Source organism: Paraglaciecola aquimarina, from assembly GCF_032464635.1.
In the GTDB taxonomy this organism is placed as follows: domain Bacteria; phylum Pseudomonadota; class Gammaproteobacteria; order Enterobacterales; family Alteromonadaceae; genus Paraglaciecola; species Paraglaciecola aquimarina.
In genome coordinates, this window is the sequence record NZ_JAWDIO010000002.1 from 1,903,158 (window position 1) to 2,018,500 (window position 115,343).

A 115,343-nucleotide genomic window follows, 5' to 3' on the forward strand; every position below is an offset into this window, starting at 1 on the left:
GGTACCTGGCTTGCTTCAAGTTATGACCGAAAGAGGCTTATTTTATGTCAGTAGTGATGGTAGGTATTTTGTTCAAGGGCGTATTTTCAATCTTGATGCGGATATGCGCAATGAAACTGAGGCGGCACTTACCAGTACGCGTTTGAGTGGCTTAGAAGAATTCAAAGGCACCTTTATTGAATATAAAGCAGATAAAGAAAAATACGTAGTCAATGTATTCACCGACATTACTTGTGGCTATTGTCGCAAGTTGCATGAGCAGATGTCAGATTATAATGATTTAGGTATTACAGTGCGTTATTTGGCATTCCCACGAGCGGGTTTAGACGGACAATCGTACAAAGATATGGTTTCGGTTTGGTGCTCTGAGAACCAGCAAAAAGCAATGAATGATGCAAAAGGCGGGGCGCAAGTACCCGCTAAATCATGTAATGCTAAGGTCGCTGAGCAATACGCATTTGGCCAAAGTATCGGTGTGAATGGTACGCCGAACATCATTCTACCAGATGGTTCTGTTATACCTTGGTTATCAGCCTCCTGAGAAACTAGAAGAAGCATTAAAAGCAATGATGTAAACCTTTCTTGCCCGTTTGCTTATATGCAAACGGGCATATTTTCGCATATGGAATGAACTTATGCCTGCCGTGCAAATTTCCCGCAGACCTCACAAAAACACTGATCACCTTCCTACCGATATACACCCAAGACTAAGACAGATATACGCTGATAGAGGGGTAGAAAGTGCTAATCAATTAAGCCGTAGCGCTCAAGCATTGTTGCATTATCAACAACTTACGGGTATTGAGCAGGCGGTGACTTTGTTGGTAGAAGCCATTAGCCAACAAAAAAATAATGATTGTGGGAGATTTTGATGCAGATGGCGCCACAAGTACCGCTTTGAGTCTGTTATCTTTACGTGCCATGGGGGTGACTAGCTGTGATTATTTAGTACCCAATCGTTTTGATTTCGGCTATGGCTTAAGTCCTGAAATAGTGGAAGTCGCCGCGTCGCATCAAGCTGAGGTTTTAATCACTGTTGATAATGGTATTAGCTGTTTTGCAGGGGTCGAAAAAGCCAAGTCACTGGGAATGACGGTCATTATTACTGACCACCATTTGGCCGCTGAATCATTGCCGATTGCAGATGCTATCGTCAATCCCAATCAACCAGGTGCGAGTTTTTATCAAAAAACTTAGCTGGCGTGGGGGTGGCATTTTACTTAATGCTAGCTTTGCGAGCGAAGTTAAAAGAAAACGCTTGGTTTGTACAAAAACAAATCCCTGTTGCTAATTTAGCCGATTTACTCGATTTAGTCTCTTTAGGGACAGTGGCAGACGTCGTGCCCCTTGATGAGAATAATCGAATTTTGGTCCACCAAGGATTACAACGCATACGCAGCGACAAATGCAGACTACAGGCATTCAAGCGATTTTGGAAGTCGCAGGCAAAGATAAAAGCCGCCTCGTGGCCTCTGATTTGGGGTTTGTCGTTGGCCCTAGGTTAAATGCCGCAGGGCGTTTAGATGACATGTCTTTGGGGATTGAGTGTTTGATCACAGATGATTCGGCTCGAGCAAGACAAATTGCTGTGCAGTTGGATAGCTTGAACCGAGAAAGGCGAGAGATCGAAAGCTCAATGCAGCAAGAGGCCGTTAAGGCATTAGACGCATTAAATATTGAAGCGAGTCAATTACCTTATGGACTTGTGCTCTATCAAGCTGATTATCATCAGGGGGTAATTGGTATTTTAGCTGGTCGAATAAAAGATAAATATCACCGACCAACAATCGCTTTTGCTCACCAAGACGATGATACGTTGAAAGGCTCTGCGCGCTCGATCCCTGGATTGCATATTCGTGACCTGCTGGAAGAAATCAAAAATAGGTATCCAGACGTTATTGGTAAATTTGGTGGGCACGCTATGGCTGCTGGTTTGAGTTTGCCATTGGAGAATCTCGCTGCTTTTAAAACGGTGTTTAATCAAGTCGCAGAGGAAGCATTGCGGGATAAACCCTTGGCAGGAGAGTTAATTTCAGATGGTGAGTTACAAGGGACAGATTTTACGTTGGCTTTTGCGCAGACGCTAAAAAACGCTGGTCCATGGGGGCAGGGTTTTCCCGAACCCCTGTTTGATGGTGAGTTTCAGTTAATCGAGCAAAAAATAGTCGGCAGTAAACATCTAAAAATGTTGGTAAAAAATGCTGGTGGTGTGTTATTCGATGCGATTGCATTTAATGTTGATACCGACCTGTGGCCAAACCCAAGGTGCACAGTAGTGAATTTGGCTTATAAGCTTGATATCAACGAATTTCGTGGTCGAACAAGCTTGCAACTCATGGTGGAAGGTTTAAACGCGCTTTAATCTTAAGACTAATCATTTATGAAGTTACTGATAAGTGCTAAACTTGCTTTTTTAGCTAACTCAAAAAGTGGTCATGGCAAAAAAATCTGATGTAGAAAAGTTACTCGATAAACACGATAACCTCACGCACTCCGAAGAAATGACGGTTGTTTCTCATGTTCAACGTAAAGACGATGATTGGTTTTTGAATACGTTATTGGTTGAAGGAACCGATGTTCCGTTTAAATTTCGTCGTCGAAAAGTCTACAAAAACCTCACTGGCGCTCGAGTTAATTTAACTTACTACCCAATAACGGAAGAAATTGCCGGCATGGACTTTGAAGCTATGAAGGTTGTACGCATAAAAGTTAGCTAAAGCGCAACGATTCTACTTTTCAGGAAATTCTTTTGGATCCCCAGCAAATAAACGGCTTTTTGTTGCATAGACGCGAGTATCGAGAAACTAGTTATTTAACTGATTTTTTTACTGCGGAACTTGGAAAAATAAGTGCTGTGGTCAAAGGTGTGCGTGGCAGCAAAGGTGATAAAAAAGTTTACTGCAATCATTTCAGCCCTTGTTGTTTAATGTCTCCGGTAAGCATGAATTGCGAAACTTGTATCAACTTGAATCAAGTGCATCAATGTACCGTTTAACGGGGCACCACTTGTTTTCAGCTATGTACATCAATGAAATTCTCAATAGGCTTCTACCTAAAGAAGTGCCTCATCCAGAATTGTACAGCTTATATCAAAAAAGCCTTGAATTACTTAATAGTGACTGCAAAATCGAACCCTGCTTACGGGAGTTTGAACTGAACCTGTTAACGGAGCTAGGCTATGGATTTGACTTAACCTGTGAGTTTGATAGCGGCCAAGCTATCGATCCTAATAGTGAGTATTGCTTAGTGTTAGAGCAAGGTATGAAGCGAATTGGCCCAGATTTTAAAGGGGCGGGGCGATTTTATGGAAATGCACTACTACAGATGAGTGAATTGACATGGACCCCTGCTAGCCTGCATTGTGCAAAATACATCAATAGAACGGCTTTGACTCATTTACTAGGTAGTAAACCGTTGAAGAGTCGCGAGTTATTTTTACAAACTTGGCATACAAAAAGCTCTTTTGTGGAGCAAAAAGGATAAAACCATATGCAAGATATTTTATTAGGGGTCAATATAGATCACATCGCTACTTTGCGAAATGCGCGAGGGACGTCCTATCCTGATCCCGTGCATGCAGCAGAAATAGCTGAACGGGCTGGAGCCGATGGTATTACGGTACATTTACGTGAAGACAGGCGTCATATTACCGATCGCGATGTACAGCTTTTAAGCCAAACGATCCAAACGCGTATGAATTTAGAAATGGCCGTGACCGACGAAATGTTAAGCATCGCAGAACAAACAGCACCACAGTTTTGTTGTTTAGTGCCAGAAAAGCGAGCAGAGCTTACCACTGAAGGGGACTTGACGTTGCGGGCAATCTAGCGCGAATGACAACGGCTTGTGCACGTTTAGCGGACGCTGGTATTTTGGTGTCGCTGTTTATTGACGCAGACAAACGTCAAATCGATGCTGCTGTGGCGACAGGCGCGCCCTTTATTGAAATTCATACCGGTCAATATGCCGAAGCCAAAACCGAGCAGCAGCAACAACAAGAATTAATGATTTTAATTGACGGGATCCAATACGCTCATAGTAAGGGCTTAACAGTTAATGCCGGACATGGTTTGCATTACCACAATGTTAAACCTATTGCGGCCATTCCAGAATTGTATGAGCTAAATATTGGCCATGCCATTATTGCGCGAGCAGCCTTTGATGGCTTAGAAAAAGCAGTAGCAGATATGCGCAAGTTAATGCAAGAAGCGCGAGCGTAATCAATGATTGCAGGTTTAGGCACAGACATAGTTGAGATTGCTCGTATAGAGCGTCAATTAGAAAAGTCCCAGCGTTTAGCTGTTAGAGTGCTGAGTGCCCCCGAGATGCAGCAATTTTTGCAACATAAATTCCCTGCTCGTTTTTTAGCTAAACGTTTTGCCGCAAAAGAAGCGGCCGTTAAAGCTTTAGGTACGGGGATTGCTTCTGGAATTAGTTTTCAAGATGTTGAAGTTCAGAATTTAGCCTCTGGACAGCCAGTATTGAAGTTTAGCGGACGTTTTTTTGAACTTTGCGAGCAGAGAGGCATCCACAGCAGTGTTATTTCAATTTCTGATGAACAACATTACGCAATGGCGACAGTTATCTTAGAGTTTGCTTGATTGCCATAAATAGATAGACATGTGCACTAGATTGGTGAATCGAGAGTGTTAACTATACAGATAAATTGTATGAGGTTAGAATTTTTGCTGAATTATGTCACTGCTAGGATATCAACTGAGCAATCAGGTTAACTTTAAGAGCCAGATCGAGAATAGGATTTTAGATGGTTTCAATTCGTACCGTACATGAAGAACAGCGCCCACCATTTGACGAATGGTTAGCGGGTTTAAATTTATCAGACAGCAGTAAGCAAAAGCTACAAGATGTATCTGATACCCCTGAAATTCTGTTGATCGGACAAGAAATGGTGGAAATTCTTCATGAGCTACATATGGATGATGAAACCCTGCAGGCTGCCTTGGTATATCCCTATTGCGAACTGCACCAGCTGACTGAAAAGCAAATCGAAGAGAAGTTTGGCGAAGGCATTCAAAAGTTAATTGTCGGCGTAAGACGGATGGACGCCATTAAGTCTTTACACACAAGAGCCAACAGCGCTAAGAAAAATGATGAAGCGCAAATCGATAATGTTCGACGCATGTTGTTAGCCATGGTTGAAGATGTACGGGCGGTTGTGTTGAAACTAGCTGAACGAATATGCACCCTGCAGTCGGTTAAGAATGAAGACGAAGAAACCAAAGTATTGGTGGCCAGAGAATGCTCCACTATATATGCTCCATTAGCCAACCGCTTAGGCATAGGACAACTAAAGTGGGAGTTAGAAGATCACTCTTTTCGATACTTGCATCCAGAAACCTATAAGAGAATTGCTAAATTACTAGATGAAAGACGAACCGACCGCGAACTCTACATAGATGACTTTGTCAATGAATTGCAAACAGTCTTAGATAGTCAAAACATACAAGCAAAGGTCTATGGCCGACCGAAACACATTTACAGCATTTGGAAGAAAATGCAGAAGAAGCACTTGAGTTTTGATCAACTCTACGACATTCGTGCGGTACGTATCATCGCCGAGCGTTTGCAAGATTGCTATGCGGCTTTAGGCGTTGTGCATTCCCATTGGAAACATATACCTCAAGAGTTCGACGATTACATTGCGACGCCAAAACCGAACGGCTATCAGTCTATCCACACGGTGACACTAGGTAAGCAAGGCAAAACAATTGAAATCCAGATCCGCACCAAGAAAATGCATGATGATGCTGAGCTTGGCGTGGCAGCGCATTGGCGATACAAAGAGGGGACGACGTCTGGACGCTCGGCGTACGAAGAGCGGATTAATTGGTTACGTAAAATTCTACAATGGCAAGAAGAGGTTGCCGACAGCGGTGATATAGTTGAAGAGCTTCGCAGCCAGGTATTCGATGATAGGGTGTACGTGTTTACCCCAAATGGCGATGTGGTTGATTTACCTCTTGGTTCAACGCCATTGGATTTTGCTTATTATATTCATAGTAACGTTGGCCACAGATGCAATGGGGCTAAGGTAAGTGGACGCATTGTTCCTTTTACGTATCAATTACAAACGGGCGATCAGGTTGAAGTACTGACTGGAAAACAATCCAATCCCAGCCGAGATTGGATGCATCCAGAGTTTAGGTTATGTGTATTCCTCTAGAGCTAGAGCGAAAATTCAAACTTACTTCAAGAAGCAAGACAAAGATAAGAATATACATGCCGGAAAAGACATACTAGATCGTGAATTGGCTAAAGTGCATATTGATCCTAAAACGGCCAGTGATGCCACCGAACGTTTTAATTTTCAAAGCCCAGAGGACCTGTATGCTGCGATAGGTGCTGGGGACATTCGGATCATGCAAGTGGTGCACTTTTTACAACAAAAACATACTCCTCCACCCCCACCTGAATTAGATTTGGACCCGCGAATACGCCCACGAAAACCGCAATCTGCTAAACTGAAAAAAGACAGTATAGTCGTTGAAGGTGTGGGTAATTTAATGAATCAACTTGCAGGTTGTTGCCAGCCATTACCCGGCGAGCCAATAATGGGCTATATCACGCAAGGCCGTGGTGTCAGTGTGCATAAGGATAACTGTGAACAGCTAAATCACTTATTGGATATGCATCCTGAACGACAGATAGAGGTGAATTGGGCTGCTAATTTAGATGCCGCTTTTCAAGCCAAACTGCAAGTTCTCAGTACAGATAGAGCTGGAGTATTAAGAGATCTAACCACAGAACTGGCGAATGAAAACGTCACTTTGCTAGGGGTCAATAGTTTGAGTGATAAAGGAAAAAATACGGCCAAAATAGAACTGAGTTTAGAAGTTAAAAATTCTCGAAGCTTAGCTAAAATTATTAATCGGCTGCAGCAAGTAAGAGATGTCATTGATGTGTTTAAGGCTGAGTCCTAATGGCCCAAGCCCAATTAGACAAACTGTTAGATATCATGCGACAACTTAGGGATCCCGAAACAGGTTGCCCTTGGGATAAAGAGCAGAGTTTTTCATCCATAGTTCCTTACACCATAGAAGAAACCTATGAAGTGGCAGAGGCTATTTTTAATGGCAATATGGCAGAGATTAAGGATGAATTAGGTGACTTGTTGTTTCAAGTTGTGTTTTACGCGCAGCTTGGTAGCGAACAAGGAGACTTTGACTTCACAGATATTGTGCAAGCCTTGAGTGAAAAACTGGTGCGTCGACACCCACATGTTTTTTGCAATGTGCCAGCTAGAGAGTCAGTAGATTTATCTCAGCAATGGGAACAAATCAAAAGCCAAGAGCGCCGTGCAAAAGGCATCGGTCGTGACAACAGTATTTTAGCTAATGTAAGCCAAGGACTGAGCCCTTTGCTCCGAGCGGAAAAGTTGCAAAAGAAATGCGCTACAGTCGGGTTTGACTGGAGCGAGTTCCCTCCGGTTGTAGATAAAATTCATGAAGAAATTGAAGAAGTGTTGGTAGAAGTCAACGCTGAAAATGTGGATCAACAAGCTGTAGAAGAAGAAGTTGGCGATTTAATGTTCTCGGTGGTTAATTTGGCTAGGTTTTGCAACGTCAATCCAGAGAGTGCGTTAATCAAAGCGAACAGTAAATTTGAAAAGCGCTTTAGGAAAGTTGAAGCATTACTCAAAGAACAAGGTTCTAACCTTGAAGAGTCAAGCTTAGAGCAAATGGAAGCTGCTTGGGGACAGATTAAAAAGCAATAGCGTCCAATTCCCACAAGAAATTCTCATTGTTGTCATACAGGGCAAAGAATTGTCAGTGCTTTTATGCTGCTTTTTTTGCATATCAGAACAGGGCAAAGTAATATTCGTCGCAATTATTTTTATCTTATTAATAGACTATGCCAGTAAATTTACCTTCAATTGAAAATCAAATATTGCCACCGGTTTCAGGCGTCCGTTTAGGTTGGGCTGAGGCCAACATTAAAAAGCCTAATCGCAAAGACTTATTAGTCATTGAAGTCGCAGAAGGTAGCCGAGTGTCTGGGGTGTTTACGCAAAACCGTTTTTGTGCCGCGCCGGTTCATATTTGTAAACGTCATTTAGCAGAGTCGAAGCAAATTAACGCGCTACTTATTAATACTGGTAATGCTAATGCGGGTACTGGTGAACGAGGTATGCGAGATGCGTTAACCAGTTGTGAGCATTTAGCTAAGTTACTAAAGGTGCCAGTTAATTCAATTTTACCTTTTTCTACAGGGGTTATTTTAGAGCACTTACCTATGGATAAATTGTTGGCCGGCATCGCACCTGCTGTGTCAAAATTAGCCGAGGATGCATGGAAACCTGCCGCTTGGTCAATTATGACAACAGACGTGGCACCTAAAGCCTACGCTACATCCTGTCAGCTAGCAGGCTTGCCAATACAAGTTACTGGGATATCTAAAGGGGCAGGAATGATCCACCCCAATATGGCGACTATGTTGGGGTTTGTGGCCACCGATGCTGCTATCTCGCAATCTTTGTTAGATAAAATGACCAAACACATTGCCGATTTGTCGTTTAATTGTATTTCAGTTGATGGTGATACTTCTACCAATGACTCTTTTATTATCATCGCCAGCGGTAAAGCGGGAAATCCTGAAATCACCAGCCCAGAAGACCCAGGCTATGCAGATATTTTCAATGCATTGCTTGAAAGCGCTCAGTATTTAGCCAAAGCAATAGTGCGAGATGGTGAAGGGGCGACCAAATTTATTACGGTAAACGTAGCAGGGGCAAAGTCAGTCGATGAGGCTAAGACGGTTGGTTTTGCTATCGCCAAAAGCCCTCTGGTAAAAACCGCGATGTTTGCCTCTGACCCTAACTTGGGTCGAGTGTTAGCGGCGATTGGATATGCTTCTCGAGAGTGTACTTCTTTGCAAGACTTGGACGTAGATCAAATAGAATTATATTTTGCAGATGTATTGGTTGCTGAAAAGGGAGGGCGAGCAGAGAGTTATACAGAAAGTGCCGGTCAAGACATTATGCAACAGGCTGAAATTGATATTACTGTGCAACTCAATCGTGGTTCTGAAAAGTCTACTATCTGGAGTTGTGATTTCAGTTACGATTATGTGCGCATAAATGCAGAGTATCGAACCTAATGATGTTGTTATGAATGTTGATAGCCATTATCAACATTCACTGAGTTCGATGTCTATGACGGGTTCCATATTGACACCTGTCGATTGCCGATAACGAATATAACACTGTATGTTTCCAGCGTTTTCTGAAATATTGCCGTGCCAGTAAACCCATGCACCAGAATAAATACTCGCTCGGCTGTGCCACTCTTTATCTTTGAGATCATTTGCCCAGTCACCTTCATCAAAGTTTATGGCAGCGCTAATACCTTCCTTCGTTCCCGCTGGGTAGCCATAAACGACATCAACCGTTTGTCCATTTATGCTAACTTCGGCAGACGGCTGTTTTGCAACACCAGCTATTACAGATTTACTGTAGACTAAGGCGGAGGCGCTTCTAACTGTGCCTGCTAAATTCTGACTTGATGCGACTATTGCATTAGAGCGAAAGTCTATAAACTTTGGTAACGCTGTAACGGCTAATATGCCAAGAATAACAATGACAATGATGAGTTCAACTAATGTAAATCCCGTTTTATTCTTTTTAATCATTACTACCTGCAATCTTAGTTAACCTGAGTTCTGGATAAGAAGTATCGTTTAAGCCAAACAATCCAACGCCACTAGACACAAAAAAGAGCGTTAGTCAGAAGTTCGTCTTATCCAGGATTCAGCTTAGTTACTAATCCACTGTGCCAAAGTTCAATAAAATGACGCGCTATTAAAATCAAATTGTTTGTTGAGCCTAGTGTAGGCCTCTCAAAAGGCGATACATTGTAAACATATACTGTAACCCTTTGTAAAATAAATTTAAAATAGGTTAAAGAGTTGTTTATTGATGTTTAATGATCGCGACTTGGGGTTCTCGTTTTTATTGCTTTAGCCTCAACTGGTTTGTCTAGATGTTTCCAGAAATGCAGGGCGTGGTGTATCCCTTTATCTGCGTCTATCCCTATCAAATATAAACAAGGGGTAAATATTAGCGTGGTAAGTGTGGCAAATACTACCCCGTAGGCAAGTGACACCACCATAGGCACCAAAAATTTTGCCTGTTCCGTGTCTCCTGAAAGCATTGGGATAAGGCCGACAAAAGTGGTTAAAGAAGTGAGAAATATTGGCCTAAAACGGGAGCGGCAAGCCTCTTTTATTGCCGCAAATGAGCTTTTACCTTGAGCCCGTAAATTGTTCAGGCAGTCTATCAATACTAGGTTATCGTTTACCACTACCCCTGCTGCGGCTAAAATGCCTAACATTGAAAACGCTCCAAAATAGACATTGTGGGCAAGGTGCCCAAAGATAGAGCCAGTAAAAGCAAAAGGAATGGCAGACATAATCAACAGCGGCTGAGTATAGGATTTAAATGCGACAGCCATCAGTACGTAGGCGATAAATAACGCCAACCCTTCATAATGATAGACTTTATCCATGAACTCGTCTTGGTTGCGTGAGCGGCCTTTTCTGTCCATATTTACTTCAGGGTTACGTTTTGCCCACTCAGTTAAATAATCCGCTCTAATTTTTTCTTTTAATGCATTCAAGTTGTTTCCAGCGTAGTCCGCATATACCCAAGCGACTTTCATACCGTCTCGTCTCTGGATACGGCTGATCCCTAGTTTAAGCTCGATATTGACTAAGTTCACTAAAGGTATTTCATTTTTTTGCCTTGTGCGAATTTTTAAAGAGTACAAAGAATCTATATTTTCTCTCTCAGCCCTAGTGTAGTGAACCCTAACTCTGGAATCACCCCTTCTCGCGGCAACCTTTGCACTTCTTGCCCATAGAAAGCTTGTTTAACTTGTTGGCTTATATCTTTTAGTGTTACGCCCAGTGCCTCTGCTCCAGGTTTCATGGTAAACATAATTTCTTTGCTACCGCGGGCTAAACTGTCCCTAACTAAATATACATCGTCATATTCCGCAAGGTGATTCTTGAGCTCCTTGACCGCCACAGTCATAGCGTCAATATTATTACTTTGGACCATAAAGGCCACTTTGGGCTCTCGTTCATTCAAGGTGGCTTTGAACTGAATTTCTTCTGCATCAGGAATTTCACCAATATACTCAGTCAATAAATTGGTGGCTGTGTCAGTATCAATAATCCGTTCATCATAAGGTACTAGTTTTAGATAACTGGCGATGGTGCTGCCATAAATGCGGCTGTAGTGATGAGCAATGAATTCGCCTTTACCGTCGCTGCTTAAGTCAGCCACATATTTAGTTAGCTTCTCTTGGCCTGCGTTCATTTGACTCAGTACTTGCTGCATTCTTTCAAAAGAGACGTTTTCAGGCAAAGAAATATTTAGCCGAATGGTGTCGGCTTCAATTTTGGGTTCAAAGGATTGTAAAACAAAATTATCGTTTAAAAGTTTAACCGACAAACAAAAAACAAGAATGAATATCGCTACCACTATATATCGCCAGCGCAGTAATAAGTCGATAAATGGACCATAAATATGACTGCCAACCCAAGTTAAAAAATCGGCAAATTTCTTTTGAAAGCGTGCTAACTTTGATGGTTTATTGCCTGGCTCATCATCGGGTAAATGGCGTAAGTGAGAAGGTAAAATAAACAAAGCTTCAAACAACGAGAAGCATAAAGCTAGCATCACCACTATGGCAATGGTGCGTGTAAATTCAGCTGTGCTGCCTAGGTAAAAATGCCATGGGCATAAATACTATAATAGTGGTGAGCACGCCAAATACAACGGGTTTGGCTACGGCTTGTACGCCTAAAAGTGCGGCTTTTTCACCATGATGCCCAAGTTCATGTTGTTTATGAATGCTTTCACCAATAACAATGGCGTCATCTACCACTATGCCAATGACCATCATAAAGGCGAATAGAGACAACATGTTAAGAGACACTGAAAAACTGGGTAATAACCAAAATGCAGCGGCAAAGGCGGTGCCTATCCCCACAGAAACCCACAGTGCAATACGAGGTTGTAGAAACAGCAGGAGTAGGCTGAAAACTAGTATTAAGCCGCTAATTGCATTGTTAAATATGGTGTCTAGTCGACTTTGATAGGCGTTATTCCAATCTTCCCAAATTGTTAGATTAACCCCATCTGGCAGGCGTTTAACTTTTTCTTCAATATACTCTCTAACATTGGCTGACATAACAGGAATATTCATATAATCCCCGTTGTATACGTCGATTAACAATGCCACTTCTCCGTCGAAGGATGAGTAGCGTTTACTGATTGCTAAGCCGTCATAAATCGTGGCGACGTCTCCCAATCTTAGAATGGCTCCATCTGGTGAATGGCGAACAATTATTTTTTCAAAGTCGACTTGTTTTTCTGCTCTATTTCTGACGTTTAAACGAAAAGTTTCGGTTTCGCCAAATACACTTCCAGCGGAAGTGTTAATAGAGTTATTGCGCACAGCTGCTTCTATTTCGCTGAAGGTCAGTCCGTATTGACGTAATTTTTGCTCAGTGACTTGAATGGATATTTCTTCATTGGTATCACCATTGATGTCGACATTAGTGATCAGTGGTAATGCAGCGACTTCTCGTCTGATTTCTTGAGCTATTTTGTTCAGCATTAACTCATCGATATTGCCGTGTAGGGCAATTCTTATCATTTGATCGCGCTTGATACGTTCCGTTACTATTGGTCTCTCTGCGTCGCTTGGTAGACCATTCACTGAGTTTATTTTTTCGCGAATGTCATCCGAGAACTTTCGTCTGTCGACTCGTTCCTCGCCTGTAATAACAACATGAGCGCGCCCTTCGAAGGCGTTAGATACAACGGATTTTATCCCTTCTACGTTTTTCACCGCTTCTTCAAAACGCACAACCAATTGGTCTTCGATGTCTCTAGGGCTGGCCCCTCGCCACGTCATGCGAACATCCATGATCGGTAAACGTACGGTAGGAAAAGGTTCTTTTTCGATGGTTAGCATGTAAGCCATACTGCCAGCTACAATGAGTATTAGCATGGCTAAATTGGCTGCTATGGGGTTGCGTATCCACCAAGCTAAAATCGAGTTACTTTGCATTTTCATGGCCCAATTTTGCTAATTTTTGAGGAGAATCAGTTTTGTTGTTACGTCTTTTTTCTGATTGGTTCGATCGTCTGATGAGTTCTTTTACGGGCTATTTGCCCATTGGGTAATAATGGCTGAATTGGCATGCCTGAAGTTGGAATGGCCAAAGCAGATACTATGACTAAGCTGTGATCGGGTAAGTTTCTGACAATAATTGAGTCTGGCTTACGCTGCACAATATCCGCAATTTCTACTTTAAGTTGGTTGTTCTCGTCTACTACCCATAATTGTTCATTACTACGTAATGCCAATTTAGGTAATTCAGTTACGTTATCGACTAATTGGCCGGTGATCTCAGCGTTAACAAACAAGCCTTTAAGCAAGGGGTACTGTTGACCTTTTTGGCTATGGACTTCTGCAACCGCATACAAACTGCGGGTTTGACTATCAATAGCCGCTTCTACTCGGATTATCTTGGCATGCCACTTTAATGCACTTTGTCCTACTTGAGCGGTTAAATTCACGTCGAATTTAGAATCTTGATAATGGCTGTAATAATCCAGAGGCAGGCCTATTTGAGTAAATTGCTCGGCGTTCATTGCAAGTCTTACTTCCATGACATCGTTGCCATGTATTTTGGCAACTACGCCTCCGCGATTTAAGTATTGGCCTTTAGTTAAGGTTTCTTTTTCAACTCGGCCGTCGAAAGGTGCAAATATTTGGGTTCTTTTTAAAGCGAGTTTAGCGATAGCTAAGTCAGCTTTAGCGGCTTCTAAAGACGCCTCGGCTTGTTTTAGTTGAGGTATTCCTCTGGCTAAGCTGGAAGGGTTTTTACGGCCCAAGTCGGCAAGTTCTCGTTGTGCCGATTCAGTTTCTGCTGTTACCTTGGCTAGTTGCTGTTCTGCCTGAGCCACTCTTGATTGTCTTTGGATGACTTCAAGCAGGTAATCGCTTTGGTCAATTTGAACCAGTAACTCGCCTTTAGTCACTTTGCCGCCATTCACTAGGTTGTCTGACAGGATCTCTATTTTGCCCGTTACTTCACTGCGAATTTCTAAATCTTCGGTAGGCAACATTTGGCCCTGACTATGACCTTTTAGTGAAGTGCTAGCTTGGATTGACTCGTGCACAAACACCTTATTTAGCTTCACTCGGGTGGGGCGTTCGTTAGGTTGCGGCTTATTGCTATCTAACCAGTTCACCACGGCTAAGCTAATAAATAACAAAATACCGGGGGCGACCAGCCACTTTATGAGCTTTCGAACTAACATGTTACGTGCGACGGGTTGCATATTATAAAGTCTCGCTTGAATGACGGGCGATGGGGAAGGGCTCACCCAAAGCTAAAATTAAGTTAACTCGATTTGATAAAATCGCAAACCGGCTACGGATCAGATTAACCTTGGCATTAATCCGACGAGTTTGTAAGTTTAGTAACTCAAAACTGCTGGCTAAACCATTTTGATAATTTTCTATAGTACGTTTTTCGGCGGCATGGATTTGTCTGAAAGCTTTGTCTAGTGCAACAAATCGTTGGCGTTGAATTCGCTCAGCGTAGAGTGCTTGTTCAATCTCTTGCCAAGCCGTCAAAAGTGTTTGTTGGTATTGGGCTAAAGCTAGATCTTGTCGAGCTTGTTTTAGTTTGATATCCGCATCGATAGTACCATTGTTAAAAATTGGTTGTACTAAGTCAGCGGTTAACGTAGCTAACCAATACTTCCAATCAAATAATTGACTGAGTTCTTCTCGGTTGGCGCGAATGTTGGCACCAATATTAATATCAGGCAAATAGCCCTTATCGGCTTCTTTACTACGATAATGGGCACTCAGTAGGCGATATTCAGCTGCAACTAAATCGTGACGTTGTTGCAGGACTTGTTTGGGGGAAATCACCTCAATAAGTTTAGGAATGCCAATTTCCTCCTTACTGTTTTCGATAGGTGTACTTGGGTACTTTCCTAGCAATAAGTTGAATCTCTGTTTCGCTAAATTAAGGTTTAAGCGTTGTTGGCTAAGAGCTGCTTGAATACTGTGCAAGCTGTTTAATGCTAAACGGTAATCCTGACTGCTGGTCAATCCAGAATCTAGACGTTGAGCGGTTATATCCACTCTTCGCTGTTGACTCGCTAGGTTTTGTTTAGACCAATACACCAATTCTTGACCCTGTTGTATATCTAGATAACGTAACAATACTTGCCCTATGATTGATTGCTTGGCCGCTCCAAGGTCAAACTTTGCAGCTTGTAAATCTGCCTCAGATGCAGCGCGGGTTGAGGCTAATTTTTGCCATAGGTCTAGCTCCCAACTTGCTCTGAAGCTAGCTGAATAGGAATTTTGCAGAGATTTGTCTTGGTCTTTTAATACTTGTTGTTTACGAGAGCCTAGGGTGGCATCTACGTCGGGTAGTTGGCTTGCATGAGTGGCCTGATTTGTTGCCTTGACTAATATTAAGACGAGCCAAGGCTACCTTTACCGTTAGGTTGTCGAACTGGGCTTGTTGCAGAATTTTTTGCAAGTGCTGCGGTATGACTAATAAGTTGGGATTTTGTTGCGTAATGTTTTGATTGATAGGGTGATTGGAATTAAACCATGCGTCAGGGATAAAGTGAGTTTCGGGCAGCGGAACATCTGTTCTATTTAAAGTAGAACTGCAGGCAGTAATTAACAGAAATGTACAGGAAAGAAAAAATTTACCCATCAAGCTACGCTATTTTACATAAGATTTTATAAAGTTCCGATCATAATATTTTTTCACGTGAAAAAGGGATTTAAATGTAAATGTTGTGTAATGTTACTTTCGAGGAGCTTGAGTATAACTTCTTGGGAGTGGGAGACAGAGGGAGTTAAAAATATCAAAGCCAACAAACTGCTGGCTTTGATTGTATACTAGATAACTTAATTATGATGACTTTCGTCGAACCCAAATCACGCTAGCAATGACTAATAGTAACCAAGTTGTTGCGCCCCCTGAAGCGTTGTTTGAGCTAGGTTGGCTAGGCGTTGGCTCGGTTGGAGTGGGGGCGGTTGGCGGTGTGACAACTTGGTCAGCTATAAAGGTTACATTTTGAACAAAACCTTTATCTTCACCTTCTGCAGTGGCGGGATCTTTACTATAGACCCAAGTAATAAGGTGAAAACCATCGCCTAAAGTTAGTGGGGTATTTTCATCGGCATAAGTATGTACATCAACTTCACCACTGATATATTCAATTAATTGACCATCTATGTATAACTGTAAAATGTCGAATGGATCTTCGCCTTCCTCTTCATTTACTTCTGAAGACACTCCCCAGTCAAAATTCAAAGAGCCAGAGCCATTAATCAAGGCTAATAGAATACTCTCTTCTCGGTCACCAATATTGCCACTTTCTACCCCTTCTGTGGCGTTGCTAACCCATGCTTTGTCACCACCAGAATACCAGCTCAAGTTATTATTGCTGGGGCCTGCTACGCCTGATAATGAGTTTGCTGGGCCAACGGCGAACCCCACTAATTTTGCTTGGCTAACCTTAATATTATCGTTAGTGCTGATAATAATCTTGGCTAAATCGTCGCCCGTAGTTTGTGGATTGTAATTAACCACTAACTGACAACTAGCACTTGGCGCTAAGGTATTGCAATCACTGGCGTCTAAACTAAAGGCAGTATCTCCTTCAATGTTAAAATTGACGTTGGTTGTGGTGCCTGAGTTATTTACTACTTTTAGCGATGCGCTGGTGGCGAAATTGACAGGCACAATGCCAAAATCCTGTAATTGCTGAATGGCAATCCCTTCGGTTAGGGCATCCAGCCAATCGGTGAATTCTGCCACTCGGGTATATACTCCTGAGTACTCTGGATCGGCACAACCCACACCAAAGCTAACAATACCTACCTGCTGTAATCCTTCATTCGTGTTAATGACAAGAGGACCACCACTATCACCTTGGCATGAGCCTTGTTCTATAATGCTTGTGGCACAAATCATGGCATTGGTAATGGTACCATTCGAAAATTCTCGCTCACATTGCTCGTTGCTCAATAATGTCAAATCTACTTGGTGCAATATATTGGGATAGTTAGAGGTGGGGCCTTCTCCTGCAACGTAGCCTGTTCTGCCTCCCCAACCAGCCACGGTTGCCGTAGAGTTGGCAATAGCGGCTTCTCTAGTCGTAGTATCGCTAGCCAAGCGAACGGCCGGAGCATTAATTGATTCGGTCAATTCTACAAGGGCAATATCGTTGTTAATGGCGTCTGCGTCATAATCGGGATGAATATAAATATTAGCAATAGGGCTAGCATTTTCAGCACCATCAGATAGGTCATACTCCCCCACATTCATTTGGAATAAAAATGCATTAGATGAGTCCACACAATGAGCGGCTGTTAGAACCCATTTATCACCCAAAAACGACGCACCACATGTGGCATCTTGGCGTAAGTTGCTCACTGCAGAAACACTTATCTCGGCTGTCTCACCGACTAAGTCAAGTAATTGCTCCCCTTCTGTTTGAGTAACCGCAACTAAAGGGATACGTCCGCTAAAGTCGGTGCCCACCGTGCCCGATATTAAACCTTCAACATTATTATAAATAATCGCCCCGACGCCACCAGAGGTTTCACAATTAAGCGCTTTCTCGGCAAAAGTATTGGTTCCTCGCTTAATTAAGCAAATTTTCTTTTGTACATTTACACAGGGTTGTAGGCCGTCACCACAAGAAACTATCTCGCCAGATACATTGCCACTAGGACCTGAAGTAAAGTGCTGAGTTTGGTATAGAGCGGAATTAACTGACAATGATGTATTGACGGCTTGAGAAGTTAAAACATATGCCGTCATCCACGGCCAATTTTGTTGAGATGCTATTTCCCCTCCGACAATTCTGGGTGTAATGATGTTGGTATTTGCTTGAGTGCTAGGACGAGTGGTCGAATCAGCGGCATTGGAGGCAATGGGTAACGCCATAAAAGTCGTCAATGCCAAGGTCACGAGCGCACGCTTTTGCTGAATGGGATTATGCATAAATTCCTTGATTTGGCATATGAAGTTTATTTTATAAAACATAACTTGCTCACCTTACTGCTATGGAATGGGTAAATAGTTTGAATTTGTCATCGTCATTGATGCGCCGCCTAGTGTCAACCAAATATAGGTGCAAATCAGTCATTGTGATAAATTTTTGATAACTTGCCGTTATACAAAAGTAGGGCAGAGAGGAGAATAGATGTAAATACTTGCTCAAGTCTTGGCTGAATGATGCGATAACCTCAGTAACGACGAATTTACATCTGGATGATCTGTTGCTCGCGCCTAATGACGTTACTGAACAAACTCCACTGACAGGACTCGATCCAGTGATAGTGCGCGATCGCGAATTAAATGGAGAAATTAATAGAGCTTCAGCACAGGGAGCTAAGTTTGCTTTACTATTAGCGATGTTAGAGCAAAACAACTTATATCGTCCAACGCTATACGAACCTCCAGCCGTAGAATTAGACAAAACAACCGCATCAACCTTGCATTTTTATCGTTCATCGCCGCTTATGGCCGATGCCGAAAGTTGGCAAAATATTTCTCAGACTAGAATGCTAGTCAGTGCAGGTCATATACATAGCGCCCAACTTTGGTTAGCCATGCATCCAGAGCCATTGTCACAGTTTAACAACCCGTTGCAGATTGAAGCTCAAGTAATGGCCAATTGCAGCTACCCCACGCAAAATCGTTTACAGCAAAAAATTGATAATACAATTGACGTAAATGAAGCAGGCCTATACGACATACTACAAGAGCTAACGACAGCCGTATAATGTATAAAGCTGTCCACTAAGCCTAAGCAATTGACATCAGAAAAATAAAAGTAGCAACAGGCCTTTCTTATGTTGGTTAAGCTAATTGGTTCCCGCAGTATACTTTTACTTCAATTAACCCTAGCTCGATATATGGACTCATTTTGTTTGAGTCGATACTATCTGCGGTGTAGGTTGGTGGAGTCCATACATCGAGTTCAGGTAACTTATTAGCTGTAATGAAAGTACGACTAAAATTCATATCTCGATCATCTGGCTCCCGCTGTTGAAGTAAGTGGCATTCAAGCTGAACTAAGAAATCTTGGTTTTGCCTACGGTTCTATAGATTGCGTAGCTGGAAGTCACAATCATGCCAATTTACATGCGCTTCAATTGTTCAACCATTGCCGAGTGGGGGAAGCCCCAAAGGCTGTAAATTAGCTATTGACGCCATAGTCTCTTGTTAACATTTTTACGCCACCAGTGAAAGTTTCGAGGAGTATTGGCTCCGCCCGCGCTTGGGAAATTGATACCAACAGCTAAACAAATTGAGAGCTAAGGTAGTGCTTAGCTATAGATTGTGCCGTCATAAATAGAAAGGGGGCGGCCATAACGCCAATTTTTGCATCTTACATTTGCTTACGTTAGTCGTACATTTCTTCTACAAAGTGCCTCAAGAAACATATGAGTGATGAGCTTATTATTCTCGTATCGTTTATTAGAAAGTTTCACTTAGGAAGTTATCATTATGAAAAAAACTCTTACTAGCATTGCCTTATTCTTGGCCTCATCATCTGCTTTTGCAGAAAGGGAGTATCCTCAAAACCCAGTATTACGACCTCTAACTCTAACAGATGGCACCATTTCAGTTAGTGGTGCGATAGCAATAGGAGAAGAGAAGGATGAAAGTCGCAGGGAGCTTAATATAAGTGCCGCTTATGGATTAACGGATAACTTAACTATTGGTTTAGGCGGGATTAATTATCGTGTTTTAGCTCGACCGGGCAACGACGTTGGCTTGGAATTAGCGATAGGTGTAGGTGTTAGAGGATTTCAAGAGTCAACATTACATGGAGACTCAGTTGGTTATGGTGTCGACTTAAACGGTAAATATGTGCTCAATCAAGATATCGCGATGCTTTTCTCCTTAGGTTATGTGAAGTGGGATGAAGAAAAGTTGCAGAACAAAGATGAGTACCGTTATTCATTGGGCATGCAGGCAAATGTCGTAAAAGATTGGACTGCAAATGTAACCTATACATACCGAGACCTAAAAGACTTTGTGCAGCAAGACGCGCATCAAGTGAGTGTGGGTTTGAATTACGCCTATACCAATAATATCGACATGGGCGTATTTGCGGGTTACTCAAATTTTGATGCGCAAGAAAATGGTTACAAGCTCGACAACAGTTTAGAGCGATTAGCTGGTATTTATACCACTTATCGTTTTTAGATGAACAATATGGAATGAGGCCAAGTACAGCAGTGCTCACCAGCACTGCCCCCCCAATCAAGACACCCATGCCCCCCCAATCAAGACACCCATAATTAAATTCGACGAATCCGCAATTTGAACTAGACTAATGGTAGTGATTCAACCAAGGATGGCCATGATGCCTCAGTCTCGTAAAAGCCAAATCAGTTTAGTCGACACCCCTTATTATCATTGTGTTTCACGCTGTGTTCGCCGTTCATTTTTGTGTGGTGAAGATACGTTGACAGGCCAGAGCTATGAACATAGGCGGGCTTGGGTTGAAACACGCTTGCTTCATTTAAGCCGCATCTTTGCTATCGACATTTGCGCCTATGCGGTGATGAGCAATCACACTCATGTGGTGCTGTGCGTGAACAAACCCTTGGCTGAGCGCTGGACGGTGAAACAAGTGCTCGTTCGCTGGCATCAACTGCATAAAGGCACCTTGTTGTCGCAGCGGTTTATGCGAGATGACACGTTGAGCAAGAGTGAACGGCATACCCTTCTAGAAACCGTTGAAATTTACCGGATGCGTTTGTATGACATCAGTTGGTTGATGCGTAATCTTAATGAGTACATAGCCCGAGAAGCCAACAAAGAAGATGCCTGCACAGGCAGATTCTGGGAAGGACGGTTTAAGTCTCAAGCACTACTCGATAAATCCGCCCTACTGGCCTGCATGGCTTACGTGGACTTAAACCCCATTCGCGCCAATATGGCCAACACACCTGAGGACTCTGACCACACCAGTATTCAAACCCGGATACAAGCTTTGAGACAACACCAGCAACCCAAAGGTTTAATGCCATTTGTTGGCAACCCTAAGGCAAAACATGCCGAGAGGCATCGCTTTTTCACTAAAAGATTACTGCGACCTCATCGACACCACAGGTCGTGTTATCAGAGATGATAAGTCAGGATTAATCGATACACAGCAACAGCCCATTCTACAAAGGCTAGGCCTAAACGACGAACAATGGTTGACCTTAACCACAGAATTCGAAAAGCACTTTTGTTACGCTGTAGGCAGTGAACATTTAATGCGAAACTTCAGCCTACACACCCAACATCAAAAAATACGAGGCATAGGTAAAGCCAAAACCCTACTCAAACACGCTTAGCCTTTTTTTCAAAGTAACAAACCTCATCAACATCGCTGTTGAGAATTAGCACGCCTGATATTCACCACACCCCACAAAATCACGTCATCATACCCGCAAACATCGTCAATTTAGTTGTTTTAAGCATAATTTAAACCGAATGGATTAGAAAAGCGGGACCTGAGATGGTTTAAAGCTCGATTTTGTTATGGGTGCCTCAATAGGGAGATTCTATTATGGGTGTCTTAAATAGAGGGGGATGGGGCTATTATTTAAATGTTTTCCAGTTTATTGATAAAGATAGCATTAACTCTCTCAACGATAGTGCTTTGGGTTGGCTTTTACCTTTGTGATTCCAATTATGTCCGCAACACGCTGCGGTAAATACTGTTTTGTTGGGTTTGAGGAGCTTAAGGTTAAGTACATCTGCTTGACGAATGGAGTCTTCGACGAAGGTGCCGTCAAAGGCGAACCAGCCAAATTTATTAGCGTGGAGTTTGGCGTTTTCTCGGTCTATTCTGTCGATTGAGTCTAACTCAATATGTTCCGCACCTAAGGTGTCTACATGTATGGCAATACATCGTCCCAATTGACTATTGTCGATAAACCATTGTTCAGTTTTGTCTGGGTCGGCTTTGTCTGCCATACATTTTGCGGCTTGTTTGCCTTGCCAACTGGCATTATGGATGTCGATTTGTAAAGGAGATTCTTTCTGTAACAGGCTATCGGCGGCGCGTTTTATATGGTGTTTTAATCCACCTAGTTTACGTTGTAACAAACTGATATTACTGATTTTTTGTTGAGATAAGTTCGCGAGCTCTCTTTCATATAAAGCATTACAAAGTTCCGCAAAATGCAGCTGACGTTGGTCGTCAGAAAAAATGTCTACCTGTTTAGATGAGGGGATCAGCATTGTGTAAATTTATGTTACCTGAACATTACGAAAGTGATTAATTAAACGGTAGCTAAATCAAAAATGGCCAGCGTTAGCCGACCATTTTATACTCAAAATCGTTAAGTTGCAGTTAATATTATACAAAGAACACTATCTGCTACTTATTAAAGTCAGGTTCACCGAATTTAATTACTGACCTTTAACTTCTGATAAACCGTTAAAAACTGCTTTATCACCTAAGAATTCTTCAATACGTAATAATTGATTGTACTTAGATACACGATCAGAACGACACAAAGAGCCAGTCTTGATTTGACCTGCAGCTGTACCTACCGCTAAATCAGCGATAGTCGCGTCTTCAGTTTCACCTGAACGGTGAGAGATAACAGCAGTAAAACCAGCATCTTTAGCCATTTTGATAGCAGCTAATGTTTCAGTTAAAGAACCGATTTGGTTAAACTTGATTAAGATAGAGTTACCAATACCGTTTTCAATACCGCGGGCTAAAATCTTAGTGTTGGTAACGAACAAGTCATCACCTACGATTTGAACTCTGTCACCTAGTAATTTAGTTTGGTAAGCAAAACCGTCCCAATCTGACTCGTCTAAGCCATCTTCAATTGAAACAATTGGGTATTGATCACAAAGTGTTGCTAAGAAATCAGAGAATTCGTTAGCGGTAAATTGCTTGCCTTCGCCTTTAAGGTCATAAATTGCTGTTTCTTTGTTGTAGAACTCAGAGGCTGCGCAATCCATAGCTAAAGTTACATCTGAACCTAGCTCATAACCTGCCGCCGCAACCGCTTCTTTGATTACAGCTAATGCATCAGCGTTCGATGCTAAATCTGGAGCGAAACCACCTTCATCGCCAACAGCAGTGTTAAGGCCTTTTGCAGACAGTACTTTTTTAAGTGCGTGGAAAATCTCAGCACCCATACGTAAAGCTTCTTTAAAGCTTTTCGCACCAACAGGTTGAATCATGAACTCTTGGATATCAACGTTGTTGTCAGCATGTTCACCACCGTTGATGATGTTCATCATTGGCAATGGCAAAGAATAAACACCTGGCGTGCCGTTTAGGTCAGCAATGTGTTCAAATAATTGTACGCCTTTGGCATTTGCTGCTGCTTTAGCTACCGCTAAAGAAACCGCTAAAATCGCATTCGCACCGAATTTTTCTTTGTTTTCAGTGCCATCTAAGTCGATCATGATTTGATCGATTTCAGCTTGTGCAAGGGCATCTTTACCAACTAATGCAGGAGCGATGTTGTCATTGATTGCGGCAACGGCTTTCAAAACCCCTTTACCTAAATAACGGGTTTTATCGCCATCGCGTAATTCTAACGCTTCGCGAGAACCTGTTGATGCACCTGATGGAGCAGCAGCACGGCCCCATACACCAGACTCTAAATATACATCTGCTTCTACAGTTGGGTTACCACGAGAATCCATGATTTCGCGAGCAATAATTTTACTGATATTTGACATTCTTGTGACCTTAAATTGATTAAAAGTTAAAGGGTCTTTGACCCACCGTTCTTTTAATTATAATTTCTAATTATTTTGCTTAAAGTATTCTCCCGCAGCTTTCACAAACCCTTCGAAAAGAGGGTGTCCGTCACGAGGTGTAGAGTTGAATTCTGGGTGAAATTGACCCGCGACAAACCAAGGATGGTCGGGCAATTCGATTACTTCAACTAAACGTTTGTCAGTTGATAGGCCAGTAACTTTTAAACCGGCTGTTTCAATTTGTTCACGTAAGTTGTTGTTTACTTCATATCTATGTCTATGGCGCTCATAAATTTCATTTGAACCGTATAGGTCATGTACTTTACTACCATAAACTAAGTGACACAACTGGCTTCCCACACGCATGGTGCCACCTAAGTCAGAGTTTTCGCTACGAGACTCTTTAGAGCCATCTGCATCTAACCATTCGGTTATTAACCCTACAACAGGATAAGGTGTGTCAGGATCAAACTCTGTGCTGTTCGCGTTTTCCATGCCAACTACATTACGGGCATATTCAATTAGCGCAACTTGCATACCTAAACAAATACCTAAATAAGGTATGTTGTTTTCACGAGCATACTTGGCCGTGGCAATTTTACCTTCAATGCCACGCTCGCCAAATCCGCCTGCAACTAAGATTGCATCTAGGTTTTGTAGTACTTGCTCGCCTTTACTTTCAATATCTTGAGAATCAATGTGCTTGATGTTGATCGCCAGTCGATTTTTTAAGCCCGCATGTTTGAGTGCTTCATTAACTGACTTATATGCATCAGGCAATTCAACATATTTTCCAATCATGCCAATGGTAATTTCGCTAGTAGGGTTAGATTCAGCATACAGAACTTGTTCCCACTCGGTTAGGTCTGCTTCTGGGCAGGCTAAGCCAAAGCGTTCAACTACTAATTCATCTAGCCCTTGGGCTTTTAACATTGCTGGAATTCTATAGATGCTATCGACATCCCGTAATGAAATTACGGCTTTGTCTACCACATTGGTAAATAATGCTATTTTTGAACGTTCGTTTGAAGGTAATGGCACCTCAGAGCGGCAAACCAAAATATCTGGTTGCACCCCAACCGAGCGCAACTCTTTGACCGAGTGCTGGGTGGGTTTAGTTTTCACTTCGCCAGAAGCGGCCAAGTAAGGTACTAAGGTTAAGTGCATAAACATGGCTCGATTACGACCGACTTCTACTCCCAATTGGCGAACTGCTTCAATAAAGGGTTGAGACTCAATGTCGCCTACTGTGCCACCGATTTCTACGATCGCTACGTCAACCCCTTCAGAACCATCAATTACGCGACGTTTAATTTCGTTGGTAATGTGAGGTATAACCTGAATGGTTGCACCGAGATAATCACCACGGCGTTCACGTTTAAGCACTTCTTCGTATACTCGGCCAGTGGTGAAATTGTTTTTCTTGGTCATACGGGTACGAATGAAACGTTCGTAGTGACCTAAATCTAAATCTGTTTCTGCGCCATCGTCAGTAACAAATACTTCACCATGCTGAATAGGGCTCATCGTACCTGGATCAACATTAATATAGGGGTCAAGCTTGAGCATGGTAACTTTCAAGCCACGAGCTTCTAAAATTGCCGCAAGTGAGGCTGCAGCAATACCTTTCCCAAGTGATGAAACCACACCACCTGTGACGAAAATATAGTTTGTCATGATTACCCTAAAGGCGTTTGAGTTGAACAGTTTTGTATTGATTTATACTATTTTTAGGCTAATTAATAGACAATAAAAATCATTACCAGACGGCGCAGCATTATAGACAAAATCTATGTCACAGACAATTCAAAAGCGTCAATGAGTCTAAAATATTCGGTTAAGGTATATTCCAAAAACGAATCAATCCCAAATAAAGCAAAATTAAAGAAAAGAGCTGGCTAGCTTTCCCAATCGCTGTACTGCCTGTTGTAAGCCTGTGTGCCAAACTTGGTTAATGCTCAAGCGTAAACAATGATCATATTGGCCGGACATACTAAAGGTGTGTCCGGGCATAAAACAGATGTTTTCGCTGACCGCCAAATTGTAAAGGTTGATTGCCTGTAATTGATTTGGCAACTCTACCCATAGAAAAAATCCGCCCTGTGGCTGCGAAACACGAGTTCCTTCAGGAAAACATTGCAGTACACAGCTTTGCAAGTGCAATATATTTTGCTGCAAGGTTTGGCTTAACTTACGTATATGCGCCGGATAACTCTGCGAGTATAAATAATCAGCCATCGCCAATTGGCAAGGAATGTTGCAGGTGATATTTAGTGCGACTTTATGACGAATCAGGCGTGGTAACAACGGCTTAGATGTTATCCAACCTAAACGCATATTGGGCGCAAGGTCTTTCGAAAACGACGAACAATATACGATATAGCCTCCATGATCATAGGAGAATGCCGGCGCAGCAAGGGTTTGACTGTAATCTAGACTGCCAAAAGTGTCATCTTCGATAATGTAGACTTTGTATTGTTTGGCCAGTTGAGCCAATTGCTTTTTTATTCGCGTCTCCAACGTAAAACCCATAGGGTTACTCGCGGTGGCGCTAAAAATAAGGGTGCTAAAAAGCGCCTTGGTCGAATAACTCTGCAAGGTGGGTCATGTCGGGACCATTAGCACCACAGTGTATCTCAAGAATCTGCCGTTTGGCATGTTTGAGAGCGGTGAGTAAACCACTGTAACAAGGGGTTAGAATGGCGACAGTGTCATCGCGTTCGGTAATTTGCGCCAATACGACATTGACAGCTTCTAGGCAGCCATTGGTAACAATCACTTGCTCTGAATTAAGAGAACATTGCCGTTGCTGCATGATATTGACAATGGCTTGACGCAGTTTCAATTCGCCCTGAGTATGACCATAACTGTTAGTCGTCAGACTTGCTTGCTTAGCCGTTCGTTTGAAAGAGCGTCGCAATTCCGCGGATGGGCGTAACGAGCTATCTAGGTAGCCATTGCTTAACCCTATTTGGTCGTAGGTTAGGGCATTTTGCAATATTTCAAAAATAACGTCTGACTGATCATGTTCAATCGACACCGACTTCAATTTGGGTTTACTCAACATGGGAATGGCGGGTTGGGCTTTCACATAAAAACCAGACTGAGCTTTAACGTCTATTACGCCCTGACTTTGCAACCACTCGTACGTTTTAGTGGCGGTAGCCAAACTTACTTGGTGCTGTTTGGCAAACTTTCTTAGTGCCGGTAACGCCTGCCCCGCTTGTAGGTGGGCGCTGTTTATTTCACTCAGTATTAACTCAGCCAATTGTTGGTATTTGAATGCCATATGGGGATGCCTCATTCGTTGTGGTTTTTATTGTACTGGTTTTTTTAAAAAATTGAGTCTGTTATGGTTTTTGCAGTGGCTTTATTATCGGTTTAAATAAGATAGCGATGGAAGAATAAATTATGCAACTTTGGATACACCAATGGGTTAGCCCAATTTTTATGCGCTGCAACGTATCTATGAGCGGGCAAACTAAAGGTCTATTGCTAGGCACAATAGCGGTGTTGTTATTCAGTTTTACCTTACCTTTAAGTGCATATGTGACACAGCAACTCGATCCATGGTTTGTGGGATTAGGCAGAACCGCTTTTGCTGGTATATTTGCCGCAGGCATTTTATGGGGTAAAGGTGTGTCTCGTCCCACTAGGTATCAATTTAAGTGGTTGGCTTTAAGCGCGCTAGGGATCACCTTTGGTTTTCCGGTGAGTATTTCGATTGCGATGAGTTTAACTGAGTCTTCTAGAGGCATTATTGTGGTGGGGATCCTGCCCTTAGTAACAGCGGTAATGGGTGCAGTTTTAGCGAAAGAGCAGATGCCTAAAAAGTTTTGGTTTTTCGCTGTTTTGGCTGCTGTTTTAGTGTTTGCCTTTACTGCTACACAACAAACTTCTGGGCCACAATGGGCAGATTTACTTTTATTGGTGGCTGTATTCACTGCAGGTTTTGGTTATGCCACTGGTGGCAGGTTGTCTAAAGAAATGCCCGGCTGGCAAGTTATTAGCTGGACACTGGTTATCGCCATGCCGTTTTTTTGGTTGCCTGCGTTTTTGCTATTTCCAGCCCAGCCATTCCAAATCGACTTGGGTATTTGGGGAGGTTTTGTGTATTTAACCGTGGTCAGCCAGTTATTTGGTTTTTTCATATGGAACGCTGCTATGGCAATCGGTGGTATAGCAGTGGTCAGTCAAACGCAGTTATTGCAGGTATTTTTTTCATTATTGATTTCAAGTTGGATGTTTGCTGAGGCCTTGGATAATGAAATTTGGTTGTTTGCTATTTTGATCATTTTTATCGTGGCACTAGGTAATCAAAATAAACGATCTAGCGATAGACATAATACTAACGCCAAATCCAATTGCGAATAGTCCGGCCATGTCAGTGATGGTCATTGCGTGTTAAGGAAAACTGGATTGTTTGGCAGAAAATGGTCATCAAGTTTGACCATTGGTTTCGCAGGTATTGCGAGAAAATTTTGGAAAAGAGGTCAATCAGTATGTCTGAATTTCAATATATAACGTAAAGACTGGTTAGGCGCATCTAACACCTCAGTTCCGCCACCAGACTTTAAGCCGGTGGCAATGACATCGATATCAGCGGTGCCAAAAGGTAAACCTTTTAATACCGCAACACCTAATTGACTTGTTTGTCGCTCGAATTCTTGGCCGTCCGCATAAGTCACAATAATTTTGGCATTGGCTACAGGGCTGAGCTCGTCGTCCGCTTTTTGTACACTAATGGTCAGTTCTGTTTCTTCAATTACGGCGACAGGCTCTATTAGGTCTTTGGTTAGCGTGGCTGGCTCAAGTTCTTCTTCGAGCTTGGTTTCTTGTTGGGCATAACTCAAGCGGCAAGTGCTTAAGCCAAGGCTAATCCAAATGAGAATTCTAGCTATCGACATTAATATCCTATCTCCGAGTTAATGAGTTTTCGCTTGCTATTTTGCAATTCAGCTATTACTTCATCGTAATATGGTTTTTCCTTCATGCCAGCTCGGGAGCCAGGAAAGTAAATCAATGCTAGTTCTGCGCCGTATTCTGACCACCTAGTGAGTACAATAGCGATACGTTGTGCGTGAGATAAACGAGAATTGTCGATTAATGGAAAGTCAAAAAAGCCGACCTTAAAGACTAAATCTATCTCTGGATCAAAACGATTATCGGGAGAACCTGTTTCTAGACGTACTTTTACCTCTGATGTTTCAGGGTAACTGTGTAGCACTTCTACAAAGATATATCGCTGCTCTTCACTGTTTGGCATGTCTGAACGAATGGGTAAAATTAATTCATCAAAAGATTGGGAATTATCCTTAATATCGTCAAAATCTAAGGTGAATTTCTGTAATATCCCGCCATCAGCTAACGACGCTAATTGTTTGTCAATGACCTCTGCGGCTACTCTTTTCAGCTGTTCGAGTAAGTTTAGTTTGTATTCACTTAAATCTGTAGTTGTGTATTTTTTGAGGTTAACACCTGAGGTTTCTGCTTGGTTTAGAACGGCGTCTTTTTCGTCTGCATGTGCTAGTTCTCTGTTGAGCTCTGACAGGCTAAGTGTATCAATCTTTTTGGCGATATGTTTGAACAATGGGCTAAGGTCGATAATGTCGTGAAAGTTATAGGCTAGTAATTCTAGGGCCAATACTTTCTCGTCTAACGAGGCTTTTTCTGGGTCGAGAAATGCTTTGATAATAGAGTTAAACATTTCTTTGCGTAAATCGCTGTCTGCCTTTTCTCGGCTGCTCATTATTTCTGTATATAACCGACGATTAGTTTCTTCCGCTTGTTGTCGCTCAATAATATTGGTGGTGAAATACCCTACTGCGGCTAAAGCAAGTCCAGTAAATAGCCCACCTAAAGGTTTTAATAAAATGTCTATTTTATCCCACTTGTCTCGGCCTTTTTTAGTTTCTATTTCGGACATTTTAAATTCTCACTAGTTTCTTTGCAGTATATTTAAAATTGTACCGAGTGGGGGCTGCGTAGGAGACGATTTGAATAGCAGCTGAAGCTTGGCCTTTTATTTGTAGACTGAGGGTACAGGGGCCCTCTTTGGATACATTGATACTATAACGGCCATAATCCTGAATAGCGCCTGAGAAAGAACTACCACTACATGTAATTTTGATGCTGGAATTCTTTGCCACGGCTTTGCCATTAAACTGAATTGCACCATAAATTTTACCAGCCAAGGCTGTATGAGGGCTCAACAACAAGACCCCAACAGCCGTCCAGATGATCATTTTCATTAGGCATACCCTTTGTTTGCTCTGTTATTTTTAAAAAATAGCAGCTTAAAAGGAAATGGCTAACTTTTAACTAAAACCAATCATTTTTGATATAGGATTACTCAGATCGTATCTAATTGTCGTGGTCTTTTGTGGCTAATAACTTTAGCTGATATAACTGCTCTAAAGCTTGTTTGGGAGTTAGCTCATCGGGATCGATTTGTTTTAGTTTTATTCTCAATTCATCTACTGCATCTAGCAAATCTAGTTGTTGCTCTTGCTGTGGCATCGGTTGTGGTGTGGGACTGGGTTGGTTTTCGAGTTCGGCGAGTTTATATTTGGCTTGTTGGATTACAATTCTTGGGACACCGGCCAACTGTGCAACTTGCAAACCGTAACTGCGATTGGCTGCACCTTCTTGTACTGCATGCATAAAGCGAATGGTTTCTTGGTGCTCAACAGCATCTAAATGTACGTTAGCTAATTCTGGTAAGGTCTCTGCTAGCTGGGTTAGCTCAAAGTAGTGGGTGGCAAATAAGGTATAAGATTGCAGTTTTTGCGCGAGGTATTCTGCACAGGCCCATGCTAAGGATAAGCCGTCGTAAGTACTGGTGCCACGGCCTATTTCATCCATTAACACTAAACTATTTGCGGTGGCATTATTCAGAATATTGGCAGTTTCGGTCATCTCAACCATAAAGGTAGAACGGCCAGAGGCTAAATCATCAGATGCACCAATGCGCGTGAAAATACGATCGATAGGCCCGATTTGGGCATTCTCTGCTGGAATAAAGCTGCCAATGTAGGCCATCAAAACGATCAAAGCAGTTTGCCGCATATAAGTAGATTTACCGCCCATGTTGGGGCCGGTTATAATCAACATGCGTCTGCTTGGGTTGACCGCAATCGGATTGGCAATGAATGGGCTTTTCATAACGTGTTCGACCACAGGGTGACGACCTTGACCAAAGTGAATGCCCGGCTGTTCGCTAAGTTCAGGGCAGTGATAATCTAAGGTTTCGGCCCGTTCGGCTAAATTGGTTAATACATCCAGTTCGGCTAAGGAATCGGCACTGAGCATTAAACGTGATAGCTCGGGTAGTAAAATATCGAACAATTCTTCGTACAAGCGTTTTTCTAGGGCCAGCGATTTACTTTGGCTGGTGAGCACTTTGTCTTCGTGCTCTTTTAACTCTTGGATAATGTAACGTTCATTGTTCTTGAGGGTTTGCCTACGAACATATTCGGCGGGCACTTGGTCGGCATAGTTGCGACCCACTTCGATGAAAAATCCATGTACTCGGTTGTAGCCAACCTTTAAAGTGGATATGCCTGTACGCTCCTTCTCTCTTTGTTCTAACTCATCTATATAATCGGTTGCACCTTTGGATAGGGCCCGTAATTCGTCTAACTCAGCGTTATAGCCAGTTTTGATCACGCCACCATCACGAATTAAAACCGGTGGGGTTTCTTCAATGGCACGTTCTAGTAAGTCAGCAAAAGCCGGAAACTGACTTATATCGTTAGCCAATTGCATTAAGCCAGTATTGGCCGAATCTGCTGACTGGTCGGTAACAAATGCTTGAATTTCTGGCAGTAATTTAAAAGCCTGTCTTAACCTTGCAAAATCGCGAGGACGAGCGGAACGTAAAGCTAAACGGGCTAATACTCGTTGCATATCACCCACTTGTTTAAGTGAACTCTGCAATTGTGGGTAATCACTATTTAGCAAAGACTGAATGTTAACTTGCCTTTGTTTTAGTATTTTAGTGTTCGTTAGTGGGCGATGTAACCATCTTTGTAATAATCGACTGCCCATAGGCGTAGAGGTTTTGTCTAACACACTGGCTAAGGTGTGCTCTTTACCTCCGGCTAAGTTTTGGGTCAGCTCTAAATTGCGCCTTGTGGCAGCGTCCATTAACACTGTGTCGCTTTCGGTCTCGAGTACAATACTGCGAATGTGAGGCAGGGCGCTTCTTTGAGTGTCTTTTACGTACTGCATGACACAACCCGCTGCACAAATGCCTATTTTACTATTAGCAACACCAAAACCATTGAGTTCCTTAGTGCCAAATTGTTGATTCAGTTGAGTGCTGGCCGTATCAAAATCATATTCCCATTGCGGACGTCGGCGCAGGCCTTTTCGTTGCTCTATCAAATGAAAAAACTCAAAGTCTTCTGGATATAACAGTTCGGCTGGCTCTGTTCGCTGAATTTCGGCGGCTAAGGCTTCGATATCTTGTGGTTCACATAGGGCAAATCGCCCGGTACTGACGTCTAATGTCGCATAGCCAAAATACACCTTACTTTGCTGCTTAATGCTTACCACCGCAGCCAAAATGTTGTCTTGCTTGTCTTCGAGTAACGCTTCGTCTGACACTGTGCCTGGAGTCACGATTCGCTGTACTTTTCTTTCTACTGGCCCTTTGCTGGTGGCAGGATCGCCCACTTGTTCAACAATCGCTACTGACTGGCCCATTTTCACTAAGCGGGCGAGGTAGTTTTCTACTGCATGATAAGGCACGCCAGCCATGGGAATGGCGTTACCACCTGATTTACCACGGGCAGTGAGAGAGATATCTAAAAGCTCAGCAGCTTTTTTCGCATCATCAAAGAATAGTTCGTAAAAATCACCCATACGGTAAAACAATAAAATATCGGGGTGTTCAGCCTTTATAGTTAAATACTGCTGCATCATTGGAGTGTGAGATTGCAAAGCAGGGCTGACAGAGGGTGACGCTTGGGTGTTTTTTGATGGCATTTGACGACTATTTCTAATAACTAAATTTCTGGCCCGTATTTTGGCTGATTTTGTTAGCGAAGTCTTGGGAGAATTTACAAAAATTGACTCAGTCTTAGCCCTTAGAAAACCCCACTCTGGTATTTTAGTTACGTAAATAGCACATAGAAGCTTGCTTGGTGAGTAAAATCATACTGGGTTACTGTTATTTTAGTAAGATAAATTCTATCAAGAGTCGTTATTTTATGGTCGAAGTAAATCTCGATAGCTTATCTAGTCTAGTGTATTAAATGTAAACGTTAATATTTATTGTGGAGTTGTTTACAGTGTTGTGGCATTATGATTTTGCATTGATAATAGACATGTCGATGTAAACGTTGATATTTCGTTCCCTTTTGTTAAAACTGTAAATTGGCGAATTAATGAATAAAATAATCTATCCAATTGTGCTGCAAATGAGTTTATTTATTTGCTTAGTGTCTTGTCCGTTATTAGCACAGGGCAAAAGCGATGTCCGTTTAGCAGCAGAGCAGCGATTAAAATATTTGACTTTGCCTGATGGACTAAAAGCAGATGTTTGGGCTGATGAAACATTAACCCAGAATCCAGCCTTTTTTAGTTTTGATGAACAAGGTCGCATGTTTATCGCTGAGATAGAACGAGTGAATCGAGGCGTGGCTGATATTCGCTCTATGTCTCAAGATATGTCAGTTCGAGATATTTCTATTGTGACAATGGAAGATCGCTTGAAAATGTATAAGTCGCCACTTTTTCAACGTAAGTGGCCAGATAAATTTTATACTGATTTCTCAGATAAAATCCGTTTAGTGAGTGATGGCAATAGTGATGGTATTGCTGATACAACCAGCTTATTTGCTGATGATTTCAATCAGCCTCTAGATGGTTTGGGATCTGGCGTAATTACACGTGACGGTAAAGTGTATTACACCAACATACCCCATCTTTGGCAGCTAGAAGACAAAAATAATGATGGTGTTTCTGACGAACGTACTTCACTGCAATATGGTTTTGGTACGCGGGTTAGTTTTATTGGGCACGACTTGCATGGGCTTGCGTGGGGACCTGATGGCCGTTTGTATTGGTCGATAGGAGATCGGGGCTATCATCTTGAAACAAGAGAAGGAACAGTCTTATCAGGTCCAAGTCGAGGAGCTATTTTTCGTTCTAATGCTGACGGTTCAAATATTGAAGTGTTTTATCATGGTTTACGGAATCCTCAAGAACTAGTGTTTGACGAGTATGGTAATTTATTTACTGCCGACAATGATGGTGATAAAGGTGACAACGAACGCATAGTTCACGCTATTGAAGGAGGAGATTCGGGATGGCATGCGGGACATCAAAGCATTATGAGTGCCAGTAAAAAGTTGGATTTACGTTCCCTGAAATACACGGGAATTCCTGATGTGCCAGTGTCTTGGTTAGTCAATAAGATGTCGATTCCTCGAAACCAAGATCAACCTGCTTTTATGTTGCCTGGGATTGGCAAGTTATTTACTGGGCCGTCGGGTATTACCTATAACCCTACTGATAACTTAGGCGAAAGCTGGCGAAATGTGTTTTTTATTGCCCATTATTCGGGCACACCTTCTAATGGTTATATTTCTACTTTCAAGACCAGTCAAAATGGCGCTTCGTTTCTAGCAATTGAGCAAAAAACCGTTTTTAAAGGTAGTAATGTTACGGATTTGGAGTTTGGACCTGATGGGCGCTTATATCTAAGTGAGTATAATTATGGAGGTTGGAAACCAGCGAACGAAGGCTCAATATTTACCCTAGCGCCAATAGAAGAGTCAAAGCAACAAAAAGCGAAACGAACTCGGTATAAACAGCTGTTAACCTCCAATTTTGCAGATAGGTCTGTTCAAGAATTGACCGAGTTATTGGCAGTTGATCATTTGAGTGTACGTCAACGGGCACAATTTGCTTTGGCTAAAAGAGGTAAGCTAGGCCAAAATAGTTTTTATCAATTAGCTTTAGATCCTCAGCAAGATACTTATAGTCGGATCCACAGTATTTGGGGGCTAAGTCAGCAGATTTTTGAGTTAAAACATAGTAACAATACCCTTAGAAAGTTGCTTCCTTTACTAGAAGATGAAAATCAACAAGTACGAATTCAGACTGCACGGGTTTTTGCTGATCATGCAGTGAAGTTTGCAGAACCATCGTTAATTAAAGTCCTTGATGAAAATAATGACCAAGCCTCTATGTACGCAGCCTTTGCTTTAGGGAAGATTAACAGTACTGCAGCAGTACCCAGCATTATTCGTAAACTTATGCAGATACAAGATAACGATTTGTGGCTACGCCATAGTTTGGTCATGGCATTAGCAGGTATCGATAAAGAAAGTTGGTTGCAGCATAAAAAGCATTCATCAAAACATGTGCGCATGGGCTTACTGTTAGCTCTACGTCAACTTAAAGCGACTGAATTAGCTATTTTTCTACGAGACTCTGAGCTGGGTATCGTTGATGAAGCCGTGATGGCAATAGTCGACACAGGTTTGACAAGTTTACGGCCCCAAGTCGCTAAGGTGTTGTCTGCTTCTCGCCAGCAAAACTCAGATGCTGAACGTTATATGCATCATCGAATTATTAACGCCAACTTTAATTTAGGTGATCGCGACAGCGCCCAAAGATTGCTTGAGTACGCAGCGACACCAGGGTTACATGATAGATTGGCTGCGGAAGCGTTAGCAGCTATAGAAGGGTGGCATGAGATTAACCCAATTGATACTGTAACAGGGCTACCCACAACCGCAGATTACAATCGCGCCAATATCCAAGACTTAGTTACGCAGTATTTACCTAAGCTCATTGCGACTACAAAAGGTCATGGGCTGGTACAGAGTATGCGTTTAGCCAGCGAGGTTAGTTACCATATTGATTCAGTACTACTTGGAAATATTGTGGTAGACGCTGAGGCCAACACCCCTATTCGTATGCAGGCGATGGATACCCTTGTCAAACGTAAGGACGAGACTACTTTATCTATAGTGAAACAAGTGCTTAACGACTCAGACTTCTTGGTTATTAATAAGGCGCTAAGTATTGTTTCGCAACTAGATCATGGGGCGAGTATTAATTTAGTAGAGAACTTTCTAACAACGGGTACAGTAAATCAGCAAAAGGCTGCACTAAATATACTAACGGATAACCCTCCGGATCATGTTAATGAGATTATTTTGCGGCTGTTGAACAAACTTAAACAAGGCGATGTAGTTGCGGATGTGATGCTGGAGTTAATTCAAGCGGCAGAGCGCAACCTAGATCCTCGAGTCAAAACTAGAATTTCCCAATATCAAGAGCAATTATCGACTCAAGATGTATTGGCTCAATTTGCTAGTACAGCGGCAGGCGGTGACCCTCGAGAAGGAGAAGCTATTTTCTTCAATGATGGTGCTGCACAGTGTGTTCGTTGCCATAGAGTTGAAAATAGAGGTTCCTCGTGGGTTGGACCTAATTTGGGCGCTATAGGTGCAACACATAATGGGCAGTACATTCTTCAAGCGCTGGTTGATCCCAGCGCTGTGATTGCCCCTGGTTTTGGCACCGTTACCTTAGAGCTGCATTCTGGCGAACTGCAAATTGGTAAGGTGATGGTTGAAGACCGTGACACAATTACTTTAGAGCAGGGTCGAGATAATGTAATAAAAGTTTATCAAAGGAAAAACATCAAATCGTTAAAAAATGCTATGTCGGGTATGCCCCCAATGAATCACATCTTAGGTAAAGAGAAAATACGCCATTTGGTTGCTTACTTGAAAACACTGCAAGGTAAGAATACTCAAGCTGAAAAAGGTCATTAATCTTGATAAATACTGGATAGCGGTCACGTAGTTGTAGGCTACTAGGCCATGCTGATCGCGATCTGTTTTTTACGGAACGACAAGTTGGCTGCTGTAATTGGCACTAGTATTAGTGATATTAATTAACCTGAATCCTAGATAAGCCGAACCTCTCGATAACGCTCTTTTTGCGTCTAGCTGCGTTGGATTGTTTAGCAATAACACGCTATTACGTACAACAATCCGCCTTGCTATACACGAGAAATTTCGTTACCGAGTAACATTTAGCTGAGGTTATGTGAACAAAAAAAGTACATTAAGTAATTGAATTATATTGGTATTGTTTAACTTAAACGATACTTCTTATCCAGAGCTCAGGTTAATTAGACATTTTATTGACAATTCGATCCTGTTCGTCCGTCAATAGCCATTAGGAGAGTAAAAATGTTCCATCATGTTAAAGCGGTAATGATATTGTCAGTGGTCGCTGTATTTGCCGCTTGTTCGTCTGGTTCATTCGATAGTCAAAAGTCAACCCAAACTGCAGTGCCTCCCATAAGCGTACAGTTATGGTCAGTGAAAGATTTTATTAAGAGCGATTTTAAAGGGACCTTAAAAGCAATAGCAAGTATGGGCTTTGAAGGTGTAGAGTTTGCTGGTGAATATGGTCCTTATAAGCATGATCCAGTAGGTCTTAAGGCGTATCTAACATCCATTGATTTAAAAGTCAGTGGCATACATGTTGGATTAGGCCAGTTACGTTGGAAAAACTTAGATAAAACCATCGACTTCGCGAAAAAGTTAGGGGCTAAGATGATTATTATTCCTGCAGCGACTGAAGCATGGACTGGCGAGGGCATCGACCGATTAATCGAGGAGCTGACCCAATTAACAATGTCTCTAGGTAAGCATGGGTTAGTGTTGGGGTATCATAATCACAAACAAGAGTTTGAGGATTATAAAGATAGCACTTTTGGGATTACATAGCGAAAAATACTCCTCAAAGCATGATGTTACAACTCGATATCGGTTGGGTTAACTATGCTGGTAAAGATCCAATTGAGTATGTTAGACGATACGCAGGGCGTACGTTAGCGACTCATATCAAAATAAGAACGAATGCGTCAGGGCAAAGTCCAATTATTGGCGAAGATGACTACCCTTGGGCAGAGTTAATCAAGGTTCTGAGCAAAGATGGGGGCACCCAATGGTTAGTTATAGAGCAAGAAGAATACTCAAAGGGGCGCACTTCATTGTCGACTGTGGCTGCATCTAAAAAAGGTTTAGATAAGATTATTCAAACGCTGTAGCTATCCTGGTAAACCTATCACATATTGATAGGTGATCTGTCAGAATGTATCCAGTGGTTTTGAACAAGGCGACGTTGTGCTGAAATCGTTGTCCCCTTTCAAACGCCGTTGGTGTAAAGCAAAAATCCGCTGGGATGTTCCTGTGGGCAAGCTTTAGAAGCATATACTCAATGTTGTTAAAACTTAAAAGAGTACAGCTTCCTTTTCAATAATGAGTTATTCAATCAAAGCGATTATTCTAGTGTTTTGCTTATGTGTCTTAAAATTTTCGCTGATAATCATTAAAATGATATTTTTAGAAAATGAAAGAGACAACTCAGATTTTTCGGGTTATCTCTAATTGCAACGAATTCTAATTGAGGTCGGCGACCGAGTTTCTTTCTCTTAACTCAGGCATAAATAAATGTGTTCGGCTAGGAATCGAATTTGCTTTATTGGTAAGTTCTATAGTCAGTTGGGTTGCATAGGTCGCCATTTCAGCAATTGGGTAATCCAATGTGGTTAACTGGGGTTGACAAGTCGAACATACGAAAAGGTTATCAAATCCAATGATGGAAATATCTTCAGGTACACGTTTTCCTGCCTGTTGTAAAGCATGGGCTACTCCTACAGCCATCATGTCGTTGTAGGCAATAATTGCGGTAAATTCTTCTCCACTTGCCAGTAACTGTTGAGTGCTGGCTATTGCCGCGTCAATATTGGGCTCTGCATAGATAATTCGTGAATCTGGGACGGTTAAGTTAGCAGGTGCAAGTCCTTGTTGTACTCCTTTGATCCTAGCCTGAGGATCGCGGTTTCTATAGGTACTTGTTATTAACGCTATCTTTGTATGGCCTTTTTCAAGAAGATATTCTGCTGCAGTTCTACCCCCATTTCGTTGTCGAGCCACACGCAGCGATTTGCCGCATCTTTAATGAATCGATTGATAATGACCAAGCCGGGTACTTCTTCAACCAATTTTACTAAGGTTTCATCATCAGAAAAGTCACTATGCAGAATGATATTCTGACAACCATGCTCTCTTAAAGACTCTATAGCTTGAATTTCACTCTCAGTCTCGTAACTGGAATTCACCATCAATACCTTATATTTGTTTTTACGTGCCGCCGCTTCAATTCCTGCGGCAAATGAACCAAAAAAGGGGCGGACAAATTGGGGGTAACCATGCCGATTAACTCTGAGCGTTGACTTTTCAGTGCTCTGGCGTTGGTATTTGGGCGGTAGCGAAGTTCGGCAATAGCTTTTTTGACTTTTGCTCTGGCTTTGCTACTTACTTTATCCATATCGTGAACAACCCTTGAGACTGTTGCTGTAGATACTCCTGCCAAACGGGCTACGTCTTTTACGGTTGCCATATATTCCTCTTGTTACTCGCTAAAATCTTTAAGTTGCTGAGCTTAAATACTCTCGAAACTTTAAACAGTTTACAAAACGCTGTAAATGAATTTTGTAAATGAGTTAGTTGAAAATCTTTAAATCACAACGTTTACACCCTTGTTCCATATGAGGGGTAACGTTTGCATAGATATAAGCTCTGTGATGTTTATTTATTTGTCTAGGTGTCTGCAGATCCTTTTTCTTCATTAATAAGCAATGGCAAAAATGTTGAATAATCTTAGGTTATTAGAGGCAAAAATGTGAAAGTAAGTGCTTAAGCATATGTTAAGAAAATCACCGAAAGAGCAAGGGGGCAACTCACTTTGGCGTTAAAATACTTCGGTCAAAACCGTCATTTTAATTTCTCCAAAAAAACGGATAGCAGTGAAGTTTAGCACTCAGGGCAAGTAGAGTTTGAATTAAAGCATGCTGGAATTGTTACTTTACCAGAAGGTAGTACAGGTTGTGACCCCAATAAGTAGATCATCAGTCAGCGAGTAATATCCACATTTTTCCCAGCATTTAGTCAAGGTACAACGCGGTTTTGCTTTAAACCACAATGCACTTAGCCCATTTATATCTTTTTACCGTATTCTCTCTACCACTCCAATGTAAACGAGTATATATTTTTGATTTTTTATTCTCTCTTCGCTTGATGTTTAATTTTACACTTTTGTTTTTGTTTACATGTTCAATAATGTATTTATATTAACTATTTGTTTTAATTGGGTTTAATTTTACCTTGTTTATTTTTTGTGTATTTTTTGTGTATTTTTGTGAATATACTTCTTTATTTGTATTGTGTAAACGTGTACATTTTTGTCGGCCGGGCTGGATGGAGCTATTTAGCCTATGAGTTTTTAAAGAGTGTTCTATGCTCATTAATCACAAAATGACGGGCATGTTTAATGTGCAGAAGTCATTAGATAAGCCAATAAAAATAAGATGTTGTTCACATAAACTAGACTAGTAGGAAAATACTTCATGGCATCAACATTCAGACTAAGTGCATTGTCTCTAGCCATCATTGCTTCAATGACGGCTTATGCACAAGAAGAAAAAGCAGACAGTAAAGTCGATAAAGACAAAGATATTGAAATCATTGAGGTGACTGGCTACAAAGGCAGCTTAAAAAAGGCGTTAAACCGCAAGCGGTTTGCAGAAAACGTAGTTGACTCCATTCATGCTGAAGATATTGGTAAATCTACCGATCAGAACATTGCAGACGCATTGTCCCGTGTGACAGGTATTAGTATTCAAACCCAAGATGGTGAAGGTACACGTATCACTATTCGTGGCACTCAAGCTAATGAAAATCAAATTAAACTAAATGGTGTAACCTTAACCAGTGGTTTTACAGGTGATGCATCTTCAGGTGGTGTTAGCATGGACCAATCTGTAGATCTAAGTTCATTTTCAGCAGATATTTTGTCATCAATCGATGTGGTCAAAACACCATCAGCCGACCATGACGAGGGCTCGTTAGGTGCTACGGTAATTCTACGTACTGTTAAGCCATTAAATGTTAACAAGCCGGTTCGTACAGTGACTGCTCAAGCTCGTTACAATGAATTTACAGATCAAAAAAACCGTAAAGTAAATTTGTCATTGTCGGATAAGTTTTTTAATGATTCTTTGGGCTTTGTACTAACAGCTTCAGACGAAACACAGAATACTCGTAAAGACAGTATGTACAGCGGCTGGTCAGAAAATTTAGTGTTTGTTGAAGCTGGTCGAGCCATGGATACAGCAACCAATGCTCTGACAACAGAAGATATGTGGGCTTTTCATACAGGTTACAATTCGATGAGCTTGAACATGAATAAGCGTGATCGTCGAACTGGAAACTTAGGCATTCAATACATGCCTACAGATGGCACAGATCTACAGCTTGATATTAGTCACACAACCCAAGACTTATCCTTTGATACTCACAACTTCTCGACTAACACTTCGCAAGAGTCTCGTTCTGGTGGTGGTGCACAGTCCAACAATGAAGCAGATGATCCCCAAGAATTATGGTGGAAAGTAAACTCGCTTGCCGCAAATGAAGATGCGGCTGTTTTGGTTAGAAATGTTAATGCGAATACCAAGGGATCGATTAATCGCCGTGTAGGTGGTTCTGAATTAAAGACCGATGTGGTGAGTCTGCGGCTCAATCAAGTTATCACCGAAGATCTCGTTATGGACTTAAACTTTGGCTATTCACGCACAGTTGATGGGTCAACTCGTAATATTGATGCCAGCACGGCTACATGGAATACGCTTGGCGGAGGTCGGAAATTAGGCGAAGGCTTGGGTCCCGATGGAGAGGATTTGTTTGGTGGTCGTGGTATTGAACCCGGGGGCTGGGATTGTAGTACAGGCCAGTGTCAGATTATTTACGCCAGAGAGCCAGCCCTTTACACCGCTCCTACAGATAATCCAAATGGTCAATACTATGCACGAGGTACTTTTATTCCATTTGATTACAAATCCAGTCATTTAGGCGGATTAACTCAGTACTTTAATGATAGTGAAGATGTCAATAAGTCAGTGTTCTTAGATTTTGACTACGATGTCGAATGGGGACCCGTTACTCAGGTTGAATTTGGCTTTAAGTATTCATCTCGTGACCGAGATGTCATCGTTGATAAACAACAATTACATGATTTGTCTGAACCAGTATTTGATGAGGACGGACGTTTACTGAGTGGTTCTTTGACCACAACTCGGATTAACGCCTCCGAATTTATTACAGGCGAGCACTTTCCGGTGGATAATTTCATGGAAGGCATCTCGCCTAGCTCATTTGACCTTCAACGTGGATGGGGGTTATTGACCCAGAAAGGGCCTTGTCGATTGCTTTTTTAGGCACTGAAAATGTTGCCATGGTTCCTGACAAAGGAAACAGTAATTTAATCGAGCAAGATATGAAAGCCGGTTACATAAAGTTTGATTTTGAATTAATGGATGGTCGTTTAACGGGGGATTTTGGTATTCGCCGCGTTAAGTCTGAAGTGTATACCGAAGGGTTTACAAATGTTACTTTTGAAAAAGCAGCCAGTGTGTTCACGCCATACGACTTAGTACATCGTCAAGGATTAACAGACAGAAACAAAATTGATTGTGATGTTGCGCAAAATTTATACGTTGATGGAAGTATATTTACGGCTAATACCCTGCCACATTGGGATCAACTATCTAACCCGAATTGTTACGAGCCAGAGATGGACCATCTTGGTGGCCGATCTAACAATGAATTCCCTGGCGTAGAGGGTAGCCTACCAGTAGCTGGCTCCGATGGCTATTTTCCTGAATCAGAGTTCGTTCGCACTCAGCCTTGGGAGATTTTTCATGCTATCTACAATGGCAACGGCGCTGTAACGTCAGTACCTGTTAACATGGCTGCTTCTGATCATCCAGATATCGATTTATTTTGGGAGCAACGTCAACCTTGGTCTTTGTCTTTGGGAAAGTGGATGGACTTTACCACTACTACTAAGATGATTACTGGACTGGATAAGTACTCGGGGGCTGAAGCTGCAAGTAATTATCAGCGCCATTTTGCGGTCTCTGATCGCTCAAGTGACTATGTTTCGCTGCCAAGTTTGAATTTGAACTACGTTTTAAACGACGAAGTGATCGTTCGTTTTGCTGCGTCAAAAACGATGACCAGACCTTAGCATCAATAGTTTGAGACCTAATACGACTATTAATGAAGCGATCTGGAGTAATCAAGGTTGGGGAGGGGTTGGGAATAGTAAATTGAGACCACTTATTTCTACCAATTTAGATCTATCATTCGAATGGTACTTTGACGAGTCGTCAATATTCTCGGTTGGTTTATTTAACAAAGATATGACTGACCGTTTAGAGAGTTTAAAAGAAACCTACTATTGGAGAGACTTACGCACCGACTATCGCCGTGAAGATATATCCATTGATGAATTGTTGATGATTCCTAACGGTCAAACGCCTGCTGATGGATGTATGCCAGTTCGAAACACTCAATGGGAAAACCGTGATGAAGCTTGGGATCTCGGTTGTCATGAGGTCAGCGTTAGTGTCCTCAAAAATGGCGAAAAAGCCCATAATAGAGGGGTTGAGTTAAACTTTACCGATAATTTCGACTCCCTACCGGGTGTACTTTCTGGTTTAGGGGTGAGCATGAACTACACCTTTAGCGACGCGGGAAGCAAGCCGGAGCGAAGTGAAGTGAGCGGTTTAATTCAACCGTCAGTTCCATCTGCATGGACCCCGCGTCACTCTTCAAACTCTACTTTATTTTGGAAATATAAAGACGTAGAAATGCGTTTAGCCCATAGATACAACGGCGTGAGATTTCAAGGGCGAGTGGGGGATCACGGTATGGTCTGGGCTGACCAAACGCATAACGTTGATTTTAGCGTGAATTATCGAGTGAATAGCGATATTTCAGTATCGTTACATGCTCTAAATCTTACCGATCAAGTGACGCGCAGCTTCTATACAGCCAGTAATATGCCTGTTCCTGGGCGATTATCAATGAACGATGATGGTCACTATTTAAATGAGCATGGCCAAGTTATATCTGTGGTTTATGGTGACGGATTTATTCCAGCTACTGAAGAACAAATTATGTCTACCCCAGAGTTGCAGAGTCAACTTACTACCCACTTAATACAAGAAGGCAACCCTATGAAAGACAATGGCGTCGACAGAAGTCGAACAATAGGGGTCAATAAAACTGGCAGGCAATATCGTTTAAGTGTGCGTGTGAATTTCTAAGTTCACTTATTTAACGAAACAGATAATTAGTGGCTGAACTCAACAGTCACAAAGAATTGGAGATGTAAGATGTCTAAAAACTTACTTAAGAAATCGATAGTAGTAGGCGCAATATCACTTGCGCTTACAGGATGTGTAGATGAAGGGTTTAGTACGGGCTTTAATGGTGAAGAAAAAGTCACGTATGATGGTCCTCTCACCATTGAAGTGTCTGAAACATCTGGTAGTCAAACGATTAATTTGTTGGAAGGGGCCAATATTCCAGAAGGTGATAGCGTCATCATTCGAGGACTGAAGCAGGTATCAGAGCAAATAATTCCAAATGGAGCTATTTTGTTCACCGGCACTGAGGTGATAATTGACACCGATAAATTTGTTAATGCTGTTGTTAATACGCTGGATTTCCAAGATGAGCAAGTGTATGAATTTAGCTATATCTTGGAAAATGGTGCAAGCGAGCGTGATGGACAGGGGGAAATGTTGATACTCGCTCTATGTTCATCACAGTAAAAGGGGTCAATCACCCTGTTACGTCTTTTAGCCTAAATCAGTCTTCTATTGAGTTGCCGCCTTCAGATGAGATTGATCCTATAGTCGTACTAGGAAATTTTGAACCTGCATACACCACTAATAAAGCAATAGAGTGGAGCGTAAATGGTATCACTCTTACTGGCGCTCATACTATGGCTGCGCCGTTCGATGACGGGGTTGCCAAGTATTGGTTGGAAAATGGCGAAGTGCGAGTCTTAGGGCACACTATTGGTACTGCTAACATTTCTGGCTCGCCAATGGGCGATCCGTCCAAAGCTATGACTATTCCAGTTGCTATTACTAACGATGTCAGCTCTTCATATGCACTTACTCTGCATCATGGTATGCAGAATGAATCTCTATCCGGCACTGTTACAATAGCTGATTGTAGTAGTCACTTACTAACCGCAATCAATGCGCCCGCTGAGAAGAGTTTTACCGATGCTATCACTTGGACATCAAGCGATGAGAATCGTATTTCTCTAAGTGTTATGGATGGAGAGGCTAATGATGGAATGCCCATTTCTGGTGCGCAAGTGGTACTGACAATTGCTGATAATGCCGGGGATCCTGACTTCACAGAAAACGTGGTTATCAAGGGAGTTAGTGAATCTGGTAAAGAAAAGGCAATTAGCATTAAAGTGGCTGAAAATGCCATGTGCGATACCGCATTGAATGGTAATTTTTCTAATAATATCCAAGGTTGGTTCTGGCAGAATAAAGACGGCATGAATAGTATGTTAGTTGAAGATTCTGGTTTAGGAGGAGTTGGCGATAGTGCTTTAAATCTGAGCTCTAATGGTACTACCAATGCGTTTTTCCAAGCGATTCATTGGACCGCTTCAAGTGATATAAACATATCTGCGCGAAGTGCCCTTGGCTCCAATGGAAAAGTTCATTTCTCTGCATGGGTTAAGAATAGAGGCTCAGAAAATACAAATTTTGAGTTCCATCATTCAAGTTGGGTAGATGGTTGGGCGTCTACATATGATATTCCTTTTGATATCCCAGCAGACAGTGATTGGCATTATGTTACTGGCTCTTTTGAGCCGGATTATTCTACTGAGCCGGCAGTACGCCTCATTTATAGGCTACCAGTGTCTGACCCAGCCGTAGCATCAGATCTTGTTATTGACAATGTCGCCTTGTTTAATAAGGACTGATTAGCTCATTTAGATAGAATCAGGCGGCTAGAAATAGTCGCCTTGTTTAGCGGATAACATCCATGCCAAGGCTGAATTCTGGCATAGCAATTTCATTCAATAATTAGTAACCATGGGTTCTATTTATTTTTACGAATAAGACTCGACCATTGAGTAAAAAACATGTCCTTTAAAAAATATTACTACCTTATTATTTTTGCAGTTCTAAACCTTACTGCGTGTCAACCCCCAGAGAAAGCCCAATTTACTAGGGCTAACAACAGTGACTCTACTCCAGAACAACGCCCTAAAAAATATAATATTTATTCTGGCTGATGATATGGGCTATGGCGATATTGGTTTTTATGGCCAAAAGAAAATTAGCACTCCTAATTTGGATAAAATGGCCATACAGGGTACGGCGTTTACCGACTTCTATTCTGGTTCAACCGTATGTGCGCCATCTCGCTCGGTATTAATGACAGGGCAACATTTAGGACATACCCGAGTTAGAGGCAATGCCCGTAGCGAAGTATCACTTAATCCTGAAGATATTACAGTTGCTGAAATGCTGAAGAGTGCTGGTTATACCACGGGCATAATTGGCAAATGGGGATTGGGGGATGAAGGCAGCGTTGGCATACCCAATAAGCAAGGGTTCGATTACTTTTATGGTTACACCAATCAGGTACACGCTCACAATCACTATCCAGAATGGCTATGGCGTAACGAACAGAAAGTTGTACTGAAAAATAAAACTGAAGCTACACCCATTGCTTATAGTGACTTTGTTGCAGGGGTAACTAAGCCGGAAAATCGCAAAGAGTATGCGGGGATCTGTTTTTTACTGAAAGCGAACAGTTCATTGCCAAAAACGCCGATAGACCTTTCTTTCTATATTTATCATTGATCCAACCTCATGCAAATAATGAATCAGTTCATTACGATTGGGCACATGGTATGGAGGTGCCTAGTTATGGGCAATATGAAGATACTAATTACCCTGATTACGCTAAAGGTTATGCGGCTATGGTTAGCCACATCGATACAGGCGTGGGGGCAATTATGCAGCAATTGCAAAGTCTTGGTATTGCCGAAGACACTATTGTTATGTTCTCTTCAGACAATGGACCTCACAAAGAGGGAGGAAATGACCCTGAATTTTTTGACTCAAACGGACAGTATCGTGGCATAAAACGTGATTTGTACGAAGGTGGAATACGTGTACCAATGATTGCTTGGGGGCCTGGCACGGTTAAGGCAGGGCAACGAACCAATCATATCGGATACTTTGGTGATTTAATGGCTACCGCTGCTGAAATTGCGGGTGTTGCTCCACCAGAAAATACTGACAGTATCAGTTTTATGCCGACGTTAACTGCTCAATCTGAACAAGTTCAGCATGATCACCTTTATTGGGAGTTTTATGAATGGGGTTCTAAACAGGCTATTCGAAAAGGTAAATACAAAGCGGTACGAATGCCAATGTTTACTGGGCCGATAGAGATATACGATTTGGCAGCTGATCCCAGTGAGCAGCACAATATCGCGGCTTCTTTACCAACTCTGGTCGCAGAATTTAAACAAATGTTTAAAGCAGCCCATGTACCAGATCCTGTTTGGCAAGTTAAATAGTAGAGCGTCACAATATGAAGTTTACAGCGGCAATTAATACCACGCTTTTAGTGATTTGTTTGTTAGCGTCTCCCGTGGTATTGGCATACAAAAGAGGGATTTCTTTAGATTTTAATTGGAAATTTCATTTAGGGGATGTATCAGGTGCACAAGCGCGAGGTTTTAACGACCAAGATTGGCGTATTTTGGACTTACCTCATGACTTTAGTATTGAAGGAGAGTATGACAAAAACAACCCCGCAGGTTGGAGTGGCGGTTATTTACCTACAGGGATCGGCTGGTATCGAAAACATCTATCGGTTCCCCAAAAGTGGCAAGGCAAACGTTTAATATTGAGATTTGATGGTGTCTACTTAAACTCGGATGTTTGGGTAAATGGTCAGCATGTGGGACATAGGCCAAATGGTTACGTCAGCTTTTCTTATGATATTACCCCTTACTTACAAGGCCCCTATGGTGGTGCAACTTTAAAGGCGCTGATATTGCTGTGCGAGTTGATCATAGCCTAGCGCCTACTGGACGTTGGTATACGGGCTCAGGAATATATCGACATGTGTGGTTAGATGTGGTGGATAGCGTACATGTACCGGAAGATGGAATTTTTGCACGAACTGGAATTGTAGACTTCAGCCTCAATCAAGCAGAATTACTAGTCGATACTGAAGTAAACAGTCTTGAAACTGCTACAGAGCTAACTTTGATTCATCGTTTAAGGGATACTCAAGGTAAGGTCGTGGCTAGTATTTCAAGGAGATTTAATACGACTAAAGATGTGACCAAGGTATTTGAAGACAAGCTTAATATTAGTGCTGTGAAACTATGGTCTACTGATACCCCTTATTTATATCAGCTTGAGACACAAATTTGGCATGGTGATAAACAAATTGACAATAAGCAAACACGAGTAGGTATTCGCACTATTGACTATAACGCCAAACAAGGCTTTTTGTTGAACAATCAAGCCATTGAGCTTGAAGGTATGTCTTTACACCATGATGCAGGCCCTGTCGGGGCGGCTGTTCCTGATGATGTGTGGCGGCGTCGTTTACAGCAATTGAAAGATATGGGGATGAATGCGTTACGACCAGCCCACACCATTTTCCCCAATATTTTATGATTTAGCTGATGATATGGGTTTTTTGGTTATGAATGAAGCCTTTGATGGTTGGGAAACAGAAAAGGCGGATTTTGACTATGGACTACATTTTGAAAAATGGTGGCAGACTGATCTAGAGTCTATTATCAAACGAGACCGCAGCCACCCGAGTGTAGTGATTTGGAGTATTGGCAATGAAGTTGTCCGCAGTACTTCAAAAACGCAGAAAAAACTGGTGGATTTTGTGAAGGCTCTAGATGTCACTCGCCCCATTACTCAAGGCCGAGGATATATGCTGGGGCACGATGATATTGCTGGATTTAATGGTCATGGTGAGTTTAAAGGATACCTAGAGGATTATCATATAGAGCATCCAACTCGTACCATGGTGGGGACCGAAATCACCCATACATTGCAAACCCGTGGCGTGTACCGAACAAAAACCTCTTATAGAGTACGTGATAACCCTGCGCCTTGGGAAAAACACGATCCGGTAGGTAAGTGGGATCGCATTAAAGATAAAGTCTACATGGTACCAGACTTGACCGAAGAAGAGGTTTTCTTAGGGGAAAATCCAATCTACGAGTCATCTTACGATAACGCCATAGTGCGTATGAGTGTGCGAGATGAAATTAAGTTGGCGAAAAAGTTGCCTTACTTATTGGGGACTTTTAGGTGGACTGCATTTGACTATTTAGGCGAAGCCTTTGCAGGGTGGCCGGCTCGTACTGCAAACTTCGGTATCATTGATTTGGCTGGGTTTGAAAAAGACGCTTACTACCTTTATCAAAGCCAGTGGTCTGATAAACCTATGGTGCATATGTTGCCTCATTGGACACACCCTGGCAAAGAAGGGATCGAAATTCCTGTTGTGGTGTATACCAACTTGGATGAGGCCGAGTTGTTTTTAAACGGCCGTTCTCTAGGCGTTAAAGAAATGACTGACGATATGCAAATTGTATGGCTAGTGCCTTATCAGTCAGGTGAATTGAAAGTGCTTGCTAAAGGGCCAAATAAGGTATTAACCCAAGTAATAAATACGGCTAGCTCAGCTACATCAATAGCACTTTATCCAAATAAAAAATCAATCCGTGCAAACAAACGAGACGTAGTGCATGTCACTGTTGATGTAGTGGATAAGCAAGGTAGGTTTGTTCCCAATGCAAATAACGAGGTGGTATTTAAGTTAACTGGACCGGGCAAGATTATTGGCATTGAAAATGGTGACATTGTCGACTTAAGTCACCACCTAGCTCCTAAACGCAAAGCCTTTAATGGAAAAATCATGGTGTTGATCCAAGCCTTAGATCAAACAGGTAAAATAACATTATCGGCGAGTGGCCAAGGCCTACAAGCACAACAGAACAAGTATTCAAGTGAGTAGTAATTAACTGAGGGCGTGCACTTTGGAATCTAAGGTAACTAACATCGTTTTAAGGGTTTGGTTGTTGAGCATTGTGCTGCTAGGTCTATTAGGCCATCAGGCAAACGCGAGTACTAAAAGGCCAAATTTTGTGTGGCTAGTATCTGAGGATAATTCAAAAAACTATCTTCGATTATATGATCCAAAAGGGGCGGCTATGCCGACGGTAGAGGGGCTAGCTAAGCATGGTTTAGTATTTAATCATGCTTTTTCTAATTCACCTGTATGTTCTACGGCTCGCTCCACGTTAGCCACAGGTGCTTATGCGGCTAGGTTAGGAATGGAATATCACAGGCCATACAAACAAATCCGTTTACCTGACAGTTTAAAAGTCAATCAGTCAGTACTTAATGCAGCAAGGTTATTACACCACAAATAATCACAAAGAAGATTATAACTTTGCTAAATTAACCCCTCACTGGAACGACTCTAGTGCAAAGGCTAGTTGGCATGGAAGGCAAACTAATCAACCGTTTTTCATATGCAGAGCTGGAAAACAACCCATGAGCATAAGTTGCATTTTCCTGCGGTAGATGTCGAGAATAGACCCACTACATATGCTCCCGAAAGTATTGATATTGCGCCTATTTATCCTGATACTGCGCTTTTCAGATACACCCATGCGCGATACCTTGACCAGCATAGGTTAGTTGACGAAGAGATGGCAGAGGTTGTTCGACAGCTAACTCAAGAAGGCTTATTAGAAGATACGTTTATTTTCTATTTTGGTGATCACGGTGGTGTATTACCTTGGTAGTAAGGGATATGCTTTTGAAAGGGGGCTTAACGTGCCCTTAGTGATACGGATCCCCGAAAACTTTCGACATTTAGTACATAGTGATATGCAAGTTACCAAGCAAACTTCAGTAGATGGGTTTGTCAGTTTCGTTGATTTTGGTCCAACTATTTTAAGTTTAGCTGGTGGAAAATTGTCAGTTGAACATGACGGAAAACCATTCTTAGGCAGAAATATTTCTATGGCCGACGTCAACAAAAGAGATACGACGGTTTCTTTTGCTGATAGGTTTGACGAAAAATACGACATGGTAAGAACTATTCGTCGGGGCAAATTTAAATATATGCGTCACTATTTACCCTTTAATCCAGATGGACTTTTTGCTGAATACCGATATCGACAAGCAGCTTTTAAGAGTGGCGTGACTTATACAAAGCCGGGAAACTGAATGCTGTGCAAGCAGCTTTTGAGCCAAAACCCGTCGAGGCTCTGTACAATGTGGAGCAAGATTTTTATGAAACTAAGAATTTAGCCACTGATCCACAGTATAAAAAAGAGCTATTGTCATTGCGTAAAGAGTTACAAGATACCCTGCAGTCCTTACCTGATTTAGGATTTTATCCAGAACCTTATTTAGTTAATCAAGCGACCGAATCACCTATTCAATTTGGCCAACAACATAAACAGGATTTGTTGCTACTTAGCCAGATTGCCGACTTACAATTGCTTTCTTTTGAACAAGCACAAGCGAAAATGGTTAAAGCGCTAACCTCAGAAAATGACTGGCAGCGGTATTGGGGATTGAATGTGGCCCTTAGTTTTAAGCGTAGCACCCTAACTTGTTAACTTTGATAAAGCAGATAGAAAAGCAAGACGTGATTAAGTTAAATCGAGCTAGAGCTATTCAATACTTGGCATTAGTTGAAGGTCAACATCCGACGGTAAGATTAGAAAACTTGGTAGCTAAAACTCAAGATACCATTGAAGTGTTGTATATATTAAATATAGCGACTCAACTAAAAGATAGCCTAGGGTATGATTTCAATATTCCATTTAGAAAAGAATGGAACAAAGCAGGACGTGAAATAAAGGACAGCGCAAAACGTTGGCGGCAGGATACAATTAGTAATTGGTTTACTGCTCGGGTTGATTACTTAAAGGCTAAGTAACCTGAGTTCGGCTTAAGCCGAACCTCTCGATAACACTCTTTTTGTATCTAGCGGCGTTAGATTGTCTAGCAATAATACGCTATTAGGTACAACAATCCGCCTTGCTATACACGAAAAATTTCGTTACCGAGTAACGTTTAGCTGAGGTTATGTAGACAAAAATACATTAAGCCATTGAATTATATTGATATTGTTTAGCTTAAACGAACCTTCTTATCCAGAACTCAGGTTAAATAGAGTTTTGAGCGGCACGCGTTAACCTGAACTAATAATTAAAGTAATGGCGCCACCTGAAAAGTGGCGACATAGGTTGACTAATATGTGTGTTATTTTCTCACTAGACCTGTGTTGTTTTTGAGTGAGATTGCAGTAGAGTTTTCACTATCGACTACATTTAATTGTCGTTTAAAACCAATTGTTTTATTGCCCGATATATTTACCTTGTCAGTATAGATAAGTTCGATGGACTTCGGTGTTTCAGTGATTGGGTAGTCGACACTCTGTTCAATCACGTTGTTTGATATGGTGAGCCCTGTAACCGACTTAGCGTGAATTATTGCGCCATTGATACTTTTAATATAGTTGTTAGAAAAATCGATATTTCTATGGTAATGACCTTCACCAATTCTTTGCTCTTTGGTTAGCATAGGAGAGGCATATAATGGGTAACGGTTTTCATTATCAAATCCTACATTGACAAACTTGTTGTTACGTATAACTACATCTTCAACCGCTCCGGACTCGTACCAATATTTATTGTCACCTTCTATTAAAATACCGTGCATCTGATTATTGAAATAGTTGTTCTCTATGATCACTTTGCCTTTAGTGGTGACCAATACACCTCTTGCACGATTTTCACGGACGATATTATCACGGAACGTTAGGTTAGGTTGCCATGTCAGATTCTCTAAAGAAAGTGGTCCGTTAGGAAGGGGTGGGTAAGTCGTCTAATTCAATGATAAAGCGTTTATCGTTGATGACTGAAACTCGCTTAACCGTGGTTTGATAAAAAGGTAAGACGGTTTCACGAGATAGTATGGCTACCTTGTCACCTGGCTCGGCAAAGGTTAAGCCCATCTGTTGAAAATGACTAATAGATGCGATTAATTGATTGTCTTGTAGTTTACGATCAACGTTAACATAGGCTCCATGTACATTTATTCCATCATCTAACATGTGCTCCATAATACTATTTTCTACAATAATATCGCCTTTACAGCCGATAAAATGCGTAGCATCAGCTCGTGTTGCAACTAAACGGTTCTCTGCTGAAGTAACGACGAATTTGTCTAAATGAATATTCTCGGTTCGTTCAACAATTAACGCCATGCCTCCAGTGGCTAATACTTTGACATTCTCTATTTTTAAGTCTTTTGAGTTTGTGACATGGATCCCTGGCACTAAACGACTTGTAGGATTGCTACCATACACTACTAGTACACTACCTACTGGGGCTGGTTTTTTGTTGTTCTGAAAGCCACTGAATTCGATTAAGTTCTTACCTAGGCTTTTGGTTTTTGTTCCCCATACTGCGTATGAGCCTGTGTTATATATAGGTGATCGGGTATTGGCAGCAAATACTATATTGCTACCCACGTCGTCCCATTGGCCAAAACGTTCAAATAGTACTTCTCCTTTTTTAAAAGAGTAGGGGGATTGTTTGGGATCTACTTTCACTATCATACTGCGTGCTTTATCGTCACTCTTTACAATGGGTAGTTCCGCATGAAAAGGGCGAATAAAATCAATGGTAAAGTTCTTCAACGTTACGCTTTGGGTATTGTCTAAAGTAAAGGGTACAATGCGATCGTGAAACATAAACAACGATCCGTCCCCGTCGATAGTTAAGTTATTGGCATCAAAAATATTAAAGGCTAAACGCTTAAGGCCATTATCGTGATTCGCTACATATCGGTAACGTTCAACAGCTTCTTTGCGGGAGAAGTTATACTGTCCTTTGGGGAATCGTAAGGTAACGTTTTTTTGGTGTTTAATAGACTCTAGAAGTTGATTTAGCTTAAAGGTTGCATCTTGGTAAGGCACTATGCCGTGTTCTGCTACATTGATTGTAACGGCATTGGCACCAGACACTAAGCATGCTGTCAGGATAATGCTAAGGATTAAATATTTCATATACTGTTTTCTCTTTTGTATGCTTACTATTGAACGGTTACTTGTTTAAATTCTTGCTGTATTGCGCGGTTTTTGTGGCCATGCATAGAGATCATCTTGATCACAAACCAGTATTTATCGCCGCTAACGAGTGACTCACCCATATTGTAGGTGAGACGTAAACTTCCCAAATACCTTACTGTATCATTGGGCCTTGAGGTATCACTAGGAGAAAAAATCCGCTAGGGATTTGTTTGCAGAGACAGATACCTTTGACTCTTTCCCAAAGGTACGTGTTGATACCAACATTATTTGAATCAAAGCCGCTTTTAGGGCCCTATTCAGTATTTTGTCATTGCTCATTGCCTTACTTTCCTCATTACCATTAATTAGTATAAACCTTTATATTTTGACATCGGGTAGTGTCATTGCGCTCCCAAATAGCAAGAACTGTTATTATTGGAAGCTCGATAAAAACCGGATTACTGTATTGTGAGTATTGCGACGCCTTGCGGGGGAATGGTGATTGAATCGCCGTAGCTTTGATTGGTAAGTTTGTTAGTGAGTTGGCGGTAACTACCACCTTTTGATACTTTTATCTGATTGGTTTCTTTTGATACATTCACTAAAAAGAGCAAGCTGTCGCCATTAGCACTTTTAACGGTACGCCAAAAAATACCGTTGTTTGCAATTGGCTGAGCTAAGGTGCTGGAGTGAAGGTGTAATTCATAATCTGGTAACACTCTGGTGTTCAGCTAGAATATTAGAGACTAGTCTATCTAATCCAGTCCAATTCGAAAGTGAAATAATTTGTTCACTCTTTGCTTCCAATTGCGTTCTATGAGGCTTGTCATATTCATCATGAGTCAAACTTTGTTGATCCATGATAATAGTCCCACCATTATTTAAGTATTGTTGTAGCGCTGCTAATTCTTGTGCTGTGACATGTTGACTATCTTTAATAAGCATGACAGGGGCATTGATGTCTTGTTCGGTTAAAATATTCTCTGTTGTAAAGCCAATAGGTACACCTAAAAAGGACAACTGCCTATGAGTATCGTGTATGCCGTCCATATATCCTTTTTGATTAATAGCTGATGTTTTAGAATAGAAAATCCGAATAGGTTTATTTTGTTTTTGAATCATAGACAGTTCTGGCGCGAGGCGGTTCGCATCCATAAACGTTTTGGTTGCTGAGTGGAGCGCTTCAGGCAAGTGCGTCACGTTAACGACTTTGTCCAAGGTATCTTCTTCTCGATTTAACACTAAAGAGCCGTCAGCATTTCGATACCAAACCCAAGTTTTTGTAGCATTGATCCCATGCAGTAAACCCAACCAATAAGCTGAATTTACATATTCAGGTTTCATGTAAGGGTCAGCAAAAACGACTGAGCTAATAAAATGATTCTCTGAGTCATACATCATCTGTTCAGGTCGCACTGATTTCATAAAATCTAAGGACATGGCTGCGCTTTGCCAATCAAGGGAGAAGTGTTCTTTCCATGCCTGTTTACCATGTAGCTGTGTGGTTAACATTTTGGCATCGAAACCTATAATATCACCCGACGAAATGAGAGCTTCAAAGTCCATACCATGATCTTTAAGATCCTTGTACCATAATAAGGGCATGAGTTTAATATGAGTTTTTGCTTCGGGATCATGTTTTTTGATTTCTTGATTAAAGAATGTAAATAACTCTGTCACTCGCTTATTATTAAAAGTATTCCAGTCGTACCAAATTGGCGTGCCACGTAAATTTTTATCTATTGGAATGGCAATGTTGATCTGTTCGAATCCTGCGTATTGTGTTTGCCAGTTATTATTCAATTCTGTTATTGATGAATATTGCTTGCTCAGCCATTTTTCAAATTTAGTTTTGGTAAAATCAGAAACTTCGCCTGTATTCCAAGAGCCTGTAGCCGTAAAAAAGCTCGGTTCGTTGAATAGCATATAACCCATTTCCGCTCGTTTGCTACCTTTAAAAATAGGGACAAAGTGTCTGAATAATTGAGTATACAACTCTCTAGCTGCTGGATGATCGATATCATATTTTCCATAGTGTCGCTGCCCTACAGAAATATTGGGATGTTGTTGTTTTATCCATTTGGGTAGCACATTATTATCGAGGAAAATTGTGCCAATGGTTTCGTCGCTAAGGGTTTTGGCTCGCACTAATTGCTTTTGATCGACCGAACCATTTTGTTCGATTACCCGTGGCGATAAAAAGTAGCCATTAAATTGGCCATAGTATTTTTCAAAAGCTGGATGTTCTGGTTTCCACACATAATCTGCAAGGTAAACCGGTCGACCATTTTGTTCTAACTGTCCATTTTTGACAGTAATCTGTGACCAATCGATTTGTGGTAACTTGGGCCTTGTTATTTTGCCGTTTAGCAGTTTTTGAGTATCACTTATGGCATTTTTAAGTAAACGATTAACCCCTTCTTTTTCTCGTTGAGGTAGTGTGAGGGCCATTGCTTCTGCATTTTTCCGGTAAGTAGGGTGGCCACTATATGCACGAGTAAGTGTTTCTATGTTATTCTCGTCCCATGCTATCCATTGTGTAAATAGTGAAGCTGTATGTAGGGTCATGACTTCTTGTTCAACTGGAATGTCATGTTGCTGGGCTTGAATAATTAATTTTCCTAACTCTTTAGCTAGACTATGATTTTCCTGTGATAGTGAGCTTTTTGTAGGTTCAGGTTTATTGATGTAAGCATGTATTGTGGGGGTGAGAGTATCTGCAGTGACAGAATTTTCGTTAGTATTGTAGGCGCATGCCGTGAGTAAAAAGCTCGAACTTAGTGCGATAGTTTTTTTGTAATTTGAAAAGCGCATAGGGTTAACTCGTTAGTCTGTTGCAAATAATCTGAAATTGATTGAAGGAGTGATTCACTCGCTTCTTTTTATACTGTCATAATTTACAATAAAATTACAACTTTTAATGTAAACGTGTACACTTTATTTGTTACACTTTTAGGATATTCAATATTCTGGGGTGATAACTTTCTCTATCAACAGGTTGAAAGTTTAGAAATACTATGTCGAAGTTTTTGAGTACGCCGCAACATTCTGTTTCTATTAAACACAAAACGGCATTAGGGATTGGATTTCTCGCTATTTTTTTCTCTAGTCAAGGCGTGTCGATGTTTGCGACACCCTATTATCAAATGACCTTAGGTGTAGACCCTTTTTTATTAGCTTTGGCGATAAAAGTGCCTGTGATACTTGCAGGTTTATTCGCGCCTTTAGTTGGTTATTGGTCTGATAATACAAATACCTATATTGGTCGGCGCCGACCCTTTATATTTATTTTTCCTATCATGAGTGGAATCTTATTTGGTGTGATTTGGATGGTGCCTCCAGAATGGACCAATATAAACCAATTGATTTATTTTGCAGTATTCACTTTGCTGTTTAACATGGTATCGACATGTTGGACCGTGCCAATGAATTGCCTCGTATACGAAGCAAGTACTAACCACCACGAACGCACCTACATTATGGCGTTTGTAACTTATTTCTTAAAATTCTCATCTATTATTTATCATTGGATCTTTCCTATCGCTCAACTCAGTATTTTCAGTAGTGTATTTGTTGGCATTCAATACGTAGGTTGGGGAGTTGCCTTGTTTGTTTTTGGCGTGTGTGGAACGATTCCAGCTTTTTTTGTAAAAGAACGGAGCGCACCAAAAGAAAAGCCGTCGTTTTCATTTACTAGTAGTCTACGAGCTGTATTGAAAAACAAAAATCTAGCTATTATTTTACTACTAATATTCATTCAAATGTTGCTCGGAAACTATGCAGCAAGTGTTGATTATTACATCATTGTGTACCACATGAATGAAGGAGATATTTCGCTTGGAGCGAAGTGGAAGGCAGTGATGTCCAGCGCCTATGCAATTTGGGGGATCGTTTTTGTTTTTATTATTCCTAGAGTTTCGGCTCGAATTGGTAAAGTGGCTGCCATGAAGTGTATTTACGTATTGACTTTTTTGGCGGGGTAGCAAAGTGGTTTATTTACCAGCCTGGGCATAATTGGTGGTTAATAATGGATGCGGCATTGAGTACGTCTATTTGGGCTGGGATGGGAGTACTGATGCACTCCATGATTGCCGATCAAACTGATTGCGATGAAAATACACATGGTGTTCGTAGGGAGGGGATTTTTGTGTCGTTGCAAAATTTAATCGTTCAACTGTCTGTTTCTTTTGCTTTTATTGCAGCAGGATTTAGTTTGAACGTTATAGGCTTTGAGGCTGAACTTGGTGCAGGGCAGCCAAGTAGTACTTTGTTGTCAATGCGCATCATATTAGTGACCGGGACCTGTATAGCAGCAGCACTGGGTTATCTTGTTATTTCTCATTATAAAGCAGAAGAAGAATCAACCAACAATAGTCAATTTGCTTAACTGGATGTGGGAACAGCCAAGATGCACAAACGAGTATAGATGACAGTGGATGATTTGCAGGTCTCCTTGAATATGCATCTGTGTTAGGAAGTTATCCATCTGGAGCTAATCAATACAAGGCGTCAGTAAAGGGTAATCTAGTGCAATGTGTTTTGTATGAGTGTGTCCAACCAGTAGTCGAATATTTTTGTCGTGATTTTGTTTCGTATTGCCGCAAAACCATGCGTTTTGTCGCAATCTATTATACTTTATATCGTTAACTATAAAGTTAGGACGGTAATAAGCACTATGCAGCCAATAGAAGAAGAGAATACTTTAGATCTTGGTGCACAAGCCTTTGTTAAACAGAGTTTTCAGTTTTGGTCGTTGCAGTTTAGCGGTTGGATTGGTTATGCTTTAGTCGTATTTATTGCCATTATTCGTCCACAACTAGATAGTCCTTCTTTTAACTTCTCAGGACAAATGTTAAATCTGTTTGTCGAAGTAAGTAGTGGCTTTGTCTTAAGTTATCTACAGTGGTTATTTATTCGAAAAATTGTTCATCTGCCATTAAAAAAGACGCTCTTTCTCAGTTTTTTCAGTGCTGGGGTATTAGGTATCGTATTTAACGTCATTAAACTAGCGTCTTATAAAACAGTGGTTTACAACCAAGCTTGGCATGAACAATGGAGTATGTTGGAGTTTGGCGGCTGGTTTTTGTTTTCCTTGTCTGCGATGTTTGTCTGGACCGCTATTTTTTTATTATGTTGTACAATCTTAAGTTGCAAAAAGAGCACGAGATGTTACTGCTGGCACAAACCTTTGCTAAAGATGCGCAGTTACAAATGTTGCGTTATCAACTGAATCCTCATTTTCTATTCAATACTATGAATGCAATATCAACTTTGATTTACAAGAAAGATAATGAGGTAGCTGGTGAAATGTTAGACCAGTTATGCGCGTTTTTTAGATATTCTTTAGACGAAAAGTCATTGCAAAAAAGCACGTTAAAGAAAGAGCTAGAATTATTAGATTTATACTTATCTATTGAAAAAGTGCGCTTTGGCGAACGTTTGTCTGTCACTGTCGATGTTGCTTCAGATACGTTATGTGCTGAAGTGCCTACCTTATTTTTACAGCCCATAGTTGAAAATGCGATAAAGTATGGTGTAGAAACTCGAAAAGGAAAAGGGCATATATTGGTTTCGGCTACGCTTGAAAATCAAAATATCATTATTCTGGTCAAAGATGATGGGGCAGGAGAAGGAGAACAATCGGGTAAGGGGTTTGGGATTGGCTTAAAAAACACACGGGAGCGGTTGACTGCTTTGTTCAATCAAGAAAGTGAATTGCATATAGAAAACACAGGTAAAGGGACACAAGTCTATATTTCCTTTCCATTTCGTCGGCTCGAAAAATATGACAGCTAAGTTAATTACCGCCATTGTGGTTGATGATGAGCCTTTAGCCATAGAAGGCTTACGTATAAGGCTGGAAAATATCCCTGATGTAAAAGTGATAGGTGAAGCCACAGACGGCGACCAAGCTATAAAGCTCTGCCAAGCCTTACAGCCTGACGTGCTATTTTTAGACTTACGCTTGCCAGGATTAAATGGCTTGGAAGTGGTACAGGTTTTACAGGCGGACGTCATGCCTATGGTGGTGTTTGTGAGTGCGTATAGCGAATATGCATTGGATGCATTCGAGCTTAACGCTATTGATTATATTATGAAGCCAGCTAATTTAGGCAGACTACAGAAAACCATGGAGCGGGTGAGAGAGCGGCTTGCTCCTAAGCATAGAGATGTTGAAAAATTCAGATTATTGGAGGCGTTAGGTGAAACCTCTGGCATCACTATCTCTGAATTGGAACAATGGTTACAAAAGCCTGATCAACCCCTACCTAGTAATTTTCGCCATGAGTTAGTGATCAAAAATACAGATAACGAAAGAGTATTTGTGGCTGTGAAAGACATTCGCTGGATAGATGCCGCCGGAGATTACATGTGTATTCATACCGAGGCTGAAAATTTTATTGTACGTATCACCATGAAAAGTTTAGAAAGTGAACTAGATTCGAATATGTTTTGCCGCATTCATAAATCAACCTTAGTCAATATACAAAGTGTCAGGAGTATCCAGCCTTTGCGCAATAACGAAAGTATGTTGGATCTAGGCGACCAAGTTAAACTTAAAGTCAGTCGTAGTTACAGTGAGGCAGTGACTAAAATAATTCAAGCTCGGCAAGGACAGCAATAAGTGCTAGCTATTAATTATGGTAGTGGATGTAGGTGAAGGGTTGTGAATGGTACCTACTTCTAGTAAGGGCGCTGCATCAATGTCTTCTGCGTCCATCATTTTGGCAATGCGCTGCATAGTGGCAATTAATTGTGTTTGTTCCCAATCATCTAGTTTTTCAAAGCGGCTAATAAAGTGCTCTTGTAAAGGAGTGGGAGCACCTTGAATAGCGACTTGCCCTGTTGGGGTGAGATGTAAACCTACTTTTCGTTTGTCTTGAAGCGATCGCTCTCTAATCACGTAATTGCGGGCTTCGAGGCGATCTAGAATGCTCGTTACCGTAGCAGAACTTAAATTAATATTTTCAGCAATTTGCTTCACCATAATGCCGTCATTGGCGGCGACTTCTTGCATAACAATCAATTGGGGGCTGGTTAGGCCACTTTCTTTACTTAATTTTTTGAGTACAAATCAATAGCGCGAATGATTCGGCGCATCGAAACCAATAGTTCTTCGTATTTTTTCATATAAAAGGAGCTCAACTTAATTCAGGGCGAACTCTATCAAATTAAATGAATTTTGCATCTAATTTCGCTAAATTATTGTTTGGATAAAAATGAAAAATATCCACCATGCGTAATAAATGACTCTTTTTCCATATGTATGCTACGTAAATGTGTGGCCGTAAATTCTGTCATTTATTTGTAATGTAAGCAATTTATATAACTGGTTAGTGTTTTATATACGTAAAAATAGTTAGTATACTAATTAATAGTGCTGTAATATTCACTCCGTGTTTTTAGTGGATCAAATTGCTGTGCGAAGAAAGTGACAAAGATGCTACCTCTGGCTGCCTCAGGTTATGTACTGGCTGTTTCATTAATTAGAGGACTTTTTTCTCAATCAAGTTATGATTTGATCAACAAAAACCACAATTTTATTTAAATAATTTAACGGATTGTTATGAGCTATTTCTCTTTAGGACTTTATTTTTTGCTGATGCTGGCTATTGGCCTATTCGCATACAAACGTTCAACCAGTGATCTTTCGGGTTATATTTTGGGTGGACGAGCCGTTAGCCCTCAAGTTACGGCATTGTCGGCGGGGGCGTCAGACATGAGTGGATGGATGTTAATGGGGTTGCCGGGAGCGATGTTTGTCTCTGGGTTTGAAACCATATTCATTGCCATCGGTTTAGTTTTAGGGGCACTGGTCAACTATATATTAGTGGCACCTAAACTCAGGGCATATACCTCTGTCGCGAATGATTCGTTAACAATCCCTGAGTTTTTCGCTAAGCGTTTTGATAAGCCAAAAGTAAAATTCGTATTGTATCTGCTGTCATTATCGTTTTATTTTTCACCCTCTATACCTCGGCTGGGCTAGTGGCTGGTGGTAAGCTTTTCGAGTCAGCTTTTGATTTAAGCTATCACGTAGGACTGATTGTTACCTTAGGCGTGGTGGTGTCCTATACCCTTTTAGGTGGATTTCTAGCGGTGAGTATGACCGACTTTGTACAAGGCTGTATTATGTTTTTAGCATTGGTACTTGTTCCCGTTGTAGCCTTCCAAGAATTTAACAGTACAGCAGACATGTTGACCCATGCCCATCAATCTATTCCTACTTTTTCAGCAGCAATGCAAGATGTGACAGTTTTGGCATTAATATCCAGCATGGCCTGGGGATTGGGCTATTTTGGACAACCACATATCATAGTCCGTTTCATGGCTATTCGTTCAGTTAAAGATGTAGGCGTTGCTCGTAACATTGGTATGAGCTGGATGACGGTAACTATTGTGGGAGCTTTGGCGACAGGTCTAATAGGCGTGGCTTATGTGAATAAATTTAATTTAACCTTAGATGATCCTGAAACCATTTTTATCGTATTTTCTGAATTGTTGTTTAACCCGTTAATCAGTGGTTTTTTAATGGCGGCTATCTTGGCGGCTATTATGAGTACTATCTCTTCCCAGTTACTCGTGTCTGCTAGTTCGCTAACAGAAGATATCTATCGGTTATATGGAAGCCAATCAGATAAGCAAAAAAATACCGTGCTAATGGGGCGTTTTGGCGTAGCGGGCGTCGCGTTAGTCGCATTACTTTTATCTCTTGATAGTGATAACAGTATCCTATCTTTGGTGAGTAATGCTTGGGCCGGATTTGGCGCCGCCTTCGGCCCTCTTGTGTTATTTAGTTTGTATAAAAAGAATTTAACCTACAAAGCTGCTATTGCAGGCATGATTGTTGGTGCTGTCACAGTGTTGTTGTGGATTTACGCACCTGTCTTAGCCGATGGTAAAGCAATGAGTAGTGTTATGTATGAAATAGTGCCGGGGTTTTTAGCTAGTAGTATCACTATTTGGCTTATTTCTCATTTTGATCAATCACCCTCGGAAACAGTTGTCGCTATGTTTGAAGAAACGAATCGTGTGATAGCAAAAGTAAATTATCTTAAAGGAGCTAACCATGAATGAATTTAATTGGAAACGCATTGTAATAAAAGTGGGTAGTGCATTGATTGCCCCAGACAAAAAAGGCTGTAGTAGTCATTATTTATTGAGTATTGCGCAGTTTATTGTTCGTTGCAGAACCCTAGGGGTGGAAGTTGTATTGGTATCTTCTGGCTCCATCGCCGCAGGTGCTCATATGTTTTCTGGTGCCGAGCCAACTTTGCCCGTTAAAAAAGCCATGGCCGCTGCTGGGCAAACTGAAATGATGGCCACGTGGGATAGATTATTTGATTTTCCAACTGCGCAAATTTTATTAACTCACGCAGACTTACGTAACCGCGACCGATATATCAGTGTCAAAGATACAATTGATACTTTACTAAGTCATGGCATTTTACCTATTTTGAATGAAAACGACACGGTCACTACTGACAAACTTAAAGTGGGTGATAATGATAATCTGTCTGCCATGTTGGCCGCGGCGGCTAACGCTGATGCGTTGATTATTTGCTCTGATGTTGATGGTTTGTATGATAGAAATCCTCACACCCACGATGATGCAACGATTCTTTCTGAAGTTAATGAAATCACTGAAGAAATCTATGCCATGGCAGGGGGCGCGACTAGCGATGTGGGTACTGGCGGCATGAAAACTAAAATAGAGGCCGCAGAAAAAGCCACTTCACATGGTATTGAAACTTTTATCGTCAATGGTTTCACCCAGTTGTCGTTCAATATGTTATTAGAAGGTAAAAATGCAGGCACTATATTTAAGCCCTATGCAGAGCCCATGCAAGAACACGTGCATTGGATGACCCATACTTCTAAAGCGCAAGGTGAAGTGATAGTTGAAAATGACTTTGACGCAGCACTAGACGCTGACAGTGAGCAACTCACCAGTGACGAAATTTTATCTGTTGAAGGTGACTTTTTAGTGGGGGATACAATCTTGGTTCGCAAAGACGACGGAACTAAGTTGGCCAATGCTAAATCTAACTACAGTAGTTGCTTACTTAGCTTTTTTGCTGACCGAAATAATGAACAAGCGGGACCAGCTGAATATACCTCTGGACCAATTATTTCTGAGAAAAATGTTGCTCTGTTGGATGAGTCAAAAGGAGACTAGCCCTCAGGCGATTCTTTTTGTAGCTCTTATTGCTAGTTACCAACCCCTCTACATAGAGCTTCATTTTATGGCGTAGAGGGGGATACCAATCCACTCTACCGTCATTTCCCATCTCATCTTATCGTAATTTTGTTTCGCTTTATCGAGTAATTTTGTGCTTGGCGATTCATACCGCATGCTGGTTTCTTAACAGCGCATTTACATTGTTAATAATATGTTCGAAATTTATCATTTGCTTGATTGTTTTAATAATCAACACCTTTGAGCACACACTCTATATACCTAAAACTATAAGAATCTAGGTATGAAAGGTGGAGAGAAGTCGGCACGCGAAAATACATAAACACTAGGCAAGTGTTTGAGCGGTTGAACTTGTTACTTAGCCAAATTTTGAGAATCACACAATGAATAAAGCAGCTCGAAATATCAGCCAATTAGTCGTTTGCGCATCAGCAATTACACTACTAGGTTGCGGAGGAGGAGCCGAAACGAACACGGTTTCAGATGCAGTTGACCCAGCAAAGCCTGTTTCTGATTGGAATATGGTTTGGAATGACGAATTTGATGGGGCGTTTATCGATAGTAAAAAATGGACTCATGAAGTTAATTGCGACGGTGGCGGCAACAACGAAAAGCAATGTTATACCGACAGTGCTGAAAACTCTTATGTACAAGATGGCGTGTTGAATATTGTCGCGTTGCCGGCCGCAGAGGGGGCAGAAAAACCCTACACCTCAGCAAGACTTGTGACCCAGTACAAAGCTGACTTTAAATACGGACGCGTTGAAATGCGTGCTAAAGCGCCCTCTGGGCAAGGCAGTTGGCCAGCATTTTGGATGATGCCAACCGATTCAGAATATGGTGGCTGGCCTCGTTCGGGTGAGATCGATATTTTTGAATCAGTAAATTTAGGCGTAACTGATGATGAAGGAAATGTAGAACATGAGGTCCATGGCACGCTGCATTATGGAAAACCTTGGCCTAACAATGCGTCATCTGGTACTTCATATAGCTATCAAGGCAACGCCAATCCAGCAGACGATTTTCATACTTATGCGGTTGAGTGGCAAGAGGGCGAAATTCGTTGGTACGTAGACGATTATTTATTTGCCACGCAACGTCAATCGGAAGTGCGTTACAACGGATCAGGTGAGGCTGTCGGCTTAGCGCACAAGGGCTGGTTTACTGAATACTACGAGCAAACCTCAGGTGAACTTACGACCCATTGGGACAGTGCTCCTTTTGACCAAGACTTTTTCTAATTCTGAATTTCGCTGTGGGTGGAGACTGGCCAGAGAACGTTAATAGCTTAGGGGTTGATGCCGCGGCGTTTGCTGCTGGTGATAATGCCTTTGAAGTAGATTATGTACGTGTTTACGAATGTGCGATAGACCCAGACACAGGTAAAGGCTGCGAAACCGTAAGAGGAGGCTACGATAGCTTAGACGATGCTCTACTTGAAGGTGAAGCGCCCGGTATTGGCGGTGGAGTGGCGACTAACTTGACGGTTTTTGCTAATGGTAGAAACCCTATTTGGCCCGTTTGGGATTGTTGCGGTGGTACAACTCCCACTATAGAACTTACTGAAGAAAATGGCGCGGTAGCAGAGTTTGCTATTGGTGCTGAGCCAACAGTCATGGGGTTTAATTCCCGTCTATCTACAGCCTACGGTGTCGAGCCTTTTGATGCATCACCTCTAGCCGAAGCGGGCTTTATTTCGTTTGATATGAAGATTATTGATTTTCCTAATGACACCTCAGCATCTTGGTATATCAAACTAGAAAGCGCTGACGCTGCGTCAGCGGCAGACTTCCAGTTAACAGAAAGTATCGAAGGGGTTGCACCTGTTTCGGGGCAATGGCAAACCTACACTTTTGCGCTACAAGACTTTGCTAACAAAGGTCTAGATTTAGCCCAGTTAGATATCGTTATGGTCTTTCCAGCATGGGGGCAAGGAGAAGGAGCGGTTTATCAAATAGACAATGTCAAAATTGCTCAACCACTTGCTGAGCTAGTGCTGTTTGAAGATGCGGCTAACGCAGATTGGCCCGCTTGGGATTGTTGTACTGACACTACACCAACAGAAGTGATGGATGATGCTGAACATGGCTTAGTTACCGAGTTTACAATCACAGGCGATACCGTCATGGGCTTTTTGGCCACAACGGACGTGTCGTTAGATGCCAGCGGCATCGCCAGTACAGGCGTGGTGACCTTTGATATGAAAGTCATGGCCGCGCCAACCGATGCATCGTCAGTATGGAAGTTCAAAATCGAAGCTGGTGGGGCGACAAGTGCAGTCGAGCTAGATCTAATCGAAGGATCTGCTGGCATCGCCCCAGTTGTTGGTGAATGGCAGACCTACACTTTTTCACTCGCATCCTTGCAAGCTGCTGGCCTAGACGTTAGCGATATTGACGTAGTCATGGTTTTCCCAGCATGGGGAACGGGGGAAGGCGCGGTTTATCGTATTGATAATGCAAAGATTTATAGTCCTGAGCCTCCTAGATTAACGTTAATGGCAGATACTTTGCCAGAGCAGTGGACAATTTGGGATTGCTGTGCTGATTCCACTCCAACTATTGTGTTGGACGACGAGACTCATGGTGCTACGGCTGAGTTTGCAGTGACTGGCGATACGGTGATGGGGTTCTTGGCAAATGATGGCGTTTATTTTGATGCCAGCAGTATTGTTGAAACTGGCATTGTTAGTTTTGAAATGAAGGTCATGTCTGCGCCGGACGATGCGACCTCCGTTTGGAAGTTTAAAGTGGAGTCGGTTGATACTAGTTCTGAGGTAGAGCTAGATCTCATTCATGGCTCTGGGGCGATTGAACCGGTTGTTGGTGAATGGCAAACCTACTCATTTACTTTGAAAGCACTGCAAGAGGCGGGATTAGATGTTAGCCAGATTGAAGTCATCATGGTCTTTCCTGCATGGGGTTCAGGTGCGGGCGCTGTGTACCGAATTGATAATGCTTACATTGGTAATCCTTAAAGTGTAGGTAAATCGCAATATTAAAAACAGGTACGCTGGGTAGACAACAACTCAGTCGTCGGCAGCGTATTTTATATCGAATTTAAAAAGTAGGGTAGAAAATGAAACATTCAATTTTTACAAAAACACCAGTGGCACTATGCATTTCTGCGGTATTTTCCATGGCGGCGAGTCAAACGGTTTCGGCACAAGAAGTGACTGCCAAGCCAACGGCTAACGAGCAGTCTGAAGTTATTGAGGTACGGGGGATTCGCGGAAGTTTACTACGTTCAATGAATTTGAAACGTGAGGCTTCCGGCGTCATGGACGTGATATCAGCAGAAGACATGGGAAAATTCCCCGACACGAACTTAGCCGAGTCGTTGCAGCGCATTACTGGGGTAACAGTTAGCCGAGCGAATGGTGAAGGTAGTCAAATTACGGTACGTGGTTTTGGTCCTGAGTTTAACTTAATTACTTTGAATGGCAGGCAAATGCCCGGCACCGGTAATTCACGTTCTTATAGTTTAGAAAACTTATCTTCGGAAGGGGTGACCGCCCTAGAAGTGCAAAAAACAGCGCGTGCCGAAGTGCTTAGTGGTGGCTTAGGGGCAACAGTTAATATTGTGACGACTAAACCACTGACCAGTCCATACGCGAAAAGTATTCTATTTCAGGTAAAGCCATAATGGATACTTCAAATGAAGAAGGCAAAGACGTCACCCCTGAGTTATCAGCTGTTTACAGTAATACTTTCGCTGATGAAACCTTTGGTTTGGCATTGTCATTTAATCATCACAGACGTGATTTTCAGCAGCAGTCGGCGGGCATTCAAGGTTGGCAAGCAAATGTCGACTTGCCAGAGCTAGACGCGGAGAATGTCGTTGATGCTCGCCCACTAGATGCAGATGGCAAGCCAAGTGGCGATTATTTTTTCCCGCGAAATATGGGGTATACCATTGAAAATACGCAACGTGAGCGTACCAATGGCCAAGTGACATTGCAGTATGCACCTATCGACGCTGTCGTTATCACTCTGGACTACATCATGACGGATGCAATTACCGGCCGAAATTCTATTGGTTGGGGGATGTGGAATGACTATGGCGGAAATATTAACGCTTATGAATTGGATAAAAATGGTACCGCAATTTTTACCGATATTAGTGGTAATGATGGTTCTTATACTGCCACTCGTTCGACCACGGAAGTAAAAGAACGCTCTATTGGTTTGAACTTTGCGTGGCAAGCATCAGACAATCTGAGTCTTACCCTAGATTATCATGACTCAACGAGTGAAACAGACAACGGTGCAGACGAAGGCTTAGGCGAGTGAGGGGTCACTAAATTTAGGTTCGGATCAATTGCTCACTAAAACTTATGACTATCGCACCGGAGATGTGCCAAGTGCACAGATTTATTGGAAGAACGGTACCACTGAATTAGCTCCAGGTGAAATAGATTCTCACTTTAGTCAGTTCATTCATTCAGCCCAAAAATCTGCGGTTGAACAATTGCAAATAGATGGCTCATGGGACAATACATTCGATATTCCACTTGTGTCGATTGATTTTGGTATCGCACGTACCGAACAAACGATGGGAGGATCAAATGCGTGGAGTGGCTTAATTGGTGGTTTTCTATTTAACCCTGCTTGGCCTGAAATTTTTCCAGACGGTATGTTTACACGTCATAGCACCGATGACTTTTTGAGTGCTATCGATGGCGGTGGCGCTGATCTAACTCCCAACTATTACTACACCTTCGATTTTGATGAAGTGGTTGCCCGCTCAGAGGCATTCTTAACCAATGAAGTGCTAGGTGGAGACGATTACTTTGCGACAACAGCTTATCACCCAATGGGAACCTACTCTGAAAGTTCTGTAACCGAAGAAACCAGTAGTATTTATGTGCAATCGCTATGGGAATTTGACTTAGCTGATTTTTATATGCAAATGAATGTGGGTGTTCGATACGAAGAAACTGATGTGACCAGTAGTGTTCTACAGCAAGTTCCTACCGCCGTTTGGTGGAAAGGTGGCAGCGAATGGCATACCCAATATTTAGACGGCGACAGTAACTTTCTTGAACTAGCTGGCGAACACGATGTGTTGTTGCCGATGTTTGATTTCAAAATAGATATAACCGATGACTTAGTGGGTAGATTTTCGTGGGGCAAAACTATCGCACGAGCTCCACTTGGAAATCTAGCCGGCGGCAGACAGTTATCGGGTAGTCCAAAAATTGGCTCTCGTAATGGTAGTGAAGGAAATACCAATTTACAGCCTTTTGAATCGACTAATTTAGATTTAAGTTTGGAATATTACTACGGTGAAGGTAGTTATGCGGCTATTGGCTATTTCAAAAAAGATGTGAAGAATTTTATTGGTAGTCAAATTGTTACCACTACTATCGAAGGTTTTCATGACATTTACCAAGGTCCAAGATGGCAACAGGCTGAAGCGGATTTAATTGCGGATGGTGTACAAGCTACTAACGATGCTATTTTCGCTCAAATGCAAGTGAATGGCGCGACCTTAAATGCGCAAGGCTACATTGAGCCTGAAGCTGATGATCCATTAATCGAATGGGATATAAGTCGCCCGTATAACAGTCCAGACACCAAAACAGTGGACGGTTTTGAGTTGGCGGTACAACATTTAATTGGCGACACAGGATTTGGCTTGGGTGTAAATGCCACCTTTGTCGATGGCGATGTTGAATTTGATGTGACCAGTTTAACGCAACAAACCCCTTTGACCGGTTTGAGTGACTCGGCTAATTTTCAGGGCTTTTACGAAAAACATGGCATGTCAGTCAAGGTGACATATGCATGGCGAGATCAGTACTTGATTGGCGTTGGTCAAAGCCAAGGCTCATCTGATAATCCACCGCAATTTGCAAAGGCATTTGGTCAGTGGGATCTAAGTGTTAACTATGATGTAAATGACAACCTAACGGTATTCTTTGAAGGCATAAATCTGAATAACGAAACTGAAGAAGGGTACGGCCGGTACGAAGAACAGTTCTTGTTTGCTCGAGAGTACGGGCCTAGATATATTCTAGGAGCTCGATATAGCTTTAAGTAACGGTGAAGAGCCCGTTTCACTTGAAAGTGGGCGCTTACTTTTTTAATGTGTATGGGGCTTGCTTATTGTTTATCAGAAGCTTGATTTCCATTTTGCTTTAGGATTGAAATAGTGATTAGATTTGCTAGAAATGGGCTGCTATTGGCTAGCCTTAGTTTGGTTATTTTCGCTTGCTCGAATAGCCAACAACGTGACGATGTCGTTGACGTTCAGATGTTAGGTGAGCAGGATATTTGGCCTAAAATTACTTCTGCTGTGGCCAAAGATGCAAATATTGAAAGGCGCGTAGAAAGTATCTTAGCGGGTATGAATGTCGAGCAAAAAGTCGCACAAACAATTCAGCCCGAAATTAGAGACATTACGGTAGAAGACATGCGTCAATATGGTTTTGGTTCTTACCTGAACGGTGGCGGCTCTTTTCCTGATGGCAATAAGCATGCAACGCCACAAGATTGGATAAATCTGGCGGAGAAAATGTATCAAGCATCGATTGATGATTCGTTAGACGGTTCACGGATTCCCACCATGTGGGGGACCGATGCGGTGCATGGACACAACAATGTGATTGGTGCCACGTTGTTTCCGCACAACATTGGTTTAGGCGCAGCAAATAATCCCGACTTAATCGAAAAAATAGCCGCCATTACGGCTACTGAAGTGATGGTCACCGGCATTGATTGGGTGTTTGCACCAACAGTTGCAGTAGTGAGAAATGATCGATGGGGCCGTACCTATGAAGGTTATTCTGAAGATCCCGAAATTGTCAGAGCCTACGCAGGAGCAATAGTGAATGGTTTGCAAGGCCATGGTGATCAAGACTTTCTAGGCGATAGTCGAGTGATCAGTACAGTGAAGCATTTTGTAGGTGACGGTGGTACCCAAAATGGCGATGATCAAGGGGATAACCTATCTACCGAACAAGAATTGTATGACATTCATGCTCAAGGTTACGTTGGTGGTCTAACGGCTGGCGCGCAATCGGTAATGGCATCATTCAATAGTTGGCACGGTGAAAAGTTGCACGGCAATCAATATTTATTAACCGACGTGCTGAAAGATAAAATGGGTTTTGATGGATTTGTAGTGGGTGACTGGAATGGACATGGGCAAGTAAAAGGCTGCAGTAATGAAAATTGTCCGCAAGCAATGAACGCTGGCTTAGATATATACATGGTCCCTACCCAAGCCTGGAAACCTTTGTTTGAAAACCTGGTAGCGCAAGTTAAGTCTGGTGAGATTAAACCGTCTAGGCTAGATGATGCAGTGCGTCGAATCTTACGGGTTAAGTTACGTGCCGGATTGTTCGAAAAGCCTAGTCCAGCTGAACGTCAGTTTTCAGGGAAAACCGAGTTAATCGGTCATAAAAGCCATAGAGATGTGGCAAAACAAGCTGTGCGTGAATCGTTGGTGTTACTTAAAAATAACGGCCATCTTCTGCCTCTGGCACCGAAACAAAATATTTTAGTCGCCGGAGACGGGGCAGATAATATAGGTAAACAATCTGGAGGTTGGACAATCACTTGGCAAGGTACAGGAAACACCAATGCTGATTTCACAGGTGGTAGTTCAATTTACGCTGGTATAGAAGAACAGGTGAGAGCGGCTGGTGGAACAACTACCTTAAGCATTGATGGTCGTTTTCAAGCTAAGCCTGACGTGGCCATAGTAGTTTTTGGTGAAGCACCATACGCCGAAGGCCAAGGCGATGTTACGGATTTACATTATCAAGCAGAAAATAAGCGAGACTTGGCTTTACTCGAGTCTTTCAAAACACAAGGTATACCTACTGTGGCCGTGTTTATTTCTGGACGTCCTATGTGGGTTAACGCAGAACTAAACGCAAGTGATGCATTTGTGGCTGCATGGTTGCACTTGGCTCGGAAGGGGCAGCTGTGGCTGACGTGTTGCTAGCGGATCAGAATAACTGAGGTACAACATGACTTTACAGGTAAGTTGTCTTATTCCTGCCTAATTCTGCAACCCAAACAGTGAACCGATATGACGCGGATTATTCGCCTCTATTTGCTTATGGTTATGGGCTAAGTTACGCAGATAACAGAATGATTAGTAACGATTTATCCACTATTGTGACAGGCACTGCAAAATCCTCTGGCTTGACTGTTTTTGATGGTAAATTAAGTCACAAATGGAGTATGAACTTAATCTCTGAACAGCAACAAAGTGAAGTGGTGTCGAATACAATGTCGTTACCGCATATTGCTTATCGCACTATAGATAAAAAGATTCAAGAAGATGCCTTTAGAATCAATTTTAGCGGAACAGGGCAGGGAGCAGTGAAGTTTGTACTACAAAACTCAAGCCTTGCTGAAACGTTAACTAATGCTTCGTCACTGGTGTTAAATATAAGAAGTGCAGAGCCGCAGACTAATACAATTTTCGTCAAAATGGACTGCTCTGGCCAGCAGCCTAACCAAGCAGATTGTTCTAAAGAGTTTGACATAAGTGCGAAAATAGCTGAGTTAACAGCCAATTCTTGGGAAGATATTCGTATTGACATGAGGTGTTTAGTGCAAGGTCTGGCAGGCAATGAAATGGTCGATACACTTACTTTTTATTCTACTCGCCCAAATGCGCTGTCTATTAGTGAGATAAGGTTTGAAACCACGGCTAATGGGCTAGCCAAACCTTGTCATTAGGTGAGATATCTATCCATATTGATAAGTGATCTCTTTAAATACTGCCAGCGGTTTTTGAACAAGGCGTCGGTGTGAAGGAATGGTTGTCGCTTTTTTTAATAGCCCCCTTTCGAATACCGAGAACCCAGAGCAGAAACCGCTGAGGTATTCCTTTCTGGTAAATTGTAACTGCAGTTATATTGTGTTGCTCGAATACGAAAGAGCAGAGGCTGTATTTTTCCTGTAGATAATTGCCCACTAATAAAAAGCGAAGTCGCAGAGACTGCCAATGTTCTAAAAGCGATGGTATTTGTTATGTTATGAACCTAAATTGAATGAGTCGTATGCAAAAAATTCTATTTCTACACTGTTTTTATATACAGTTTTTGTGATAGAGTTGATTTGTTGTTATTTATTAGAGAGTAAACATTATGGCTGTCATTACACGTTATGTGGTTGAACACAAAGGGGTAGAAAAATTTGTGACCGCAGATAAAAAAGAAGCAGATCAATACGATAAAATGTTGGATGTAGCAGATAATTTGAGTGAATACATAGCAGGTAAGGGGATAAGCCTGGATCCTTCTGTATTAGAAAACTTAACGATTATGCTGTCTAAAAATAAAGACTCGTTGACTAAACTGTTAAAAGGCACATCCGCAGAAACATTATTGAGTTCGGAAAAAGCTGATGTAGTCGAGTTAGATAAAAAGCAAAGAAAGCCTAATTGAGCCAGTAAATTACTTGCTCAATTAGGCATGTTTTTTGTGACAGTATTGCCTTGTTGTTCGACTGTTTAGGCTATTTCAGTGGTATTGTCTGGCGTTGACTCACTCTGTTTTTGTGGCATGTATCTAGCGCGTTTTTTCGGTTTTAATTTACTAAGATCAGCGATAACCAATCCGTCTACACAGTGGTTAAAGCTTGGATCGATATTGAAATCGACAAAGTGTACCCCTCCATCTTCGTAGGTTTCGGTATATTGCTTGAATAGCGTCGGTACCGCCATACCCATATTAGACAGTAGATGTTTTAGCTTTGTGAAGTCAGCACGGTAATCATCACCAGTAAATGAATGCTCATAATCATTAGGTAACATGTAGGGCATCTTACCTTTGGCACAGGGTTTTTCTTGCTGAAAATATAATGTGTAAAATTGTACTAATAAATCTTTTGCTGCTTTAGGGTAGTGGTCACTTAAACTGACAGGGCCAAATAGGTATCGATAATTTGGATGGCGTTGTAAGAATGCGCCAATTCCGAACCATAAGTAATCTAAACTGCGTTTCCCCCAATACTTGGGTTGTACAAAACTTCTACCCAATTCTAATCCTTGGTTAAAATATTTATCCATTTTAGAATTGTAGTCAAATAAGCTAGCCGAATATAAACCTTTAACGGTTTTATCGGCGATAATTTTTTTAGCTGGACCAAAGCGATAGGCGCCAACGATTTCTAGATCGTCTCTGTCCCATAAAATGAGATGATAGTAGTCTTGGTCATAGCTGTCTAAGTCTCGGCGTTTGTTGGTGCCTTCACCCACAGCTCTGAATGAGACCTCTCTTAATCGACCAATTTCTCTCAAAATGGGTGAGCTGCCTGAGGCACTGTAGAGATACATGACCTTACCATCTGAAGTTTCTCCTAGATGTTCGCAATTATCTTTTAAGGCGTGAAACAGGCTTGCTCTATTCTCGGGCTGGGCGATGGCACTTTGAGTTTTAAAAATAGCTGATTTATCTTGGCCTATTCTATACAGGTGTTTTTTAAAGAGCTTTACATGTTGATTGCGAGAAATTTTGGTGCTGCTGTATGACTCAAAAGGAATTACTTCACCAACACGAATGGGTAAATGATTGCGTTTCTGTTTAAACATCTCTTTAACCAACAACATCGCTGCCAGCGGTTTATACAGCATAGACACGCCATAAAATATCTTGGAGTTTTTTCCGTCAATAAATATCGGTAAAACAGGAGACTTCGCTTGCTTGGCCATGCGTAGAAAACCACTTTGCCATTGAGTATCGCGAATACCTTGTGGGCGTAATCTTGATACTTCACCGGCAGGGAAAACAATAACAACCCCCTCTGACATCAGGTGTTGCTGAATTTTTTGAATATTCTGCTTGGGCGTGTTGCCTTGCATGTTATTGACCGGTAATAACATTGGCTGCAACGGAGGAAGTGCCATGAGCATTTGGTTGGCGACTACCTTTATGTCTCGTCGCACTTCACTAATTAACTTGATTAAGGCCAAAGCATCTAAAGAGCCGATGGGATGATTAGCAATAATTACAAGTTTACCTTCGCTGGGGATGCGTTCTTTTTCTACATCTCTGACCGAGTAACTAATGCTGAAGTACTCCAGCACTTGCTCTACAAAGTCTATGCCTTGATGATTTGGGAACTCATTAGCAAACCCTTGCATTTCTTTTTCATGTAATAAATGACGCAATACAAAAGTCACGGGTTTTGACAAAATCGGCCTATTGGCGACTTTGGGATAGTGTTTTTCAAGTACTTCTGCAACGGAGAACATAATATTTTATGCCTATTAAACCAAACTGGGAGAAGAGTAATCAGTTTTTATGACGCTTTGGTTTAACAAAAGTGTAGGTTTTGTGAATATTTACACTGGCTGGCATCAATGCCTTAGCGAGCCAAAGACAAAGTATTGGGGATATAAAAAAGCCGGCTAATTGCCGGCTTTTTTGGAGTAACTGCAGATTACACTCTGAATTGCTGCACCGAGCCTTGAAGCTCTTCTGCTAGGTTTGCTACTTCGTGACTGGATTCTGAGGTTTGATGAGCTCCAATAGAGGTTTCTTCCGCAATGTTAACAATGTTCTCAAGTTTTTCGCTAATTTCTTGTGAAACAATATTTTGTTCTCGGGCTGATTGTTCTATCTGGCTGCTGACGTCGAAGGCTTTGTGTACGGCTTCGGTAATAGACTGTAACGCTGCTAAGGCGTTTTCTGATTGGGTGACACATACAGTCGTTTGTTCTTTACCTTGATTCATCACTGCTACGGCTTTTTCTGCACCGGCTTGCAAAACCTCAATCATAGAATTAATTTCTTGAGTCGATTGTTGAACTCGGCTGGCTAAAGTTCTGACTTCGTCTGCAACTACTGCAAAACCTCTACCTTGTTCACCCGCTCTAGCGGCTTCAATAGCAGCATTTAATGCGAGTAAGTTAGTTTGGTCAGCGACGCCTCGGATCACATCTAAAATGCCGCCAATACTGGCGCTATCTTGATGGAGTTTGTTGATTACTTCTGCTGCTTCTTCAACATCTTTGGCTAGAACAACTATTGTATTTCTGTTTTCTTCTGAAATACTTCTGACTTTTTCAGCTTCATTGTCGGCATGTTTAATTTGATTCAAGGTGTCTTCAGCGCTTTGAGTAACTAACTGCGAAGTGCTATGCATTTCTGTAGTGGCGGTAGCCACTTGAGCTACTTGCGACTTCTGTTCTTGAATTGACTTGGTTGTTTGAGCGGTGACAGTTGATGTTTGTTCTGCAGCCGATGCTAGCTGTGTGGCCCTTGAACTAATCCCCGAAATTAAACCTTTTAAACTCTCAATTAAGGCGTTGCAATTCTTGGCTAATATCCCAAATTCATCCTTAGATGAGTCATCTAATTTTTGGGTTAAGTCTCCCGTAGCCACAACTTGCAGCATGGCGTTGACTTTATTTAGAGGTCGAATAATTGCCATGACAGTCCAATAAGCGATACCCGCAGCTAAAATTATAGACACTAAAGCGATGCCGATAGTACTTGATATTCCTTGATTAACTGAGCTGGTAACATCCTCTTTTGAGGACTTCGTTTTTATGTCAGCAAAGGCCATGACCTCATCTAACTTAGCTATAGCTTGCTGGATATTGCTATCAGAAGCCTGATAAGCGACTTTTGCTTGTTCCTGACTCTTTAACTGACTTATTTGTGATTGTAGTAGGCCGTCAGATGAAGATATTGAATCTGTTATCACTGCGATTAATTCATATACTTCACTTAGAGTACCTGAATCATCACTGCCGTTTTCTGCAGCTTGAATTTCAACTACTTTGCTTTTTATTTGATTGATAACGAGTTCTACTTCGTTACCTATCGTATCAGCCCGAGTTAGGTTTTCTGTTTTAATATATTCGGCGCTAAAAGTGAGTAGTGACATCAGACTCGACTCTAAACTATTGGCGATACCTGAGGCTTTTTTAAGTTGAGAATTACTTTGCACTTCATCTAGGTCTGAAAAATCAACAATAAGGGTGGAGGCATCATCTGAGTTGTCCTCAATATCTCCTAGTTGTCCTTGAATACTCTCTTTGAATTTTAGTTCGGCTTTTTTGTTGTCAAAAATGGCGCTGACATTAGTGGAGTACTGTGAATATATTTCTTGAGTTTGCGCAAGTGACTTTTGTAGTTCTTTATCTTGACTGACGATCCTGCCTAAAGTTTGCAGCTCAGACTCAAAATTAGTTTGGCTTGCTTCAAATGCCTGTTGCTGGTTATTGACGGCATCGATAGATGTTTCAAAATAGGCTTCGGTTGCGAGACGCCCCATATTCAAAAAATACACCTTTAATTGGCTGCTCATGGTCATTGTTGGCAACGCAAGAGTGTTAACTTCTACGGTGTTTCGTTCAATGCTTTTTAAATTTAGTACCGCTACTATACCCAGTATAAATAAAAGAGTGGTAATAACGGCAAACCCTCCAACAACGCGTTTTGCTACAGTAATTTTCATTCTTAGGCCTATCTTTAGTGTTTAGTATTGATACTGGTTTTTTTATTGAGAAGCAGTATGTCCAAAATAATTTACATAACTATAACTTAGTTATATTTAATTTGAAGTACTTGAGTTAATTAATCTCGCATATACCCTATCGGCTTGAGGGAATTAATCTTGATATTTTTCTGTGTGTTTTCTATTTGTTTCGAGATGCAGTAGGGTCATAGCTTGGCCCCATAAATAACCAGTGTCCAGGCCTATAAAGTTATCTGAATTAGTCTTACCTTGTAGTGCTGCCCAATGGCCAAATATAACTTTCTGACTTTTTTTGAGGTTATCATTTTTTACCTTAAACCAAGGTTTGAGGTGTTTAGGCGCATTTTCTGGGGAAGACTTACAACTGAATTCTAATGCTTTATCATCTATGTAGCGCATTCTAGTAAAGGCATTCACAATAAATCTAGTGCGTGCTTTGGGTGGTAAATTATTGCTCCAGATGTCAGGTTCGTTGCCATACATGTTAGCAAGGAATTGTTGCCACTGGGGACCTGTTAACTTTTGGCTCACTTCTTCGCTATACTTTTCTGCTTTTTTAGTGACCAACTGGGGTGTAAACCAGCGTGACATACTAGGGTATTCGGGTCTAATAGCAAAGCTAGGGGCTTTTGTCTTAGCCAATCTATATGGTGTTTAATATTTGGACTGGCTAACAGCTCATCAAACTTATCGTTGGGTTTTGCCTTGCGAATACCGGCGTAAATGGCGATGAAATGTAGGTCATGATTACCTAGTACAGTGTCAAAAGCGTCACCTAAAGATTGGAGGTATTGCAGGGTTTCTAACGCTTGTGGCCCTCTACCAATAAGATCGCCCACTGCAATTAAACGGTCGTGTTGGGGATTGAACTCGACCTTTTTAAGTAATAACTGTAGGCCAACTAAACAAGCTTGTATGTCGCCTACTATATAGGTTGCCATGTGGGTTAATTTAAAATGTTAGGAACGGACAAACTAAAAACCTCGATAGGTGCTTGAAACCAATCCCCTTTTTCATTTTGCATTTCATAATAGCCCTGCATAGTGCCAATAGGCGTTTCTAACACTGCGCCACTGGTATATACAAATGATTTCCCCTGTTTTATATAAGGTTGCTTGCCCACTACGCCTGCACCATGCACTTCTGTTTTTTTACCATTGCCATCAGTAATTAGCCAATAGCGATTAATTAATTGCACCATTTGTTCACCGGTGTTGGTGATGGTAATTTTGTAAGCAAAGGGAAATTGATTTTCTTCGCTTGCATGTTCACTCAAATATTGAGTTTGCACACTAACGTTGATTTGACTGGATACTTGCATAATATTTTTCACCACTTTTTAAAAGCGTTATGTTGGGTAATTATTGTTAGTCTTGTTTAAGTGATTCATACGCGTTTGCAATTTGGGCGTATTGTTCCAGTGATAAGTTCTCAGCACGTAACTCAGGGTTGATGTCTAAATCAATCAACTGTTGTTCTGTTAAGCTATCTTTTAAGCTATTGCGTATGGTTTTACGTCTCTGATTAAAAGCCTGTGCGCAAACTTTATGAAGTGACTCTTCATTGATCAATGAAACAGGTTTTTGCTGGTGAGGCACTAATCGCACAACAGCAGAGTCTACTTTAGGTGGAGGGTTGAACGCTCCCGGTGGCACTTGTAACACAGGAATAACTTGGCAATGGTATTGAGCCATGACAGACAAACGACCGTAGTTTTTATTGCACAGGCACAGCTGCTAAGCGATTAACTACTTCTTTCTGTAGCATAAAGTGCATATCTTTCACTTTATTGGCAAAAGAAAATAGATGAAACATTAAAGGCGTTGAGATGTTGTAAGGTAAATTACCAAATATGCGAAGTGGCTCTTCGTCAGATAATAACTGGCTAAAATCAAACTTCAATGCATCTGTTTCTATGATTGTTAGCTTACTTGCTATAAAAGGGTGAGTACGTAAACGTTGGGCTAAATCCCTGTCTAGCTCGACCACAGTCAATTTATCTATTAACTCACAAACTGGCTCGGTTAGAGCGCCTAATCCAGGACCAATTTCCACCATGTGTTGGCCTTTCTGTGGCCCAATGGCGGTGACTATTTGGTCGATAACGTAATTATCATGAAGGAAATTCTGACCAAAACGTTTCCTCGCTGTGTGACCTAAATGTTGTTTGCTCATTGTTTTTCTGCCGCGATGGAAAGGGCACTTTTAATTGCCAAAATAAAGCTTCCTGTGTCTGCGTTTCCGGTGCCTGCTAAATCAACAGCAGTGCCATGATCTACCGAGGTCCGAATAAAAGGTAACCCTAAGGTTATATTCACTGAAGCACCAAAACCTTTGTACTTTAATACAGGCAAGCCTTGATCATGGTACATGGCTAAAATAGCATCGGCTTGTTCGAGATACTTGGGATTAAAGATAGTGTCTGCTGGTAATGGCCCAGTGATGTTAAGGCCTTCCGCTCTTAATGCATCTAACGCCGGATTAATGACCAGTATTTCTTCTTTACCAATGTGTCCATCTTCACCCGCGTGAGGATTGAGTCCACAAACAAAAATATGTGGATTCTTAATCCCAAACTTTAGCATTAGATCGGTGTTAACTATATGCAGCACTTTGTGCAAGCGCTCATATGTAATCGCTTTAGAAACGTAAGCTAAAGGAATGTGAGTGGTCGCTAACACGACTCTAAGGCCTTCGGTTGCCAGCATCATGACGACATCGTTTGTGCCTGATTCATTGGCAAAAAATTCCGTATGGCCACTAAAAGAAATGCCCGCTTCATTGATCACCCCTTTATGTACTGGACCTGTGACAACTGCATCAAATTCACCATCAAGATTTTTTTGACAGGCTTGACGCAAGGTTTCCACTACATAATGCCCATTGTCACTATTAAGTGTTCCACATTCTACGGGAACGTTAGTAGGAATATCGACAATAAAAATATGTCCTGCTGGTAACAACTGTTCGGAGGTCGACTGATAAGGAACCAGTGTTAGTGGCAAACCGAGTACTCTAGCCCTTTGCAGTAACATCTCTTTGTCAGCAAAGACAACAAGTTGTGCCTGCCATTCTTGTTGTGCAACAGCCAAAACTAAATCTGGACCAATCCCAGCTGGCTCTCCTAGGGTGATTGCTAACTTTAACGGCTTCACTTATTTATCTTGCTTTGCAATGAGTTCAACATAAGCGTTGGCACGAATTTCACGCAGCCACGCATCTGATTCTTCGGCAAATTTACGTTGGAATAACAGGTTATATGCCTTGTCTTGTTTGCGTTTCTCGGTGGCATCGCCTACGCGTCTTTCTAGTAATTGCATTAAATGCCAGCCATGTTGAGTTTTCACCGGTTGACTAATTTCGTCTACTTTCAACGTCGCTAAGGTGTCACGGAATTCAGGTACATAAACACTAGGATCAGCCCAGCCTAATTCTCCACCTTTTAACGCTGAGTCAGGATCGGCTGAGTGCTCTTTAGCTAATTCAGCAAAGTCTGCTTCACCATCTAGCAACTGTTGCCTAAATTCTTTAAGCATTTTTTCTGCTTTTTCGTCGCTTAAAATGATAGATGGTGCGATGAGTATATGGCGGGCTTTAACCTCATCGACTTCTACTTTCTCTATACCTCGTAAGTCTTTTACTTTCAAAATATGAAAACCTGCGCCACTTCGGATAGGACCAATGATGTCGTCTTTTGATTTGCTCTGCACAGCCTCGGCAAAAAGAGTCGGCATAGAGTTAATATTCATCCAGCCAAGGTCTCCGCCTTCTAGGGCTTTGGGGCCACCTGACGAAGCAGTAGCGACTTTGGCAAAATCAGACCCCTTGTTTAATAACTCAATGACTTTTGCGGCTCTTTGTTTTGACTGGGCAATATCTTCGTCTGTTGGCTCACTTGGGAACTCGATAAGAATATGCCCTAAATGGTATTCAGCTTGCTTGTTTCCCTGTTCGTCGATGAGTTTAACTAGATTGTTTACTTCTTGTTCGGTGATATACACACGACGACGTACATTTGCGCGACGAACCTCGCCTAGTATTAATTCACGGCGTACTTCTTCTCGATACTTGTTGAAAGTACTGCCTTGACTCGTCACTTGCTCACGTAATTGAGCAGGAGTTAAGTTTTGCCCTTGAGCAATATTGTCTATGGTTTGCTCTAATTGCGGATCACTTACTTGAATACCCATGCGGTTGGCAAGTTGCATCTGCAAGTTATCAACTATGAGTTTTTCAATTGCTTGAGTTCTCAATGCTTTATCAGAGGGCAAAGGTTGATTCTTCAATAACGCATTGCGTTTTACCGTTGAAACTAAGTCGACAATTTGGCTTTCTAAAACAACGTCTTGATCCACAATGACAGAAACACTGTCTAGTAACTCTGGAGCCGCTTTGGCGTGCAGGGTGAACAAAGAACTAATAAAAAGTGCTGCTACTATTACTTTCATGATTTTCTTATCTTTTTAGTTAAGGCCCTTGTTTATAAAGAGCCTGTTAAAGGTGAATGTTAAAAAACACCCTAGGTATTAAATGGTATTAGAACAGTTTTAGTTGTTTTAATGCCAAATTAGTTCAACAAGTAAGGCCTTCTATAGCCAAATAATCCTTCACCCAATAAATTACGACTGGTGAAGTATATATGAAAGCCCGATTCAAATTCATTGGTACTTTGTAAACCATTTGTATCGAATCTATTACTTAGGTACCGCTGAGCAACTAAACTGACAGCCCAACAACATGATTCATATTTTACACCGTTATAGGTTTCAACGGTTCTGTTTCTTTCTATATCTTTATACCAGCGGCTCACCCACTGCCAGTTTTCAGCGATTGGCCAACTGAGAGTCATCCCCATCTGGTTTATTTTTTCGGCTGATAAATCCCTCACATATCGGTGATTTACTTGCAAGATTTTATCTTTAGCTAACTGATATTCTAGCGACATGCTGCTTCTTTCTATTTTATCGGTGCTAGTGGCAACTTGAGCTTCGGCACGGGCATACCATTTACTGCCTATTTGCCAGTCTAGTTCAGCCGCTAAAGCAGAGCGATCTTCTTGTTCTTTATTTATATTGATAACTTTACTGTTAGCTAAATAAAAAATTTGACCCAAGCTCAGCTTAAATTGTTCTTTATTATCCTCGCCAATAATACGTGAAGTTAAACCAATAGTAATTTGATTGTTATCACTAATTCTATCTAAACCGGTAAATTCCTAGCCTCGAAATAAGCCTGAGAAATTATTAAACAAACGTGTGGTATCGTATAAACCAATATTACTTTGGTCTTCAAAACTGGTGTATAGGTATTGTGCCTTAGGCTCTAATGTTTGCGTTACTTTACTACCAAAGATGGTAATTGGTCGTTCGAAAGCTAGGGCACCATATAGTTTTGCTTGGCCAATTGTTCGGGTAACTTCTTCATCAAAAATGGTGTCTTGTACGTTATCTTGCACGTAATGACTATGCATCAGTGTGGCCTCAGCGATGAATTCACTCCATTGATTCTGATATGGAAAGCGTAATGTTGGGGCGATGTGAAAACGACTTGCAGTGGGTGAAGTGACATCTGTATTTTCAAAATAAGCCAATTCCGAATGCACTTCTAATTCCGCTCCAAGGCCAATATCGGTAAGGTAATTGATTCTAATTTCTGGCAGTGCACGATAACTATCTTGGTGATCACCCAATACTTCAAAGTCTCTAAATTGAGCGGTCATTTCTAATTGTTCAGAAAAATAACTGACGCCTAGAGTTTGGTACAAATGCGTATCGGCGCGATTATAGTAGTCAGAGCCAAGATCAACTATATAGTTGTCATCACTCAAACTATTGACGTCGGCATGAATTTGCCAGTTTTCAGAAAGTTGCCCATTGTGAACAAAGCGATAAAAGTATCTATCTTGATTATTGTCTAGCTCTTGATCGTTAAACATATATTCAACGTTTAATTGACCTGATTGTTGTTCGGTCAAATATCTAAATTCGGTTTTAAGCTGTAAGCCTCGATTAGTCATCATTCTTGGGCTAAAGGTGAGGTCGTAGTTAGGTGCGATATTCCAAAATATAGGTTGCTCAATACTGAGACCGGTCGAACTATTATTTTTAATTTCTGGATATAGCAAGCCCGATTGTTTTTCATCATTCACCGGAAAAGAAAAATACGGCAAATACATCACTGGAATGTCTTTTAAATAAAACCTAGCGTGTTTTACTTCACCTCTAGCTTGATCCGGTGATAGCTTAATATTGCTAGCTTGGATACGCCAGACTTGGTCGTCAACTGGGCACGAACTAAAACTTGATTCAACCAAATTGATGCCTTTAGATTCACTCAGTGCGATAAGTTCTGCTTGGCCATGGCCTTGTATATTATTCAATTGATAATGTGAATTCTCGATGACCAATTCATTTGAACGGCGATTTAATTGCACACTCTGGCTGGTAACCGTTATGTCATTATCTAAAAATCCCACATTCCCTGTTGCTTTCAAAGTTTGTGTTTGGCTATTAAATACCGCTTCATCGGCCGTGATTTTAGCCAAGTTACTGTCGATTTCTACCCGACCTTTAAATTTAGCGTAGGTATCTTGGTTGATTTCGCTATCTTCGGATTTCACTTGAATTTGTCCATCAAGTAGTGAATTCTCTAAATTTGGCGCAGCAGTGGGCGCAAAACACACTTCTTGTGCTTCGGCTAGGCCAATTGTCATCGACAATAGGAATAAAATGGGAAATTGCTTGTTTTGCATACTAGACAAGTACAAAGTGACCTAAGGTTGGTTTATTTACGGCAATGAAAAGGTTAATTTTAAGGGTTTCGATAGGATTTACCAGTAGACTTGCAAAAAAAGAGATAATTCGCCATTCTTTGACCCAATTAAATCGTTATTTAATATAAGAGAACGCAGTTGAACACACTCCTTTTACGTCAGCAACAATTACAAACCTGGATTAATGAAAATACTGATTTCGAGTGTAAACAATTAGAAATGGTGTCAGGCGACGCGAGTTTTCGTCGTTACTTTAGATTTTCATCTAAAGGGCAGTCGATTATTGCCGTTGATGCCCCTCCTGAATTTGAAGACTCAAGTAAATTCATTCTTATGGCACAATGTTATCATGCCGCCGGTATTCACGTTCCGCTCGTGTATGCTCATAATTTTGAGCAGGGATTTTATTGCCAGCAAGATTTTGGTGACCGACAGTTTTCTCAAGCATTAAATGAACAGAGTTGTGAGGCTTTGTATACTCGCGCTTTAGACATTATTCCCGTCATTCAAACCTGCTGTGCCACCGAGTCTGGCGAGCTACCGTTATACGATTACGCTTTTGTGCAGCGTGAGCTGAATATTTTCAGTGAGTGGTTACTCAAAGAGTACCTAGAATACAACTTATCCAGTGGGCAATCGTCGCTTATCAAGGATACTTTTAGTGAGTTAACTGACACCTTTTTAGCTCAACCTATGGTTGGTGTTCATCGAGATTTTCATTCACGAAACTTGATGTTGATAGAGCATGAACAAATTGGCGTAATTGATTTTCAAGATGCCGTTATTGGCCCAGTCACATATGACGCGGTTTCGCTGCTTAGAGATTGTTATCAATCTTGGCCTGCAGATAAAGTAGAACGCTGGTTACATGCATGGCATAGCAAGTTCTATGAGCAATACGAATGGCCAACATTTAAGCGATGGTTTGATTTAACCGGAATGCAAAGACATATTAAGGCGAGTGGTATTTTTGCTCGTTTACATCTTCGAGATAACAAATCTGTTTACTTAAGGGATATTCCTCGTACGCTCAAATACATTGTGACAGTGGGCGCTTTGTACCCTGAACTACAGGCATTTTCTGAGTTTATTGCGCAGGATATTTTGCCCTTAGTTAAGATTAAACAAAAGGATTAAAAATGGCCATCAAAACCGCCATGATATTGGCTGCGGGGCGAGGGGAGCGTATGCGGCCCCTAACAGATGCCACGCCAAAACCCTTATTGAAAGTTCATAATAGAGCACTCATCGAATACCACCTTGAGGCGTTAAAACGAGCAGGATATCAAAGGGTCGTGATTAATCATGCTTGGTTGGGGCAACAAATTGTGCAAGCGCTTGGAGATGGTCAACGCTTTGGTTTAAGTATTCTCTATTCTGCTGAGCAACATGCTTTAGAAACTGCTGGGGGGATCATTCAAGCTTTACCGTTATTATGCCAAAATGAGCAAGAAGTGCATTTCACGGTAGTAAATGGCGATATATTCAGCGACTATGATTTTACTCAATTGCCTATTGAAATTTCACCACAAAGTGCACATCTAGTCATGGTAGATAATCCTGAGCATAACCCTGGTGGTGATTTCTGTCTTACCGGTGAGCGCATTTCGCTGGTAGGTACAACCAAGCTAACCTTTAGTGGTATAGCCCAATATCACAAGGACTTTTTTGCTGGACAGTATATTCATGTGAAACCTCTAGCGCCTATGCTACGTTCGGCAATTGCTGCTGAAAAAATAAGTGGCCAGCACTATCAGGGGGCTTGGACAGATGTTGGCACACCAGAAAGGCTCGCAAAACTCAATACAGCAAGTGATTAAACTAGGAAATAGAAACGAATGATGGGAAAAATTTTAGGTGCCACTTTTGGTTTTATGTTTGGCCGAATTCCTGGTGCAATCTTGGGCTTCATCGTAGGTCACTTTTTCGATAAAGGTTATAGCCAAGACTTTAATCAAATGGGCGGATTTAGTCGTTTTTTTACTAGCCAAGATGCGTTTAAAACCCAAGCTATTTTTTTCCATAGCTTGTTTTCGGTTATGGGGCACATGGCCAAAGCTGATGGTGTGGTGAGTGATGCTGAAATACGCATGGCCAGTGCTTTAATGGATCAAATGGGCTTAGATGGAGACGTGCGCAAAGAAGCACAGCAAGCATTCCGAGATGGCAAAGCGGCTGATTTTCCATTGGAGCCTACCATTAGAGAGTTCAAAGAGTCTTGCCACGGGCGTCGGGATATTTTGCAAGTCTATCTAGAAATTCTCATCCAATCAGCCTATGTGGATGGACGATTGGATAAGGCCGAGCAAGTCATTTTGGAAAACGTTGCATCATTGCTAGGCTTTAAACAGAATGAATTATTGTACTTGTTATCGGCTTTTGAAGCAGAAATGCGCTTCAGACAAAACGGTGGTAGAGGCCAAGGTTCGCACGGTCACACTGCTAGTTACAATAGTCAGCAATCGCTAGATGACGCTTACAAAATTTTAGGGGTATCTAAGAGTGACGATGATAAGAGTATTAAAAAGGCTTACCGTAAGCTAATGAGTGAACATCACCCAGATAAATTAGTATCTAAGGGCTTACCTAAACAAGCGTTAGAGTTAGCAAAAAATAAGACTCAAGATATTCAATCTGCCTATGAATTGATAAAAGAAAACCGAGGGTTTAAATAGCAAGGCCGTGCTCCTCAATCGTCTAAGTCGAACATTGTGACCTGCATGGTTGGTTCATTCCGGGTATGTCCACATTGTTGTCGTGGATATTGGCTAAGGGGCGCTAAATGCTCATCACCGTTAGCAGCCTTCGGTAAGCCGTTCGGTTGTTATCCCATTGGAATGAGCTTCTGCAAATTTATTCAAATCAGAAAATGTAAGTGGTTTACTAAAATAGTAGCCTTGTAGGTACTTAATACCCATCGATTTCAATGCCTCTACTTGTTCTGCTGTTTCTACACCTTCAGCTACCACGTCATACTTGAAGTCTTGAGCAATACTTTGAGTGGCTTGAATAATGACATCTCCGCCATGCTTCAAAGCATAGATAAAACACTTGTCTATTTTTACTATATCTGCCGATAGATTCTGCAATAAGGCTAGGGACGAAAAGCCCGTACCAAAATCATCAATGGATACTTTAGCGCCCAGAGCTTGAAGTTTACGTACAACCTTAATGACTTTATCTAGGTTTTCGGCAAACAGAGATTCGGTAATTTCAATATGCAAACGATGGGGAGCAATGCCAGATTGCGTAATGGCATTTTGGGTGATATTGATGATGTCTAGATGCATAATTTGTGCAACTGACATATTGACTGACACGCCTACATGTTCAGCAAACTCCCATCGTGTGGCGTCTTGACATGCTTGATTAAGTACCCAAGCGCCAATTTCGTGAATAAAACCGTGTTGTTCAGCTATCGGGATGAAATCTTCTGGGGATACTAAATTTCCGTCACAGTACCAACGCAGTAGAGCTTCACAGAAAATGATGTCTGCCGTACTGCTGTCTACTACAGGTTGGTAGGTTAGATACATTTGATTATTGGCTAACGCGTATTCTAAATTTGCCTTAAGACGGCTTTTAAATAGTAATGTTTCACGCATTTTTTCTGAGAAAACTAACACATTAGCGTTATTTGATTGTTTTTGCTCATACATTGCGGTATCGGCTAGCAATATTAAATCATCTCCGGTTAATCCGTGCAGGGGGTACATAGAAATCCCTACAGTAGCGCCGACCCTAAGTGAATTCGTATTCAAAATAATAGGCTGCTTTATTTCGTTAATCAGCTCAGTGGCAAATGTTCTGGCTTGTTGTATACCAACGTCGACCATAGCCACAATAAATTCATCGCCTCCCCATCGACAAGCATGGTGCTCGTTTTTAGTCATGTCGAGTATGCGATTCGCTACCCTAGAGAGCACCACGTCTCCAGTAGCATGACCATTTTGGTCATTTATTGCCTTGAATCCATCTAAATCTATGAATAATATGGCAATTTTTTGTTTATTGGTGTCAGCTTGGCTAATCAGGTCATTTAATCTGGTGGAAAACGCTTTACGATTGGATAAATTAGTCAGAGGATCAATATTCGACACCCGAATCACTTCTTTGGTACGAAGGCTGACGGTTTCTTCTAATTTTTCGTTGTGCAGATGTATTTCTTGCAGTAATTTTTCTTGGCTGGCGACTAGTCTTTCATTGTGATGCTTGGTTTTTATAGCTCGTAAGGTAAATCTGGATGATTTAAAGCTAGTCGTTGCCATAATTACGGCAAAACTTATCCCTAATAATCCTAAAACATAGTGATGAGGGTTGTCAGAAACTAACCCCACTATCGAAATGGGCACAAGTAAGATGGTCGAGTAACTGATGGATGATAACTTGTCTGCCGATAGCAAAGTGGTAGCACCACCTGCTAAAGCAGCGACAATGATTACTGTAGTAGAGAATTCAATTTCTGACATGTTGTCAAAAAAATACACGCTGTAAAAAGACCAAGCTGCAGCAGTAAGTGTGCAACCTATTCTAACGCGCTGTAAATCTGATGATTGGTTTGTGCCTGCTGTTTTGCGCCAATAATGCCAATCTAGTATTCTGCCGATTAATATCCCAAGCATGGCGATAAACCAGATAACTCGTCCAATATGGTCGCTACTATGCTCAAAGCCAAATACTATTGCGCAACTAACTAAAAAGTTAATCAATACGCCACTTAGCACATTTTGATACAACAATTTGATTCTGTCGTTTTTTATTTCGAATGCTTCGTTGTTAACAGTCATTTTGCGGACATCATTTCCCTGCAGTAGTTAACTCAAATTTTGCTAGAATAGCATCAGAGAATACAATTGCGAAATGTAGTTAAAAATTTGTTTGAGTTGGCGCTTTTCGCTTTTATTTATTTCCAATAAAAATCTGCAAGTTAGAAATACACTTGCAATAAAGCTGAATCACCAAGCAATTGCAATGATGACATATCGAAGAGCAATATAAATAGTGCAAGGGCAGCTACGTTATTACGTTACATTGTGGCTGTATGTGTAAGTTGTTTTAAAATACCAGCCAATTGGAGTCTTATGTACCTATCCAAAGCAATACTTCAAACATGTTTTTTATTGTCATTCATAGTGGTCAGTCCTGTCTCTGTGGCCAGTGAGCAACAAATTTTAGTTGACGGTGACTTAATCGCTATTTACAACAATGGCTTAACTGCCGGTAATAACAAAAAGCCGAAAGCAGTTGTATTGATGATCCATGGTTGGGCCAGTCAAATGAATGAAGTGGGTGACATGTATTTACGTTTGGCAGCCCAGCTTGCGCTGCGTGATTATGCATCGCTGCGGATTAATATTCGTGGCGAGAGTGAGGGAGAGAAAAGCCGCTATAGACTGACCAGCACTTTTGCATCCCGCATTGCAGACGCACAAGCGGGTTTGAAATATTTGCAAAAGCACCACCCAGGTTTACCTGTTGCTGTTGTGGGGTTTAGTTTGGGTGGAGCGACAGCCATGGCATTAGCGGGAAAGGAGGTTGATGCCATTGATAGTGTAGTGCTGTGGTCGACAGCTGGCGATCCGGCACATGTGTTAAATACCATGCCGGCAAAAGTGGTGAATGAAGTATTGAATAACGGCGCCGCGAAATTACAACAATGGGTTGAGTTGACTATTACTCGGCAACATCTTTTGGGAATGCTCGGCTACGATATTTTTAATCCTTTGAAAAATTATTCGGGGGCGTTGTTGTCAATTCGAGGTTCAGATGACTTTGTCACGCCACAAGAATTGACAATCTTCAGTCATGCCAGTGCTTCACCAGAAGAATCAGTAGTCATTAGTGGAGCGGATCATATATATCATTCATTATCAACTGATAAGCAATATGTAGAGCGAGTATTAGCTCATACGGTGAGATGGTTTGAAGATACACTTTCTTTTCGTTGATTCGTCTTATGATATCGTCTTCATGTTAGGCGGTCCTTTGGAGAGGGGAGCTTACCGTAACAAAAATTGTTTACTTCGAGCTAATTGCTGAATGTAACTTAGAATAATGAATAGATTAGTTTGAGCGGTCTTTGCGGTATTGTTATGCCTTTTTAATCATTAGTTTTTCTAATTTAGATAGCTTAAAAAATGTACCTTGTTTGTTACCAGAACACTCTCTAAACTCCTCGCCCTGAGATTTTCAGGTTTAGCCTTTTTACTAAGTACTACATGAGTCATGGACAATAAAGAATTTATTCAAATACGGCGTTTTATCCTTAAATTGGGCAAAATGTTGCATAAATACGGTTCCCCTTCTTTTCGGTTAGAAGCCTACTTAACCGAAGTTGCCACGTACTTAGGAGTGCATGCCGCTTTTATATCAACCCCGACATCTTTGACTGTGGTGATTTGGAGCGATGGTCACGAAGATGAGTACAATCATTCGGCACGTATGCAGCCATGGTGAATTGGATATGAACTCTCTGTCCCGCACCGATGAGCTAGCGTTTGAATTGTTGTCTGGCGACATATCCTTAGCTGAAGCTGATTATCGTTTGGATGAGATCGATCTTAGCCCAAGTCCTTATGGAAAATACTTAACAGGCGCAGCCTTTAGTTTGTCTACTAGTGCATTTGCCATGTTGATGGGGGCGGGTTGGTCGGAAATTATTTACTCAGGCTTGTTGGGCTTGATGGTGTATTTTTGGACGCTTAGGGCGCTGTGCTCAAAACGGGTAAACCTAATGTTAGAGTCTGTGGCGTCTTTTTCTGTTGGTTTTGGCGCATGTGTTATCAATCATTTCTCATCTTCTGGCTTTAATATTTGGTTGGTTATTTTGTCTTCGCTGATTATTTTAGTGCCCGGCTTATCTTTAACTATGGGCCTTGCAGAGTTATCTTCTCGGAATATGGTATCGGGTACTGCGCGCGTAATGGATGCAATTATGCAGCTATTTAAATTGTACTTTGGCGCGTTTCTAGGGGTTAGTTTAGGGTATCAATTATTTGGTCAGCAAGAGTTAGCCTTAGCCGCGACTCTGCCTTTTTGGGTGAACTGGTTGGGCGTATTGCTGCTCAGTATTGGGTTAGTGGCAATATTTAGAACCCGTTTAAAGCACGTACCTTGGGCTATTACATCTACTTTTATTGCATACGCTACTTCCACTCATGGAGCTCAGCTTATTTAGAAAACGGCTTGGGAGCTTTTGTGGGAGCATTTTCGTTAGGGGTTTTTGCGAACGTTTTTTCGCGTATCGCTAATGCTCCCTCAACGATTGTTGGTATGCATGGACTGATAGTGTTGGTATCAGGATCAAAAACTTATATTGGTCTTAACTCTTTTATTTCGGGGCAAGATATTGTGAAAGTTGATCATATTGGTCAGGAGACGTTTTTGATCTTGATGTCTCTGGTGGCAGGATTAATATTTGCCAACGTAGTCATGCCCACTAAAAAGTCTCTGTAGTTAATGCTCTCGAAAGATTAGGCTATCTGAGATTTGAATGTTTTGCATGCGTATTCAAGTATCGATGGCCTAGCCTTTAAAGTCTTGTCTATCCTTGGCAAACAAAGATTGTAGTTGTTCTCGGCCTTGTTTGGAGGTTTCAATTACTTGCTCAAAGTCCATATCTTGGCCGATGGTTTTTGCCAACAATTGTTGGTCATGTTTGGCAAATATTCGTACCATGTTTTTTGCTTCATCTTGTGTATATCCGTATTCTTTAAGTACAAGCTCTGCTGCTTCAAGCCCTCCCGAGAATAATTCTCGAACCGAGTGATTGACACCGATCTTGGCATATTCAGTGATGGCAAAGCGGTTTCTAGCTCGTGCGATGATTTTGATTTGCGGGAACTCGGAGCTCACGGTTTCAGCTAATTTAAAAGCTTGTTCTTCATTGTCTATCGCAATAAAAAGAATGCGTGCGTGTTCTATGCCGGCAGTCTTTAATAAATCTAGGCGGCTAGCGTCGCCGTAAAATACTTTGCTACCAAATTGCTTTAAGAACTCAATATGTTCAGCATCCTTATCAAGTGCGGTAAAAGGAATGTCATTCGCAGCTAAAATTCGCGCGGTGACTTGACCGAAACGTCCAAAGCCAGCAATTATCACCTGTGGCTCGTCTGTGTCTCTATTGGTGTCGTATACAGCAGGGCAGTTTTGACTGTTAAACCAAAGACTGTGCAAAATAACTAACGGCGAGGTCAGTGCCATGGATATACCCACTACTAAGGTTATTTGACTGGCAATCGTAGCGTCAACAACCCCATTGCCTGCTGCTTGGGTCATAACCACAAAAGCAAATTCTCCCCCTTGTGAGAGCATTAGCCCAATTCTTATTGCGTCAGTATTCTGTTGTTTAGCTAATTTCAAGATGACGAAAATGACCGCTGTTTTAACCAATACCAGCATTGCTGCTGCAGATAAAATGAACATAGGCTCACTGGCTAATAAACCGAGATTTAAGTTCATGCCAATGGCAATAAAAAATAGCCCCAGCAGTAAGCCTTTAAATGGTTCTATTTCAGTTTCTAATTGGTGTTTGAAACTAGAATTTGCCAGTAGGATACCCGCAATAAAAGCGCCCATGCCCATAGATAAGCCCGCTTGCTGCATTCCCATAGCCGTTGCGATAACAATTAATAAAGCTGCAGCGGTCATGACTTCTTCATTGCCGTAATGAGAAATTAATCGCAGAAAAGGATTAATTAAATAACGGCCAACCACTAACACAAAACATATTGCCAGTACGCTAATCCACCATGCTGGCGCGCTAACATCGTTATGTGTGGATAGGCTTTCTACTAAAAGTAAAATGGGGATGACAGCTAAATCTTGCATTAACAACATGGCAAAACCATGCTTGCCCGGTGGACTTTTTAATACTCTATGTTCAGCCATTAATTGCAATGCAAAAGCGGTAGACGATAAAGCAATAGCTAGGCCTATAACCACCGAAGTGAGTAACGAGTATGATAAAATGACATGTACCAGTATGGTGATAAACAAGGCACTAAAAAGTAACTGCCCGCCACCTGATAAAAGGATTTGATTACGCATTTTCCATAATTTTTCGGGTTCTAGTTCTAAACCAATGATAAACAGCAAAAACACCACGCCTAATTCTGCAAAGTGCAAAATCACTTCTGGTTGGTTCACCCAATTCATCGCCGCCGGACCAATAATTATTCCGGCAACTAGATACCCTAATATTGCACCTAACTTGAGTTTTTTAAACAAAGGTATGGCAACCACTGCGGCGGCTAAAAATACCAATCCAGATCCAAGTATGCTCATTGATATACCAACCTTAAGTGCATTTTTTACAATAGAATAACAGAGGAACAGCAATGGCAACATGTAAACTAGGGGCTAATTTTCAGAGAGGTTCTTGTTGGCGAGTCAATGGAATCAGATTTACTTTAGCTCTTAATTAATCCTAGCCAGTAGTTGCCGCTATTGATAAGCAACTTATTATTTAGTGATAAATAATATCTGGTTAATCACAGCCGATTGAGTTTACACTTAACAAAAAAGGAATAGTTATGAAAAACATTATTTTAGTTGCATGTTTATTATTAGCAAGCTGCACAACTCCCGTTGATGGGCCTTTGTCGATTAAGCCACACATTCAAACAGATGAGTGGGCGGTAAAATGGTGGATGCCTCGCCATCAACAAAAACTGATAGAAAAAGAGCAAATGGCTAGCGTTGATTTGTTATTTCTAGGGGACTCAATCACTCACGCTTGGGAAAATAAAGGTAAAGAGGTATGGCGGCAATATTATGCCAAGCGCCAAGCTTTGAATATTGGTTTCAGTGGCGATAGAACCGAAAATGTTTTGTGGCGGCTGGAAAATGGCGAAGTAGAGGGGATTGATCCTAAGCTGGTGGTATTGATGATTGGTACTAATAATACTGGGCATAGACAAGATGCCCCTATGGATACGGCGCTAGGGATCAAACGAATTTTAGAAACATTAGAAAAGAAGTTACCAAACAGCAAAGTGCTGTTATTGGCGATTTTTCCTCGAGGGGCGAGTGCTAATGATCCGTTGCGTAAAATAAATGATGATATAAATCATATTATCAAAAATTATCATGATGGCGATCGAGTGCATTATTTAGATATCAACCACATTTTTCTAGATCAAAATGGCAATTTAAGTCAGGCAGTGATGAAGGATTTACTGCATCCAAATGCAGAGCAATATGAGGTATGGGCGCAAGCAATGGAGCCTAGTATTAATACATTAATGGCCAGCAAACACTGAACACAAGTCTTAGAACTTGAGATGAAATACCTTATAGGAAAGCGTTAGTTAAGTGATTTCGAAAAAGATACGAGAACTTTTTGTTTCTATGATGGAAGCATATGAAGACAGTACGCCTGTGGCATATGACGCAGATACCGAACAATACACTGGCTATCTTAACCAAGCCGTTGTAAACAAATTTATTGACTCAGGTCTTCTAGAGCTAATCGATAACAATGTTGGCTTGGTGACTGTGTTAATCAATGATCGTGAGGATTTTTTAAGTGGCTTTGCATCGGGCGTAAATGAAGCTAGGTTGGGGCGTGATCAGTCTTACGCCGATTATAACGCGAACCCTTTTGCTTTTTCAGTAGGATATGAGCAGTTTTTGTATATGAATAAAAAGCCGCGCTTGTTAGCCGGATATGTATGTCATGGCTTTATTAATGATGAAACAGGCGATATACATGTACAATAGCAACGGTTTGTTAAAAGGTGCAATGGACGTGCAATTTGGTTAGTGAAGCCTTTCTGCAATTAAGCCAGAATTATGCGCAGCAGGGGTATTTTGTACTAAGAGGTTTTTTTTCGGATGATGAAGTCTCGTCTCTTAGACGCACTATATTAAAATTTCATCGGCGCTGGAAAGTAAAAAACGCAACCTTCTATCGAGAAGAAGCGTTTAATTCTTCTTTAATAACGGGTAGTCAGTTCTTAAACGCTGATGATAGGGTCAAACTCTTTAATTTCATTAGTTCAGAAAAAATCATGCAGGTGGTGGATTTGCTTGTTCCGAACCAACCGTCTTTTATGAATACCCAACTATTCTTTAATCCGTGTAACCCTCAGCAACGAGACTTTTGGCACCGAGACTGCCAATATGATCACGACCTAGTAGGCCAGAAAAAAGCTATTCAAGAGACCCAAGTCGTACATTTACGCGTACCGTTATTTGATGAACTAGGAATGGAATTAATACCTGGCACCCATAATCGTTGGGACAACGAAGAAGAGCATAATGTGCGCCAAGAAGAAAATGGGAAAGTGAGCAGTGATGACTTATCTCTTGGTAAAAAAATACCATTGGCTGCAGGCGACTTATTAGTTTTTTCTGCAGACATGATCCATCGTGGTTTATATGGATTAAATAGATTGGCATTAGATATTTTAATCTTCGATCCTCAGGGAGATTTCGCTGATTATGTTGATGATGATTGTTTGCCAGATCATTCAATGTTGGCCAGGATTCACCAGCCAAGATTGTTTACCAATACTTTACAGTTAAAGCATAAAGGTGGCTGAAATTGGCAGGGTGCGAAAGCCCTGACAAATGCACACAATAAAAAGCCAGCAAAAATTGCTGGCTTTTTTGGGTTAGCTTTTTTTAGGAAGAGACATGGGCTAATTGAACAGACCTTTTAGTTTGTCGTTTGCCTTTTCTAACAATTTGTCTTTTTGTTTGTCGAGCTCTTTAGCAGCCTTTTCTTTCGCCGCGGCTTTTAAACGTTTTTTGGCTTCAGACTTAGCTGCAGAAATCACATTATCAAGCATGGCTTTCACAACGGCTGCACCAACTTGATCAGCAGGCATACCATTGGGTTTACCAATAGAACCGGCATTGAAAGTAGGTAAGGTTATTTCGTAGGCTTTTGTTTCGATGTTTAGATCACCGGTAGATAATTGTTCAAAATTAACTTTTAAGCGAATATCTTTCACAGTGACATTATCTACAATAACTAGCGGGCTGGCAGTATCAGCAGGAGGTGATGTTGGCTCGTTGCTAGACTTAGGTAAATTAGCATCTAAATTATTTTTCAATACGATTAAATTGCCTTGGCCGCTGGCATCTACTTCATACAATATTTCAGGTGCATTGATGCTCAGCGTTTGAACGACATATGGCTGGTTAATCACCTCACCTAAGTCTAAAGTCACTGCATCTAAGCTAAACGCATTTTGTTCGCTGAAACCTTGTGGGTTTTTTATAGTTAGGCCGTTAATTGTCATTCGCCCTTGGGTCAGTGCTAGATCAACATTAGCAACTGAAACAGGGGTGTTAAGGTAACGCGTGCCCTGTTGTTCTATCTGAGTGCGAATAAAATCTCCTGCACCACTTACTACATACCAAATACCAACAACCAGCAGCAGGACTAAAATCACGAGTACTTTTTTCATGCACATCTCCTTTTATCAATAAAATATTGCCGTTACTATAGCAGAATACTTGTGTCTAGTAGCGCTTTCTAGACAATACTATCCGCATTGATAATTGCTTTCTTAGGACAATGTAAATACGCTCAATCAAGGACTAAAGAGATGAGAAAACAAGGAAAACTGATTAAATGGAATGCAGCTAAAGCATTCGGCTTTATTCAGTTAACGGATCAAAAAAAGCAAATATTTGTTCATAAAAAGGCTTTTTGCAATAGAACTCGCACACCACAACTCAATGATATCATTACGTTTTCAATGGCTACAGGAAGCGATGGTAGGCTTTGTGCCAAAGATGCCACCTTTTTGGGCGAAAAAGTGAGTCATGCACGAGGCAATGGTGGCGGTGTCTTTTCTATGTACTTAGCACTACTGTTTTATGTAGTGATCAGTCTCGCCTGTTTAGCCGGCTTATATCCTCGGGCATTGCTATTCACATTCCTAGGCGCAAGTATTTTGACGTTTTTTGTTTATGCTCTGGATAAGTCAAAAGCACGACGAGGAGCTTGGCGGATCTCAGAAAGTACATTGCATTTTTTAGCCTTATTAGGTGGTTGGCCAGGCGCAGCTTGCGCCCAGCAAATATTGCGACATAAGTCTCAAAAGCGAACCTTTCGCAAAGTTTTCTGGGGCACAGTAGTCATCAATATTGCCTCTTTAATGTGGTTGTATTCTTCGTCTGGTAGTCATCATCTTAGTTGGTTGCTTAGTGTATAAATCGTTATTAAGGTAATAACTAGTCTTTAGGTTCTATCATTCTTTTTTGGGGGGCTAGTATTTACTGGTCATGCATAAATGGTGACTATAGCTTAATTAATTTTGTCTTCAGTGTTTGTTCATTTAAAAGTCGCCACAATAAGCCTTCGTTTAAAGGAGAATGACATGAAGAAAATACTCTTACTTGCAGCCACTACATTATTTTTGAGTCAGCCTGTTGTGGCAGCCAAAGCAGTTAACTGGAACGCTAAGTCTACTGAAAAACAAAATGGTCAAATTATCGGTGAGTCAAACAAAAGTGCGGCCAAACAACTTACGACTCAGTCTGCTTCATTAATATCAAAAGTGGACACTGACGTGGTAAATCTGAATTCAGCCGAAGTGAGACAATCCGAAAATGCTCGAATATTGACGTCGAGGCCTTATGTCAACACGCTAGATCAAGCATTTTGGTTATACGATGCATGGGTGACATTTCATCTAGATGCTGACAGAGATGGGTTTTATAGTCATTTTACTGTGGAGTTTGATGCGGATACCCAGTTTAATCGGGCCAAGGTGTATGCCAGACTCTATTTAGCAAGAGGTGACATATTCAAGGAGTATCATACTACTTCTGATTTCATGATTTACGCAGATAGCAACAACGACAGTTTTGCGGTTGAAAGTGAATTATTATCTGGTTTTCCCGCAGCAGATTATGAAGTGTTGATTGAATTATACGATGCGAACACTAATCAGCTAGTGGCCACTCTAGATGGTAATAACGATGCCGATTTATATTTACTGCCACTAGAAAGTGAAAATTATGAGCAGGTTTATATTGAGCCTGTTGTAGTGGTACACAAAAGTGGTGGCGGCATCGGTTGGTTCAGTTTATTGATATTGCCCTTTATTGTAGCAAAATATTGGATGAAAGCGGCAAGCGCTAAACATGACTAACGTGATTACACAACGGATTGTGGCGGTCTAATTAGCGATCCACTTTGTAGCAATGAGCTAGGGCGTTCATAATTTTGTGTCAGGCTAATTTTTAAATTTCCAGTACGCAATCTAAACGCCCTTCAAAATAAATGGTTAACTGTGAAATAGCTTATCTAGACACCCATCGTAAATTTCAATACAGATATAACCATTCAAACAAATATCTTATCTAGACACCCATTACCTAAATATCTTATCTAGACACCCATCATTACCTTATCTAGACACCCATTGTTATCTTATCTAGACACCCATCGTAAATTTCAATACAGATATAACCATTCAAACTGCAAGTTATTTAGCTTTGCTTTGGGGAGTGTTACAGAACTCGATGTTTGTGATAGAAATCGCAAATATTTGCGGTTTTATTGGTTTTGTAAATACATGGTTACCTCACCTTATCTTATCTAGACACCCATCGTAAATTTCAATGCAAATATAACCATTCAAACTGCAAGTTATTTCGGTTATCTAGATATAGGTTATCTAGACACCCATCATACCTTATCAAGACACCCATCATAAATTTCAATGCAAATATAACCATTCAAACTGCAAGTTATTTAGCTTTGCTTTGGGGAGTGTTACAGAACTCGATGTTTTTGATAGAAGTCGCAAATATTCGCGGTTTTATTGGTTTTGTAAATACATGGTTACCTCACCTTGTGATGACTGTGTTTGCCCTTGGTGATGGTGTTTACCTTAGGCGCGTTTGAAATATCTTATCTAGACACCCATCATTACCTTATCTAGACACCCATTGTTATCTTATCTAGACACCCATCGTAAATTTCAATACAGATATTATCTTATCTAGACACCCATCATAAATTTCAATACAAATATAACCATTCAAACTGCAAGTTATTTAGCTTTGCTTTGGGGAGTGCTACAGAAATCGATGTTTGTGATAGAAATCGCAAATATTTGCGGTTTTATTGGTTTTGTAAATACATGGTTACCTCACCTTGCGATGACTGTGTTTGTCCTTGGTGACGGTGTTTACCTTAGGCGCGTTTGAGTAATGTTTTTGACTTGCTCATGCCGCGCATTCGCTGGTGGCCGGTGTGAGCTTTGAATTGATGCATCATTTGCTCAGCGCCAGCGGCGTAGCAAAAATGTTGTTCGAACTCTGTGGTGAGGGTAAGCCATTGTGCGTCTGATAACCCTAATCTTTCAAGTATCGGGTTATGTTTATGGTCTATCTGTCCTGCTTTATCTTCACGAATACAGCGACCTGTGCAATCTACCAATTCACAATAGTCCTTTAGGCTGTAGGCAATGCCTTTACCCATGCCTTGCTGATAATTGCCAATAAAGGGCAGGAGTTGATGAGGCTGGACTGTCTTCTGCTGCATGGCTTTCACGCGTTTTTGAATACTGGTGTGTTTGGACGTTTCTGGCGTACTTGCTATTTTCGCTCGCACAGGGTTTAAGTCGACATAAGCCATGCAGGCGAGTACCGCTGATTCATCAAGTAACGCTTGAGATGTAAACCGTCCTTCCCAGAAGCGACCGGTACAACCATCTTCTTTGTTGGCCTCACGGGCGACGTATTCATTGAGATTTCCCATAAACCAACTGATGTCGTATAAGCGTTGGCGATAGATTTCTGCGGTCTCGGTTAGGGTCAACATCTCACTATGTGTAAGCGCCTCTTCTCGTAAGTACTTTTGACTGAGTAATGTACCTTTGTGTAATTGATGCCAATGTTCAAGTACCTGTTTTAGGCTCCAATTATCCGCTGTCGCTTTATCAACAAATAGCACCACATGCACATGGTTACTCATGACCGCATAAGCACTGATGTCTATCGCAAATACAGACGCCAAAAGCAATAACCGCTCTTCTACCCACCCCCGCCTATGTTCGTAACTTTGACCTGAATAATCATCTACACCGCACAAAAAACAGCGACGAACACAACGTGAAACACAATGATAATAAGGCGTATCGATTAAAGAAACTTGAGATGAACGAGACCTAGGCATGATTGACTCCCTTCAAACAACGTAAATTAAGCTTAGTCCGACAATCTAAAAACTCAATGTTTTATTTGCTTATCGTGGGTGTCTAGGTAACAACATTTGGGTGTCTTGATAACAACATTATCAACCGTTACTTTTTGCCATCAATTAACCTTTCTGTGCTTGCACCAAAGTGAGCTTTTTGCGCTTGAGTTAGAGATAAACTAGGGCAATTGCCAGAATTTAGTGCAGTTTATTATTTGTTTATTAATTAAAAAATATTTTATTTTTGCCGCGACTTAATTGTTTTACTTGTTCTAACTGTTTGTTTATATAGGAAAAAGTATTGTTTTGCGAAATTGAGACTAGACTAACTGGTCAATTTATTGCTTATGTTCATCCTTTGGCTTGGCGAGTGTCATAAAATTGACACACAAGTTTAAGAAGATTACGTCCAAATTGAAGCAAGTGATTGGCCGTTTTTGGCTTAACTTATTAAGGAATATATATGAGAATTAAATATCCCGCGCTGGTGGCTCTATTTTGCGCTACTTCAGCTCAGGCTACTGATGTATTTATCAATGAAATCCATTATGACAATGTCAGTTCTGATGCAGGTGAGTTTATTGAAGTGGTGGCACCAGAAAGTCAAGATTTGACCGGTTATTCAGTTGAACTTTACAACGGGAATAATGGTAGCACGTATGCAACACTTAGCATCAGTGAACAGACGATAACGAATGGTTATCGTTTTGCAACGCTAGCTCATTCTGGCATCCAAAATGGCTCCCCAGATGGTATGGCGCTGATCGATCCTGACGGGATAGTAGTTCAGTTCTTAAGTTACGAAGGCAGTATGACCGCAACCGCCGGCACAGCTGTAGGCATGACTAGTGAAGACATTGGTGTGTCCGAGACTGGTTCCACTCCTGTTGGTTACTCTTTGCAATTGGCAGGGACTGACGGTAGTCAATATGCAGATTTCACTTGGCAATCGGCTGCAGTCGCAACGTCAGGGGCGCCAAACAATGGCCAAACGTTTAGTGGTAGCAATACAGACGGCGGAACAGACGGTGGCTCAGACGGCGGGACCGATGGTGGTTCTGATGGGGGAACCGATAACGGAAACTCAGATGTAATCAAAGGTAGTGTATGTACTAACTGCCCAGACCTACCAAAAATAAAGGACGTAACGGCATTTGATCCAGTTGCTTACTATGCAAATGTTCAAGCTGAGGTTGACGCAAACTCTTCTGCAGAGACCATTAAATTAGTGTTAAGTGACACTATTACCAGCGAGCACAAAAATTTATCTTATAGCGAAGTATGGACTGCTTTAACTTATACCGATGAAGATCCATCAAATACAAATAATATCATTTTATGGTACAGCAATCGTTCACAAGCCAAATCTACTAATGGCAGCGGCGCGGCTAGTTCGAATGGTGACAATTGGAACCGAGAGCATTCTTGGCCTAAGAGTCATGGATTTCCGAGTCAAAGCCAAGAAGGCTATACGGATATCCATCATTTAAGAGCAACGGATATAAGTATTAATAGTTCGCGCGGAAATTTAGATTTTGATAATAGTGATAGTCCACTTGCTGAAAGTTCTATTAACCGAGTAGACAATGATTCATTTGAACCAAGAGATGAAGTGAAAGGCGATGTGGCCCGTATGATGTTTTATATGGACACTCGTTATGAGGGGGGATCTGATTCAACGCCTGATTTAGAGCTGGTTAATCGTATTACGTCTAGCAGTGAAGCAAGATTAGGTAAGTTATGTACGCTCATTGCTTGGAGCTCAGCTGATCCGGTAGATGCCTCAGAGAAGAGACGTAATAATCGAATATACGAGTTACAAGGTAACCGTAACCCTTTTGTTGATCATCCAGAGTGGATTAATACGCTTTACCCCGCTGATTCATGTGGTAGTACAGATGGCGGCACTGACGGTGGCACAGATGGTGGTACTGACGGTGGCACAGATGGAGGTACTGATGGAGGAACCGATGGCGGCACTGATAGTGGAAGTACCTCGACAAATTTAGTTTTCATTAATGAAATTCACTATGACAATACTGGTGGTGACCAAGGTGAAGCTGTTGAAATTGCAGGCCTAGCAGGCGCTGACCTAAGTGGTATGAGCCTTAGTGCTTTACAATGGAAGTAGTAGCCAGCGTAAAGAATACAAAACCGTATCCTTAAATGGTGTGATACCTAATCAAGGTAGTGGTTTTGGAACACTTTCATTTGCCATTTCGGGGATTCAAAATGGTGGCCCTGATGGACTAGCCTTAGTTGATAGAGAAGGCAATGTGCTGCAGTTTTTAAGTTATGAAGGTAGCTTTGAAGCGGTAGATGGACCGGCTGAAGGCATGACCAGTACTGATATTGGTGTAGCAGAAACCAGCAGTACGGCTGTTGGCGAGTCTTTGCAGTTAACAGGGAGTGGATTTAGGTATGAAGACTTTGTATGGCAGGCGTCTGCCGTAGATAATTTCGGTCTAGTCAACGCGGGTCAAACTTTTGTCGCGCCAGCACCATTTATTAACGAAATTCATTATGACAATACGGGCGGCGACTCAGACGAAGGCGTCGAAATTGCAGGGCTCGCGGGTACAGATTTATCTGGTATGAGCATAGTGCTTTATAACGGCAGCAGTTCTCAGCGTAAAGTGTATCGTACTGAAAGTTTAAGTGATGTTATACCTAATCAAGATAGCGGTTTTGGTACCTTGTCTTTTGCTATTTCGGGTATTCAAAATGGTGGCCCAGATGGTTTAGCCTTGGTTGACAGTGAAGGCGTGGTACTGCAGTTTTTGAGTTATGAAGGTAGCTTTGAAGCAGTTGATGGTCCAGCTGTAGGTATGACAAGTACTGATATTGGTGTGAGCGAGGCGGGGAACTCCCCTGTCGGTCATTCATTGCAATTAGCAGGTACTGGTGTTCAATATGCTGATTTTGAGTGGCAAGGCTCTGCTGTGAGTACTTTTTCCCAAGTTAATACTGAACAACGCTTTGGTTCTGGCTCGGGAAGTACAGACGGAGGTACCGGTGGTACAGATGGCGGCACTGCCGATTTAGGCCAATGTGCAGACACTGCGACTTTAATCAGCGCCGTGCAAGGTTCTGGTTTCGTCTCGCCGCTTATGGGGCAAACCCATGTAGTTGAAGCTGTGGTCAGTGCATCTCTACCAAATCTTAAAGGATTCTTTATACAAGAAGAACCAGCGGATATGGATGCCGATCCAGCCACTTCTGAAGGTTTATTTGTTTTTTACGAAGGTGAATTGCCCAGCGAAGGAGACGTCGTACGAGTATTAGGTGAAGTGACCGAGTACTTCGAAAAAACCCAAATTATTGCTCAACAGGTATCGACGGCTTGTACTACTGCTACCCTAGTAGCAACTGAATTTAGCTTACCTTTTGCTAATGCTGCTGAAGCTGAGGCGTTGGAAGGTATGTTAGTTACAGCGTCACAGGAATTGACCGTAAGCGAAAACTACGATTTAAAAGTCTTTGGTGAAGTCACTTTATCATATGGTCGTTTGTATACACCTACCAATCAATTTACCCCAGGCTCCGCTGAAGCTATTGCTTTAGCGGCTGAAAACGCACTAAACAAAGTGATACTAGATGATGGAGTAAATGGTTCTAACCCTGAGGTTATTCCATACCCTGCTGGTGGTTTATCAGCTCTTAACTCACTGCGTACGGGCGATACAGTTACTGGGCTTATTGGACCAATGGATTATAGCTTTGATGCTTATCGCGTTATTCCTCTTGTAACGCCTACTATTTTTGCGAGTAACCCACGTCAAGCGGCACCTGAGATTGCTGAAGGTAACCTCAAAGTAGCAAGCTTAAATGTGCTTAACTATTTCTCTACTCTGGATGAAAATGGAAACAAGTGTGGACCTAGTAACCTAGATTGTAGAGGGGCCAATAATGCAGAAGAATTTGCCCGTCAAAAAGCTAAGACTGTCGCGGCAATCGTAGCAATGGATGCAGATATCGTCGGCCTAATGGAAATAGAGAATAGCGGCTTTAGCGCAGGCTCTGCGATTGATGACTTAGTGTCTGAAATCAATAGCCAAATGGGTGTTGGAACTTATTCAATAGTTGACGCCGGTGGTCCTGTTGGAACTGACGCCATCACTGTTGCGTTAATTTACAAGTCTGCAAACGTCTCACCTGTTGGTGCCTTAGGTATTTTAGATAGTAGCAATTCTATAACAGACGCAGATGGACCACTATTTGTCGATACGAAAAACCGTCCAGCACTTGTGCAAACCTTCGCGTTAACTGAAAACGCTGAAGAGTTAGTAGTAAGTGTGAATCACTTTAAATCGAAAGGTTCAGGCTGTGGTGCTGGTGATGATGACAGTACAACAGGTCAAGGAAACTGCAACCTAACTCGAACTCGTGCCGCACAAGCGCTGACAGCCTTCATCGCATCTGAGTACGGTGACAAACCAACAGTTATTTTGGGGGATTTAAATGCGTATGCAAAAGAAGATCCTATCGCCAAAATAGAAGCTGCTGGCTATACCAACTTAGTGAATTACTTTGCAGGATCTGAAGCTTACTCTTATACATTTGGCGGTGAGTTTGGTTACTTAGATCACGCGCTTGCCAATAGTAAAGCTCTGGCTAAAACGGTTGATGTGACTGAATGGCACATTAATGCTGACGAGCCACGAGCCTTAGATTACAACATGGAGGACAAAAGTGCGCAGCAGTTGGTTGATTTGTACGAAGCAGATGCTTATCGCATGTCTGACCACGATCCTGTTGTGATTGCAATGCAATTTGATGCACCTGCATCAGCAGAAACATCAGCTGATGTGAATCAAGATGGCGTTGTTAATTTTAGCGACTACTTTGCGATATTGGGTATGCTAGGTAGCACAGAGGGAAGCGCTAACTTTAATGCCATTGCAGATTACGATGGTGATAACCTTATCTCGCCGTTAGATTTGCAAGCTTGGTATCAGATGTATTTGAGTCAGTAATATTTAAATAATAATCAGAAGGCTATGTACTATGTGCATAGCCAAAATCAAAATTATGAGAAGTAAATTATGAAACATATTAGTAAAAAATTAGCTCGTTCATTCGTTTTAGCAAGTGCCTTGTTGGTAAGCGCGTTCAGTACTCAAGCTGCACTTGTATTATCATTTGACCAGACAAACATTGCTGTAGACGTAAGTGACACCTTTACTGTGGACTTGTACGTGGATGCACTCACTCCATCTGACGCAATCATAGCTTGGGGACTAGATGCGGTATTTGACAATGGTGTCATTGCTTTAAATAGTTTTTCTTTGGGGACGAGTTTTTTACCTGGATTTAGCGCAGATAGCGACACCCTAGCGGGTAATTCACCAATTCCAAGCGGTGTTTTCGGCGCTGATATATTATTGGGAAGCTTTGAATTTTTAGCTGTTGGTGCAGGTACAACGACTTTATCTACTGCAACTACTAGCGGTGACATATTCGAAGGCTTTACGACAGTGGATTTTTTCAACCCAGCTATTTTTAACAGCGCATCAACCAGTATTACTGTAGCTGATAGTGGCTCGGTAGGTGTGTCTGCCCCTGCTACATTAGCGATATTTTCTTTCGCAGCCATCTTTTTGATGGGATGGGCACGTAAGTCCTAATCTGCATGAGAATCTAGAATTCGCTTGATCGTTCTAAGCGCATAGATATAGATTGGGGTGGTTATTATATAGCAATGCTCGACAGTACCAAAGGCGGCCAAGTATTCTTAGCCGCCTTTTTATTGGTTTGGATAGTATTGTACTAGTACGGGTAGGTATAAATAATTAAATGGTGGGATAAACTTCCGATCATTCACTTTCTAACTGAACAAACGCTTGTCTTAATTTAATAATATCTATTTGTTTCCCCCAATAATCCTCAGTTTTTAGGTAAGGATCGACTAAGTCGATTTTTTCTATTCTGTGGGAAAGCCAGTTTGGAACAGGCAAGTCATGTTGCTGGTTAGAAAACTGACTGCTCGCAAGACAAGCAAAATAATGAGTAGTTAACTTGTCGACAAATAGCAGTTTACCTACAGATACGTTCAGCCCAGTGGTTTTCCATGCTGATCGATGAGCGGTACATTGGGCACTAGTGTGCATTTGTTGCTTAGCATATGGTAACTGCCAAAACTCTGCGTTCTTATTTTTTATGCTAACCAGCTTGCCATTTAATTTAATAAGACATACAGCATTGGCGGGAGGTAAACTTACTGACTGTTTCTGAGTGCGGCAAGCTGGGTCTGCGGGTATTTCTTTAGTGCAACTGGAAATTACAGCGACCAAGGACATCATGAATAATACTTTAAACAAAATAAGTCCTTACAACGCTCGTAGAGCGATTTTATGTAGAGTGATAAGGCGAAACATCATATTCACAAACAAAAATGCCAGACAGTGATTAGCTATCTGGCATTTTAAGTGTTGAGTATCAAACTTATTCGTCTAAGAAACTCTTAAGTTGTTCGGAGCGACTAGGGTGACGAAGCTTACGCAATGCTTTCGCTTCGATTTGACGAATACGTTCACGGGTTACATCAAATTGCTTACCTACTTCTTCAAGAGTATGGTCAGTATTCATATCGATACCAAAACGCATTCTTAGTACTTTAGCTTCACGGGCGGTTAGGCCGGCTAATACTTCTTGGGTGGCATCTTTTAGACTGCCACCAGTAGCAGAGTCCAAAGGCTGAATTATCGTGCTATCTTCAATAAAGTCACCTAAGTGTGAATCTTCATCATCACCGATAGGGGTTTCCATCGAAATTGGCTCTTTAGCGATTTTTAACACCTTACGAATTTTATCTTCTGGCATTAACATGCGTTCAGACAACTCTTCAGGGGTTGGTTCACGGCCCATTTCTTGTAACATTTGACGAGATATACGATTCAATTTGTTAATCGTCTCAATCATATGTACTGGGATACGAATGGTACGCGCCTGATCAGCAATTGAACGGGTGATCGCTTGACGTATCCACCAAGTGGCATATGTCGAGAACTTATAACCTCGACGATATTCAAACTTATCTACCGCCTTCATCAAACCAATATTACCTTCTTGAATAAGATCCAAGAATTGTAATCCACGGTTAGTGTATTTTTTCGCGATTGATATAACCAAACGTAAATTGGCTTCTACCATTTCTTTTTTAGCACGTCTTGCTTTGGCTTCACCAATAGACATGCGGCGATTGATATCTTTAATATCGGCTATGATTAAGCCTGTTTCTTCTTCTACGGCATTCATTTTACTGATTGCGCGTTCTAGCTCTTCCTAGTGTTCTTTAATCTCTTCCGCATAAGGCAGAGATGAATTTAATATTTCGAACAACCAGTCAGTTGTGGTTTCATTGCCTGCAAATGCTTTGATGAAATCTTTCTTCGGCATTTTAGCGCTAACAACGCAATGCTTCATTACTATACGTTCTTGAACACGAATACGGTCCATCATGCTACGCATGTTTTTAACCATACGGTCAAATTGTTTAGGCGTTAATCTAAACTCTTTAAATATTTCACTTAACTCATTTATTTCAGTGCGAGCAGCTTTATGTGAACGACCTTTAGCGCTAATGACATCGCGGGCTTTTTCATATTGCACACGTAACGCTTCAAATTTCTCACGAGCAAGTTCTGGATCAGGCCCAGTATCTTCTTCTTCCTCGTCTTCATCGTCTTCATTGTCATCGTCTTCGTCATCTAATTCTTCTTCAGACAATTCAGAACCAATATGAGTAGCGGTAGGTGCTACGTCTTGTTCATTTGGATCGACAAAACCTATAATAATGTCGCTAAGACGAATTTCTTCAGCTTCAAACAAGTCCCATTGGTCAAGTAAGTAAGTAATGGCTTCAGGGTACTCAGCTACCGAACATTGCACTTGGTTAATGCCTTCTTCGATACGTTTAGCGATAACAATTTCGCCTTCACGGGTCAGAAGTTCAACGGTTCCCATTTCTCGCATGTACATGCGGACTGGGTCCGTGGTTCGGCCAATTTCACTTTCAACTGTCGCAAGTGCCTGAGCTGCCGCTTCTGCCGCTTCTTCGTCAGTGTCACTTTCTTGCATTAAAAGTTCATCAGAATCAGGGGCAGTTTCAAATACCTTGATGCCCATGTCGTTTATCATGCGGATAATATCTTCGATTTGGTCTGAATCGACAATATCTTGTGGAAGGTGGTCGTTAACTTCCGCGAAAGTCAAATAGCCCTGTTCTTTACCTTTAGCAATGAGGAGTTTTATCTGCGACTGCTTGCTTTGCACCATATAACCTTACACTTCTTGAAAATAATTAAAAATCCGTATCATGTTTCTAAATTTAAATTAAAAAACAATACGTCGTAAATTTCTTGGATTTGCCAAGCCTATTAATATGACATCAAGAGACCTGAGCGAATTAGCCAGTATAGCAGACTTAACTGCTTTAGGGCTAGCGTATGTTGCATTTTGCTGTATGAATTTCGATCAATTTAAAGTCTTGTTTTGGACTTACTGTTTGAATAGTTAATTAAGTATGTCGAAATAGGGCATTATTTCACAACAGACTACTCAATATTGGGCTACTTTTGCTCTTTTACAAGTAGGTTGAGCTCTTGTTTTTCTTCATTAGTTAAAAAACTTGTTCGAGATTTAGCAAATAGTTCATCCATGCGGCCTTGCAAGTGCCAATCGAGTAATTTGGTAAAACTATCTTCAAATACCGCTTGCTGATTTTGTTCGGCGTATTCCCAACTCAACAATTTTGCTAAATGAGGACTAGCGGGGTGCCCCCTAAAATACTCTAAAACTTGGGCGGTATTGGCGGTGGGCTTACTTTTGCAATATTGAAAAAGCTCATTTAGCATGCCCACACCTTGGATAGAAGTGTTGAGTAACGGAGATGGGTCTGACGTACTGCATGTTGTGGCCAAACTAGGGTCATCTAATAGAAGCCGTATCATCATACGTACCGGTGAAATTGTACTCTTATTCGGCGTCTTAAAATCTTGCTTCGCAAGGCCTTTGTGACGGTTCGCATTGGCGATGTCGCTTTCTAGCTTGTGTTTATTGTGCTCACCCATATGACTGCTGAGGTCAGCTAATAAACTAGCACGAATATTATCCCCAACGATTTGCTCGATTAATGGCATTGCCTCAGCTTTTAGTGCTGCTTTACCTTCATTACTGCTGACATGATGATGTTGCAGTAAATTATTAAAAAAGAATTTAGATAGTGGTACAGAATCGGATTGAAGTTGCTGTTCAAACGCTTGCTTACCAATCTTACGTATTAAAGTATCCGGGTCTTCGCCATCGGGTAAGAATAAAAACTTCATCTGAACCCCGTCCTTTAAATAAGGTAAGGCGTTTTCTAGTGCTCGCCAAGCTGCTTCGCGGCCAGCTCTATCACCATCATAGCAGCAGATTATTTCGCTTGTGGCGCGAAATAACATCTGAATATGTTCTGCTGTGGTGGCAGTTCCTAATGATGCGACGGCATAGTCTATACCAAATTGACCAAGGGCAACCACATCCATATAACCTTCAACAATCATAACCTTGGCTAAATTTCTGTGAGCCTGTTTCGCTTGATAAAATCCGTATAATTCGTGGCCTTTGTGGAAAATCCTCGTTTCTGGAGAGTTTAGGTATTTGGGGCCGCCATCTTCCAATACTCGGCCACCGAAACCAATCACCCGACCTCGTTTATCTCGGATTGGGAACATGATGCGGTCACGAAAGAAGTCGAAGCGTCGGCGGTTATCATTTTCGGTAATGAGTTTTAAATCGAGTAATTGTTGCTGTGCTTCGGGATTGATTCCAAAGGTCTTCAAAACTGAATCCCAGTCGGGTGGGGCATAGCCCATATCAAATGCTTTAACTACTTCACCACTGAGCCCGCGCCCTTTTAAGTAGTCAATGGCTTTGTCTTTTTGAGGATGGTTCTTGAGTTGTTGGGCAAAGTATTTAGTTACTTTTTCCATTAACTCGTAGTCATTGCCTTTTTGTTGTTTTTGCTCTTTGCTTAATGCTGGTGCCCCACCTTTTTCGCGAGGGACTTCTACGCTGTGGTATTGGGCTAGCTCTTCGATAGCTTCAGGAAACTCGAGGCGATCAAATTCCATTAAAAAGGTTATGACATTGCCGTGGGCCCCGCAACCAAAGCAATGATAAAATTGTTTATCTTGGCTTACCGTAAAAGAAGGACTTTTTTCATTGTGAAATGGGCAGCACGCTTGGTAGTTGCGTCCCGCTTTTTTCAAGGAGACACGACTATCGATCAATTCAACAATATCTGAACGTGCAATGATGTCATCAATGAATTCACGGGGGATACGACCTGACATTTTACCTTCTTTAATTACATGGCTAAGGGTTAAGCATGATGCCATAATGTGGGCGTAAGTAACGACAATATTTCAAAACCGGACTGGTAAAAATGAACAAACCGCATCTAGGTGCGGTTTGTAGAAATGCTATATCATGGTTCATGACACTAGGCGTTAAGCTGTGCCTTAATCTTGCCGCTTAATTGCCCCATATCAGCTCGGCCTTGAACTTTTGGTTTTAACCAGCCCATGACTTTACCCATATCTTGCATACCGGAAGCGTCTGTTTCTTCCATTGCTTGCACAATTAGAGCACTTAGTTCGTCTTCACTTAATGGTTGCGGTAGAAATTCTTCTAATATAACTATTTCTGCAAGTTCAACATCAACTAAATCTTGGCGATTTGCTGTTTTAAACTGGCTTGCTGCATCTTTTCTCTGTTTTACCATTTTGGTAAGTATCGCAATCACATCGCTGTCATTGAGCTCAATGCGCTCATCAACTTCACGCTGTTTTACTGCAGCCAAAGTCATACGTATAGTACCAAGACGTACTTTGTCTTTAGCACGCATAGCATCTTTTTGTGCATTTTTTAAATCATCTAATACTGACATTTCTTGACTCAATGAAAAACGGAAAAAGGACGAGTGATAAAACTTCTTCTGGCGTGTCAGCGTTCATAGTACATAGGTACTAAGACGGACACGCCAAAGGAGAGATTAGTACAGTCTGATGCGACGAGCGTTTTCGCGAGATAACTTCTTCAAAAGACGTTTCTTAGCAGCAGCTTTCTTACGCTTACGTTCCCAAGTAGGCTTTTCAAAAAATTCGCGACGACGAACTTCAGAAAGTACACCTGCTTTTTCACATGAACGTTTAAAACGACGCAATGCAACATCAAAAGGTTCGTTCTCTCTAACTTTAACGATTGGCATTAAAATCTCACCTCAAAAAATAATAAAATATATATCGACCCGGTACATTATGTAGCCAGCTCGGTTAAAAATGGTGCGGAATTCTAATCATATCCTCACCAGAAGTAAAGCCTTGTTCGGTTAAAAAGTGGATATCTTCAAACAAATTTAATATTAAATTGGCGCTTTCACCTCAGAACAGTAAAATGCCGTCAGTTTTTTCAGATAAATAATAGAATTATGCGAGTTTTAGGAATTGAAACGTCTTGCGACGAAACCGGAGTAGCAATTTACGATGAGCAACAAGGTTTGTTGTCTCATCAATTGTACAGCCAAGTAAAGTTACATGCCGACTATGGTGGCGTTGTACCTGAGTTAGCGTCTCGTGATCACGTACGAAAAATTATCCCGCTAATTAAACAGGCAATGTTGGAAGCAGACTGTACTGAGCGAGATTTAGATGGTATCGCGTTTACTAAAGGTCCTGGATTGGTGGGGGCGCTATTGGTGGGGTCTTCTGTGGCTCGCAGTTTATCTTACGCCTGGAATTTACCCGCTGTTGGGGTGCATCATATGGAAGGCCATTTATTAGCACCTATGTTGGATGATCCTATTCCGGCTTTTCCTTTTGTTGCGTTGTTAGTGTCCGGCGGGCATTCTATGATGGTTAGAGTCGACGGCATAGGGCGTTATGAAGTGTTAGGTGAATCGGTCGATGATGCAGCGGGTGAAGCTTTTGATAAAACTGCAAAATTATTAGGATTAGACTATCCCGGTGGGCCGCTGTTAGCGAAGTTAGCAGAAAAAGGTGAGGGGGGCATTATCAATTTCCTCGGCCGATGACGTTAAAACCTTGGACTCGATTTTAGTTTCAGTGGATTAAAGACCTTTGCCGCCAATACCATTCGTGATTGTGATGGTAGTGAACAGGCTCACGCTAATATTGCTTATGCTTTTCAGGAGGCAGTAGTTGATACCTTAGCAATAAAGTGCAAACGCGCACTGAAGCAAACCAAGCTGAAGCGTTTGGTGATTGCCGGAGGAGTCAGCGCCAATAAGCAATTGCGAGAGCAACTCTCGGTGATGATGAAAAATATTAAAGGCGAGGTATTTTATCCTCGGCTAGAATTTTGTACCGATAATGGTGCCATGATAGCGTACGCTGGTCTGCAACGACTAAAAGCTGGTGAAACTGAAGGTTTAAGTACTAAAGCTAAACCAAGGTGGTCATTGGAAGACTTGTCGGCGATATAGCATCATTAGTAGATAAAGCATGCTGCGCAAGTTACTTGTTGTTCTTGTAAACAATTTTTGTTTCTTGCTTACGCAATAGCCTGATTATGTTCGGTCTGTGCCTGAGAATAATAAGACTACTTAAAATTGCCACCGGAATCGCGTAATCAGGTTTAATTAGCCAAGTAAAGATGGGCGCTAGACTGAAAGCGACGATAGCGGCTAAAGAAGCATAGCCGCTTAAATACAATACGATTAACCAGCTGAGTAAAATGATTGAAGCTAGACCTAAACCTAAAGGCAATAATGCCCCGAAGGCAGTCGCCACAGCTTTGCCTCCTTTAAATCTAAAAAATAAAGGAAACATATGTCCCAAACAAGCCGTGACGGCAACGCACGCTAGGTAGACTGGCTCCAACCCTAAATGGTAGCTATACCAGACCGGAACGGTACCTTTTAGCACATCGAATACTAAAACTAACAACGCTGGAAATCGTCCCCCTATCCGCAAAACATTGGTTGTTCCTGGATTACCAGAACCGGACTCCCGAGGATCATTCAATGAAAATAACCGACACACCCATACCGCACTGGAAATAGAACCGAGCAAATAAGCAATAGCTAGCATTAATATAGTAAGAGCTGTCATGTACTTGTGCTAAAAGAATGAGTTACAATTCGGCCAGAATATAACAATCTACAAAAAATTGCAGCGCGGATCACGAATGGATAAAATTCATATTGAGAGACTAGAGGTCTTATCGCTGATTGGCGTGTACGACTGGGAAAGAAAAAATCAGCAACGATTGCTCCTCGATATTGAGTTGCAGGCAGACTTATCTGTCGCAGCTCAGTCAGATAATGTAAACGACACACTCAACTATGCGCTCGTCGCGCAAAAGCTAATTGCTGTTGCTAAAGATAGCGAATTTAAACTCATTGAAGCACTGGCAAGCCATCTGGTCGATAGTCTTTTGCAGGCGTTTCCAGCGGTTGAAAACGTGCGCTTAAAGCTCAGTAAACCTGACATTTTAGCCAATGCTAAAAATGTGGCTGTAGAGTTTAGTCGAGGACAACGTCGGTGAGCGGAGTGCAGAATAAAACACATCTTATATATATTAGTGTAGGCAGCAACGTAGAAAGAGAAAAACATACTAAAGCGGGACTACAAGGCTTGTATCAAGCGTTTGGTGAATTACAATTGTCGTCGGTTTACGAGAGTGAGTCAGTAGGATTTACTGGCAGTAATTTTTATAACCTTAGTGGTAAAAGCCGAAACTGTATTATCGGTAGCTGGAGTATGTAAAGTGCTCAAGCAAATTGAACAAAACAACAAGCGTGAAAGGGGAGCCGAAAAGTTTTCTCCTCGTACTTTGGATTTAGATTTGCTGTTGTATGATCAACAAATCATGACATCACCAATCGAACTGCCTCGTGCCGAAATATTGTATAACGCTTTTGTGCTACAACCCTTAGCCGAAATTGCCGGCGACATCATACACCCTATTGAAAAAAAATCTTATGCCACATTGTGGCAACAATATGACCAGTCCAAACAAAAACTTTGGGCAATTACATTTGAATGGAGTTCTAACGAATCATGACCTTATTTGAAATTATAATTCTGGCAATTATCCAAGGATTAACTGAGTTTTTGCCCATTTCTAGCTCTGCGCATTTAATATTACCGTCGGAAGTATTTGGTTGGAATAATCAGGGTATGGCTTACGATGTTGCAGTACATGTTGGTAGTTTATTAGCGGTCATGATTTATTTTCGTCAAGATATTGGGCGTCTAGTTGTCGCTTGGTTAGGACAAGGGTTTAGCCGTCAGCAATCAGCAGACAGTAAGTTAGCTTGGTGGGTTATCCTAGCGACTATTCCAGCGGTTATATTTGGTTTTTTACTAAAAGATTTTATTGAAGAATATGCTAGGTCGGCTTTGGTAATAGCTATTACAACAATAGTGTTTGGGTTGTTGCTTTGGTATGCAGATAAAAAAGCCAACTTAAGTAAGAATATTACCCAAATTACTTGGAAAAATGCGTTAGTGATAGGTATAGCTCAAGCTATCGCCATTATTCCTGGTACATCTCGTTCGGGTATTACTATGACTGCAGGCCTGATGTTGGGGTTGAACCGAGAGAGTGCCGCAAGATTTTCATTTTTACTGTCCATTCCTGTCATTCTGGGCGCAGGTTTGCTGGCAACGCTTGATTTGTTAGATAGCCCTGCTGCAATTGATTGGTATGCGTTGTTATTTGGCGCAGTATTTTCCTTTGTTAGTGCCTATGCTTGTATTTACTTGTTTTTAGCTTGGATATCTAAAATAGGTATGTTGCCATTCGTGATTTATCGATTGGT

At 41.5% G+C, this 115,343-nt stretch carries 84 protein-coding genes and 18 pseudogenes (2 of these 102 cut by a window edge); 60 read left to right on the forward strand and 42 right to left on the reverse strand.

Translation table 11 applies throughout. From position 1 onward, the window contains the following. The 10 genes and pseudogenes from dsbC to argJ all read left to right on the forward strand — a co-directional run. Positions 1 to 541, forward strand: partial view of a bifunctional protein-disulfide isomerase/oxidoreductase DsbC gene (gene dsbC / locus RS130_RS09670; protein ID WP_428982757.1) — the 3' portion only. The gene continues 236 nt to the left of window position 1, outside the view; the window shows 541 of its 777 coding nt (coding positions 237–777); its start codon lies off the left edge, out of view; the stop codon is at positions 539 to 541. A 94-nt stretch (positions 542 to 635) separates the two neighbouring features. After that, positions 636 to 2,362: pseudogene (gene recJ, locus RS130_RS09675) on the forward strand (single-stranded-DNA-specific exonuclease RecJ). A gap of 73 nt (positions 2,363 to 2,435) precedes the next feature. Further along, positions 2,436 to 2,717 carry a hypothetical protein gene (locus tag RS130_RS09680; RefSeq protein WP_316025785.1) on the forward strand — a complete coding sequence of 94 codons (282 nt, stop codon included), beginning with the start codon at positions 2,436 to 2,438 and terminating at the stop codon, positions 2,715 to 2,717. A 32-nt stretch (positions 2,718 to 2,749) separates the two neighbouring features. Further along, positions 2,750 to 2,995 carry a DNA repair protein RecO gene (recO, locus tag RS130_RS09685; protein WP_316025786.1) on the forward strand — a complete coding sequence of 82 codons (246 nt, stop codon included), beginning with the start codon at positions 2,750 to 2,752 and terminating at the stop codon, positions 2,993 to 2,995. After that, positions 2,947 to 3,483, forward strand: a complete 537-nt coding sequence (gene recO / locus RS130_RS09690; RefSeq protein WP_316025787.1) for a DNA repair protein RecO — start codon at positions 2,947 to 2,949, stop codon at positions 3,481 to 3,483. The genes recO (RS130_RS09685) and recO (RS130_RS09690) overlap by 49 nt, the downstream gene beginning before the upstream one ends. 6 nt (positions 3,484 to 3,489) lie before the next feature. Continuing rightward, positions 3,490 to 4,220 (forward strand): annotated as a pseudogene (gene pdxJ / locus RS130_RS09695) (pyridoxine 5'-phosphate synthase). Between the two features lie 3 nt (positions 4,221 to 4,223). Continuing rightward, positions 4,224 to 4,601 carry a holo-ACP synthase gene (acpS, locus tag RS130_RS09700; RefSeq protein ID WP_316025788.1) on the forward strand — a complete coding sequence of 126 codons (378 nt, stop codon included), beginning with the start codon at positions 4,224 to 4,226 and terminating at the stop codon, positions 4,599 to 4,601. A 164-nt stretch (positions 4,602 to 4,765) separates the two neighbouring features. Then, a pseudogene (gene relA / locus RS130_RS09705) lies at positions 4,766 to 6,941 on the forward strand (GTP diphosphokinase). Then, positions 6,941 to 7,735, forward strand: coding sequence for a nucleoside triphosphate pyrophosphohydrolase (gene mazG, locus RS130_RS09710; protein WP_316025789.1), 795 nt, complete (start codon positions 6,941 to 6,943; stop codon positions 7,733 to 7,735). The pseudogene relA and the gene mazG overlap by 1 nt, the downstream one beginning before the upstream one ends. A 137-nt stretch (positions 7,736 to 7,872) precedes the next feature. Further along, on the forward strand, positions 7,873 to 9,117 hold the full coding sequence (gene argJ, locus RS130_RS09715; RefSeq protein ID WP_316025790.1) for a bifunctional glutamate N-acetyltransferase/amino-acid acetyltransferase ArgJ: 1,245 nt from the start codon (positions 7,873 to 7,875) through the stop codon (positions 9,115 to 9,117). A 30-nt stretch (positions 9,118 to 9,147) separates the two neighbouring features. Here argJ and RS130_RS09720 read toward each other — a convergent pair whose 3' ends face one another. From RS130_RS09720 to RS130_RS09745, 6 genes and pseudogenes are all read right to left on the reverse strand, one after another. After that, positions 9,148 to 9,648, reverse strand: coding sequence for a prepilin-type N-terminal cleavage/methylation domain-containing protein (locus tag RS130_RS09720; RefSeq protein WP_316025791.1), 501 nt, complete (start codon positions 9,646 to 9,648; stop codon positions 9,148 to 9,150). A 290-nt stretch (positions 9,649 to 9,938) separates the two neighbouring features. Then, positions 9,939 to 11,701, reverse strand: a pseudogene (locus tag RS130_RS23730) (efflux RND transporter permease subunit). Positions 11,702 to 11,729: 28 nt separating this feature from the next. Continuing rightward, on the reverse strand, positions 11,730 to 13,106 hold the full coding sequence (locus RS130_RS09730) for an efflux RND transporter permease subunit (RefSeq protein ID WP_316025792.1): 1,377 nt from the start codon (positions 13,104 to 13,106) through the stop codon (positions 11,730 to 11,732). 41 nt (positions 13,107 to 13,147) lie between these two features. Then, complete coding sequence (locus RS130_RS09735; RefSeq protein ID WP_316025793.1) at positions 13,148 to 14,380, reverse strand: efflux RND transporter periplasmic adaptor subunit; 1,233 nt, start codon at positions 14,378 to 14,380, stop codon at positions 13,148 to 13,150. 1 nt (position 14,381) lies between these two features. Continuing rightward, positions 14,382 to 15,536 carry a TolC family protein gene (locus RS130_RS09740; RefSeq protein WP_316028018.1) on the reverse strand — a complete coding sequence of 385 codons (1,155 nt, stop codon included), beginning with the start codon at positions 15,534 to 15,536 and terminating at the stop codon, positions 14,382 to 14,384. Between the two features lie 451 nt (positions 15,537 to 15,987). Beyond that, on the reverse strand, positions 15,988 to 18,090 hold the full coding sequence (locus tag RS130_RS09745) for a trypsin-like serine protease (RefSeq protein WP_316025794.1): 2,103 nt from the start codon (positions 18,088 to 18,090) through the stop codon (positions 15,988 to 15,990). A gap of 212 nt (positions 18,091 to 18,302) precedes the next feature. On the opposite strand from RS130_RS09745, the gene RS130_RS09750 reads away from it, so the two are divergent. Then, a complete protein-coding gene (locus tag RS130_RS09750; RefSeq protein ID WP_316025795.1) occupies positions 18,303 to 18,875 on the forward strand; it encodes a VC2046/SO_2500 family protein in 573 nt (190 codons plus the stop codon). A gap of 76 nt (positions 18,876 to 18,951) precedes the next feature. Here the strand turns inward: RS130_RS09750 and RS130_RS09755 are convergent, their stop codons facing one another. Next, on the reverse strand, positions 18,952 to 19,116 hold the full coding sequence (locus tag RS130_RS09755) for a hypothetical protein (RefSeq protein ID WP_316025796.1): 165 nt from the start codon (positions 19,114 to 19,116) through the stop codon (positions 18,952 to 18,954). A gap of 486 nt (positions 19,117 to 19,602) precedes the next feature. Here RS130_RS09755 and RS130_RS09760 point away from each other — a divergent pair, with 486 nt between their 5' ends. After that, a complete protein-coding gene (locus tag RS130_RS09760) occupies positions 19,603 to 20,307 on the forward strand; it encodes an outer membrane beta-barrel protein (protein ID WP_316025797.1) in 705 nt (234 codons plus the stop codon). Between the two features lie 160 nt (positions 20,308 to 20,467). Next, positions 20,468 to 21,449: pseudogene (locus RS130_RS09765) on the forward strand (transposase). Positions 21,450 to 21,696: 247 nt separating this feature from the next. Here the strand turns inward: RS130_RS09765 and RS130_RS09770 are convergent. From RS130_RS09770 to RS130_RS09790, 5 genes are all read right to left on the reverse strand, one after another. Further along, positions 21,697 to 22,341: a hypothetical protein gene (locus RS130_RS09770; RefSeq protein ID WP_316025798.1), complete on the reverse strand. Its 645-nt coding sequence runs from the start codon at positions 22,339 to 22,341 to the stop codon at positions 21,697 to 21,699. A 171-nt stretch (positions 22,342 to 22,512) separates the two neighbouring features. Continuing rightward, the gene (gene eno / locus RS130_RS09775) at positions 22,513 to 23,811 is read right to left on the reverse strand and encodes a phosphopyruvate hydratase (RefSeq protein WP_316025799.1); all 1,299 of its coding nucleotides are present in this window, start codon (positions 23,809 to 23,811) and stop codon (positions 22,513 to 22,515) included. A gap of 66 nt (positions 23,812 to 23,877) precedes the next feature. Then, positions 23,878 to 25,509, reverse strand: coding sequence for a CTP synthase (gene pyrG / locus RS130_RS09780; protein WP_316025800.1), 1,632 nt, complete (start codon positions 25,507 to 25,509; stop codon positions 23,878 to 23,880). Positions 25,510 to 25,713: 204 nt separating this feature from the next. Beyond that, positions 25,714 to 26,430 (reverse strand): aminotransferase-like domain-containing protein, encoded by a 717-nt coding sequence (locus tag RS130_RS09785; RefSeq protein WP_316025801.1) that lies wholly within the window; start codon positions 26,428 to 26,430, stop codon positions 25,714 to 25,716. Continuing rightward, on the reverse strand, positions 26,399 to 27,121 hold the full coding sequence (locus RS130_RS09790) for an aminotransferase class I/II-fold pyridoxal phosphate-dependent enzyme (protein WP_316025802.1): 723 nt from the start codon (positions 27,119 to 27,121) through the stop codon (positions 26,399 to 26,401). The genes RS130_RS09785 and RS130_RS09790 overlap by 32 nt, the downstream gene beginning before the upstream one ends. Before the next feature lie 122 nt (positions 27,122 to 27,243). Between RS130_RS09790 and RS130_RS09795 the strand changes: the two genes are divergently transcribed. Next, positions 27,244 to 28,206 (forward strand): DMT family transporter, encoded by a 963-nt coding sequence (locus tag RS130_RS09795; protein ID WP_316025803.1) that lies wholly within the window; start codon positions 27,244 to 27,246, stop codon positions 28,204 to 28,206. A 119-nt stretch (positions 28,207 to 28,325) separates the two neighbouring features. On the opposite strand, the gene RS130_RS09800 is transcribed toward RS130_RS09795, so the two are convergent. The 4 genes from RS130_RS09800 to mutS form a co-directional block, all read right to left on the reverse strand. Continuing rightward, on the reverse strand, positions 28,326 to 28,739 hold the full coding sequence (locus RS130_RS09800) for a hypothetical protein (protein ID WP_316025804.1): 414 nt from the start codon (positions 28,737 to 28,739) through the stop codon (positions 28,326 to 28,328). Beyond that, on the reverse strand, positions 28,739 to 29,758 hold the full coding sequence (locus RS130_RS09805) for a hypothetical protein (protein ID WP_316025805.1): 1,020 nt from the start codon (positions 29,756 to 29,758) through the stop codon (positions 28,739 to 28,741). Before RS130_RS09805 ends, RS130_RS09800 begins: the two co-directional genes overlap by 1 nt. A 1-nt stretch (position 29,759) precedes the next feature. Beyond that, positions 29,760 to 30,083, reverse strand: coding sequence for a hypothetical protein (locus RS130_RS09810; protein WP_316025806.1), 324 nt, complete (start codon positions 30,081 to 30,083; stop codon positions 29,760 to 29,762). Positions 30,084 to 30,195: 112 nt separating this feature from the next. After that, positions 30,196 to 32,823, reverse strand: a complete 2,628-nt coding sequence (gene mutS, locus RS130_RS09815) for a DNA mismatch repair protein MutS (protein WP_316025807.1) — start codon at positions 32,821 to 32,823, stop codon at positions 30,196 to 30,198. Positions 32,824 to 33,224: 401 nt separating this feature from the next. Between mutS and RS130_RS09820 the strand changes: the two genes are divergently transcribed. From RS130_RS09820 to RS130_RS09830, 3 genes are all read left to right on the forward strand, one after another. Beyond that, positions 33,225 to 36,632, forward strand: a complete 3,408-nt coding sequence (locus tag RS130_RS09820; protein ID WP_316025808.1) for a DUF7133 domain-containing protein — start codon at positions 33,225 to 33,227, stop codon at positions 36,630 to 36,632. A gap of 423 nt (positions 36,633 to 37,055) precedes the next feature. After that, the gene (locus RS130_RS09825; RefSeq protein ID WP_316025809.1) at positions 37,056 to 37,598 is read left to right on the forward strand and encodes a sugar phosphate isomerase/epimerase family protein; all 543 of its coding nucleotides are present in this window, start codon (positions 37,056 to 37,058) and stop codon (positions 37,596 to 37,598) included. 20 nt (positions 37,599 to 37,618) lie between these two features. Next, positions 37,619 to 37,921 (forward strand): sugar phosphate isomerase/epimerase family protein, encoded by a 303-nt coding sequence (locus RS130_RS09830; RefSeq protein ID WP_316025810.1) that lies wholly within the window; start codon positions 37,619 to 37,621, stop codon positions 37,919 to 37,921. Positions 37,922 to 38,273: 352 nt separating this feature from the next. On the opposite strand, the pseudogene RS130_RS09835 reads toward RS130_RS09830, so the two are convergent. Beyond that, positions 38,274 to 39,037 (reverse strand): annotated as a pseudogene (locus RS130_RS09835) (substrate-binding domain-containing protein). Then, positions 38,998 to 39,276, reverse strand: coding sequence for a LacI family DNA-binding transcriptional regulator (locus RS130_RS09845; protein ID WP_316025812.1), 279 nt, complete (start codon positions 39,274 to 39,276; stop codon positions 38,998 to 39,000). Before RS130_RS09845 ends, RS130_RS09835 begins: the two are co-directional and overlap by 40 nt. Positions 39,277 to 40,282: 1,006 nt before the next feature. On the opposite strand from RS130_RS09845, the gene RS130_RS09850 reads away from it, so the two are divergent. From RS130_RS09850 to RS130_RS09915, 15 genes are all read left to right on the forward strand, one after another. Beyond that, positions 40,283 to 42,151: a TonB-dependent receptor plug domain-containing protein gene (locus RS130_RS09850; RefSeq protein WP_316025813.1), complete on the forward strand. Its 1,869-nt coding sequence runs from the start codon at positions 40,283 to 40,285 to the stop codon at positions 42,149 to 42,151. After that, entirely contained in the window at positions 42,133 to 42,963 is an 831-nt protein-coding gene (locus RS130_RS09855) for a hypothetical protein (RefSeq protein ID WP_316025814.1), read from the forward strand. The genes RS130_RS09850 and RS130_RS09855 overlap by 19 nt, the downstream gene beginning before the upstream one ends. Before the next feature lie 10 nt (positions 42,964 to 42,973). Then, positions 42,974 to 44,047: a TonB-dependent receptor domain-containing protein gene (locus tag RS130_RS09860; protein ID WP_316025815.1), complete on the forward strand. Its 1,074-nt coding sequence runs from the start codon at positions 42,974 to 42,976 to the stop codon at positions 44,045 to 44,047. 69 nt (positions 44,048 to 44,116) lie between these two features. Further along, a complete protein-coding gene (locus RS130_RS09865) occupies positions 44,117 to 44,557 on the forward strand; it encodes a hypothetical protein (RefSeq protein WP_316025816.1) in 441 nt (146 codons plus the stop codon). Next, positions 44,542 to 45,741, forward strand: a complete 1,200-nt coding sequence (locus tag RS130_RS09870) for a hypothetical protein (protein ID WP_316025817.1) — start codon at positions 44,542 to 44,544, stop codon at positions 45,739 to 45,741. The genes RS130_RS09865 and RS130_RS09870 overlap by 16 nt, the downstream gene beginning before the upstream one ends. 262 nt (positions 45,742 to 46,003) lie before the next feature. Further along, positions 46,004 to 46,630 (forward strand): sulfatase-like hydrolase/transferase, encoded by a 627-nt coding sequence (locus RS130_RS09875; RefSeq protein WP_316025818.1) that lies wholly within the window; start codon positions 46,004 to 46,006, stop codon positions 46,628 to 46,630. Continuing rightward, a complete protein-coding gene (locus RS130_RS09880; protein ID WP_316028020.1) occupies positions 46,585 to 47,355 on the forward strand; it encodes a sulfatase-like hydrolase/transferase in 771 nt (256 codons plus the stop codon). The genes RS130_RS09875 and RS130_RS09880 overlap by 46 nt, the downstream gene beginning before the upstream one ends. A 14-nt stretch (positions 47,356 to 47,369) precedes the next feature. Next, positions 47,370 to 47,864, forward strand: coding sequence for a sugar-binding domain-containing protein (locus RS130_RS09885; RefSeq protein WP_316025819.1), 495 nt, complete (start codon positions 47,370 to 47,372; stop codon positions 47,862 to 47,864). Beyond that, a complete protein-coding gene (locus tag RS130_RS09890; protein ID WP_316025820.1) occupies positions 47,843 to 48,472 on the forward strand; it encodes a glycoside hydrolase family 2 protein in 630 nt (209 codons plus the stop codon). The genes RS130_RS09885 and RS130_RS09890 overlap by 22 nt, the downstream gene beginning before the upstream one ends. Continuing rightward, positions 48,429 to 49,835 carry a DUF4982 domain-containing protein gene (locus RS130_RS09895; protein ID WP_316025821.1) on the forward strand — a complete coding sequence of 469 codons (1,407 nt, stop codon included), beginning with the start codon at positions 48,429 to 48,431 and terminating at the stop codon, positions 49,833 to 49,835. The genes RS130_RS09890 and RS130_RS09895 overlap by 44 nt, the downstream gene beginning before the upstream one ends. Positions 49,836 to 49,857: 22 nt before the next feature. Continuing rightward, the gene (locus RS130_RS09900) at positions 49,858 to 50,253 is read left to right on the forward strand and encodes a sulfatase-like hydrolase/transferase (protein WP_316025822.1); all 396 of its coding nucleotides are present in this window, start codon (positions 49,858 to 49,860) and stop codon (positions 50,251 to 50,253) included. A gap of 102 nt (positions 50,254 to 50,355) precedes the next feature. After that, positions 50,356 to 50,631: a sulfatase-like hydrolase/transferase gene (locus tag RS130_RS23515; protein ID WP_346433322.1), complete on the forward strand. Its 276-nt coding sequence runs from the start codon at positions 50,356 to 50,358 to the stop codon at positions 50,629 to 50,631. A 31-nt stretch (positions 50,632 to 50,662) separates the two neighbouring features. Continuing rightward, positions 50,663 to 51,058, forward strand: coding sequence for an alkaline phosphatase family protein (locus tag RS130_RS23520; protein WP_346433323.1), 396 nt, complete (start codon positions 50,663 to 50,665; stop codon positions 51,056 to 51,058). Between the two features lie 5 nt (positions 51,059 to 51,063). Further along, positions 51,064 to 51,456: a hypothetical protein gene (locus RS130_RS09910; protein ID WP_316025823.1), complete on the forward strand. Its 393-nt coding sequence runs from the start codon at positions 51,064 to 51,066 to the stop codon at positions 51,454 to 51,456. Next, the gene (locus RS130_RS09915; protein ID WP_316025824.1) at positions 51,450 to 51,779 is read left to right on the forward strand and encodes a hypothetical protein; all 330 of its coding nucleotides are present in this window, start codon (positions 51,450 to 51,452) and stop codon (positions 51,777 to 51,779) included. Before RS130_RS09910 ends, RS130_RS09915 begins: the two co-directional genes overlap by 7 nt. A 326-nt stretch (positions 51,780 to 52,105) precedes the next feature. Here the strand turns inward: RS130_RS09915 and RS130_RS09920 are convergent, their stop codons facing one another. The 4 genes from RS130_RS09920 to RS130_RS09935 form a co-directional block, all read right to left on the reverse strand. Beyond that, positions 52,106 to 52,684, reverse strand: coding sequence for a right-handed parallel beta-helix repeat-containing protein (locus RS130_RS09920; RefSeq protein WP_316028021.1), 579 nt, complete (start codon positions 52,682 to 52,684; stop codon positions 52,106 to 52,108). Between the two features lie 22 nt (positions 52,685 to 52,706). After that, positions 52,707 to 53,915 carry an alpha-1,3-galactosidase-related protein gene (locus tag RS130_RS09925; RefSeq protein WP_316025825.1) on the reverse strand — a complete coding sequence of 403 codons (1,209 nt, stop codon included), beginning with the start codon at positions 53,913 to 53,915 and terminating at the stop codon, positions 52,707 to 52,709. 461 nt (positions 53,916 to 54,376) lie between these two features. Beyond that, positions 54,377 to 54,637, reverse strand: coding sequence for a hypothetical protein (locus tag RS130_RS09930; protein WP_316025826.1), 261 nt, complete (start codon positions 54,635 to 54,637; stop codon positions 54,377 to 54,379). Next, on the reverse strand, positions 54,621 to 56,732 hold the full coding sequence (locus RS130_RS09935) for an alpha-amylase family protein (protein WP_316025827.1): 2,112 nt from the start codon (positions 56,730 to 56,732) through the stop codon (positions 54,621 to 54,623). The genes RS130_RS09930 and RS130_RS09935 overlap by 17 nt, the downstream gene beginning before the upstream one ends. Before the next feature lie 308 nt (positions 56,733 to 57,040). On the opposite strand from RS130_RS09935, the pseudogene RS130_RS23735 reads away from it, so the two are divergent. The 4 genes and pseudogenes from RS130_RS23735 to RS130_RS09960 all read left to right on the forward strand — a co-directional run bounded on the left by RS130_RS23735 (position 57,041) and on the right by RS130_RS09960 (position 60,543). Continuing rightward, positions 57,041 to 58,305: pseudogene (locus RS130_RS23735) on the forward strand (MFS transporter). 288 nt (positions 58,306 to 58,593) lie between these two features. Then, positions 58,594 to 59,148 carry a hypothetical protein gene (locus RS130_RS09950; RefSeq protein ID WP_316025830.1) on the forward strand — a complete coding sequence of 185 codons (555 nt, stop codon included), beginning with the start codon at positions 58,594 to 58,596 and terminating at the stop codon, positions 59,146 to 59,148. Beyond that, positions 59,085 to 59,714: a sensor histidine kinase gene (locus RS130_RS09955; RefSeq protein ID WP_316025831.1), complete on the forward strand. Its 630-nt coding sequence runs from the start codon at positions 59,085 to 59,087 to the stop codon at positions 59,712 to 59,714. The genes RS130_RS09950 and RS130_RS09955 overlap by 64 nt, the downstream gene beginning before the upstream one ends. Next, positions 59,704 to 60,543, forward strand: coding sequence for a LytR/AlgR family response regulator transcription factor (locus RS130_RS09960; RefSeq protein WP_316025832.1), 840 nt, complete (start codon positions 59,704 to 59,706; stop codon positions 60,541 to 60,543). The genes RS130_RS09955 and RS130_RS09960 overlap by 11 nt, the downstream gene beginning before the upstream one ends. A gap of 3 nt (positions 60,544 to 60,546) precedes the next feature. Here the strand turns inward: RS130_RS09960 and RS130_RS09965 are convergent. Beyond that, positions 60,547 to 61,049, reverse strand: a pseudogene (locus RS130_RS09965) (MarR family winged helix-turn-helix transcriptional regulator). A 436-nt stretch (positions 61,050 to 61,485) separates the two neighbouring features. On the opposite strand from RS130_RS09965, the pseudogene putP reads away from it, so the two are divergent. The 6 genes and pseudogenes from putP to RS130_RS09995 all read left to right on the forward strand — a co-directional run bounded on the left by putP (position 61,486) and on the right by RS130_RS09995 (position 73,531). Next, positions 61,486 to 62,996: pseudogene (putP, locus tag RS130_RS09970) on the forward strand (sodium/proline symporter PutP). Beyond that, positions 62,989 to 64,098, forward strand: a complete 1,110-nt coding sequence (gene proB, locus RS130_RS09975; RefSeq protein ID WP_316025833.1) for a glutamate 5-kinase — start codon at positions 62,989 to 62,991, stop codon at positions 64,096 to 64,098. Before putP ends, proB begins: the two are co-directional and overlap by 8 nt. 404 nt (positions 64,099 to 64,502) lie before the next feature. Then, positions 64,503 to 67,096: pseudogene (locus tag RS130_RS09980) on the forward strand (family 16 glycosylhydrolase). Positions 67,097 to 67,197: 101 nt separating this feature from the next. After that, positions 67,198 to 70,164 (forward strand): annotated as a pseudogene (locus tag RS130_RS09985) (TonB-dependent receptor). Positions 70,165 to 70,272: 108 nt separating this feature from the next. Continuing rightward, positions 70,273 to 72,821, forward strand: a pseudogene (locus RS130_RS09990) (glycoside hydrolase family 3 protein). A gap of 410 nt (positions 72,822 to 73,231) precedes the next feature. Continuing rightward, positions 73,232 to 73,531, forward strand: a complete 300-nt coding sequence (locus RS130_RS09995; RefSeq protein ID WP_316025834.1) for a YebG family protein — start codon at positions 73,232 to 73,234, stop codon at positions 73,529 to 73,531. A 65-nt stretch (positions 73,532 to 73,596) separates the two neighbouring features. Here the strand turns inward: RS130_RS09995 and olsF are convergent, their stop codons facing one another. The 9 genes and pseudogenes from olsF to RS130_RS10040 form a co-directional block, all read right to left on the reverse strand. Then, complete coding sequence (gene olsF / locus RS130_RS10000; RefSeq protein WP_316025835.1) at positions 73,597 to 75,339, reverse strand: bifunctional ornithine lipid synthase OlsF; 1,743 nt, start codon at positions 75,337 to 75,339, stop codon at positions 73,597 to 73,599. Between the two features lie 188 nt (positions 75,340 to 75,527). Next, complete coding sequence (locus RS130_RS10005) at positions 75,528 to 77,552, reverse strand: methyl-accepting chemotaxis protein (protein WP_316025836.1); 2,025 nt, start codon at positions 77,550 to 77,552, stop codon at positions 75,528 to 75,530. 153 nt (positions 77,553 to 77,705) lie between these two features. Then, positions 77,706 to 78,140 carry a hypothetical protein gene (locus RS130_RS10010; RefSeq protein ID WP_316025837.1) on the reverse strand — a complete coding sequence of 145 codons (435 nt, stop codon included), beginning with the start codon at positions 78,138 to 78,140 and terminating at the stop codon, positions 77,706 to 77,708. Next, entirely contained in the window at positions 78,101 to 78,514 is a 414-nt protein-coding gene (locus RS130_RS10015) for a metallophosphoesterase (RefSeq protein ID WP_316025838.1), read from the reverse strand. Before RS130_RS10015 ends, RS130_RS10010 begins: the two co-directional genes overlap by 40 nt. Before the next feature lie 5 nt (positions 78,515 to 78,519). After that, positions 78,520 to 78,894, reverse strand: coding sequence for a Co2+/Mg2+ efflux protein ApaG (apaG, locus tag RS130_RS10020; RefSeq protein ID WP_316025839.1), 375 nt, complete (start codon positions 78,892 to 78,894; stop codon positions 78,520 to 78,522). A 46-nt stretch (positions 78,895 to 78,940) separates the two neighbouring features. Next, a pseudogene (gene rsmA / locus RS130_RS10025) lies at positions 78,941 to 79,748 on the reverse strand (16S rRNA (adenine(1518)-N(6)/adenine(1519)-N(6))-dimethyltransferase RsmA). After that, complete coding sequence (gene pdxA / locus RS130_RS10030) at positions 79,745 to 80,728, reverse strand: 4-hydroxythreonine-4-phosphate dehydrogenase PdxA (RefSeq protein WP_316025840.1); 984 nt, start codon at positions 80,726 to 80,728, stop codon at positions 79,745 to 79,747. Before pdxA ends, rsmA begins: the two are co-directional and overlap by 4 nt. Next, entirely contained in the window at positions 80,729 to 82,021 is a 1,293-nt protein-coding gene (surA, locus tag RS130_RS10035; RefSeq protein ID WP_316025841.1) for a peptidylprolyl isomerase SurA, read from the reverse strand. It abuts the gene before it with no gap. A gap of 119 nt (positions 82,022 to 82,140) precedes the next feature. After that, positions 82,141 to 84,324 (reverse strand): annotated as a pseudogene (locus tag RS130_RS10040) (LPS-assembly protein LptD). Positions 84,325 to 84,483: 159 nt separating this feature from the next. Between RS130_RS10040 and RS130_RS10045 the strand changes: the two are divergent. From RS130_RS10045 to djlA, 3 genes are read left to right on the forward strand one after another with little or no spacing between them, the layout of a single operon-like run. Beyond that, positions 84,484 to 85,482, forward strand: coding sequence for an aminoglycoside phosphotransferase family protein (locus RS130_RS10045; protein ID WP_316025842.1), 999 nt, complete (start codon positions 84,484 to 84,486; stop codon positions 85,480 to 85,482). A 2-nt stretch (positions 85,483 to 85,484) separates the two neighbouring features. Next, a complete protein-coding gene (murU, locus tag RS130_RS10050; protein ID WP_316025843.1) occupies positions 85,485 to 86,165 on the forward strand; it encodes an N-acetylmuramate alpha-1-phosphate uridylyltransferase MurU in 681 nt (226 codons plus the stop codon). An 18-nt stretch (positions 86,166 to 86,183) separates the two neighbouring features. Continuing rightward, positions 86,184 to 87,020 carry a co-chaperone DjlA gene (gene djlA, locus RS130_RS10055; protein WP_316025844.1) on the forward strand — a complete coding sequence of 279 codons (837 nt, stop codon included), beginning with the start codon at positions 86,184 to 86,186 and terminating at the stop codon, positions 87,018 to 87,020. Positions 87,021 to 87,140: 120 nt separating this feature from the next. Here djlA and RS130_RS10060 read toward each other — a convergent pair whose 3' ends face one another. Next, a complete protein-coding gene (locus RS130_RS10060; protein WP_316025845.1) occupies positions 87,141 to 89,132 on the reverse strand; it encodes a putative bifunctional diguanylate cyclase/phosphodiesterase in 1,992 nt (663 codons plus the stop codon). Positions 89,133 to 89,426: 294 nt separating this feature from the next. On the opposite strand from RS130_RS10060, the gene RS130_RS10065 reads away from it, so the two are divergent. The 3 genes and pseudogenes from RS130_RS10065 (at position 89,427) to RS130_RS10075 (ending at position 91,800) form a co-directional block, all read left to right on the forward strand. Further along, positions 89,427 to 90,293 (forward strand): alpha/beta hydrolase, encoded by an 867-nt coding sequence (locus RS130_RS10065; protein ID WP_316025846.1) that lies wholly within the window; start codon positions 89,427 to 89,429, stop codon positions 90,291 to 90,293. 331 nt (positions 90,294 to 90,624) lie between these two features. Further along, positions 90,625 to 91,522: pseudogene (locus tag RS130_RS10070) on the forward strand (threonine/serine exporter family protein). After that, positions 91,459 to 91,800: a threonine/serine exporter family protein gene (locus RS130_RS10075; protein ID WP_316025847.1), complete on the forward strand. Its 342-nt coding sequence runs from the start codon at positions 91,459 to 91,461 to the stop codon at positions 91,798 to 91,800. The pseudogene RS130_RS10070 and the gene RS130_RS10075 overlap by 64 nt, the downstream one beginning before the upstream one ends. 69 nt (positions 91,801 to 91,869) lie before the next feature. On the opposite strand, the gene RS130_RS10080 is transcribed toward RS130_RS10075, so the two are convergent. After that, the gene (locus RS130_RS10080; RefSeq protein ID WP_316025848.1) at positions 91,870 to 93,630 is read right to left on the reverse strand and encodes a monovalent cation:proton antiporter-2 (CPA2) family protein; all 1,761 of its coding nucleotides are present in this window, start codon (positions 93,628 to 93,630) and stop codon (positions 91,870 to 91,872) included. Positions 93,631 to 93,878: 248 nt separating this feature from the next. On the opposite strand from RS130_RS10080, the gene RS130_RS10085 reads away from it, so the two are divergent. The 3 genes from RS130_RS10085 to RS130_RS10095 are packed head-to-tail and all read left to right on the forward strand — an operon-like array spanning position 93,879 to position 95,891. Beyond that, positions 93,879 to 94,607 (forward strand): platelet-activating factor acetylhydrolase IB subunit, encoded by a 729-nt coding sequence (locus RS130_RS10085; protein ID WP_316025849.1) that lies wholly within the window; start codon positions 93,879 to 93,881, stop codon positions 94,605 to 94,607. Positions 94,608 to 94,659: 52 nt separating this feature from the next. Next, positions 94,660 to 95,067, forward strand: coding sequence for a hypothetical protein (locus RS130_RS10090; RefSeq protein WP_316025850.1), 408 nt, complete (start codon positions 94,660 to 94,662; stop codon positions 95,065 to 95,067). 35 nt (positions 95,068 to 95,102) lie between these two features. Then, positions 95,103 to 95,891 (forward strand): phytanoyl-CoA dioxygenase family protein, encoded by a 789-nt coding sequence (locus RS130_RS10095; RefSeq protein WP_316025851.1) that lies wholly within the window; start codon positions 95,103 to 95,105, stop codon positions 95,889 to 95,891. 99 nt (positions 95,892 to 95,990) lie between these two features. Here RS130_RS10095 and RS130_RS10100 read toward each other — a convergent pair whose 3' ends face one another. Further along, on the reverse strand, positions 95,991 to 96,764 hold the full coding sequence (locus RS130_RS10100) for an AsmA family protein (RefSeq protein WP_316025852.1): 774 nt from the start codon (positions 96,762 to 96,764) through the stop codon (positions 95,991 to 95,993). A 141-nt stretch (positions 96,765 to 96,905) separates the two neighbouring features. Here RS130_RS10100 and RS130_RS10105 point away from each other — a divergent pair, with 141 nt between their 5' ends. After that, positions 96,906 to 97,517, forward strand: coding sequence for a DUF1294 domain-containing protein (locus RS130_RS10105; protein WP_316025853.1), 612 nt, complete (start codon positions 96,906 to 96,908; stop codon positions 97,515 to 97,517). 165 nt (positions 97,518 to 97,682) lie between these two features. Continuing rightward, on the forward strand, positions 97,683 to 98,459 hold the full coding sequence (locus RS130_RS10110; RefSeq protein ID WP_316025854.1) for a choice-of-anchor H family protein: 777 nt from the start codon (positions 97,683 to 97,685) through the stop codon (positions 98,457 to 98,459). A 1,049-nt stretch (positions 98,460 to 99,508) separates the two neighbouring features. On the opposite strand, the gene RS130_RS10115 is transcribed toward RS130_RS10110, so the two are convergent. Then, a complete protein-coding gene (locus RS130_RS10115) occupies positions 99,509 to 100,492 on the reverse strand; it encodes a transposase (RefSeq protein ID WP_316025855.1) in 984 nt (327 codons plus the stop codon). Positions 100,493 to 100,976: 484 nt separating this feature from the next. Between RS130_RS10115 and RS130_RS10120 the strand changes: the two genes are divergently transcribed. The 3 genes from RS130_RS10120 (at position 100,977) to RS130_RS10130 (ending at position 106,140) form a co-directional block, all read left to right on the forward strand. Then, positions 100,977 to 102,644: an endonuclease gene (locus RS130_RS10120; RefSeq protein WP_316025856.1), complete on the forward strand. Its 1,668-nt coding sequence runs from the start codon at positions 100,977 to 100,979 to the stop codon at positions 102,642 to 102,644. Next, positions 102,625 to 105,489, forward strand: a complete 2,865-nt coding sequence (locus tag RS130_RS10125; RefSeq protein WP_316025857.1) for an ExeM/NucH family extracellular endonuclease — start codon at positions 102,625 to 102,627, stop codon at positions 105,487 to 105,489. Before RS130_RS10120 ends, RS130_RS10125 begins: the two co-directional genes overlap by 20 nt. A 69-nt stretch (positions 105,490 to 105,558) precedes the next feature. Continuing rightward, entirely contained in the window at positions 105,559 to 106,140 is a 582-nt protein-coding gene (locus RS130_RS10130) for a hypothetical protein (protein WP_316025858.1), read from the forward strand. A 189-nt stretch (positions 106,141 to 106,329) separates the two neighbouring features. Here the strand turns inward: RS130_RS10130 and RS130_RS10135 are convergent, their stop codons facing one another. From RS130_RS10135 to rpsU, 5 genes and pseudogenes are all read right to left on the reverse strand, one after another. Beyond that, positions 106,330 to 106,833 carry an NUDIX hydrolase gene (locus RS130_RS10135; RefSeq protein WP_316025859.1) on the reverse strand — a complete coding sequence of 168 codons (504 nt, stop codon included), beginning with the start codon at positions 106,831 to 106,833 and terminating at the stop codon, positions 106,330 to 106,332. Between the two features lie 124 nt (positions 106,834 to 106,957). Beyond that, positions 106,958 to 108,790 (reverse strand): annotated as a pseudogene (gene rpoD / locus RS130_RS10140) (RNA polymerase sigma factor RpoD). A 293-nt stretch (positions 108,791 to 109,083) separates the two neighbouring features. Beyond that, positions 109,084 to 110,850: a DNA primase gene (gene dnaG / locus RS130_RS10145; protein ID WP_316028022.1), complete on the reverse strand. Its 1,767-nt coding sequence runs from the start codon at positions 110,848 to 110,850 to the stop codon at positions 109,084 to 109,086. Positions 110,851 to 110,999: 149 nt separating this feature from the next. Then, entirely contained in the window at positions 111,000 to 111,446 is a 447-nt protein-coding gene (locus RS130_RS10150; RefSeq protein ID WP_316025860.1) for a GatB/YqeY domain-containing protein, read from the reverse strand. 105 nt (positions 111,447 to 111,551) lie between these two features. Beyond that, positions 111,552 to 111,767 carry a 30S ribosomal protein S21 gene (rpsU, locus tag RS130_RS10155; RefSeq protein ID WP_006991319.1) on the reverse strand — a complete coding sequence of 72 codons (216 nt, stop codon included), beginning with the start codon at positions 111,765 to 111,767 and terminating at the stop codon, positions 111,552 to 111,554. 219 nt (positions 111,768 to 111,986) lie between these two features. On the opposite strand from rpsU, the pseudogene tsaD reads away from it, so the two are divergent. Further along, positions 111,987 to 113,000, forward strand: a pseudogene (tsaD, locus tag RS130_RS10160) (tRNA (adenosine(37)-N6)-threonylcarbamoyltransferase complex transferase subunit TsaD). A gap of 31 nt (positions 113,001 to 113,031) precedes the next feature. Here tsaD and plsY read toward each other — a convergent pair. Continuing rightward, the gene (plsY, locus tag RS130_RS10165) at positions 113,032 to 113,628 is read right to left on the reverse strand and encodes a glycerol-3-phosphate 1-O-acyltransferase PlsY (protein WP_316025861.1); all 597 of its coding nucleotides are present in this window, start codon (positions 113,626 to 113,628) and stop codon (positions 113,032 to 113,034) included. 76 nt (positions 113,629 to 113,704) lie between these two features. Here plsY and folB point away from each other — a divergent pair, with 76 nt between their 5' ends. The 3 genes and pseudogenes from folB to RS130_RS10180 all read left to right on the forward strand — a co-directional run. Beyond that, on the forward strand, positions 113,705 to 114,064 hold the full coding sequence (folB, locus tag RS130_RS10170; RefSeq protein WP_316025862.1) for a dihydroneopterin aldolase: 360 nt from the start codon (positions 113,705 to 113,707) through the stop codon (positions 114,062 to 114,064). A 5-nt stretch (positions 114,065 to 114,069) separates the two neighbouring features. Further along, positions 114,070 to 114,583: pseudogene (gene folK, locus RS130_RS10175) on the forward strand (2-amino-4-hydroxy-6-hydroxymethyldihydropteridine diphosphokinase). After that, positions 114,580 to 115,343, forward strand: the 5' portion of a protein-coding gene (locus RS130_RS10180; protein ID WP_316025863.1) for an undecaprenyl-diphosphate phosphatase. The gene runs 37 nt beyond the window's last position; only the first 764 of its 801 coding nucleotides appear in the window; the start codon lies at positions 114,580 to 114,582; the stop codon falls past the right edge of the window. Before folK ends, RS130_RS10180 begins: the two are co-directional and overlap by 4 nt.

What these genes read in the sequence shown, in the direction of transcription:
- RS130_RS09680 (WP_316025785.1), top strand. Translation starts at nt 2,436, where the DNA reads ATGGCAAAAAAATCTGATGTAGAAAAGTTACTCGATAAACACGATAAC.
- acpS (WP_316025788.1), top strand. Translation starts at nt 4,224, where the DNA reads ATGATTGCAGGTTTAGGCACAGACATAGTTGAGATTGCTCGTATAGAG.
- mazG (WP_316025789.1), top strand. Translation starts at nt 6,941, where the DNA reads ATGGCCCAAGCCCAATTAGACAAACTGTTAGATATCATGCGACAACTT.
- argJ (WP_316025790.1), top strand. Translation starts at nt 7,873, where the DNA reads ATGCCAGTAAATTTACCTTCAATTGAAAATCAAATATTGCCACCGGTT.
- RS130_RS09720 (WP_316025791.1), bottom strand. Translation starts at nt 9,648, where the DNA reads ATGATTAAAAAGAATAAAACGGGATTTACATTAGTTGAACTCATCATT.
- RS130_RS09730 (WP_316025792.1), bottom strand. Translation starts at nt 13,106, where the DNA reads ATGAAAATGCAAAGTAACTCGATTTTAGCTTGGTGGATACGCAACCCC.
- RS130_RS09735 (WP_316025793.1), bottom strand. Translation starts at nt 14,380, where the DNA reads ATGCAACCCGTCGCACGTAACATGTTAGTTCGAAAGCTCATAAAGTGG.
- RS130_RS09745 (WP_316025794.1), bottom strand. Translation starts at nt 18,090, where the DNA reads ATGCATAATCCCATTCAGCAAAAGCGTGCGCTCGTGACCTTGGCATTG.
- RS130_RS09755 (WP_316025796.1), bottom strand. Translation starts at nt 19,116, where the DNA reads ATGAATTTTAGTCGTACTTTCATTACAGCTAATAAGTTACCTGAACTC.
- RS130_RS09760 (WP_316025797.1), top strand. Translation starts at nt 19,603, where the DNA reads ATGAAAAAAACTCTTACTAGCATTGCCTTATTCTTGGCCTCATCATCT.
- RS130_RS09770 (WP_316025798.1), bottom strand. Translation starts at nt 22,341, where the DNA reads ATGCTGATCCCCTCATCTAAACAGGTAGACATTTTTTCTGACGACCAA.
- eno (WP_316025799.1), bottom strand. Translation starts at nt 23,811, where the DNA reads ATGTCAAATATCAGTAAAATTATTGCTCGCGAAATCATGGATTCTCGT.
- pyrG (WP_316025800.1), bottom strand. Translation starts at nt 25,509, where the DNA reads ATGACAAACTATATTTTCGTCACAGGTGGTGTGGTTTCATCACTTGGG.
- RS130_RS09790 (WP_316025802.1), bottom strand. Translation starts at nt 27,121, where the DNA reads ATGGCATTCAAATACCAACAATTGGCTGAGTTAATACTGAGTGAAATA.
- RS130_RS09795 (WP_316025803.1), top strand. Translation starts at nt 27,244, where the DNA reads ATGCAACTTTGGATACACCAATGGGTTAGCCCAATTTTTATGCGCTGC.
- RS130_RS09800 (WP_316025804.1), bottom strand. Translation starts at nt 28,739, where the DNA reads ATGTCGATAGCTAGAATTCTCATTTGGATTAGCCTTGGCTTAAGCACT.
- RS130_RS09805 (WP_316025805.1), bottom strand. Translation starts at nt 29,758, where the DNA reads ATGTCCGAAATAGAAACTAAAAAAGGCCGAGACAAGTGGGATAAAATA.
- RS130_RS09810 (WP_316025806.1), bottom strand. Translation starts at nt 30,083, where the DNA reads ATGAAAATGATCATCTGGACGGCTGTTGGGGTCTTGTTGTTGAGCCCT.
- mutS (WP_316025807.1), bottom strand. Translation starts at nt 32,823, where the DNA reads ATGCCATCAAAAAACACCCAAGCGTCACCCTCTGTCAGCCCTGCTTTG.
- RS130_RS09820 (WP_316025808.1), top strand. Translation starts at nt 33,225, where the DNA reads ATGAATAAAATAATCTATCCAATTGTGCTGCAAATGAGTTTATTTATT.
- RS130_RS09825 (WP_316025809.1), top strand. Translation starts at nt 37,056, where the DNA reads ATGTTCCATCATGTTAAAGCGGTAATGATATTGTCAGTGGTCGCTGTA.
- RS130_RS09830 (WP_316025810.1), top strand. Translation starts at nt 37,619, where the DNA reads ATGATGTTACAACTCGATATCGGTTGGGTTAACTATGCTGGTAAAGAT.
- RS130_RS09845 (WP_316025812.1), bottom strand. Translation starts at nt 39,276, where the DNA reads ATGGCAACCGTAAAAGACGTAGCCCGTTTGGCAGGAGTATCTACAGCA.
- RS130_RS09850 (WP_316025813.1), top strand. Translation starts at nt 40,283, where the DNA reads ATGGCATCAACATTCAGACTAAGTGCATTGTCTCTAGCCATCATTGCT.
- RS130_RS09865 (WP_316025816.1), top strand. Translation starts at nt 44,117, where the DNA reads ATGTCTAAAAACTTACTTAAGAAATCGATAGTAGTAGGCGCAATATCA.
- RS130_RS09870 (WP_316025817.1), top strand. Translation starts at nt 44,542, where the DNA reads ATGTTCATCACAGTAAAAGGGGTCAATCACCCTGTTACGTCTTTTAGC.
- RS130_RS09885 (WP_316025819.1), top strand. Translation starts at nt 47,370, where the DNA reads ATGAAGTTTACAGCGGCAATTAATACCACGCTTTTAGTGATTTGTTTG.
- RS130_RS09895 (WP_316025821.1), top strand. Translation starts at nt 48,429, where the DNA reads ATGCGTTACGACCAGCCCACACCATTTTCCCCAATATTTTATGATTTA.
- RS130_RS23515 (WP_346433322.1), top strand. Translation starts at nt 50,356, where the DNA reads ATGCAGAGCTGGAAAACAACCCATGAGCATAAGTTGCATTTTCCTGCG.
- RS130_RS09925 (WP_316025825.1), bottom strand. Translation starts at nt 53,915, where the DNA reads ATGAAATATTTAATCCTTAGCATTATCCTGACAGCATGCTTAGTGTCT.
- RS130_RS09935 (WP_316025827.1), bottom strand. Translation starts at nt 56,732, where the DNA reads ATGCGCTTTTCAAATTACAAAAAAACTATCGCACTAAGTTCGAGCTTT.
- RS130_RS09950 (WP_316025830.1), top strand. Translation starts at nt 58,594, where the DNA reads ATGCAGCCAATAGAAGAAGAGAATACTTTAGATCTTGGTGCACAAGCC.
- RS130_RS09955 (WP_316025831.1), top strand. Translation starts at nt 59,085, where the DNA reads ATGTTACTGCTGGCACAAACCTTTGCTAAAGATGCGCAGTTACAAATG.
- RS130_RS09960 (WP_316025832.1), top strand. Translation starts at nt 59,704, where the DNA reads ATGACAGCTAAGTTAATTACCGCCATTGTGGTTGATGATGAGCCTTTA.
- proB (WP_316025833.1), top strand. Translation starts at nt 62,989, where the DNA reads ATGAATGAATTTAATTGGAAACGCATTGTAATAAAAGTGGGTAGTGCA.
- RS130_RS09995 (WP_316025834.1), top strand. Translation starts at nt 73,232, where the DNA reads ATGGCTGTCATTACACGTTATGTGGTTGAACACAAAGGGGTAGAAAAA.
- olsF (WP_316025835.1), bottom strand. Translation starts at nt 75,339, where the DNA reads ATGTTCTCCGTTGCAGAAGTACTTGAAAAACACTATCCCAAAGTCGCC.
- RS130_RS10005 (WP_316025836.1), bottom strand. Translation starts at nt 77,552, where the DNA reads ATGAAAATTACTGTAGCAAAACGCGTTGTTGGAGGGTTTGCCGTTATT.
- RS130_RS10015 (WP_316025838.1), bottom strand. Translation starts at nt 78,514, where the DNA reads ATGGCAACCTATATAGTAGGCGACATACAAGCTTGTTTAGTTGGCCTA.
- apaG (WP_316025839.1), bottom strand. Translation starts at nt 78,894, where the DNA reads ATGCAAGTATCCAGTCAAATCAACGTTAGTGTGCAAACTCAATATTTG.
- surA (WP_316025841.1), bottom strand. Translation starts at nt 82,021, where the DNA reads ATGAAAGTAATAGTAGCAGCACTTTTTATTAGTTCTTTGTTCACCCTG.
- murU (WP_316025843.1), top strand. Translation starts at nt 85,485, where the DNA reads ATGGCCATCAAAACCGCCATGATATTGGCTGCGGGGCGAGGGGAGCGT.
- djlA (WP_316025844.1), top strand. Translation starts at nt 86,184, where the DNA reads ATGATGGGAAAAATTTTAGGTGCCACTTTTGGTTTTATGTTTGGCCGA.
- RS130_RS10060 (WP_316025845.1), bottom strand. Translation starts at nt 89,132, where the DNA reads ATGACTGTTAACAACGAAGCATTCGAAATAAAAAACGACAGAATCAAA.
- RS130_RS10065 (WP_316025846.1), top strand. Translation starts at nt 89,427, where the DNA reads ATGTACCTATCCAAAGCAATACTTCAAACATGTTTTTTATTGTCATTC.
- RS130_RS10080 (WP_316025848.1), bottom strand. Translation starts at nt 93,630, where the DNA reads ATGAGCATACTTGGATCTGGATTGGTATTTTTAGCCGCCGCAGTGGTT.
- RS130_RS10085 (WP_316025849.1), top strand. Translation starts at nt 93,879, where the DNA reads ATGAAAAACATTATTTTAGTTGCATGTTTATTATTAGCAAGCTGCACA.
- RS130_RS10100 (WP_316025852.1), bottom strand. Translation starts at nt 96,764, where the DNA reads ATGAAAAAAGTACTCGTGATTTTAGTCCTGCTGCTGGTTGTTGGTATT.
- RS130_RS10105 (WP_316025853.1), top strand. Translation starts at nt 96,906, where the DNA reads ATGAGAAAACAAGGAAAACTGATTAAATGGAATGCAGCTAAAGCATTC.
- RS130_RS10110 (WP_316025854.1), top strand. Translation starts at nt 97,683, where the DNA reads ATGAAGAAAATACTCTTACTTGCAGCCACTACATTATTTTTGAGTCAG.
- RS130_RS10115 (WP_316025855.1), bottom strand. Translation starts at nt 100,492, where the DNA reads ATGCCTAGGTCTCGTTCATCTCAAGTTTCTTTAATCGATACGCCTTAT.
- RS130_RS10120 (WP_316025856.1), top strand. Translation starts at nt 100,977, where the DNA reads ATGAGAATTAAATATCCCGCGCTGGTGGCTCTATTTTGCGCTACTTCA.
- RS130_RS10130 (WP_316025858.1), top strand. Translation starts at nt 105,559, where the DNA reads ATGAAACATATTAGTAAAAAATTAGCTCGTTCATTCGTTTTAGCAAGT.
- dnaG (WP_316028022.1), bottom strand. Translation starts at nt 110,850, where the DNA reads ATGTCAGGTCGTATCCCCCGTGAATTCATTGATGACATCATTGCACGT.
- RS130_RS10150 (WP_316025860.1), bottom strand. Translation starts at nt 111,446, where the DNA reads ATGTCAGTATTAGATGATTTAAAAAATGCACAAAAAGATGCTATGCGT.
- rpsU (WP_006991319.1), bottom strand. Translation starts at nt 111,767, where the DNA reads ATGCCAATCGTTAAAGTTAGAGAGAACGAACCTTTTGATGTTGCATTG.
- plsY (WP_316025861.1), bottom strand. Translation starts at nt 113,628, where the DNA reads ATGACAGCTCTTACTATATTAATGCTAGCTATTGCTTATTTGCTCGGT.
- folB (WP_316025862.1), top strand. Translation starts at nt 113,705, where the DNA reads ATGGATAAAATTCATATTGAGAGACTAGAGGTCTTATCGCTGATTGGC.